Origin of the sequence: Nitrospirillum karajorum, assembly GCF_036348415.1 — a bacterium.
Classification (GTDB): domain Bacteria; phylum Pseudomonadota; class Alphaproteobacteria; order Azospirillales; family Azospirillaceae; genus Nitrospirillum; species Nitrospirillum amazonense_B.
Window position 1 is genome coordinate 1600671 of sequence record NZ_JAZBQB010000003.1, and the last position, 89330, is coordinate 1690000.

An 89330-nucleotide genomic window follows, 5' to 3' on the forward strand; every position below is an offset into this window, starting at 1 on the left:
GGCCGCAGCCATGGCATCCACGCCGAGCCGGTGACCTTCGGCCTGAAGCTGGCCGGCCACTACGCCGCCTTCAAGCGTGGCCGTGACCGCCTGGCCGCCGCGCGGGACGAGATCGCCACCTGCGCCATCTCCGGTGCCGTCGGCACCTTCGCCAACATCGATCCCCGGGTCGAAGAGCATGTGGCGGCCAAGCTGGGCCTGACGGTGGAGCCGATGTCCACCCAGGTCATCCCGCGCGACCGCCATGCCATGTACTTCGCCGTGCTGGCGGTCATCGCCGCCAGCATCGACAACCTGGCGACCGAGGTCCGCCACCTGCAGCGCAGCGAAGTGCGCGAGGCCGAGGAATATTTCAGCCCGGGCCAGAAGGGCTCGTCGGCCATGCCGCACAAGCGCAACCCGGTGCTGTCGGAAAACCTGTCGGGCCTGTCCCGCCTGATCCGCAGCCACGTGGTGCCGGCGCTGGAGAATGTCACCCTGTGGCATGAGCGCGACATCAGCCATTCCTCGGTGGAACGCGTCATCGCCCCCGATGCCACCATCGCGCTGGACTTCGCCCTGTCCCGCCTGACCGGCATGATCGACAAGCTGGTGGTCTATCCAGAAAACATGCAGCGCAACCTGGACATGCTGGGCGGCCTGCACAACAGCCAGCGCGTCCTGCTGGCCCTGACCCAGGCCGGCATGAGCCGCGAGGACGCCTACCGCGCCGTGCAGCGCAACGCCATGCCGGTGTGGCTGGAGGGCAAGGACTTCCGCACCTTGCTGAAGGCCGACGCCGACGTGGCCAAGCACCTGACGGCCGACCAGATCGACGGCGCCTTCGACCTGGACTACCACACCAAGCACGTCGACACGGTCTTCAAGCGCGTGTTCGGGGAATGAAGCACTGCCAACGGCGCGAGTTCGACCTCACGCCGTTGCGGGACGCGACCGCGTCCCCCGGGAGTTTCGCGGGTAGCGTCAGCGGACTGCGAAACGAGGAAGCCAAGCCGGCGGATGCTGGCGCCCGGCGCCTGAGGGAACAATAAAAAAGGGGCGGTCCCGCGTGGGCCGCCCCTTTTAATCCCTGTGATCCCTAGGGTGGATCAGTCGGTCATCATCTGCTGGCGGGCCACTTCCAGCGTGTGCTCCATCTCCTTCTCCACGCGGTGGGCGGAGATGTCGACGCCCTTGGCGGTGAAGTCGGCCATGATGCGGGCCAGAATGTCCTGGTGGCCAGGCTCCTTCAGGTCTTCCGACACCATTTCCTTGGCATAGGCGGCGACCTCGTCGCCCGTCAGGCCCAGTTGCTCGGCGGCCCATTCGCCGACCAGGCGGGCGCGGCGGACGTAGATGCGGAACAGCAGTTCCTCGTCATGCTTGAACTTGGCCTCGAAGGCCTGTTCGCGTTCGTCAAACGTCGTCATCGCTATTCCTCGAAGCGCAGCTCTGGGTGGTTTGGATTTCCCCCGGCAGCCTTATATATCGGGTGGTCGCTTTCGGTCTACATCCCCCAGGGCTAAGCGTCGCACCCTGGCCCATTGAGCCCGGGGTCACTCGCTCCTGGGGGAAGCCCATACCCTGTCAGGTGCCGTCATCCCATGTGCAGTGTCATCCTTCTCCGCCGTCCGGGCCACGCCTGGCCCCTGATCGTCGCCGCCAACCGCGACGAGATGAACGATCGCCCTTGGCTGCCCCCCGCCCGCCATTGGCCCGACCGGCCGGAGGTGGTGGCCGGCAAGGATGAGCTGGCCGACGGCAGCTGGTGCGGGCTGAACGATACCGGGGTGCTGGCCGCCATATTGAACCGCGAGGGCACGCTGGGCCCGGCGGCGGGCAAGCGGTCGCGCGGGGAGCTGGTGCTGGAGGCCCTGGATCATGCCGACGCCCCGATGGAGGCGCTGTCCGACCTGGACACCCGCGCCTACCGCCCCTTCAACCTGCTGTTGGCCGACAACCGTGACGCCTGGCTGCTGGAACACACGGGCGAGGCGGGACGCACCCGCGTGCGGGTGACCCCCATTCCCGAAGGGGTCTCCATGATCACGGCGCGGGGCCTGAACGCCGCCGACTGCCCTCGGACCCGGCGCTACCGCCCCCTGTTCGCCGCCGCCCCGGCGCCCGATCCCGAGACGGTCGCGTCTTCCGGTTCGTGGGGGCCGGAATGGGAAATGCTGCTGGCCAGCCGGATCAGCGGGGACGGTGATGACCCGCGGGAGGCGATGTGCATCGTCGTGCCGTCCATCGGGGGGAGGGGCAGCTTCCAGACCACCAGCAGTTCGCTCATCGCCCTGCCGGCCATGGACCGGCCCGGCGTGCCGCCCCGCTGGCGCTTCGCCGCCGGGCGGCCGGACCTGGTGCCCTTCCAGGACCTGGATTTGGGTTGATCGCCCTCTCCGTATAGGCGCCCGGCGTGGGGCGGGGGGTGGCTGGCGTTGTACAGAACCCCATTGCTTGCTATATCCTGGCCATATCAGGGCCGGCCTTTGGGCGCGGGCGTTCCGCTATGCGCACGTTCGCCCGATGCCGCCCGCATCCGTTCGTTCGAAAGAAGTGATCCCATGTCTCGACGCCGGCGGATCTACGAAGGCAAGGCCAAAGACCTGTTTGAAGGGCCCGAGCCCGGCACGCTGGTTCAGTACTTCAAGGATGATACGTCCCATGAGCACAAGAAGGGCGTCATCACCGGCAAGGGCGTGCTGAACAACCGCATCTCCGAATACCTGATGACCCGCCTGGGTGAGATGGGTGTGCCCACCCACTTCGTCCGCCGCCTGAACATGCGCGAGCAGCTGGTGCGCGAGGTGGAGATCATCCCGGTCGAGGTGGTGGTGCGCAACGTCGCCGCCGGCTCGCTCAGCAAGCGCTTCGGCATTCCCGAGGGGACGCAGCTGCCCCGCTCCATCATCGAGTTCTATTACAAGTCCGACGAGCTGGGCTGCCCCATGGTGTCGGAGGAGCACATCACCGCCTTTGGCTGGGCGGGACCCCAGGACCTGGACGACATGCTGTCGCTCAGCCTGCGCATCAACGACTACCTGTCCGGCCTGTTCCTGGGCACGGGCCTGAAGCTGGTGGACTTCAAGGTGGAGTTCGGCCGGCTGTGGGACAATGACGAGATGCGCATCGTCCTGGCCGATGAGATCAGCCCGGACAATTGCCGCCTGTGGGACATCAAGACCAACGAGAAGCTGGACAAGGACCGCTTCCGCCAGGACCTGGGCAAGGTCGAGGAGGCCTATCAGGAGGTGGCGCGCCGCCTGGGCATCCTGCCCGAGGGCGGACCGGGCGATATCAAGGCGCCCAAGCTGATGCAGTGAGTTCGGTCCGGGGGCGGTTTCGCCCCCGGGCTTTTTCATATCCCCGTTCGCGTAAAACTAGCCAGGAAGAGCATCGATCATGAAGGCCAAGGTTACCGTCACGCTGAAGCACGGCGTCCTCGATCCCCAGGGCAAGGCCATCGGCCACGCCCTGCAGACCCTGGGCTTCGACGGCGTGGGCGAAGTCCGTCAGGGCAAGCTGATCGAGCTGGAACTGGAAGAGACCGACGCCGCCAAGGCCAAGGCTGCGGTGGAGGCCATGTGCCAGCGTCTGCTGGCCAACACGGTCATCGAAAACTACGCCATCGAACTGGTGTGAGTTCCGGTCCCGGGGGGACGGTGTTCAGCCGCCCCCCGGTGCCCCTTATTCCGCCGGCTTCAGCCCGGCGATGAAATAGCCCAGCGCCCGGTCGAATGCGGCGTCGGCGCTTTCTCCCTGGATGCCGGCCAGGGCCGCCGCCATCAGCGGCGCCTCGGGACCCACCTCCGGCACGATGTCGCCGTTGCGGTCGGGCGCATCCATGGCGCGCGCCTGTTCCTCCAGCACCCATCCCACGACGAAGCGCGACAGCGCCACCACGATGGACAGCGCGTCCGCCGGTGCGAAGCCATGTCCGCACAACAGGCGCAGTTGTGCCTCCACCAACGGAATTTGCTCCCGTGCCGGGCCTGTGCCGGCATGCACGCGGGCGCCGTCGCGATAGGCCAGCAGGGCATGGCGGAAGCTGCGGGCGTTGAGGGTCAGCCAGGACCGCCAGTCTGCCTCCGCCTCGGGCGGCCATACATGCTTGTGCCGCGCCAGCATGGCCACGGCCATGGCGTCCAGCAGAGCGCGCTTGTTGCGGAAATGCCAGTACAACGTGGGGGACTGCACGCCCAGGCGCGCCGCCAGCAGGCGGGTGCTGAGCCCGTCCATGCCCACCTCGTTCAACAAATCCAAAGCCGCGCGCACCACCGTATCGCGGGTTAACCTGCCCTCTGGCCGCATGCCGTCCTCCGTTCCCGCTTGACTCTCTATCATCGATAGGGAAAATGCAACTCTATCAGTGATAGAGAGCAAGGCGTGGCCGTCATGAACAAGGCGCTGTCTGTGGTTTTCCTGGCTGTGGCGCTGGATGCGGTGGGTATCGGCATCATCCTGCCCATCCTGCCGGGGCTGTTGCGCGAACTGGCGGGGACGGACGACGTGGCGCCACTGTACGGCCTGCTGCTGGCGGCCTTCGCGCTCATGCAGTTCTTCTGCGCCCCGGTCCTGGGCGCCCTCAGCGACCGCTACGGACGGCGGCCTATCCTGCTGCTGTCGCTGGCCGGTGGGGCGCTGGACTATCTGGCCCTGGCCTGGTCGCCCAACCTCTGGGTCGTCGCCGCCGGGCGCATCCTGGCCGGCATCACTTCCGCCAACATGGCGGTCATCACCGCCTATATCACCGACACGACGGAGGGGGCGGGGCGGGCCAAGCAGTACGGGCGCATGGGGGCCGCCTTCGGCATCGGCTTCATCGTTGGCCCGGCGCTGGGCGGGCTGCTGGGCATGGTGTCATTGCGGGCGCCCTTCCTGCTGGCGGCCGGCCTGACCGCCCTGAACTTCCTGCTGGCCTTGCTGGTGCTGCCGGAGTCGCGCCCGGTTTCGGCGGAGCGCAAGCCCATCACCCTGGGGGCGCTGAACGCGCTCGCCTCCCTGCGTTGGGTCGTCACCGTGCCGGTGCTGGCGCGGCTGCTGGTGGTCTACGTCCTGGCGGAGGCGGCGGGCCAGCTCGCCGGTTCCTTGTGGGTGTTGAACGGCCAGGACCGTTTCGCCTGGGACGCGGCGGTGGTGGGATGGTCGCTGGCCGCCTACGGCCTGTTGCACGCCCTGGCGCAATCCTTCGTGACCGAGCCGGTGATCCGCCGGCTGGGGGAGAGGGGGGCCTTCATCCTGGCGGCGGTGGCCGACGCCGTCGCCTACATCGTCATGGCCTTCGCCACCCATGGCATGGCCGTTTTCCTCATCATGCCGCTGTTCTCCCTTGGCGGCATTGTCGAGCCCGCGCTGAAGGCGCTGATGTCCTTCCGGGTGGGCGCGAGCCGGCAGGGGGAGTTGCAGGGCACGCTGGCGGCGCTGGGCAGCCTGGTGGGCATCGGCGGTCCCCTGGTCTTCACCGCCGTCTATGGCGCCACCCGGACCAGCATGCCCGGTGCCGTCTGGCTGCTGGGCGTTCTGGCCTACGCCGTCGCCGTTCCGCTGCTGCCCAGCCGCAAGGCGTTGACGCCAACGGAGCCACCCGCCGAGGCGCCGTCGGGGGAATGAGGGCGGGCTTCAGCGCTCCCCCTCCGCGTGCTTCAGCAGGTTGTCACGCAGGCGGCTCACGGTCTTTTGCACCGTCTTGAATTCCTCCGGCGTCAGGCCGCTGGCCTGAACCAGCGTGCGCTGGCCCCCTTTTTCCCGAAGGTGCCTGCCGACGGGGGTCAGGCTGACCCGTACCTGGCGTTCGTCCGCCGGGTCGCGCCGGCGCTGCAGGTAGCCCAGCGACTCCAGCTTTTTCAGGATGGGTGTCAGGGTGTTCGATTCCAGGAACAGCTTCTCGCCCAGGCCGCTGACCGTCTGGTCGTCCTGCTCCCACAAGGCGACGATTGTGATCCACTGGGTATAGGTGACGCCCAGTTCGTCCAGGATCGCCTTGTAGGCGCGGCCGTATGCCAAATTCGCGGAATAGACGGCGAAGCATAGGAAGTCCGCCAGCTTGGGCAGGGAGGCGGGGGGAGCCACCTCATCCGGTGGGGGGGCGGTGGGCTTGGGGGCATCCGGGTGCGTCATCGATGTTTCTTTCCAAAGGGGGGAACGGAGGGCGCTCCCGCCTCTTCCGCCGATATAGCACGGATGCGATTAAATCGGGAATTGACGCGCCGCTGAACGGAGTCTATTAAATCGTATCCGATTAAAGCGGATACGTTAATCATGAGGATGATCCCCATGGCCTCCCTCATCCTGGCGTACCTGGCGGGTGTGCTGACCTTTGCCGCCCCCTGCATCCTGCCCCTGCTGCCCATCGTGGCCGCGCCTGCGGTCCCTGCCCCTGTGGTTTCCGGCCGTCCGGGGCGCGGCTTTCGCGCCCTGCCGCTGCTGTTGGGCCTGGCGGTGGCCTTCGCCGTTTCCGCCAGCTTGGCGGCCGCGGGTGGCTGGGCGGTGGCGGCCAACCAATATGGCCGGGCCTTGGGCTTGGCCCTGGTCGCCCTGTTCGGCTTGGCCATGATCTGGCCGGCCCTGGCCGACCGCCTGGCCGCCCCGCTGGTGACCGTGGGCGCCCGTTTGGCCGCCCGGTTCAACACCGGCGCCGACCGCACGGTCGTTTCATCCCTGGTGCTGGGGCTGGCCACGGGCCTGGTGTGGGCGCCTTGCGCCGGGCCGGTGCTGGGCCTGATCCTCAGCGCCGCCGCCCTGCGCGGGCCGGGCCTGGACACCACCCTGCTGTTGTTCGTCTACGCCCTGGGCGCCGCCACGCCGCTGGCCATCGTGATGGCCGGGGGCGGGCGGCTGATCCGCGCGCTGCCCCCGGGCGCTTCACGCTGGACGGAGAGCCTGCGCAGGCTGGTGGGCGGGACGGTGGTGGCCACGGCGGTGATGGGCGCCGCCGGCCTGGACAGCCGTCTATTCCTGGGCGTGCCGGCCCTGGCGACCGACAAGGTGGAACGGGCGCTGGTCAAGGTGCTGGGCTTCCACCCGGTCGGCGCCGCCCAGGCGGCGACCCTGGCCGCCACCCCGCCTCTGACCGGCCCCCTGGCCGACGTGCTGAAGGCCAAGGCCTGGGTCAACACCCCCGGCCTGACGGCGGACGCCCTGCGTGGCCATGTGGTGCTGGTGAACTTCTGGACCTATTCCTGCATCAACTGCCTGCGCGCCTTGCCCCATGTCCGCCAATGGGCGGCGCGGTACAAGGACCGGGGCCTGGTAGTCGTGGGTGTCCACACCCCGGAATTCGCCTTTGAGCGGGATGTGGACAACATCACCAGGGCCGCCGCCACCCTGGACGTGACCTACCCCGTGGCGGTGGACAGCGATTATCGCATCTGGCGCGCCTTCGACAACCAGGCCTGGCCGGCCCTGTACGTGGTGGGCGCCGATGGTCGCGTCCTCTACCAGGCTTTCGGGGAGGGCGACTACGACAAGACGGAACGCGTCATCCGCAAGGCGCTGGCGGATGCCCAGGCCGCACCCGCTGCCCAAGACCCCGCTGCCCAAATCTCTGCCGGCCGGGCCCCCGTCCCCGCTGTCCAGGGTGAGGGCACGCAGGCCGCCGCCGACCTCAACGACCTGGGCTCACCCGAAACCTATGTGGGGTATGGCGAAGGCCAGCGCTATTCCGGTGGCGATGACATCGTGGCCGACGCCCCCGCGCGCTATCGCCCGGCCGCCAACTTGCGCCTGAACCGCTGGACTCTCGCGGGCGACTGGACGGTGGGCCGGGAATTCGCCACCGCAGGCCAGGCCGGTGCCCGCATCGCCTATCGCTTCCACGCCCGTGATCTGCACCTGGTGCTGGCGCCGGGCGCCGATGGCCAACCCGTCCGCTTCCGGGTGCGCATCGACGGCGCCGCCCCTGGCGCCGACCACGGCACCGATGTGGACGCCGACGGTACGGGCACGGTACGCGCCGCCAAGCTCTATCAGCTGGTCCGCCAGTCCGGCCCGGTGGCCGATCACACCTTCGAGATCGAGTTCCTGGACCCCGGTGCCCGTGCCTACGCCTTCACCTTCGGCTGATCCGCCCTATTCCCCGCCAATTTCCGTTACCGGAGACCCCCATGTCCGCCCCTGTGGTCAATCTGGCCCGCCGCCGCCTGTTCGGGGCCGCCGCCATCGCCGCCGCTGCCCCGTTCGGCCTTCTCACCAGTGCCAAGGCGGCTGCCGCTGAAAAGGCCCCACCGGCCCCATCCGGACCCCTCAAGGTCTTCACGGGCCTGAGGCAGGTGGCCGCCGGCCCGCTGTCCATCGGCTATGTCGATGCCGGCCCGGCCCAGGGCCCTGTCGTCATCCTGCTGCACGGGTGGCCCTATGACATTCACGCCTTCATCGACGTGGTGCCGTTGCTGACGGCGGCGGGCCACCGCGTGATCGTGCCCCACCTGCGCGGCTTCGGCACAACCCGCTTCATTTCAGGCCAGACCTTGCGCAATGGCGAACCCGCGGCGCTGGCCGCCGACGTCATCGCCTTGATGGACGCGTTGGAAATCGACAAGGCCGTGATCGCCGGCTTCGACTGGGGCGCCCGCTCCGCCGACATCGTGGCCGCCCTGTGGCCGGAGCGGTGCCGCGCCCTGGTATCGGTCAGCGGTTATCTTATCGGCAGCCAGGAGGCGGGGCGCAAGCCGCTGCCGCCCCAGGCGGAACTGTCCTGGTGGTACCAGTTCTACTTCGCGACGGATCGGGGCCGGCAGGGCTACGAGTCCAACCGTTTGGACTTCAATCGCCTGATCTGGCGGCTGGCATCTCCCAAATGGGGCTTTGACGAGGCCACGTACCAGCGGTCGGCCGCCGCCTTCGACAACCCGGACCATGTCGCCATTGTCATTCACAATTACCGCTGGCGCCTGGGCCTGGCGGAGGGCGAGGCGCACTACGCGGCGTTTGAGCGCCAGCTGGCCGCCGCCCCCGTCGTCACCGTCCCCACCATCACGCTGGAGGGCGACGCCAACGGCGCCCCGCATCCCGAGCCCGCCGCCTATGCCGCCAAGTTCACCGGCCCCTACGCCCACCGGCTGGTCACGGGCGGCATCGGCCACAACCTGCCGCAGGAGGCGCCGCGGGCCTTCGCCCAGGCGGTGCTGGATGTGGCGAGGCTCTAAATCAGCCCCTGCGCCCGAAAGCTGAAGTGCCGGCCCCGTCCGATGACCAAGTGGTCGTGCACCGATATCTCCAGGGCCTTGGCGGCCTCCACGATGGCCTTGGTCATCTGGATGTCCGCCCGGCTGGGGCTGGGATCGCCGCTGGGGTGGTTGTGCACCAGGATGACGCCGCTGGCCCCCAGTTCCAGCGCGCGCTTCAACACCTCGCGCGGGTAGGCCGCCGTCTGGTTGACCGTGCCGCGCTGCTGCACCTCGTCGCGCAGCAGCGCGTGCCGGCCGTCCAGGAACAGCACGCGGAACTGCTCCACCGGTTCGTGCGCCAGGGCACCTTGGCAGTAGTCCAGAAGCTTCTCCCATGACGACAGCACCGGCCGGTCCAGCAACTCCCGCCGCGCCATGCGCAGGGCGGCGGCGGCGACCACCTTGATGGCGCCGATGGCGGCGTCGCTCAGCTTGAATTCGTCGCGCAGGGTGGCCACCGGCGCCGACACCAGCCCCCAGAACGATCCGAAGCGGCCCAGCAACTGCTTGGCCAGCGGCTTCACGTCACGCCGGGGTATGGCTTGGAACAGCAGCAGTTCCACCAGCTCATAGTCCTGCAGGGCCTCCGGACCCTGGGTGAGGAAGCGGTCGCGCAGGCGGTCGCGATGGCCATGGTAGTGCGGGGGCGGCTCCTTCGCGGCTGGCGCCGCCAAATCGAGGTCCAGTACGGCGTCATTGTCCCGCTCGCGGCCCATGCCCATCCCCCTGCTCTCGCGTCCTGGCAGTATAGGCGGCGGGCAGTTCACCTGCCAGTGGCTGGCAGAAAAGGAAGGGCGGGACCCACGCCCGGTAAATCCTGCCTGTCCGCCGTGTCCGGACATGCCCGGACGGACAAGGCGGACACGGCGGACATAGGGGCGCGACTCGCCGGGAGCTGGCGTGGGGCAGCTTGGCGCCCATCTGGCACGCCTATTGCTTCGGAGGTACTCCGCCCGCCGAGAGGAGTTCCGCCACGATGCACGACCCCATTCCCCTATCCGCCGCCAAGACCCTCCGCGCCGAAAAATCCGCGGCTGCGGGGGAGGAGCGTGGATGGGAGCGTCTGCCCGGGATTCCTTTGGTTGAGGAGGAACGGCTGGGTGGCTACGCCCGGTCCCTGGGGCATGGCACGGTGTCGGAGATCCTCGTGCTTTATGCCGAATGCCTGGTGGACGCTGGGGCGGCGTTGGAACAAGCGTTGCAAGAGGCGGCACCGGAAGCGGTCCGGCATTACGCCTATCTGCTGACCGGGACGGCGGCGGAGATGGGAACGCCCCGCCTGGCCCATATCAGCCGCTTCCTGGCGCGCCGCGCGACCCAAGGCGTGGCGGAGGCGGAGGCCCTGGGCTCATTGCGCCAGGTGCTGGCCCATACCCAGACCGCCGTGAGCGATTTTCTGGACCGGCATATCCGGGGCGGGCAGGGGCAGGCGGTGCGCGCCTGAAACAAAAAACCCCGCCCGGTGGTGCCGGGCGGGGCTCTCGTCACACGCTGTCGCGGAATAGCGGTGTCAGGCCTTGGCCGCATAGGGCGGCCGATGGAAGCCGGCGGGAGACAGGGTGAAGATCTCACAGCCGTCCTTGGTCACGCCCACGGTGTGCTCGAACTGCGCCGACAGGCTCTTATCCTTGGTCACGGCGGTCCAGCCGTCGGACAGGATCTTCACGTCATAGCGGCCGATGTTGATCATGGGCTCGATGGTGAAGATCATGCCTTCCTTCAACTCGGTGCCCTGCCCGGGCTTGCCGAAATGCAGGACGGACGGGGCGGTGTGGAACACCTTGCCCACGCCGTGGCCGCAGAAGTCGCGTACGACGGAGAAGCGGTTGCCCTCGGCGAAGGTCTGGATGGCGTGGCCGATGTCGCCCAGGGTGGCGCCGGGGCGCACCGCCTGGATGCCGCGCATCATGGCCTCGTACGTCACGTCCACCAGCTTGCGCGCCTTCAGGGGCACGTCGTCGCCCACGAAGAACATGCGGCTGGTGTCGCCGTACCAGCCGTCGACGATGACGGTGACGTCGATGTTGGCGATATCGCCCTTCTGCAGACGCTTGTCGCTGGGAATGCCGTGGCAGACCACATGGTTGACGGAGATGCAGCAGGATTTGGGATAGCCGCGATAGCCCAGGGTGGCCGACGTGGCGCCATGGGCCTGCGTCCACTCCTCGCACAGCCGGTCGATTTCCTCCGTCGCCACGCCGGGCACGACGAACGGGGTCAGATAGTCCAGCAGCGCGGCGGCCGTCTGGCCGGCCTTGCGCATGGCGGCGAAGCCGTCCGCGCCATGAATGACGATGCCGCGGTCTTCCAGTTCGTACTCTTCATCCGCGGCGGCGGTCGCTTCGCCTCTGTTCATGCTCTCGAATCCATGCCTTCGGGGGCCGGCCTTGCCCAGCCTGACACCCCTCGCCAAACATACCCGACTCAACACCGGGGCCCGGCCACCGAATGGCGCCGGACATACGGTTTCGAACTTAGGCGCGCCAAGGCGGGACGGCAAGGCAATCCGGGGCAGGGCAGGCTTCCGAATCGGCACCCCCCGCCGGTTGGCGGCGGGAGATTTCCCCCTATAATCGCGGTATGCCCCCATGCGAGGAAAGCCTGCCCCATGACCGACGTCGCCGCCAGCACCGTGCCCACCGCCTGCCTGATCATCATCGGCAATGAGATCCTGTCCGGCCGCACCCAGGACGTGAACCTGAACCATCTGGCCAAGGTGCTGGGCGGCCTGGGTGTGCGCCTGAAGGAGGCGCGGGTGGTGGCGGACGATGAGGCGGCGATCATCGAGGCGGTGAACCAGACCCGCGCCCGCCACACCTACGTCTTCACCACCGGCGGCATCGGGCCCACCCATGACGACATCACGGCGGCCTGCGTGGCCAAGGCATTCGGCGTGCCCCTGCTGCGCGATCCCGAGGCGGTGCGCCGGCTGGAGGCGCACTACGCCGGCACGGGCCGGGAACTGAACGAGGCGCGGTTGCGCATGGCCAACGTGCCCCAGGGCGGAATCCTGATCGACAACCCGGTGTCGGCGGCCCCCGGCTTCCAGATCGGCAACGTTTTCGTCATGGCGGGCGTCCCCTCCATCATGCAGGCCATGCTGGCCGGCCTGACCAACCGCCTGGTGGGCGGCCCGGTGGTGCTGGCCCGCACCGTGCGCTGCCTGGTGGGGGAGGGGGAGTTGGCCGGCGGCCTCAGCACCATCCAGGACCGCTATGCCGACGTGGACATCGGCAGCTATCCCACCTACCGCGAGGGCCGCTTCGCCACCAGCCTGGTGCTGCGCAGCCCGGACGCGGCCCGCCTGGCCGCCGCCACCGATGAGGTCGCGGCCCTGGTGCGCGGCATGGGGGCGGAGGCAGAGGTGGTGGAGGGGGCGGCCTGACGGGGACGTCCTCCTCCGCATGCGTAACCGGTCTTGCCCTGGCGGCCCCACCTCCGCTAGGGTCCCTCCCGGCCTCGACCCTGGAACGCCCGCTTGGCGGAATTGGTAGACGCAAGGGACTTAAAATCCCTCGCCCTCACGGGCGTGCCGGTTCGATCCCGGCAGCGGGCACCAGGGGGCCTCATTCAAGGCGCGCGCTATTCCGCCGCCAGAGCCCGGGCCGTCGCCACTGGTTCCTTCTCGATCACCCTGAGATAGGCGAGGGTAGCGGCGTCCGGTTCCCTGCGCCCTTGCTCCCATTCCTGCAAGGTGCGCAAGGGAATGTGATACCGGACCGAAAAGTCCTCTTGAGACAGCCCTAAGGCTCGGCGAATGCGCTTGGCGGTGGCCTGGGGGCGCATCTTGGCCAACTGCTGATCACTAAAGGGGGTGTCGTCGGTCATGGCCTTCTTCCTCAGCGGCTGAAATAACGGGCGTGCTCTCGCTTATCAGCCGTCCTGACGGAAATGATCCGCGTGGCGTCTTGCCGTTCCGCGTAGACAACAGCGTAAACAACGCCCGCCACCAATCCCAGCGCCAGGAACCGATCTTCACCGTAGTCCATGGTGTCGTCCAGGAACTCCAGGAGATCGGGATCCCAGCAGCACCTGTCGGCCGAACCCAAGGTCAAGTCCATGCTTGCGCCGGTTGATCGCGTCCTTGGCGGGATCGAACTCGACCTTCATACGGCGCCATACTACGTCAATGACGGATATTTCGCCACGGGCTTCTCCGGATTCTCACTGCTCCCGGTCTTCCGCCATATCCTCGGCCAGTTCGCTGGCCAGGTCGACGAACAGACCGGGGTCGACGGTCAGGCCCTGGGCCTCGTTGATGCGCACGAAGATGCGCCAGGCATGCAGGATGGCCACGTCCAGGATGGTGTCGTCGGCCTCTTCCGAATGCTTGTCGGTGATCCCCCGTTCCTCCAGGGCCGCCTTGATATCCAGGTCGGCGGCTTCCAGCACGGCTTCCATGGCGCGCTTATGGGGGGTGGACATGGTGGCAACTCCTTGAATAACAATCAGATGCTTAAGGGCATGGCGCCCGGCCGCGCGCCCTGGCGATGGCCGGTGCCGCCGCCATCATAGCGGATGGGGCGGGTGCCATGCCATGCGCGGGATTGCGCCCCGGTTCAAGCGGAATCCGGGGCCCGAATCCGGTAACCGGGTCTGGGCTGGAGAAAAGGGGGATGGTGTGGCGCGTGCCTTGCGTTTTCTGGCTGGGCCCGAGGCCATGGCCCGCCTGCGCCGCGACGGCGTGTCGGATGAGCTGTTCGGCACCGTGGCGGGCGCGTCCGGCGGGCCGAAGTGGCTGGCGCTGACCCGCCTGGACCGGGCCATCCTGGCGCGCTGGTTCCGGGGGCGCACCCGGCCGCTGGCCATGGTGGGCAGCTCCATCGGCAGTTGGCGCTTCGCCGCCATGGCGCGTCAGGACCCGGCCAGCGTGCTGCGCCGGTTCGAGGAGGCCTACCTGGCCTACGTCCCCTCCGACGCCACCATGCCCACTCTGACGCGGGAGAGCCGCGCCTTCCTGGACATCATCCTGGGCTCACCGTCCGGCACCCATGACGGTGAGCGCAAGGGCGCGCGGGAAATCCTGTCCCACCCGGCCATGCGCCTGTCCATTCTGGCGGTGCGGGGGCGGGGGCCGCTCAGCGCCCACCATCCCGCGTGGGTGGGGGCGGGCATCGGGGCGGCGGGACTGGCCAACCTGGTCAGCCGCCGCAGCCTGCCGCTGTTCTTCCAGCGGACCCTGTTCGCCGATCCACGCGGCGCCGATCCCTTCGACCTCGCCGCCGGTTTTCCCACGCGCCGCGTGCCGCTGACCCCGGCCAACCTGGCCGACGCCCTGATGGCCTCGGGCGCCATCCCCTTCCTGTTCGAACTGGTGCGTGACATCGGCGGGGCCAGGCCCGGCGCCTATATGGACGGCGGCATCATGGACTATCACCTGGATATTCCGTTCGTGGCGGAAACACCAGGCAGCGACCTGGTGCTGTTTCCCCATTTCGGGCCCAAGGTGGTGCCGGGCTGGTTCGACAAGGCCCTGGCCTGGCGCCGGCCGGCGGCGGCCTCGCTGGCCCGCACCCTGCTGCTGTGCCCGTCCGACGACTTCCTGGCGTCCTTGCCCCATGGCAAGATTCCCGACCGGCGCGATTTCAAGGCGCTGCCCCCCACCGAGCGCCAGCGCTACTGGCGCCAGGCCGTGGCCGAAACCGACCGCCTGGCCGACGAATTCCTGGACGCCGTCGACCGCGACCGCATCCCAGACTTGCTGGAGCCGTTGCGGGGCTGAGCGGCGGACGCCCCGCCGTCGCTTGAGGCACAAGAAACTCCGGGCGCTTGAGGATCTTAGTACCTCGGCATCCCCATGGTCTCCACCGGCACGATGGCTTTGCCGATGGGGGCCAGCGCCAGCCCGGCGAACTTGAAGTGCTGGATGGCGAAGGGGATGCCGATGATGGTCACGAACCAGACCAGACCGGCCAGGAGATGGTACAGCGCCAGCCACCAGCCGGCGAACAGGAACCACACGACGTTGCCCAGGAAGCCCAGCGGGCTGGTGCCGATATCCTCCCGCCCGGTCAGCACGCGGCGGTCCACCGCCATCTGGCCGAAGGGCCACAGTACGAAAAGCCCCATGTTGAAGGCCGCGCGGGCCCAGGGGATGCCGACGATGCTGATCACCATCAGGATCGCGGCCATGAACCAGGCCAGCGCCCCGGTGAACCCGAACAGCACCACCCACAGGATGTTCATCAGCAGGCTGATCATGACGCCAAGGCCTTGGTTGTTGTTTTCCTGCCGGTGATCATTCCTGAAGCGTGTCCTTTCGTCCAGGACCACAGCGGGCCCCCGTTGAGGGGGCCACATCTGGGAATGCGGCACAGTCCCAGTCGCCATAGTCCATGTTGCGACCTTGCGAAGGCGGAGGAAGTCACCGACAGTGACAACGGTATCATCCCCCGCACATCCCGAGCGACCCCATGCGCCGCAGCAGCCTTGCCGTCCTGTCCCTTGTCAGCCTCAGCCTGGGGGCGCTGGGCCCCGCCTGGTCCGCTGGCGCGGCGGGATCCAAAACCGAACAGTCCAACCCCGAACAGAAGGTCGGCCAGCGCATCCAGGTCCGCCCGGCCGACCTGCCGGCGCCCTATGCCACGGACGGCGTGGGTAATTCGTCGGAAGAGGTGGCGCGCCCCGACGGCGCCAGTCTGAACGTGCCCAAGGGCTTCACCGTATCCATCTTCGCCACCGGCCTCAGCCATGCGCGCAACCTGGCCGTTGCCCCCAATGGCGATGTCTTCCTGGCGCGCCAGGCCACGCCGGGGGAGATCACCCTGCTGCGCGACAGCAAGGGCACCGGGCAGGCCGACCAGATCATCACCTTCGCCGGCGGCTTCGACCGCCCCTACGGTATCGAGTTCCACGACGGCTACCTCTGGGTCGGCGATATCAAGGCGGTGTGGAAAATCCCCTACAAGGAGGGCGACACGAAGCCGGCGGGCGACCGCATCCAGGTGACGCCGGACGGCGCCCTGGGACAACCCAAGGGTCACCCCACCCGGTCCCTGGAATTCGCCCCGGACGGCAAGAGCTTCTTCGTCGGCATCGGGTCCATGAGCAACATCGCGGAGGACCCCAAGCCCCACGCCACCGTGACCGAATTCAACATGGACGGCACGGTGAAGCGCGTCTACGCCTCCGGCACCCGCAATCCAGTGGGGCTGCAGTTCTACCCCGGCACCGACGACCTCTACGCCGTGGTGAATGAGCGTGATGGCCTGGGCGATGGCCTGGTGCCCGACTACTTCACCCGGCTGCAGCCGGAGGGCTTTTATGGCTGGCCCTATTCCTACATCGGCAACCATCCGCAGCCGGACTACGCCGACAAGCGGCCGGACCTGGTGGCCAAGGCCATCGTGCCCGACCTGCTGTTCGACGCCCACTCCGCCCCGTTGGGGCTGCTGTTCTACACCGGCCACCAGTTCCCGGCGGATTACCAGGGCGGCGCCTTCGTCACCCTGCATGGCTCGTGGAACAAGGCGAAGCCCACCGGCTACAAGATCGTCTACGTCCCGTTCACCCATGGCCGCCCGGCAGGCCACTACGTGAACTTCGCCACCGGCTTCTGGCTGCCCGGCACCAACCCGGCCCAGGTCTGGGGCCGCCCCGTGGGCCTGGTCCTGGCCCATGACGGCAGCGTCCTGGTGGCGGATGATGTCGGCGGCACGGTGTGGCGCATCAGCTATCACGCGAAGGGCAAGTCCTAAGCCTTTCTATTTGCAAGACTCGGGTGTCTGTTGAGAGTCCAATGCCAGGGAAAGTGCGGTCGCGGTAGGCAAATTCTGCCGCCGCCGCCCTTGTCCATCTTCCGAAATGGGCATATATGTAAGCTTGGTCAAAGGAGGCCAGTCCCATGTCCATCGGCGGCATCAACTTTTACAGCTCTGGTTATGGTGCGACGTTCCTGACGTCCGGTATCGGTTCCACCTCCGATGCCTCCAACACGCAGGTCCAGTCCATCTCCCCGGTCAAGACCCAGGGAACCTCGGACCAGGGCACCGACCAGGCCAACACCGACAACAGCACGTCCAATAACAGCAACAGCTTCACGCAGAACTTCAGCCCGACGCAGGATCAGGTGAAGGCGGCGTCGGACACCGGCCGCACCCGTGGCGCGTTCGTGAACCTGACCGTCTGAGTTTTAGTTGACGGTGGGCCTCATTGAGGCCCGATCCCGAGGGTCGACAGCGTCCGCTGCCGGCCCTTTTTGTTATGCGCGGGGTGCCGGGGCCTGAGGCATCAGGCCACCCAGCGCCGCACCTCATGCAGGTCGGCGGCCACCCGGCACAACGCCTCGATCTCCTCGGTGGGGGCCAGCAGGTCCGGCACCATCACCGCCATCATGCCGGCGGCGTGCGCGGCGCGGATGCCGTTGTGGCTGTCCTCCAGCGCGATGCAGTGGCGGGGGGCGATGTCCAGCGCGGCGGCGGCCTTGAGGTAGGGCTCCGGATGCGGCTTGCCCTGGCTGACATCGTCGCCGCCGATGACGGCGCGGAAGCGATGGGCGATACCCGCCTGCGTGAGGTGGTGCAGCGCGCGTTCCCGCTGGGTGCTGGTCGCCACCGCCATGGGGATACCGGCCGCGTCCAGATGATCCAGCAGTTCCACCACGCCGGCCATCAGGGCGATGCCGGCATCGAAATGCGCCTGGATGGCCGCGCGGTACAGCTCGGTGAAGCGATCGAACACGGCCTCGCCCCCGAAATGGTCCACCAGCATCTGACGCACCGCCGGATAGGGCCGCCCGATGAGGGTGCCATAGAACAGCTCCGTCATCGGCCGTTCCACTGTGATGGCGGCCGCCATCATGGCGCCGCGCAAGGGACGCTCGCTGTCGATTAGCAGGCCGTCCATGTCGAAGATCGCGGCGTGGATGGCGTGGGGGAACGGCATGTCCGTGCCTTCATCATACGGGGAATCGGTGAGGGTGGGGATACCCCGGCCCACCGCCCGCCGCCAGTGCCGGGGCGGCATGGCAGCTTCCCCACCGATGGTTCCCCCGGGGCGACCTTGTGCTGGGCATGGCACCCCCTCGTTCGGGCCCGCTTGCCGCCCCCGGGGCGCCGACCCTATCGTTGCGGCTTCTGCTTCCGGCCGCCAGGCGCCCGTCCTGGCGCTCAACCAGTGGTATCATCGTCCATGCCCGCTTCCGACGCTTCCTTCCGCCAGTCCGCTTTTGCCAAGCCGCCCGTCGCGCGGGTTTGGCCGGTGGAAAAGACCGCGCATGGCGAGGTCCGGGTCGACCCCTACGATTGGTTGCGCGATCCCGCCTTCCCGGAGGTTAAGGACCCCGACATCCTGTCCTACCTTGAGGCCGAGAACGGCTATATCGAGCAGGTGCTGGGCGGGGAGGGCGACCTGCGCCCGGCCCTGACGGCCGAACTGCGCGCCCGCATCAAGGAGGATGACACCGGCGTGCCCTATCGCCGCGACGGCTATTATTACCAGTCGCGCTTCGCCGCCGGGCAGAACTACCCGGTGTTCGTGCGCTGGGCCGCCGGCACCTCGGAAGAGGAGGTGGTGCTGGACGTGAACGTCCTGGCGGCGCAGCACGACTTCATGCGCGTGGCGGATTTCGAGACGACGCGCGACGGCCGTTACCTGGCCTACACCGCCGACACCGACGGTTCCGAACGCTATGGCGTGCGGGTGAAGGACCTGTCCACCGGCGCCATGGTGTTGGAAGGCGTCGCGGACGCCTCCCCCGGTGTCGCCTGGGCGGCGGACGGGCAACACCTGTTCTATGTCCGGCAGGATGAGTTCCAGCGGCCCAAGACCGTGTGGCGCCACCGCCTGGGCACGGCGGTCGGCGAGGATGTCCTGGTCTATGGCGAGGCCGATCCCGCCTGGATGGTCAGCCTGGACCTGACCTTGTCCGGCCGCTTCATCCGAATCGTCGCCCACAACAACGTCTCGACCGAGGTGCGGCTGCTGGACGCCGCGCAGCCGGAGGGCGAGCCGCGCCTGGTCCTGCCCCGCCGCCAGGGGCATGAGTACAATGTCGAGGACCAGGGCGACATCGCCTGGATCATCACCAACGACATCCATCGCAACTTCCGCCTGGTGAAGGCCCCCTTGGCCGACACCGCCGAGTCCAACTGGGTGCAGGTCATCGCCCCGGCCGACCGCACCTACCTGACCGGCCACATGGCCTTCCGCGACTGGCTGGTCGTCTATGCGCGGGTGGAGGGCGCCCAGGTGGTGCGGGTGCTGGACAGGAATGGCGCTGCCCACGACATCGCCTTCCCCGACGCGGCGTTCGAGGTCGGGCCCGGTGCCAACTTCGATTATGACGGCGGCCTGCTGCGCCTGCGCTATCAGTCGCTGGTGACGCCGCCCACGGTCTATGACTACGACCTGAACGACCGCACCCTGGCCATCCGCAAGGTCCAGGAAATCCCCAGCGGTTACGACGCCGACCAGTATGTCAGCGCCCGCCTGCTGGCGCCGGCGCGCGATGGCACGCTGATCCCCGTGTCCATCGTCCATCGCCGCGACTTCCCCAAGGACGGATCGGGGGTGTTGCACCTCTACGCCTATGGCGCCTATGGCAACGGCATCGATCCCTATTTCTCCGCCAACCGCCTGGGCCTGCTGGACCGGGGCTTCGCCTTCGCCATCGCCCATATCCGCGGCGGGGATGAGCTGGGCCGTGGCTGGTACGAGGACGGCAAGCTGGAGAACAAGATCAACAGCTTCACCGACTTCATCGATGCCGCCCAATTCCTGGCGGCGCAAGGCTATGCCAAGGCCGGCAACATCTCCGCCGAGGGCGGCAGCGCCGGCGGCCTGCTGATGGGCGCGGTGGCCAACATGGCGCCCGAGGGCCTGTTCCGCGCCATCGTGGCCCAGGTGCCCTTCGTCGACGTGGTCAACACCATGCTGGACGACAGCCTGCCCCTGACGGTCATCGAGTATGATGAGTGGGGCAACCCCAACGAGCCCGAGGTCTATGAGCGGCTGAAGTCCTACAGCCCCTATGACAACGTGGCGGCCAAGGCCTATCCCCACCTGTTGATCACCGCGGGCCTCAGCGACCCGCGCGTCACCTACTGGGAGCCGGCCAAGTGGACGGCCAAGCTGCGCAGCCTGAAGACCGACGACCATGTCCTGTTGTCGCGCACCGAGATGGGGGCCGGCCATGCCGGCGCCGCCGGCCGGTTCGACAAGCTGAAGGAGGTGGCGTTGACCCAGGCATTCCTGCTGCGGGCCTTCGGCAAGAGCTTGTAATACCATTGGCGCGAGCTTTTGACTCGTGCCGCTGCAGGACGCGATTGCGTCCGCCGGAGCGAGCACCGCAGGGCGCAGCGAGGAAGCCAAGCCAGCGGATGCTGGCGCCCGGCGACTGAGGGGGCATTTGAGCGGTCACGATCAAATGCCGAACGTATAAGGACAATTCGTCCGGCGGCCGGCATTTGTAAGGGGGGCGGGGTCAGCCTATAATTCGGCCCCATCGCCCTTCTTCTTCGCCCGGGACCCTGTCGCCGTGACCGTCACGCCTTTCCCCACCGCCCATGTCCGGGCCGCCGCTCATCGTGCACCCTATCGCGCCATCGGCCTGTGGCTGCTGGTCTGCGCCGGCATGATCTTCGCCATGGCCGTCATCGGCGCCATCACCCGCCTTACGGAAAGCGGCCTGTCCATCACGGAATGGAAACCGGTGACGGGCGCCCTGCCGCCGCTGTCGGATGCCGCCTGGGCGGAGGAATTCGCCAAGTACCAGGCCACGCCGGAATACGCGCTGAAGCACAGCGGCATGGATCTGGCGCAGTTCAAGGGCATCTTCTTCTGGGAATGGTTCCACCGCCTGGTGGGGCGCCTGATCGGCGTCGTCTTTCTGCTGCCCTTCCTGTTTTTCCTCTTCACCCGCCGCGTGCCGCGCAGCCTGGTGCCGCGCCTGATCGGCCTGTTCGTGCTGGGCGGGCTGCAGGGGGCCCTGGGTTGGTACATGGTGAAGAGCGGCCTGGTGAACCGGCCGGACGTAAGCCACTACCGCCTGGCGGCCCACCTGTCGCTGGCCGTGCTGATCTACGTCGCCATGCTGGCCACCGCCCTGCCGCTGCTGTTCCCGGCCGCCAGTGGGGCCGCGCACCCGGCGCGCGGCGCCTTGCGCCGGCACGCCGGCCTCGCCATGGCCCTGGTGGCCACCACCATGGTGTGGGGCGCCTTCACCGCCGGGCTGGACGCCGGCATGGCCTACAACACCTGGCCGCTGATGAACGGCACCTTCGCGCCGGAGGAGATGTGGAACCTCAGCCCCGCCTGGCTGAACATCCTGGAGAACACGGCCGCCGTGCAGTTCACCCACCGCTGGCTGGCCATCCTGACCGGCCTGGTGGTCTGGTCCTACGCCTTCCGCGCGCTCCGCGCCGGGGTGCAGGGCCGGGTGCGGACTCTGGCCATCGCCGTGGCCGTGATGGTGCTGGTGCAGATCAGCCTGGGCATCACCACCCTGCTGCTGTTCGTGCCGGTGCACGTGGCCGCCACCCACCAGGCGGGCGCCCTGGTCCTGCTGGGCCTGTTCACCTGGACGGTGATGGAATACCGGCGGGGCTGAAGCCGGCACCTGGGTCAACCGTCAGGAGGGAAGCGTGGCCGCCATTACCCGCGCCCTGACCGCTTTCCTTGCCGAAAGGCTGGTGGAGTGCCTCTTAATCATAGCCACCCTGGCGGCGTTGATGGGGGGATTGGGGGGCCGGGGCCTGCCATTATCCCTGCATCTGGTGGCCTCTTACTATCTTCTATCCGGCTATCCCGTGGGGGCTTTGCTGGCCTGGGTGGTCCGCCGCCATAGGGCCGCCCACTGGCAGGCCCTGGTCGCCTGCCTCGCTTTCGTGGCCCATATCGGCATTTTCCTGACGGTGCGCGGGCTGCTGCACAGCCGCATCGCCTGGGGCATGTCACTGTTTCTGGGGCTGCCGGCCCTGATGGTGGTGGCCTTCTGCACCGTGCAGGGGGCTCGGATGCGAGCGCGGGGGCCCAATGCCTTCGGCGGATAGCGAGCGCAAACAAAAAGGGCGCGAAGCCGATGCCTCGCGCCCTTTTTCAATCCGATGCCGGTGCCCTGGTTAGGCGGCGGCGGCCTTCTCGGCCTGCAGCTGGCGGCGGTACTCGATGGCGTCGGCGAAGACGCGCAGCATGGTCTCGATGAACTCCGGCACCACCTCTTCCGGACCGCGGGCGGTCAGCAGCTGGCGGTCGATGTTCATGTTCTGGCCTTCCTCGGCCACCCAGGTGGCGCCGGCGGCCTCGACGGTCTCGCGGATCGCCTCGTTGCCGGTCACGGTGCGGCCCTTAAGGCGCTGCGCCACGGCCAGCAGCTGGACGCCGTGGTTGATGGCGGCGACGCCCTTGCCGGCGTCCATGAAGCTGCCGATGATGCGGCGGGTGTGCGGGTTGGCGGCCAGCTTGGCCACGCTGCGCTCACCACCCGGCAGGACCAGCAGGTCGAAATCGGCGGCCAGCACTTCGCCAATCTGCTTGTCGGTGGGGAAGTAGTGGCCCCACGAGGTGCCGTGCCAGCCGTTCACCAGGCCCTGCTCCGGCGAGATGATCTTGGGCGCGGCGCCGGCGCGCAGCAGGGCGCGCTGGGCTTCGGTCATTTCCACTTCTTCGAAGCCGTTGGCGATGAGGATGGCAACGGCTTTTCCGGCGAGCGGCTGATCGGTCAAATTACGTCTCCTATGTTGTTTCGGCGGCCCGACACCCGCCCGTCGCCGTTCCCCAGGGGACGGCGCCGTTGGCAAGGCGCGATGGATGCTGCCTCGTGAAAATGGCCACCCAGGAATGGGCGGCCATGGCAAAGCGTCAGGCGTGGGCGGCTGTCGTGATGCATGCCGGGCCGATGGGATGACGCTCTATTCGCATGGCACCGTAATTGGCCCCTCCCGCGCCCCAGGTCAATCGCATTAAGACCGATTCGGGATTGCGGTGCGGCATGGCTGAGTTGCGGGTGCGCCGCCGGCTCGTGGCACGGCCATGCCCGATAAGAAACGGGGCCCGCCCGACGTATCCGCCGCCGCCCTAGCTGATGGCCGACAGCGCTTCTTCCAACTCATTGAAATCGGGCATGTATTCCGTCGGCACCTTTTTCCGCGCCGCCTCGATGGATACCTGGGGCGCATAGCCGGCCAGGTGGGCCGTGATGGCCGCCCGGATGACGTGGTAGAACTGGTTCTCCTCCTCCGCCACGCCTTTCAGGCGCGAGGCGATGGGGGCCAGGATGCAGTAGGACAGGAAAATACCCATGAAGGTGCCCACCAGGGCGCCGCCGATCAGCTTGCCCAGCACCTCGGGCGGCTCGGTGATGGACGCCATGGTCTTGATGACGCCCAGCACGGCGGCGACGATACCCAGCGCTGGCATGGCGTCGGCCATGGTCTGGAAGGCGTGGCTGGAGTGCAGGTCCTCGTGCTTGGTCTTCTCGATCTCCTGCTCCATCAGCGCCTCCAGCTCATGCGGGTTGTCCACGCCGATGGAGAACATGCGCAGGTAATCCGCGATGAACTTGACCGTGAACGGGTCCTTCATGATCGCCGGATAGGCGTTGAAGATGTTGCTTTCCATGGGCTTTTCAATGTGCTGCTCAATGGCCAGCACGCCCTTGGTCTTCATCGTCTTCAGGATTTGATACAGCAGCGACAGCAGTTCCATGTATTCCTTCTTATGGAACCGCGCGCCCGGGAAGATGCGCTTCACGGCGCCCAGGGACTGCTTGATGACATGCGTGCTGTTGGCGACCATGAAGCCGCAGATGGCGGCGCCGCCGATGGTCATGAACTCACCGGGCAGGGCCTCGATGATGATGCCGATCTTGCCGCCGAAGATCACGAACGACCCGAACACGCAGATGAACACGCCGAGCAGGCCGATGGCGGCAAACATGAGCAAACCTTGGTAGATGGACCCCTAAGATAGGCAGAGTCCAGACAATCGGCCTACTTGTCAAATCTCTGATGGGGTAGGGCGGCTGGCGCAACCGCGCCGCCGGACGGGGGATGTCGAGAGGGCCCCCATCGCCCATGGCCGGGATCGGTCCCGCCACCAAGACCCTTGAATTCGGGCGCACGGTCCGCCATCGTTCCGGCCATCGACTGGGGTGCCGTCCGCCTGCCCGTCAGGCCCGCGGCTGAGATCAGACCCATGGAACCTGCTCCGGATCATGCCGGCGAAGGGAGATCGCGAGACCGTGACCCATTTTCCGCCTTCGGGCCATTCTTCCGCCCATCCATCTGCCGCCCCCCGGGTGATCGTCATCGGCGCCGGCTGCATAGGCCTGTCCATCGCCTGGCGCCTGGCGTCCGCCGGCTGCGCCGTTGACGTCTATGACCGGGGCCGCGCCGGCCTGGGCGCCACCCATGCCGCCGCCGGCATGCTGGCCGCCGCCGTGGAGACGGAACCGGGGGAGCAGGCGCTGCTGCCCTTGACGCTGGACAGCCAGCAGCGTTGGCCCGCCTTCGCCGCCGAACTGGAGGCCGCCAGCGGCCTGCCCGTGGATCTGCGCACCGAGGGCACCCTGCAGGTGGCGCTGACCCGCGATGACGTGGAGGTGCTGCGGGCCGGCTATGAGTTCCAGCGCTCCCTGGACCTCAACGTCACCTGGCTGAGCGGCGCGCAGGTGAAGGAGCGGGAGCCGTGGCTGAATCCCCGTGCCGCCGCCGGCGTGCTGGGCGCCGCCGACGGCCAGGTGGACAATCGCAAGCTGGCCGTGGCGCTGAAGGCCGCGGCATTGAAGGCTGGCGCCCGCCTGCATGAGGAGGTGGCCGTCGAGGCCCTGTCCATTTTGGCCGGCCGCGTCGAGGGCGTGGTGGTGGACGGCGCGCTGAAGGCCGCCGACGTGGTCGTGCTGGCCGCTGGCGCCTGGTCGCGCCTCCTGGCCGGTCTGCCGGACGGCGCCATTCCGCCGGTGCGGCCGGTGAAGGGGCAGATGCTGGCCCTGCGCATGGACCCGGCCCAGCCGCTGTTGCGCCATGTGGTGTGGCCACCCAAATGCTATCTGGTGCCCCGCCTGGACGGACGCCTGATCGTGGGCGCCACGACCGAGGACAAGGGCTGGGACGACCGCCTGACCGCCGGTGGCGTCCTGGCGCTGCTGGAGGCCGCGTGGCGGGCCCTGCCAGGGGTGGAGGAACTCCCCATCGAGGAGATGTGGGTGGGCCATCGCCCCGGCAGCCGCGACGACGCCCCCATCCTGGGGCCCGTGCCCGGTGTGGCCGGCCTGGTCATGGCCACCGGCCATCACCGCAATGGCATCCTGTTGACCCCCGGCACCGCCGACCTGGTGGCGGACCATATCCTGACCGGCCGGGTGGACCCGCTGCTGGCGCCCTTCGGCATCGGGCGGTTTCAGGAGCGGAGTGCCCACGGCATGAGACTTTGACTCAGGCCTTTGTAGGACGTGACCACGTCCGCCGGAGCTTTACGGGAAGCGTAGCGGACTGGAAAGCGAGGAAGCCATGCCCCCGGATGGGGGCGCCCGGCGATTGAGGGATAAGGAAACGCGCATGATCACCGTGAACGGCAAGACCCGCGACCATGCGGAGGGTCTGGACCTGCCGGCCCTGCTGGGCGAGGCGGGGTTGGCGCTCGAGGCTCGTGGTATCGCCGTGGCCATCAACGGCACCGTCGTGCCGCGGGCCCGCTGGGCCGAGCGCGCCGTCGCCGACGGCGACGCCATTGAAATCGTGAAGGTGCTGCAAGGTGGCTGAAGACCTGCTCCGCATCGCCGGCAAGGCGTTCACCTCCCGCCTGTTCCTGGGCACGGCGGGCTATCCCAACCAGCAGGTGTTCCTGGACAGCCTGGCGGCCTCGGGCGCGCAAGTCGTCACCGTCTCCATCCGCCGGGTGGATATGGAGGGCGGGGCCGAGGGCATCCTGGACCTGGTGCGGGACAAGGCCTGGCTGCTGCCCAACACCGCCGGCTGCGCCACGGTGAAGGATGCCGTGCTGACCGCCCAGCTGGCGCGTGAGGCGCTGGACATCAGCTGGATCAAGCTGGAACTGATCGGCGACCGGGAGACGCTGTACCCGGATGTCGAACAGCTGGTGGCGGCGGCGGCCCAGCTGGTGGATGACGGTTTCACCGTCCTGCCCTATTGCACCGACGACCCCATCGTCTGCCGCCGCCTGGCCGATGTCGGTTGCGCCGCTGTCATGCCGCTGGGCGCACCCATCGGCACGGGCCTGGGCATCCTCAATCCTTACAACATCGAAATGATCTGCGCCCGCAGCACGGTGCCGGTCATCCTGGATGCCGGCGTGGGCACGGCGTCGGACGCCGCCCTGGCCATGGAGCTGGGCTGCGACGCCGTGCTGCTGAACACCGCCGTGTCCAAGAGCACCGACCCCGTGCGCATGGCCGCCGCCATGGGCCACGCCGTGGCCGCCGGCCGCCTGGCCCGCCTCGCCGGCCGCATCCCGAAGCGCACCCGCGCCGAAGCCTCCAGCCCCGAGCTGGGGCTGATCGGGGGGTAGGGGTGGGGGTACCGTTTCCCCCGCTGCTGGTCATCACCGACCGGCACCAGGCCACCCTGCCGCTGCCCCAACTGCTGGACCGGGTATTCGCCGCCGGTTGCCGCTGGGCCAGCGTGCGGGAAAAGGACCTGGCGCCCCAGGAGCGGCTGGATCTGGTGCACCAACTGCTCCCCATCGCCCGCCATCATGGCGCCGTGCTGACGGTGCACGGCGACCTGGCGGCGGCAGTGCTGTGCGACGGCGTGCATCTGGGGGCGGCCGGTGACGTGCCGGCGGCTCGTGTCCGCTTGGGGCCCCAAGCCTTGGTTGGCCTCTCCCGCCATCATCCGGGCGAGGGCCTGGGCGGCGCCGACTACGCCACCCTCAGCCCCATTTTCGAGACCGCGTCCAAGCCCGGCTATGGCCCCGCGCTGGGCCCCCAGGCCTTGTCCCGCCTGCCCGGCGCCCTGGCCCTGGGCGGCCTCACCCCCGCCAACGCGGCGCAGGCCCGCGCCGCCGGGGCCGCCGGTCTGGCCGTCATGGGCACGGTCATGCGCGCCAGCGACCCCGCCGCCGTAGTGCGGGACTTGCTGGCGGCGTGGCGTAGCTGATCGCTGCCCATGGGCCTTCCGCAGGCCTTCTTTATCCCTAGGCCGCGACTGCGGCCGCCGGAGATTTGCGGGGAGCGGCAGCGGACTGGAAATCGAGGACAGCCAAAGGCGCGGATGCGCCTGCCGGCGCTTGAGGCGTACGAAACAGATCAGTGCGCCTCGCCCCAGCTCCGCCCCGTCCCGGCCTCGGCCACCAGGGGCACGCTCAAGGATGCCGCCCCTTCCATCACCTGGCGCACCACGGGGATGGTGGCGTCGACCTCCGCCACCGGCACCTCGAACAACAGTTCGTCGTGCACCTGCAGCAGCATGCGGCCGGTCAGCCCGGCGTTGGTCATCGCGGCCGGGATGCGGGCCATGGCGCGGCGGATGATGTCGGCGGCCGTGCCCTGGATGGGGGCGTTGATGGCTTGGCGCTCGGCGAAGGCGCGGCGGGCGGCGTTGCTTTCCTTGATGCCCTGGATCCAGCACTGGCGGCCGAACAGGGTGGTGACATAGCCCTTTTCCTTGGCCTCGGCCTTGGTCTTCTCGAAATAGCCGGCCAGCTCGGGGAAGCGCTCGAAGTACTGCTTGATGAAGGCCCCGGCCTCGCCGGCGCCGATGCCCAGTTGCCGCCCCAGGCCGAAGCCGGAGATGCCGTAGATGATGCCGAAGTTGATGGCCTTGGCCTTGCGGCGGATCTCACTGGTCATCTGGTCCAGGGGCACGCCGAACACTTGGCTCGCCGTCATGGCGTGAATGTCGATGCCGTCGGTGAAGGCCTGCTTCAGGGCCGGCACGCCGGCGATCTCCGCCACCAGGCGCAGCTCGATCTGGCTGTAGTCCACGGACAGCAGGACATGGCCCTCCGGCGCCACGAAGGCGCGGCGGATCTTGCGCCCCTCCTCCGTGCGGATGGGGATGTTCTGCAGGTTGGGGTCGGTGGAGCTGAGGCGCCCGGTGGCGGTGGCCGCCAGGGCGAAGCTGGTGTGGACCCGGCCCGTGTCGGGGTTGATCTCCTGCTGCAGGGCGTCGGTGTAGGTGGACTTCAGCTTGGCCAGCTGGCGGTGGTCCAGCACCTTCTGCGCCACCTCCACCCCCTGCTCGGCCAGGGGTTCCAGCACGCTGCTGTCGGTGGAATAGGCGCCGGTCTTGCCCTTCTTGCCGCCGGGCAGGCCCATCTCATCGAACAGCACCTCGCCCAACTGCTTGGGGCTGGCGACGTTGAAGGGGTGGCCCACCAGGGTGTGAATTTCCTGTTCCAGCGCCGCCAGGCGGCCGGCGAAGTCGCGCGACAGCTCGGCCAGCATGGTCCGGTCCACCAGGATGCCGGCCTCCTCCATGGTCGCCACCACGGGCGTCAGCGGGCGGTCCAGCGTCTCGTACACCGTCATCAGGTGGCGGCGCAGCACGTCGGCCTTCAGCACCTGGTGCAGCCGCAGGGTGATGTCGGCATCCTCCGCCGCATAGGCGCAGGCGCGGTCCAGCGGCACCCGGTCGAAGGTGATGCGGTTCTTGCCGGTGCCCGTCACCTCATCGAAGGTGATGCAGGTGTGGCCCAGGTGGCGCTGCGCCAGTTCATCCATGCCGTGGCCGTGCGCGCCGGCGCCCAGGGCGTAGGACAGCAGCATGGTGTCGTCCACGGGGGCGATGGCGGCCGGGCCGGGGGCGAAGCCATGGCGGGCCAGCACCCGGATGTCGAACTTCAGATTGTGGCCCACCTTCAGCACCGACGGGTCGGCCAGCAGCGGCGCCAGCAGGGCGCGGGCTTCCTCCAACGGGATCTGCGGCGGCGGGGGCGGGGCCTCGCCGAAATCGAAGCCGCCGGCCTGTGGGTTGGGGGCGTCCGGGTTGACATGGGCCAGGGGCACGTAACAGGCGCGGCCCGGCGTGTGGGAAAGGGAGAAGCCCACCAGCTTGGCCCGGTCGGGATACAGGCCGTCCGTCTCGGTGTCGATGGCCACCGTGCCGGCCAGCGTCGCCTCATCGATCCAGCGCTTCAGCGTGACGGCGTCCTGCACCAGCTCGTACGCGATCTCGGTGGGCGCCGGGATCTTGGGCTCCCCGATGGGGGTGGCCTCGGTGTTGTAGAAGCGGCTGTTGTAGGCGGCGCGCACGGCGTCGGTGCGCTGCTCCGCCCCGCCGCCAGTGGCCGTCAGCGTCAGGGCCGGGGCGCCGGTGCCCCCCGCAGTGCCGCCACCATTGCCCCCACTGGCCTTCAGGATGTCGTTCTCGACCTTCTGGATGGCGGAGCGGAAGCCCTGTTCCCGCAGCCAGCCGATCAGGCGCTCGGGGTCGGGCTTGCGCGCCGTCAGGTTCTCCAGCGGCTCGGGCACCGGCACATGGGCCTCCAGCTTCACCAGCTGGCGGGAGATGCGGGCCATCTCCGCATGCACGGTCAGGGCCTCGCGCCGCTTGGGCTGCTTGATCTCGTGCGCCCGCTCCAGCAGGGCGTCCAGCCCGCCATACTCGGTGATCAGCTGGGCGGCGGTCTTGATGCCGATGCCGGGCACGCCCGGCACGTTGTCCACGCTGTCGCCGGCCAGGGACTGCACGTCCACCACCAGTTCCGGCGCCACGCCGAACTTCTCCAGCACCTCGTCCCGGCCGATGCTCTTGTTCTTCATCGGGTCCAGCAGGCCGACGCCGTCGGTGATCAGTTGCATCAGGTCCTTGTCGGAGGAGACGATGACGCAGTCGCGCCCTGCCTCGCGCGCCAGGCGGGCATATGTCGCGATCAGGTCGTCGGCCTCATACCCCTCCAGATGCAGGCAGGGCAGGTTGAAGGCGTCCACCGCCTGGCGGATCAGGTCGAACTGCGGGATCAGATCCTCCGGCGGCGGCGGCCGGTGGGCCTTGTAGTCCGGATAGATGGCGTTGCGGAAATTCTCCCGCTTGCTGTCGAAGATGACGGCGACGGAATGCACCTTCACGTCGGCCAGCAGCTTCATCAGCATGTTGGTGAAGCCCAGCACCGCGTTCACCGGCGTGCCATCCGGCCGGTTCAGCGGCGGCAGGGCGTGATAGGCCCGGAAGATGAAGCCGGAGCCATCCACCAGGTACAGCGTGTCCTGCGCCTGCCCCACCGGGGCCGGAACGCCCGTCACAGGCGTGGGCGCGTCCGGCGTAACGGGGATGGAGTCGGTCGCGGCGGCGGCGGGCGCGTCAGCAGCGGGCGCGGCGGGGGTATCGGCCATGGCGGGCATCTTCATGTAACGGGCGATCAGGTGATTGTGCATTGGAGTACGCACACCCCAGAATCGCAACATGGCCGATCAAAGCGGAGCTGTCGAGAGCCAGCTTTCGAGAAAGTCCACCGGCTGGTATGAACTTGCAGTTGTTGTTCTTAGTAATCCGTCTTTTTAATTATTTTCGACTATGGTTCTTACTATATAGGGACGTGCTATGGGGCGAAATTCCAGTGAACGATCAATTCCGTTTCCCTGGGAAGGGCCACTCAGTGATGCGCCAAAGCCACTAAAAGAATGCTGGCTCTGACCAGTTTGTGCCATTCCCAACTGGTCGCGGAATTCGCGCGAGGCCGTTTCGGGGTAGCTAGCTAGCCTATGAAGTTCATTCTCGACCGACATGATTTTCCTCCTAAGCTTGACTCACAAATCTACTAAATAAATAAGCACGAATGTCAGTGCGGGCGAGGTATTCTGTGAGAGTGTCGTTGTAACGGCGTACTTTACGTTGTAGATTTGCGTTTTCTCCAAAGTCATCTATTTCCAATTTGCAAACTTCTCGTAGTGTTTGCATGCTAATCATGCGACCATGGGAATGCCAGTGAACATTATTCGATAGAAGTTCGGCAATTTCCCGGGCCCGTTCCTGTTTTTGCTGAAGTGTGACGGGAGATCCGGGCTCTGTTGTGCGATGAACAGACCAATCTTTAAATTTATACTGAACCAGCCATTTTTCCAATAGGGCAATAGACAAACTTCTAGCTTGTTCGTAAAAGCGAAGCATAGCGAAATCTTGATTCATCAACCACTGGAACTCAACGGGAGTAATGCTGTTGTTTCTTGATTTTTCAATTATTTCATTGACTTTGTCTAGATAACCCAGTGCTGGAATGAGAAATTTTCCCTCTTTATCGGGGACCTGGGGATCTATTGGTCCAAGGGATGAAGAGTAATCCATATATATTCTGTCGCCAGACATGCAGAATATTGTTCCTGCCGACATCGCGGCTACTGGCACGACAAAGTAAACTAGTTTATAATGCTTCCTCACTACCTCAACTAATTTTTCAGCCGCCTCTGCCTGTCCTCCGGGTGTAGTAAGAAATATAGCAATTTCGTCTTTCTTGTGTTCTGACGACGATATCTTCTCTATTATTTCACGAAACCACGGAAATATATTCATCCGTATTTCGCTGTTGAAATATATAATATTTGCAGATAGCAGATTTTCTAAGTCTGCTTCCGCTTCGCGAACAACTTGAAAAATTATGTCGTCGTAGACAGCCATGCTACTCCCCAGCATGAATTTACCAATTGGGATAACATGGTCGAATCACAGGTGCAAAACATACTCGGTACGTAACACATAATAATGTCAGGGAAAGCGGTGGCGGACCCGATACGATTCGAACGTACGACCTCTGCCTTCGGAGGGCAGCGCTCTATCCAGCTGAGCTACGGGTCCATGCCGGCCGGCACGCCGGGTTTCCGGCGGCGCGGCGCGCACCATACAGGCAAGTTTCGGGCAATGCAAACCCTTATGGCGCCGGGAGGCTTACGGTTCCCGGTCCAGGCGCCGGTCCAGGCGGACGTAGCGGCGCTCCATACGGGCGGGGTTGTGATAGACGGCCACGGGGGCGCCGGTGGCGGGGTCGGTGAGGCGTTCGCCGGTGTCGTGCCAGCCGGGGCCGGGCAGGCCGCGGATCGGCTTGTAGGCCGCCCGCTCAATGCAGGAGGCCAGGCACAGCACGCCGGTGCCGACCAGCAGGCCGATGGGGAAGACGCTGACCATGTCCGTCAGCCAAGCCGCCAGGATGGCCGCGAAGGCCAGCGCGCTGCCGATCAGCAGCCAGGTGCAGGCAGGTTGGCGGTGGTGCGTGGCGTTGCCGGAAGCGCCGCCGAAATGGACATGCAGGACAGACATGGTGCGCGTCTCCTTCCCCGTTGATTGGCTTCATCCGGGGGCCCTGGCGACGGGCGTCCTGCTGGGCGTCCGGGGCGCGCGGGCCCCTCAGCATGGCGTTTGGTGATGGTTTTTACTGTCGGTCCGGTCCCTTTTCTTCCGGTCCATAAGCAAAGCTTACGCCCGTCGCGGGACCCGCGCCATAAGCGCGTTGGGTCAGGGTGGCGCCGCCCCGGCCCGGAAGGGGCGGGGCGGCTTCGGGGCAGTCAGTGCGTGGCCCAAGTCAACGTGTCGTAGGCAGCGTGGCCAGCCAGGCGTCCACCTGGGGCAGGCGCTCCCGCGCCACCTTGGCGCGGGAGGCGATCGTCCCCGCCGCCTTGGCGATGCCCTGGCGACCGCTGACCGGCACATGGGCCTCGGCATAGGCGTTCAGCTCATCGATGCGGGCGGGGTCGGCGGACCGGCGCGCCACGCCGGCGAAGAACTCATAGCGCTGCATCTGGTCCAGCGACGCCTCCACCGCGTCGACATGGCTGGTGATGAAGCGCCAGGCCAGGTCCGGGTTGGCGTCGGCCACGGCCAGGATCAGCTGCGGCGCCAGGGTGGTGCCGGCCTCGGGCGTCAGGCTGAGGTCCAGCACCCTCTGCGCCAGCACCGGGTCGCGCACCGCGCCCAACGCGCCGTACAGCTGGCGGCGGGCCAGCGGGTCGGTGGTGGAGGACGCCAGGGCGTGCAGCCGGTCGAAGGTGGCGGCGTCGGCATGCTGGGCCACGGTGGTGATCACCGCCAGGCGGATGGCCGGGGGCAGGGCGGTGGGGTCCGTCCCGTCCGAGGCCAGGCGGTGCCGCGCCTCCGTCAGGGTGTTGGGGTCGTCGAAGCTGCCCAGGGCGCTGATCAGGGCCGTGCGCTCCAGCCCCACCTTGTCGCCCTGGCCCGGCTGCGGGTCCCAGCCGATGGCTGACAGCGCCGGGGCCAGCACGCCGCGGGCGAAGGCCCGGAACGCCGCCTGCGCCGGGCTGATGCCCCCCGCGCCCGTACCCCCCGTGCCCGAACCGCCGGCGTAGAAGTCATCCACGTCGCGCAGATAGTCGGCGGCCTGTTGCCACACGGCGGGATCGGCATTGACCGGCAGGGCGCGGATCAGCGCCAGGCTGTCGCTCATGGCCATTTGCCCCGCTTCGCCCAGGGCGGCGCTGTCGTACATCAGGCCCAGCTGGTCGATGGGCGCCAGCCGGTCGACATGGTCGACCAGGGCCTTGAACGCCGGTTCGGTGTAGGCGACGCGGAAATAGCCGGTCTGGCCGGCGTTGGCCAGCAGGGGTCCGCAGCCGGGCACGGCGGCCTTGCCCGTGAGGGCCGTCAGCAGGGTATGCGCCGGGGCGCCGTCCCCCACAGTGGCCAGGGGCACCGGGATGGCCCACAGCCGGTCGCTCAGGTGGTATTGGTCGGGGATGGTCACCGGCTCGGTGGCGAACCGGGACTGGCGCAGGCTCACCTGGGTGGTGCCGCCGGATGGGCCGGGGGCCGGCTCCGGCGCGCTCTTCCGCCCCTTGTGCGCCGGGTGCGCCTTGGGGGCCGGCCCGCCGGTGCCGCAGGTGGCGCTGACCGACACCAGGGGGATGCCCGGCTTGGTGATGAAGTCGGTGGCGATGCGCAGCACATCCTTGCCGCCCGCCTCCTCCACCGCCTTCCACAGGTCGCGGGTGGTGGCGTTGCCATAGGCGTTGCGCTTCATGTAGCGGCGCACGCCGTCCCGGAACACCGTTTCGCCCACCGTCGCCTCCACCATGCGGATGACGGCCTGGCCCTTGTCATAGGTGATGTCGTCGAAGGCCTCGTCCGCCTCCGCCACGGAGTTGATGGGCTGCACCACCGGGTGGGTGGAGGCGCGGGCGTCCAGGCGCTTGGCGCGTTCCATGGCCGGCATGGCCACCAGCCAGGGCGACCAGTCGGGGTGCAGCGCCTGCATGGCCTTGGCCTCCATCCAGGAGGCGAAGCCCTCGTTCAGCCACAGATCGTCCCACCAGGCCATGGTCACCAGGTCGCCGAACCATTGGTGCGCCATTTCGTGGGCCACCACCTGGAACACCCGCTGGCGCGCCGCCTCCGTGGCCAGCGCCGGGTCCAGCAGCATGTCCTTCTCGAACGACATGATGGCGCCCCAGTTCTCCATGGCGCCGAAGCCGCCGGCACCGGGTATGGCGATGAAGTCCAGCTTGGGCAGGGGGTAGGGCGTGCCGAAATAGTCATTGTAGCGGGCCAGGATGGCAGCGGCGGTTTCCAGGGCGAAGCGCGCCTTATCCACCGACCCGCGCCGCACCACCACGCCGATCTCCACATCGCCGGCCTTGGCCGTGGCCCGCTCCAGGTCGCCCACGCCCACGAACAGCAAATAGCTGGACATGCGCGGCGTCTGCTGGAAATGCACCAGGTGGCGGCCATCGGCCATGGCCTCGTCCGCCTTCACCGGCATGTTGGACACGGCCATCTGGCCCTGCGGCGCCATGATGGACAGGCTGAACGTGGCCTTGGCCGACGGCTCATCCCAGCAGGGCAGGAAGCGGCGGGCGTCGCCCGCCTCGAACTGGGTGGACAGCATATGGGCCGTCGCGGCGTTGGCTCCCGGCGCGCCGGCTGGCGCGTCCCCGCTGGCGTAATCCAGCTGGAACAGGCCGCGCGCCGTCTTCTCGATCACGCCGCGATAGGCGATGTCCACCGTGTGGTGGCCGGGCACCAGGGGCGTCGCCGCGGTCAGCGTGGCCGTCTGGCTGTCCTTGTCCTGGGTGACGCCGGTGGCGGGGACGCCGTCGATGGTCACGCGGTCCAGGGTCAGGCTTTCCGTGTTCAGCACCACGGTGGGGGTGACGGTGGCCACGTCGATGTCGATATGCACCTCGCCGGCGAAGGTCGAGGTCTCGATGGCCGGAATGACGGTCAGGTCATAATGCAGGGGTGAGATATTTCCCGGCAGGCGGCCATTCGCCGCTAAAGAAACCGTGGGGCTGAGGCATAAGGCCGCAGTCGTCGCCAGAACAGTTTTAAGAAAATGCTTGAAATAAACCGAGGTAAAACCAGTCGAGGCCAGGGGCATATAGCCGCTCCTACGCTTGTATTGCGTGCCGCCACCCGGGGCGTCGCCGCTTTGATGGTGAGTGTGCCCGCGTCCACCCTACAGTTCAATTCAGGACTTCCATGCCGGACGCTATATGCCGAGGCGAAGGGGGCGGGCACTGAAGCCAGAGCGGACGCGTCGCCCCTCGTCAGCGCGTCAATCCCGGACGGCAGGGAAAGCGCTGTCCCCGCCGATTTAGTAAAAACGCTTAATTAAAAAGGGTTGTGTCCATTTCTCGACGGGGTGCGGCAGATGAACGCAGGCCGCGTCAGGATTTCGCCATCCAATGGTGAGCCTTTACAGGCGTTGGTTGAGCTCTGCCAGCGCGATTTTAATCGTCCCTCAAGATGACAAGTCAACATCATCTTCGGCTTTTCGTGGGAATGGGGAGTTTTCATTTGGTGACCGAATCGATATTGGGCGGAATTTATCAAGTATAGATGTCAGAATTTGGAATGGCTAGCGGATGCTAAGCTGCAAAACGCATAAAAATTAACCATATGACGATGCGTTGGATAAGCCTGTTAAAGGGAATTTGGGATAAAGCATAGGGTTAAGTCGCCGCTGGTGATGGTCTAGTCTTCAAAATTCGCATGGTGTTAACTATGGACTAACCAAGGGCTGGCCTATATTTAACGGGACCTGCCAAACGACAGCTCCGCGGTACGCGGGCCGCTCGGGGCTGTTTTTGCCTGCATCACATTTTCGCTGTCGTTATCGCCCGTGTGCGCCCTTGGCGCCCCCGTGGGCGCGCCGCATTTTGGGAAGTATCGCCATGTTCCAAGCCCAGTCCTCGACGGCCCAGGCGGCCGCCGGCACCCTGTCCATTTCCGCATCCACGTCCACCCGCGCCCCGCGCCACCGGTTCGAGGTGTCGGTGGCCGCCCGCATCGCCCTCTTGATCGTCGGCGCCGTCACGCTGCTGACGGTGGTCAGCCTGGGCATCAGCCAGGTCTTGCTGGCGGGCTTCACCATGGAACTGGCCAAGGACCGGCAGAACGCCAACATGCAGGTGGCCTGGCATGTGCTGGAAGGCTACGGCAAGGGCTACAGCCTGAAGGACGGGCACCTTTACGCCGGTGACACGGCGCTGGAGGACAACAACGCCGCCGTCGACACGGTGAAGCGTCTGGTGGGCGGCACCGCCACCATCTTCGCCGCACGCAATGGCGAGATGGTGCGCGTCGCCACCAACGTCATGAAGCCCGAGGGTGGCCGCGCCGTGGGCACCGCCCTGGCCCATAACGCCGTGTTTGACACCGTCGTCGGCCGGGGCGAGGCCTATCGCGGCGAGGCCGACATCCTGGGCGTGCCCTTCTACACCGCCTATGACCCCATCAAGGACGCCAACGGCCATACCGTCGGCGTGCTCTACACCGGCATCCAGAAGCGCATCTTCGCCGAGGCTGTGGACCGCCTGAAGACCAGCATTCTGGTCGCCAGCGTCACCATCGCGGCGGTCCTGGGCCTGGTCGCCTGGTGGCTGGCCAGCCGTTGGGTCGGCCGCCCGGCCCTGCTGGTCGCCCGCGTGCTGGAACGCCTGGCCGCCAACGACACCACCGTGGACATGGGCGCCACCCAGCGCCGGGCCCAGAGCCAGGATGAGATCGGCCGCATGCTGCGTGCGGCGCATGCCCTGCGGGGCGTGGTGGCCGACGTGTTCCGCCTGAAGCAGATGGTGGACGACATGCCGCTGAACGTGCTGCTGGCCGACGCCGACCAGGGCTTCCGCATCACCTACGCCAACACCGCCAGCCTCACCACCCTGCGGACCTTGGGCGCCCCCCTGCCGCGGCCGCTGGCCGGTGACACCCCGGTGGGGGCGGGCATCGGCTTGTTCCATGAGGATCCCGCCGCGCTGCTGGACATTGTGCGCGACCCCGCCCGCCTGCCCTGGCAGGGCCGCCTGACCCTCAAGAACGCCGCTGGTGACAATGAGGAGCTGGAGCTGCGCGTGGCCGCCGTGCGCGATACCGATGGCCGCTATGTCGGCCCTATGATGACCTGGTCGGTCGTGACCCGTCAGGCCCGCCTGGCCGCCGCGTTCGAGACCGACGTCCATGGCGTCGCCACCGCTCTGACCGCCGCCGCCCACACCCTGGAAGGCGACGCCCGCGCCCTGACCGACAACACCGGCACGGCCAGTACGCAGGCCCAGGACGTGCAGGCCGCCGCCAGCCAGACGTCGTCCAACGTCCAGACGGTGGCCGCCGCCGCCCAGGAACTGGCGGCCTCGGTCGATGAGGTGGGGCGCCAGGTCGAACGGTCCAAGGCCATCGCCGCCCGCGCGGTGGCGGAGGTCACCACCACTGGCACCACCATCGGCGGCCTGGCCGAGGCGTCCGACCGCATCGGCGTGGTGGTGCAGATGATCAGCGACATCGCCGGGCAGACCAATCTGCTGGCCTTGAACGCCACCATCGAGGCGGCCCGCGCCGGTGAGGCGGGCAAGGGCTTCGCCGTCGTGGCCAGCGAGGTGAAGACCCTGGCCGGCCAAACCGCCCGCGCGACGGAGGAGATCACCCGCTATGTCCAGGACATCGGGCAGCGCACCGACCTCAGCGTCGCCGCCATGGAACGCATCGGCAGCACCATCCATGAGGTGAACGAGGTCGCCGCCGCCATCGCCGCAGCGGTGGAGGAGCAGGGCGCCGCCACGCGCGAGATCGCCCGCAACGTGGCGGAGGCCGCCGACGGCACCGACCATGTGTCACGCACTTTGTCCTCCCTGGCCAATGCCACGGGCGTCGCCGGCAGCACGGCGGGCGAGGTGCTGGACACGGCGGGCGGCCTGACCCAGGAGGCCGGACGCCTGAATCAGGCGGTGCAGCGCTTCATGAAGGCCCTGCGCGAGATGTGAGGGACGGGGCGGGTGACGGGCCCGGGCATCCGTCACCTGGCCCCCTTCACCTTGTCGCTGTCCTTGTCGGGGGGCTCAGGGTGGGGTACAGGGCCGGGGTGCTTACCAGCGAAGTGACCCCCATGAACACCACGCCTGATCTTGACGACGATGATGATGACGACGGCCTGCCGCCCCTGCCGGCGGGCGCCAAGAACTACATGACGCCGGAAGGCTTCAACCGCATGCGGGATGAACGCCACCAGTTGCTGCGGGTGGAACGGCCCAAGGTGGTGGAGGTGGTGTCCTGGGCCGCCGGCAACGGCGACCGGTCGGAGAATGGCGATTACCTCTATGGCAAGAAGCGGCTGCGCGAGATCGACCGGCGCATCCGTTTCCTGACCAAGCGCATCGAAAGCGCCGAGGTGGTGGACCCGCAGTTGCAGAAGAACCGCTCCCAGGTTTTCTTCGGCGCCACGGTCACCTATGCCGATGAGGACGACACCCGCATGACCGTCACCATCGTCGGCCGCGACGAGGTGGACATGGACCGCCACCGCATCAGCTGGGTATCGCCCGTGGCGCGCGCCCTGATGAAGGCGCGGGTGGGCGATGTCGTCACCGTGCGCACGCCCAAGGGCCCGGAAGAGGTGGAGATTCTGGAGATCCGCTACCCGGACTGAGGGGCCAGGGTGGCGCCAGGGGGACGATGGTCCTCAGCGGTGTTTCTTGGCCGCCGGGCCGTATTCCGCAGTCAGGGTGTCCTTCAGCGACCAAGGGTGGTCGGCGGCCCCGGCATCATCCTTCAGGATGAGCAGGTCATCGATCTGCCAGCGTCCGCCGGTCATCACGAAATGATAGGCCAGGACGCGCGGCGTGCCGTTGGTGAAGCGTGCCGTCACCGTGGCCGTGTCGCCCGCAACCTGCGTTTCCAGGCCAAAGCCTGAGAGGTCCCAGTCCTGACCGTCGATGATGAGGTCGAAGTCCAAGGCGCAGAGGCCCTGGGTGCGGGCCTGGCAGGCCCGATCCGCGTCCAGCAGCCGGGCCAGCGCCGGGGTGGCGTGCCGGTGGATGCTGGCCACCGAGTCGGTCGCGATGTCTTTTTCGGCGTGGGGGTCGGCCAGATAGGGCCGGTACAGGGCCTCGACGATGGCCTGGGGCGTGGGCGGCGGCGCTTTCGCGCTGGCCGATGGGGTCATCGGCAGCGACGCCGCCAGGTTCAGGGCCAGCAGGACCGCCGCCGCGCGTTTCATAATTCCGGCCGCATGGCGGCCAGCGACCGCCGGGCGATGTCTTTCAGGGCGGCGCGCAGCCGCTCGATCTCCTGCGCGGCCGCCTCGTAATCCTCGATCAGGCCGCCGACCAGGGTGCCCGGATCCTCGGCGTGGTCGGGATAACGGTCGCGGGCGCGTTCGGCACGGCGGCGCAACCGTTCAACGATGTCCTCGTTGACGGGGGGGCCGGGCGGCGGCTGTCGTCGTCCGGCGTCATGTCCTCGGCATCCGGCATGGCCGTGGGCCTCCCTTGCAAGGGCGAAAGCGATCATCAGGACCGGCCCCTTACGGGGCGCGGCCGTGGCAATGCTTGTACTTCAGGCCGCTGCCACAGGGGCAGGGGGAATTCCGGGGGGTGTTCATCCAGGTGTCCTGGTCCTGGCCGCCCGCCTGGGTCGACTGCGGCATGTTCACCGCGCCATAGGCCAGGCCGGCGCTGGCGCGCGCCATGCCGGGGGGCAGGGGCTCGTCCGCCGGGATGCCCTGGCCCGGGGCGGCCAGCGCCGGATCGATGCGGGTCTCCTGCATCTCCTGCGGTGGGAAGTCATTCGGGTCCAGCGCCGGCTGAGCCACCTGCAGCTGGACGCGCATCAGCACCTGGGTCACCTGCTCGCGCAGGCTGTCCAGCAGCTCCTCGAACAGGTTGAACGCCTCGCGCTTGTATTCGTTCAGCGGGTCGCGCTGGCCATAGGCGCGCAGGTTGATGCCCTGGCGCAAATGGTCCAGCGACAGCAGGTGATCCTTCCACGACTGGTCCAGCAACTGCAGCAGCAGGCTGCGCTCGATGGAGCGCATGATTTCCGGCCCGTAGCTGGCCTCCTTGGCGGCATAGGCTTCCTCGGCCGCCTTCATCAGGCGCTGCTCGATCTCGACCTCGCCGATGCCCTCCTCCTTGGCCCAGTCCTGCACCGGCAGGTCCAGCGCCAGGACGCGCGCCACATCCTCCTGCAGCTGGTTCATGTCCCACTGCTCGGCATAGGAATTGGCGGGGATCGCCTTGGCCACCAGGGTGTTGATGGTGTCCTGGCGCATGTCCTCGACGGTTTCCTTGATGTCGTCGACGGCCATGATTTCACGGCGCTGTTCATAAACGACCTTGCGCTGGTCGTTCATGACGTTGTCGTACTTCAGCAGGTTCTTGCGGATTTCGAAGTTGTGCGCTTCCACCCGGCTCTGGGCCTTTTCCAGGGCACGGTTGATCCAGCTGTGGATGATGGCCTCACCCTCCTGCAGGCCCAGGCGCTGCAGCATGGTGTCCATGCGCTGCGACCCGAAGATGCGCATAAGGTCGTCTTCCAGCGACAGGAAGAACTTCGAGGCGCCGGGGTCGCCCTGGCGGCCGGAACGGCCGCGCAGCTGGTTGTCGATGCGCCGGCTTTCGTGCCGTTCCGTGCCCACGACGTACAGACCGCCGGCGGCCAGCGCCACCTCCTTGGCGGCCGCCACCTCCTGCTCGATCTGCTTGATGCGCCGCTCGCGCTCGGCGGGGTCGGTCACCTCGCCCAGCTCGTACTCGATGCGCATCTCGACGTTGCCGCCCAGTTTGATGTCGGTGCCGCGACCGGCCATGTTGGTGGCGATGGTGACGCCACCCGGCCGGCCGGCCTGGGAAACGATGTAGGCTTCCTGCTCGTGATAGCGGGCGTTCAGCACGTTGTGCGGGATGCCCTGCTTCTTCAGCAGGTCGGACAGCAGTTCCGACTTCTCGATGGAGATGGTGCCGACCAGGATAGGCTGCTGCCGCTCCCGGCATTCCTTCACCAGCTTGACGATGGCGTCGTACTTCTCACGCGCGGTGCGATAGACCTCATCATCATAATCGATGCGCTGGACGGGCAGGTTGGTCGGCATGTCGACCACGTCCAGGTTATAGATCTCGGCGAACTCCGGCGCCTCGGTCATGGCGGTGCCGGTCATGCCGGCCAGCTTGGGGTACAGGCGGAAATAGTTCTGGAAGGTGATGGACGCCAGCGTCTGGTTCTCACGCTGGATGGTCACATGCTCCTTGGCTTCCAGCGCCTGGTGCAGGCCCTCGGAATAGCGGCGGCCGTCCATCATGCGGCCCGTGAACTCGTCGATGATGACGACCTTGTCGTCCTTGACGATGTAGTCCACGTCGCGGGTGAACAGCTTGTGGGCGCGCAGGGCCTGGTTCACATGGTGGACCAGGGTGATGTTGTGGATGTCGTACAGGTCGCCCTGCTTCAGCAGGTCCATCTCCGTCAGGATCTGGGCGACCTTCTCCGTGCCCTCTTCCGTCAGGTTGACGGACTTGGCCTTCTCATCCTTTTCATAATCGGTGTCGGCCAGACGCAGGATCACCGTGTCCACGGCGGCATACAGTTCAGAGCCGTCGGTGGAGGGGCCGGAGATGATCAGCGGCGTGCGCGCCTCGTCGATCAGCACGCTGTCCACCTCGTCCACCACGGCGAAGTTGAAGGGCCGCTGGACCATGTCGTCCAGGCGGAACTTCATGTTGTCGCGAAGGTAGTCGAAGCCGAACTCGTTGTTGGTGCCGTAGGTGATGTCGGCGGCGTAGGCGCGCCGACGCTCGTCATCGTCCAGGCCGTGGACGATGCAGTCGGTGGTCAGGCCCAGGAAGCCGTAGATGCGGCTCATCCAGCTGCTGTCGCGCTTGGCCAGGTAGTCGTTCACGGTCACGACATGCACGCCCTTGCCTTCCAGGGCGTTCAGGTACACCGCCAGGGTCGCCACCAGGGTCTTGCCTTCGCCGGTGCGCATCTCGGCGATGCGGCCGCGGTGCAGGACCATGCCGCCCATCAGCTGCACGTCGAAATGGCGCTGGCCGATGGCGCGCTTGGCCGCCTCGCGCACGGTGGCGAAGGCGTCGGGCAGGATGTCGTCCAGCGTCTCGCCCTTGGCCAGCCGGTCGCGCAGCCAATCGGTGCGCATGCGCAGCTCGTCATCGGACAGCGATACCAGCTTCGGCTCCAGCGCGTTGATGGCGTCGACGTCCTTCCGCAAGCTTTTGACAACGCGCTCGTTGGCGCTGCCGAACAGTTTGCGGGCGATGGAACCGAACATGAAAACCTCGAAGGAAGCGAATAGGGGACGAGAACCGTCCGGGTCATCCGGCCCGGCCCTCCGGGTACTCTGGCGACGGGCGGGGCGGCAGCCCCTCGCGCGCGCTTTCTGAGATAAGGTGGCAGGCCCCGGCGGTCAATGAAGCCCCGCCGTTTCCGGTATCGCGATACCGGACCCGCCTGCCGCGACAGATCCCCCACACGCGCGGGTGGGGACCATAGCATGATCCGCCTGCTTTCCAACCGCTTTGATGGGGCCCGCGGCGGTGCCCGCGCGCGCGGTATTGGGAAACCGTCACCGGGGGTGCCGGGTGCGGCATCAGGACACGTGTCCGGTGGGGCTGGGGCGCTGTCCCACCTTGCGATGGGGGGCGGCCCCGTGTTTTATGGCGCGACAGCCGAAGAAGGGCCCGGCAGTGCTACGGCGTGGCCGTCCCTGGTCCCTGCCGTCGCGCCGTTTTTTGATGCAGCCCCAGTCCTCGAGGAATTCAGCTCCATGTATGTGAAGATGTTGCGTGCCGCGCTGCTGACCGCGGCTTTCGGGTCCCTGGCCGGCACCGCCCTGGCCGCTGACACCCCGGCCAAGGCTGCCGCCCCCGCCGCCGCTCCGGCCGCTGGCGCCCCGGCCCAGGCCGTGGACGACCCGGTCGTGGCCCGCGTCAATGGCAAGGAAATCCATCGGTCGGAAGTGCTGAACGAATACAGCCAGCTGCCCGCCCAGACCCAGCAGCAGATTCACCTGAACGAGGCTTACCCCCGCGTTCTGGAGAACCTGGTGACCGCCCGCCTGCTGGCGGATGCCGGTTACAAGGAGAAGCTGCAGGACAGCAAGGACGTGAAGGCCGAGATGAAGCGCGCGGAAGAGCGCTTCGTGCAGCAGGCCTACATCCGCAAGCAGGTCGACGCCCGCATGAACGAGGCGCTGCTGAAGAAGAAGTACGATGAGATGGTCAAGGCCCTGCCGGCGGAGGACGAAGTCCGCGCCCGCCACATCCTGGTCAAGACCAAGGAAGAAGCCGAAGCCCTGATCAAGCAGATCCAGGGCGGCGCCGACTTCAACAAGCTGGCTTCCGAGCAGCAGATCGACAAGAACTCCGCCGCTTCGGCCGGTGACCTGGGCTACTTCACGAAGGGCGACATGGTCGCGCCGTTCGCCGAGGCCGCCTTCGCCATGAAGCCGGGCGAGGTCAGCAAGACCCCCGTGAAGACCGACTTCGGCTGGCACGTGATCAAGGTTGAGGACCGCCGCAAGCGCCAGGCCCCGCCGTTCGAGCAGGTGAAGGGCCAGGTTGCCCAGGCCGAGGCCCAGGATCTGGCCGCCCAGGTCGTGGAAGACCTGCGCAAGGGCGCCAAGGTCGAGGCTTTCGACATCACCGGCAAGCAGCCCATCTCCCTGACCCCGCCGCCGGCCGCCGCCAAGCCGGCAGCCCCCGCCAAGCAGTAAGGTGGGCGGGTCCCATGGGCGGGGTTCCCTCCGTCCATGGTATTGGGCCCGTAGTATCGGGCCCAGGGTGTTGATAGTGATAGGGGCGCAAGCATCGCCAAGGGGCGGTCTTGCGCCCCTTTGCTGTCCGCGTCCCGCTTAAGCATTACAGGTCCGTTTTCGATTTTATTCGTCACGGATTTCGGCCTATTTTCTGCGCCGTTTGCCCGGGCTTCCTCCGGGCGGCCCCTTGTCCGAACCGTTCGCCTTCAACGGAGCGATCCCCATGGCCTCCAAGGTCTCCCCCCTGGCACCCGACGCTTTCCCCACCCTGTCCCCCGTGGCCGGCGTCCGCCTGGCGGCGTACAACTGCGGCATCCGCTACAAGGGCCGGGATGACCTGATGGTGGCCGAGCTGGCCCCCGGCACCACCGTGGCCGGCGTGCTGACCCGCTCGCTAACCGCCAGCGCGCCGGTGCACTGGTGCCGCCGCGGCCTGACGGGCGGCAGCGCCCGCGCCCTGGTGGTGAACTCCGGCAACTCCAACGCCTTCACCGGCGCCGCCGGCGAGTCGCTGGTGTCCGAGACGGTGGCCACCGCCGCCCAGCTGGTGGGTTGCAAGCCGGAAGAGGTGTTCGTCGCCTCCACCGGCGTCATCGGCCAGCCCCTGCCGGCCGACATGATCGCCCAGCACCTGGGCGCCGCCTGGGCCAAGCTGGACGCCGGCAGCTGGGACGCCGCCGCCCGCGCCATCATGACCACCGACACCTTCCCCAAGGGGGCCGTGGCCACCTGCGTCATCGACGGCAAGACCGTGACCCTGAACGGCTTCGCCAAGGGCAGCGGCATGATCGCCCCCGACATGGCGACCATGCTGGGCTTCCTGTTCACCGACGCGGCCATCGCCGCGCCGGTGCTGCAGAAGCTGCTGTCGCGCTCGACCGATCGCAGCTTCAACTGCGTGACGGTGGACGGCGACACCTCCACCAGCGACACGGTGATCCTGGTCGCCACGGGCCAGGCCGGCAACACCCCCATCACCGACGTCAACGACGCCCGCCTGCGCCCCTTCGCCAAGGCGCTGGACGCCGTCTGTCTGGACCTGGCCCAGCAGATCGTGCGCGACGGCGAGGGCGCCACCAAGTTCGTGACCCTGACCGTGACCGGCGCCACCAGCAACCAGGCGGCCAAGCGCATCGCGCTGACCGTCGCCAATTCGCCGCTGGTGAAGACCGCCGTGGCCGGTGAGGACGCCAACTGGGGCCGCATCGTCGCCGCCGTGGGCCGCGCCGGGGAAAAGGCCGACCGGGACAAGCTGGTCATCAGCATCGGCGGCGTGCAGATCTGCGCCAACGGGATGGAGGTCCCGGGCTATGACGAGGCGCCGGTGGCCGCCCACATGAAGGGGCAGGAGATCGACATCCAGGTCGATCTCGGCCTGGGCCGGGGCCGCGCCACGGTGTGGACCTGCGACCTCACCCACGGCTACATCGATATCAACGGGAGTTATAGGAGTTAAGTGTTCCCTCAGGCGGCGGGCGCGGGCATCCGCCCGCTTGCCTTGTCCTCGATTTTCAGTCCACTGCGTTCCCCGAAAACCTCCGGCGGACGCGGTCGCGTCCTGCAGCGGCATGAGACGATCTCATGCCGCTGATTTACTTGGAGGAAGTGCCGTGGCGGATGAGATGACCCCGTGCTGGGACGGCCGACCGGAGCCAACGGAGCCGGTTCGCACCGTCCTGGTCGCCGCCGTGGCGCTGGTCGATGCCGACGGGCGGGTGCTGCTGGCGCAGCGGCCGCCGGGCAAATCCCTGGCCGGGCTGTGGGAGTTTCCCGGCGGCAAGGTCGATCCCGGCGAAACGCCGGAGGTGGCCCTGGTGCGGGAACTGCGGGAAGAGCTGGGCATCGACACCCGCACCAGCTGCCTGGCGCCCTTCACCTTCGCCAGCCACCGCTATGAGACCTTCCACCTGCTGATGCCGCTGTACGTCTGCCGCGTCTGGCAGGGCACGCCCACCCCCCTGGAGGGGCAGGTGCTGGCCTGGGCCCGTCCGGAGCGCATGGGGGACTACCCCATGCCGCCCGCTGACGTGCCCCTGGTGGCCATGCTGCGCGACCTGCTGTAGGCCGCCCGCTGTAGGCCCACCCGCTGTAGGCCCACCCGCTGTAGGCCCACCGGGGGGAGGCTCAGGCGGCGCGGATGCGCTGCAGGAACTGCTCCACCTCGTGGCGCAGCACCTCGCTCTGGCTGTTCAGCGCCTCGGACGATTCCAGCACCCGGCCGGCGGCGTCGCCGGTCTGGTGCGCCACGTCGCTCACCTGGCTGATGTTCTCACTCACCCGCTGGGTGCCGCTGGCGGCCGCCTGGACGTTGCGCGTGATCTCGCCCGTGGTGGCGCTTTGCTCCTCGATGGCGGCGGCGATGGCGGCGGAGATTTCGTTGATGGCACCGATGGTGTCGCTGATGTCGTTCATGGCGGTCACCGTGCTGTGGGTGGCCTCCTGGACGGCGGCGATCTGGCGGGCGATGTCCTCCGTCGCCTTGGCCGTCTGGGTGGCCAGGGCCTTGACCTCGCCAGCGACGACCGCGAAGCCCTTGCCCGCCTCGCCGGCGCGCGCCGCCTCGATGGTCGCGTTCAGCGCCAGCAGGTTGGTCTGGCTGGCGATGTCCTGGATCATGGCCACGACCTCGCCAATGCGCTGCACCGCGTCCGACAGGCCGGCGATGGTGGCGCCCGTCTGCGCCGCCTGGGACACCGCGTCCGCCGTCACTCCGGCCGACCGGTTGACCTGCCGGCTGATCTCCTGGATGGAGGCGACCATTTCCTCGGTGGCGGCGGCGACCGTCTGCACATTGGCCGAGGTGTGGCCCGCGGCGGACGCGGTGGCGGCCGCCTGGCCGTTGGTTTCCTCCACCAGGCTGACCATTTCGTGGGCCGTCACGCCCAGGCCCTGCGCCGCGGACGAGACGGTTCCGAGCGCGGCCGACGCCACCCGGTCGAAGTCGCGCAGCAGGGTTTCGATCAGGGCGGCGCGGCGCGTCTTTTCCGCCTGCTCTCGGCCCTGGGCCGCCGCCGCTTCGTCGGCGGCGATCAGGTTGCGGCGGAAGCCGTCGATGGCCCGCGCCATCTCGCCGATCTCATCGCGCTTGGCCTGGTACGGAATGTCCAGCGCCCGCTGCCCGGTCGCCATGCGGCCGGTGGCATCCACCAGGGCCAGCAGCGGCGTGCTGATCTGGCGGCCGGCGATCCACTGGCTGGCCAGCACCGTCAGCGCGATGCCGGCCAGCGCGACGCCGGCGATCAGCGCCAGGCTGAAGCGGTAGGTCGCCTGCAGCGAGTCGTTGGTGTCGGACACCTCCTTGGCCGTCGCCGCGGTCAGCTTTTCGATGGCGGCGTTCAATTGCTGGCGCGTCTTGCGGTTGGCGTCGTTATCGCCGTACTCCCGCGCCTGCTCGGGTCCCGCCTCGCGGCCCAGTCGAATGGTCTCTTTGCGCACCCCCTGGAACACGGCCAATTGGGCATCCGCGTCATCCAGTTCCGCGCGCCGCGCGGCGGGCAGGGCTTGGCGCCAGTCAGTTGCCAGTTGCGCCAGGCGGTCCAGGTTGGCCTGCATGGGCTTGGCGAACTTGTCCACGTCCTGCTGGGTGCGCGCCATGTAGATCCCGCGGGAATCCATGACGATGGCCAGGATGGTCGCGTTGATCTTTTCCGCCACCAGGGCGCGGGCCGAGGCGTTGTCCATGGCCGCCAGCCGGTCACGGAAGTGGCTCAGCGACCAGGCGCCGATCGCCCCGACCGCGAGACTGACGCCGATCAGCATCGCCACCAGGATGAGTATTTTCTGACGGATGCCCAGGCGATCCATGACGTCTCTCCCACCATTGACCAAGATATGTGGTCGCCGTCGTGGGGCCGATCGCTCAGGTGTGCGGGAACTCCACGACGCCCTGACAGGGTCGCGCTCTTTTGTTAACGCGTGGTTAGCGTCTCTAGTTCAAAAGTAGGGGGTGGGCTCGGCGGCCTCAGTTTCCGCCGCGCAGCGGGTTGATCTCTTCCGTGCCCAGCGCGTCGGCCAGGCGCAGCTTGGCGCTGCCCCGGCGCAGGGGCTTCTGCTGGCTTTCATCCGGAGCCCAGCCGGCCAGGTACAGCACCTGGAAGCTGGCCTCGATGCCACCGTCGCCATCGGGATAAAGCTCCTGATAGCGTTCCGCCGCCTGGGTGAACAGGCCGCTGGGGCTCATGGCCTTGCGGCTGGCGAGCACGGCGTTGGTCTCGCCCATGCCCCGCAGGTCTTGGATCAGGCGGAAGGCGTGGGGGTAGCTGACGGTCAGCATGTCGCTGTCCACCACCGGCAGGGCGAAGCCGGCGCGTTGCAGCAAGCCGCCGGCGTCGCGCACCTCCGCCATGGGGCTGATGCGGGGCGACAGGCCGCCCATCAGGCCCATCTCCGCCTCCATCAGGCTGCGGCGCAACTCGAACAGCGTTTCGCCGCCCAGGATGGCGCCCAGGAACAGGCCATCGGGTTTCAGCGCCCGGCGAATCTGGATCAGGGCGCCCGGCAGGTCGTTCACCCAGTGCAGGCTGAGCGCGCTGACCACCAGGTCGAAGCTGCCCTCGGCGAAGGGCAGGAACTCCTCATCCGCCGCCACCGTGGGCAGGCCCGGTATGCGCCTGGCCGCCTCGGCCGCGAAGCGGGGGGACAGGTCGGTCGCCACCACCTGGGCGATGCTGGGCACGGCCGCCAAGGCCTGCGCCACCTCGCCGCCGTGACAGCCCAGGTCCAGGGCGACGCGGAAGTCGCGCTTGATGTCGGCCAGCCTGTCCACCAGCCGGCCGACCACCTCGGTCTTCAGGAAATCGAAGCCGGACCAGCCCGCGGCGGCCCGGTCGCGGTGGGCCCGCACGCGGCGGCGGTTGAAGACGGTCATGCTGTCGGCGTCGCTCATGGGGCCGGTATAGGCCCTTCGCGCGTGGGAGCAACAGGAATTTACGGGGTCCGCGCACCTTTGCGCTATCATGGCGCGTGCTTCTGCGGGGATATGCGCGCATGGGCGATTGGGGACGGAGGATGGGGGCCAGGGTGCGCGGTGCCGGCGGGCGTCTGCTCGACCTGGTGCTGCCGCCGCGCTGTCTGGGCTGTGGTGAGGCGGTGGCCGCCGCCGGCACCTTGTGCGGCACCTGCTGGCGGGGCATCGGCTTCATCACCGCCCCCCAGTGCATGGCCTGCGGTCGTCCCTTTCCCCATGACATGGGGGCCGACGCCCTGTGCGCCGTCTGTGTCGCCGCCCCGCTGCCCTTCGGCCGCCTGCGGGCCGCGGTGCTGTACGACGACGCCAGCCGTCCCCTGATCCTGGGCTTCAAGCACGGCGACAGGACGGAGACGGCGCCCCTGCTGGCCGGATGGATGGCCCGGGCGGGCGCCGACATGCTGGCCGATGCCGATCTGATCGCGCCGGTACCGTTGCACCGCTGGCGCCTGTTCGCCCGGCGCTACAACCAGGCGGCCCTGTTGGCGCTGCGTCTGGGGCGGCTCAGCGGCGTGCGGGCGGTGCCCGACCTGCTGACGCGCCGCCGCCGCACGCCCAGCCAGGGCAGCCTGTCGCGGGAGGGGCGGGCCCGCAACGTCGCCGGCGCCTTCGCGCTTCGCCCCGGCCGCTCGGTCCAGGGCTTGCGGGTGGTGCTGGTGGATGACGTCTACACCACCGGCGCCACGGCGGCGGAATGCGCCCGGGTCCTTACGCGGGCCGGTGCCGCGCGGGTGGATGTGTTGGCCCTGGCACGGGTGCTGAAGGGGGAGGTTATTTAGAAACACTCTAAAATCAGGGCTGGGTTGCGCACCCACCCTTGGCGCTTCGTTGCCATTGCGCCAATATCCTGGGGATGACGTTCCCCGCAGGAGTTTTGGGCCCATGCCCCGCGTTGAGATCTACACCAGCCCTTATTGCCCCTACTGCCACCGCGCCAAGCGGCTGCTGGATGCCAAGGGCGTGCAGTATGAGGAGATCGACGTCATCGCCAACCCGTCGCGCAAGCCGGAAATGATTCAGCGCGCCGATGGCCGCACCACCGTGCCGCAGATTTTCGTGGACGGCGAAGGGCTGGGTGGCTGCGACGACATCCATGCCCTGGACCGCGCCGGCGCGTTGAACGCCAAGCTGGGCCTCGGCTCCGCCGCCGGCGCCGCCTGAGCATGGCGCCCGCCCCCATCACCGGCACCCTGCGCGCGGCGGTCCTGCAAATGACCGCCGGGCCGGAGATCGCGGCCAACATGGACGCGGCGGCGCGGCTGCTGCGCCAAGCCCGGGACCAGGGGGCGCAGTTGGCCACCCTGCCGGAGAATGTGGCCCGCATGGTCCAGGGGCGGGAGCGGGTGCTGGCCGGCGCCTATCAGGAAGAGGCGCACCCGGCGCTGGCCCGTTTCCGCGACCTGGCGGCCGAAACCGGGCTGTGGCTCATGACCGGCACCCTGGCCTGCCTTACGGAGGATGGCCGGGCGGCCAACCGCTGCTTCGTCATCGATCCGGCCGGTCAGGTGCTGGCCCGCTATGACAAGCTGCACATGTTCGATGTGGAGCTGGCGAATGGCGAGCGCTACCGCGAAAGCGCCACCTTCCGCCCCGGCGACAGCGCCCGCGTGGTTGACACCCCCTGGGGGGGCTGGGCCTGACCGTCTGCTACGACGTGCGCTTCCCCCAGCTGTTCCGCGCCCTGGCCAAGGCCGGCGCGCGGATCATCACCGTGCCGTCCGCCTTCACCGTGCCCACCGGCCGTGCCCACTGGCATGTGCTGTTGCGGGCCCGTGCCATCGAGACCGGCTGCTGGATCCTGGCGCCCGCCCAGGTGGGCGTCCACGACGGCGGCCGCGCCACCTATGGCCATGCCCTGATCATCAGCCCCTGGGGCGAGGTCGTGGCCGACGCCGGCGGCGAAGCGCCGGGCGTGCTGGTGGCCGACCTGGACCTGTCCAAGGTGGATGAGGCGCGGAGCATGGTACCCAGCCTGCTGCACGACCGGGCGTTCGAGGGGCCGTGAGGGGCGTCAGGGCTTACCGATGAGGGCCGACGCCTTCCGGCGAACCTCCGATAGCTCCGCGTCGTCGACCTTGCCTTTGAACTCAGCCTGTCGGGCTTGCCAGTCCAGGCTTTTCACCTGATCGGCGAGGACAGCCTGCTTCTTGTCTGGTCCGATCAGCACTTCGAAGGGATAAGCCTTGATCTGTGTCGTCATCGGACAGCACAGCATCAAGCCGGCGCGTCGATTGTAGGCTGCCGGGCTTAAGACCACGGCTGGCCGGTGTCCGGCCTGCTCATGCCCCGCCTGCGGGTTGAATTGCAGCCACACGATATCCCCCGCATCCGGGACATAGCCCATTACGGGATTTCCTTGCCGACTGATGGTCCATAGTCGACTTCGACATGGCGATTTTCGGGGGTTATGCCGGCAATCAAATCCGCCAGATCGTAGTCGTCCTTACGCACCGGTTCGATCACGATGCGGCTGCCCTCTTCCCGAATATCGACTGTGGCGTCGACCTCCAGCCCAACGGCCTCCATGATCGCCACGGGAATGCGGACCGAGGCGCTGTTTCCCCATTTCCGTACGGTCACGCGCATGCTCAGCCCCCTCCGTGATGTCGAGACAATGTAGATACGTTAGCGTGGATAGGGGCGTTGTCAACGTCACTGGACCTGGTGTAAGGGACGCGGCCCAACAAAAAGGGCGGCACCCTCGCGGATGCCGCCCTTCGTTTTGCTACCGGAACAGATCTTACTCGGCGACCTTCAGCACGCCGCGGCGGATCTGGTCGCGTTCCATGCTGACGAACAGGGCGCGGAAGTTGCCTTCGCCAAAGCCCTCGTCGCCCTTGCGCTGGATGATCTCGAAGAAGATCGGGCCGATGGCTGTCTCGGTGAAGATCTGCAGCAGATAGCGGTTGTCCTTGCCGTCCAGCAGGATGCCGCGCCTCTTCAGTTCCTCCACCGGCTGGCCGTGGCCGGGCAGGCGCTCTTCCAGCATCTCGTAATAGGTGTCGGGCGGCGGCGTCATGAACTTCACGCCGGCGGCCTTCAGCTTGTCCCAGGTGGCGATGATGTCATCGGTCAACAGCGCGATGTGCTGGATGCCCTCGCCCTTGTAGGCCTCGATGAACTCCTGGATCTGGTCCAGCTTGTCGGCACCCTGCTCGGACTTCGACTCGTTGATCGGGATGCGGATCTTGCCGCAGGGGGCGGTCAGCGCCCGGCTGGTCAGGCCCGTGTACTCACCCGTGATGTCGAAGTAGCGGATCTGGCGGAAGCCGAAGATCTTGCCGTAGAACTCCGAGATCGGGTCCATGCGGCCCTTGCGGACGTTATGGGTCAGGTGGTCGATCAGCTTCAGGCCGGCGCCCACGGGGTTCTGATCGGCGCCCTCGATGGGCAGGAAGTCGATGTCGTAGATGCTGGGGCTGTTGTAGCGGTCCACCAGGTACAGCAGGCTGCCGCCGATGCCCTCTATGGCCGGGATGTTCAGCTCCATGGGGCCGACGGTGCCCTTCACTTCCTTGGCGCCCTGGGCCACGGCGTGCTTCAGGGCCTCACCCGCGTCCTTCACGCGGAAGGCCATGGCGCAGGCGCTGGGGCCGTGCTCACGGGCGAAGCGCTGGGCCAGGCTGTCCGGCTCGGCGTTGACGATGAAGTTGATGTCGCCCTGGCGGTACAGCACCACGTTCTTGGAGCGATGGCGGGCAACCTTGGTGAAGCCCATGGCCTCGAACAGGCGGCCCAGGGCCTCGGTGTCCTCCGCCGTGTATTCCACGAACTCGAAGCCATCGGTGCCCAGCGGGTTCTCCCACAGGTCGCCGCCGGCGACGGCTTCGGCGACGGGGGACGAAGGGGTGGTCGGGGTGGACGCGGTCGGGGTGGACATGGCGGGTCGCTCTCCCTGCTAGAAGCAACATTTCCCCCTGATGATACGCCCGGCGGCCGGGCATTTCCTTGCGAAGTCTGCCGCGTTTGGCCAAGATTGGGCAATGTTGTGCTCAAGAAACCCTTAAGGCGGCATCACTATGGGTAAATCGACATTGGACGCGGCAGATCTGCGCATCCTGGACACCTTGCAGCGCAACGGGCGCCTGTCCAACGTCGATCTGGCGGAGGCGGTGGGGCTGTCGCCCTCGCCCTGCCTGCGCCGGGTGAAGGATCTGGAGGACCAGGGCTATATCCAGGGCTACGCCGCGATCCTGAACCGCCGCCTGCTGGGCCTGGGTGTCGTCGCCTTCGTCGAGGTCAAGATCGACCAGAACGCGGAGGGGGACGCCGTGTTCCGTCGCCTGGTCAGCCAAATCCCCGAGGTGGTGTCCTGCTTCGTCATGACCGGCACCATGGACTATCTGGTGCAGGTGGTGGTCAGCAACCTGGAGGCCTTCGCCGAGGTGTCGATGAAAAAGCTGCTGCAGATTCCGGGTGTGAAGGACGTGCGCTCCAGCTTCGTGCTGGACGTGGTCAAGCATTCCACTGCCGTGCCCCTGCCGTCGGCGGCGGAACTGGCGCGGGATTGAAAGTTCCTAAAGCACATCATTGCCAAATGAACTCACAGAACGGCATGAAGTTGTTTTAGACCCCTGGCCCTTGGGCATGATCGCAAGAAAATGGTGCTGATCCAGCGATAAAATGGTTCCCACAAGCGCAGCAGGGAGAGGGAACCATGAGCAGCACCCCGGTCAAGGCCACGGGCCCGGTCGACACCACCGGCAAGTCCGATACCCCCCTGCGTGGCGATTACAGCGCCATGGCGGCCGACTACACGATCCCCCAGGGCTGGGATGCCATCACGGCGGAGGAGCATGCCCGCTGGCGCACGCTGTATGACCGGCAGTCGGCCTTGCTGCCCCGCTACGCGGCGCCCGAGTTCATGGCCTGCCTGGCCCGGCTGGACGCCCGCGACGGCGTTCCCCATTTTGGCCGCGCCAGCGATGTGCTGCGCCGGGCGACCGGTTGGACCCTCGTGGCGGTGCCGGGCCTGCTGCCCAACGATATCTTTTTCAACCACCTGGCGGAAAAGCGCTTTCCGGTGACGAACTGGATCCGGCGGGCGGATGAGATGGACTATCTGGTGGAACCGGACGTGTTCCACGACTTCTTCGGCCATGTGCCCCTGCTGATGCATCCGGTCTTCGCGGATTACCTCCAGGCCTACGGCAAGAAGGGGGCTGAGGCCGAGGCCCATGGCGGGCTGGAACGTCTGGCGCGGCTGTACTGGTACATGGTGGAATTCGGCCTGATCAACACGCCGGCGGGCCTGCGCGCCTATGGCGCCGGCATGCTGTCCTCGCGGGGGGAGACGCAGTATTGCATCGAAAGCCCGCAGCCCAACCGCGTCGGCTTCGACCTGGAACGGGTGATGCGCACCCGCTACCGCATCGATGACTACCAGGAAACCTACTTTGTGCTGGATAGCTTCGAGCAGTTGTTCGAGGCCACGGCGCGGGACTTCGCGCCGCTGTACGCGAAGCTGGCCGGCCTGCCGGACCTGCCCGCCGACAAAGTGCAGCCGGGTGACAAGGTGTTCACCGTGGGGCGCGAGGCGGCGTAGGAACCTCTCCTACGGGCTGGGCCGCAGGGTTTGGCCGATCATGGCATAGGCGTCGTCGCTGGCGAGGAAGATATAGGCCGGGGTGATGCCGGCCCAGTCTTCCTCCAGGTCGCCAGCGTCCGGCGGCAGATGGCCGGGGCAGACGCAATTGGCGGTGATGTCGTGCTCGCCGAACTCATGCACCAGGCTACGGGTGAACCCCAGCAGGGCGGAGGCGGCGGCGCCATAGGCGGTCATGCCCCGGGCCCCCTCCATGGCGGTGCTGTCCACGGTGGTGACGATGCGGCCATATCCCCGGGCCCGCATCAGGGGCAGCAGGTGGCGCACCATCAGGAAGGTGCCCCCCATGTTCGCGGCCATGGTCGCCTCGAACAGTTCCAGCGTCATGCCGTCGAACGGCTGCTTCAGGCGATAGCCGGCGTTGTTGATCAGGATGTCGACATGGTCGAAGGCGGCGATGGCCGCCTCCGCCACCGTATAGGCGCCGGCTGGTTGGGTGATGTCGGAATGAACGACGACGCCAGTCCGGCCCAGGGCCTGGACCTGCCGGGCGGTTTCGGTCGCCGCCGCCTGCTCCTCCGGCAGCAGGTGATGCAGGACGATGTTGGCGCCTTCCCGGGCGATGGCCACGGCGATGGCCCGCCCCAGGCCGCTCGCGGCCCCTGTCACCACAGCCGTGCGGCCTGCCAACCGTCCCGATCCCTGCCTCGCCCCCTGCATCATCGCTCCCACTGTGGAAAACAGGCCCAAGGTCCTGGCGTTTAGAGCCGGCGTATCAGGTCCGCCGGCGTGGACAGGATCAGGTCCCGGGGGACAGCTTCTCCAGGAAGGCGGCGAAGCCGCCGCCCGTATCCACCTGGTCGCCCGACGCGTGCTGCCCGGCCTCGTGATAGGCGTCGAACAGATCCTCATACAGGCGCAAGTCCTTCAATATTGCAATCTTTTGCTGCAGTGATGCCTGGCTGACCAGGGCCAGGTGCAGCAGCACCAGGCCATCGGGTGTCCAGTTGGGCTCCCGCATCAGGGGCAGCAGCGCCAGGGTCTGGGCACCGCTGGCCCCACCCGACAGCATGCCCCGGCCCAGGCGCAGGGCGCGACGCTTGCCGCCGGTGGCCGGCGCCGGCTGGTCATGGCGTGACGCGGCGCCCTTGGCCCGGCCGCTGCGCTCAACCGCCAGCAGCAAGGGGGTGCCATCGGCGCCCTCACTCCCAGGGCCACCGGCCGGGTGATAGCGCACGCCGCCCTCCACACCGATGACCAGGGTGGACAGCGCGATCAGCAACTGGCGTTCCGGCTCCGCCAGGTCGGCGGGGCTGGCGCCCAGGTCGGCCAGGGCGGACAGCAGCAGGGGGCTGATCTCACGGCCTGGGCGGGAGATGCCCACGGTCACCGTCTTGGCTTGGTGGCGGATGGTGTCGATGGGGCGCGACGTCTCCTCGAACACCAGGCGCAGCAGATCCTGGCCCCGGGTGATGACGGCCGTGCGCTCCGGCTTGCCGCCGGGCGTGTCCAGCATGGGCAGCGCCGAGGTCAGCTTGGCCAGGCGGGCGGCATAGCTGGCGGGCAGGGCCGCGTCCAGTTGGCCGTCGGCGATGCGGTCGATGATGGCGGCCAGGCTGGTCGCCACCGGCGTCACCGGCCGGTCCGCCTCGGTCAGCGCCAGGTCCAGCGCCGCCGACACCTCGCGGAAGGGACGGGATTCGGCGTCGATGGCCAGGGCGGCATGGAAGCCCCACAGGTGGCCCGCCACCGTGGCCATGATGAAGTCCAGGCCGGCGCCGGCGGACGGCAGGTGCACCACCGCCTCGGCATAGGGGGCGAAGCAGGTCTCGCCCTTGGCGGCGAAAACGATGGGCTTGCCGTTGTGCGCCTTGAAGATGGCCACTTCCTTGGCCGTGTCCTGGGCCAGCAGGGGGGCCAGGTCGTTGGCCACCACCAGGGTCAGGGGCTCGGTCGACAGGTCGATGTGCTTCTTGTCCTCGGTATAGTCGACCGGGATGGACTTGTAGCAAAGCTCCGACAACTTGATGCGGATCTCTTCGGCCGCCACCTTGTTGGCGCCGTTGCCCACCACCGCCCAATAACGGTTGCGCGGGGCGTAGGCCCTGGCGCAGGCGGCGATGGCGCCCTCGTTGTCCAACACCTCCTGAATGCGCTGGGGCAGGGCCTCCAGCGCCACCATCTCGTCATGAATCTGCTGGGCCGGCAGGGTGCCCAGGGCATCGGCCAGGCACAGGGCGGTCAGCTTGCCGGCCGCCACCTGGCTATAGAACGCCTTGGTGGAGGCGACGGCCATCTCGATATCGCGGCCGTCGCTGGTGAACAGGTGGCTGTCCGACTTGCGCACCAGGGGGCTGTTGCGGCGGTTGACGATGGCGTGGATCCAGGCGCCGGCGGCGCGTGCCAGGTCCACCGTGCGGTTGGTGTCGGTGGTGGTGCCGCTCTGGCTGATGGCGATGACCAGGGCGTCGTCCAGGTTCTTGCCATCCAGGTTGGTCGACAGTTCCGACGCCTTGGCGCTGGTCACCGTCACCGGCGCCTTGTCCAGCGCCAGACGGATCAGGTGCTCGATGCCCATGGCGGCGATGGCGGCCGTACCCTGGCCGGTTACCAGGATGCGGCGGATGGGGGGCTTGGACGGGTCGGCCAGGCGGGCGCGCAGGCCCGCCCACGGGCCGGTGCCCCCGCCTTGGCCTGACCCCAGCTCGAAGCTGACGCGCCGATCCTGGCGGCGATAACGGCCGGCCAGGGTCTTGCGCACGCTGGCCGGGGCCTCATGCACCTCCTTCTCGAAGAAGTGGTCGTGGCGGCCGCGGAAGATGTCGCGGGAGAAGATCTCGATGGCGTCGGCCTTCAGGCTGGCCGGGGCGCCGTCGTCAACCGTCCGGGCCGACACCGCAGGTTCACCCGCCGCCACCGACAGGACGACGGCCAGGCCGCCGCGTTCCACCTGGGCCAGGGAAATGGACCGGCGGGCGCGGGGCGCCAGGCCGTAATTCTCCGACGCGACGATCAGGCCGTCGTTGACCTCGGCCACGAATAGGCTTTGCCCGCTGCCCTTCTGGCCCAGCTGCAGGTGCTCTGGATCGGTCGGGTGCTGCAGGATGATGGCCATGGACCCGTCCAGCCGCCGGATGGTGGCCAGGAAGCGGTCGGCATTGCCGCCCCCGTTGCCCGTGGCGCCTTCCAGTCGGAACAGCACGGGAATGACCTTGGTGTCGGTGGTGGTGTCGGGCGGCAGGGTATGGCCGGTGCCCTCGATGGCGCTTTCCGTCAGCGCCCGGTAATTGTCGATGTCGCCGTTCAGGGCCACCATGGCGTCGGCATCGGCGCTGAGCGCCGTGGCCGCCTTGCCGGCGCCCGTCTCGTTCAGCAGGCGGGCGTTCAGGGGGTGGCAGTTGGGCAGGCTGATGGCCCCGTGCGAGGCCCAGCGGGTGTGGGCGATGGCGCTGAAACCATCGGCGTGGCGGGCCACCGCCCACAGCACGGCGTCGGCGCGCATGCGGGCGCGCAGGAAGGCGCCGTTGTCGCCCAGGCGGCCGATCAGCGTGGCGACCTTGTAGGTGAAGCGCACGGTGGTGCGGCCGTCCGGCAGGGCATGCAGCGCCAGCCCCTCGTGCCGGTCGCCCACGGCCAGGCGCTCGGCGGCGCCGGCCCGCAGCTCCAGCGGCAGATCGTCCAGGGTGTAGCGATGGTCGATGGTGATCTGCAGGGCGATGCCGGCGCTGTCGCGGCCCCGCACTTCCAGCCGGTCCAGGTTCTCCAGCACCTGCTCCGCGGCCCAGGCCACGGCGTGCTGCGGCCGGGCGGCGGCGGCCCCCTCCGGCAGCAGGGCCAGGGTGCGGCCGATATTGCCCAGCACCTCGGTCCGCAGCTGCCAGGAATAGTCGCGCAGGCGTTCCGCCACCCGCTCCACCGCGACGTCGCGGGCGGTCTCGCCCGAGCGCAGCGCCGATTCCAGCGCGTCGACGCGGTCGGCCAAGGCGGTCAGCAGGGCGGCGGCGGCGGGATCGGCCACGGCCGCCATATGGGTGGGAAACGCCATGAGGTCGGTGAAGCGCGTCGCCAGCCCATCCAGCGCGGTGTCGATGGTGCCGGGCGCGTTCGCCTCGGCCAAGTCGTCGGCCACGGCCCTCAGCCATGATAGGTCCGCGGTGCGGATCCAGTTGCGATTACCCAGGAAGCCGGCGATGCCGCACATCATACACCTCACTCAAGCAAGACCGCAGTCATAGTCCAGGCCGGGGCCGGCGTGGAAGGCGGAAAACGTGACGTTGCACAGTGGGAGGGCCCGCGCGCCGATGGAATGGCCTTCGGACACCTACAAGGCTATGGTGCCCGGCCGTGATCGACAGACAACCCGAGACCCTTTTCCATGACCGTGACCCTCTGGCACAACCCCAAATGCTCCACCTCCCGCCGGGTGCTGGCCGACCTGCAGGCCGCCGGACACGAGGTCCAGGTGGTTGAATATCTGAAGACCCCGCCCGACCGCGCCGCCCTGGCTGACATGCTGGCCGCCCTGAAGGCCCGCCCGGCCGACATCCTGCGCCGCCGGGGTAACGACGACCTGCTGGCGGTCGAACCCGCCGGCGGATTCGACGACGCGGCGCTGCTGGACCTGATGGTGCAACACCCCATCCTGATCGAACGACCCATCGCGCGCAGCCCCAAGGGTGCCGTGCTGTGCCGCCCGGTCGAGCGGCTGGCTGAAATCCTCTGATTTCCCCGATGTGCCAGTGAATTGGGGCGGAAGCGGGGCCGCCTTAACGCGCGGCGGTCGCCAGCGGCACGGTGAAGCTGACCGTGGTGCCGACGCCGGGCCGGCTGTCGATGGCCAGGACCCCGCCATGGCGGGCCACCAAGTCGCGCACCAGGGTCAGGCCCAGGCCGGTTCCCACCTCGCCCAAGGTGCCGGGGCGGCTGTCCTGGGCCTCGCGCCGGTACAGCTGATCCAGCTGGTCCGGGTCCATGCCGATACCCCGGTCGGTCACGGCGATTTCCAGCCGGTCGCCCGCGGCGCGCGATGTCACCTGCACGCCCTGGTTGGGATGGCTGAACTTGATGGCGTTGGCCAGCAGGTTGCGCAGGATGGCCAGGACCATGGTGCGGTCCGCCAGGATATGGCGGTCGCCCGAAGCGTCCAGAATGCGGATGCCCTTCGCTTCCGCCGTGGGGCCCAGGTCGTGGGTGGCCGCGGCCACCACCTCGCCCAAGGCCATGACCGAGGGGGTGAAGGGCGTGCCCGACATCTGTACCCGCGACCAGTTCAACAGATTGTCCAGCAGGGTGTGGGCGGCCACCGCGCTCTGGTGTACCGACGCGGCGAAGTCGGCCACGTCGGCCGGCGACATGCGGGTGCCGTGGTCGGCCAGTTCCCTGGTCATCCCCAGCAGCACGTTGAACGGGCCGCGCAGGTCGTGGGAGATGAGAGAGAAGAAGCGGGTCTTTTCCCGGTTCAGGAAATCCAGCTCGTCATGGGCGGCCCGCAATTCCGCCAGCGCCCGTTCCGTGGCCGCGCGCGCCTCGCGTTCCGCCACGGCCGAGCGCTCCTGCGAGCGCACCATGCGCCGCACCACCATGTTGAACAGCAACACCACAGCCAGCAGCACGCCGGAAAATCCAGCCATGGATCCGGCGGTGCGCAAGACCAGCGACCAGGTGAGGGTGGAGCGTGGCGCCAGATGCACCAGGCGCCACGGGGCGTTGGCCAGTGGGCGGGTGGTGACGAGATAGCCCGCCCGCTCCACCGCGCCAGCCGTTCGGCCCATGGTCAGCGCCAGGCCGGCGGCGGTGGGGCGCCCCTGCCGGAACAGGTCGGTGGGGGGCGTCGCGGTGGCTGACAGCAGCCCGCCATCCGATCCCAGCAGCAACACCATGCCCCCTGCGTCGGCCGATGCAGGGGTGAGCACGCTAGGGTCCAGGTCAAACGCAATCACGCCCAGGCGGTGACTCCCGTCGCCGACAGGGACGGCAACGGTCCCCACCGGACGGACCGGCGTGTCGACGGTGGCGGGCGGCAGTGTCGTCTCGGTCCAGGTGACATGGCCGTCCGGGTTGGCCGCCGAGGTCAACAGGCGATAGGGACCTTGGTCCAGCAAGGTGGCCATGAGTATCGGGGCGTTCTCGGCGGGGTGCCAGGGGGCCACCGCCACCAAGCCGGAAGCACCGATGAAATACCCGCGCGCCGCGCCAGGCTGTGTGCGAACGTCCAGCGCCAACTGCTGAGCCAGCGCCACGGAGATGGCCAAGTCCACCCGCCAGCGGCCACCTTCAGGCCGCGACAACCCATCGTGCTGGGTCAGCGCCCGATTGGGCAGGGCCATCAGGGCGGTGGCCACGGGGCCGTCCAGTGGGTTGGCGCCGTCGGGACCGACGCGATCCAAAACCGCTACCTCATCCGCGCCGGCTCGCGCCACCTGCTCCAGGAAGGTGTTGAGATAGGGCGTGTCGTCCATGGGAGGCTGTGGCGTGCGCCGCACCCACTCCCGCAGGCGGGTCAGTCGGCCGGCGATGGCGGACAGCGTGCCATCGAGGGCGATGGCCTGGGTTTCGAGGTCCTGGCGAATCTCGGCGCGGCGCGAATTCAGCCCCCGGGTGAATTCGGCGTGGACAAACACCAGGGACAGCGCGATGCCGGCGGCCAGCGAGATGTTGATCAGGCGGCCCGGCCCGATGGATTTCATCCAATCCGCCAATCGCCTCATGATCCCCCGTCCCGATATGCCGAGCCCAAGGGCCCCCGCCTTGCTTATTCCACCAGGTTTTCCGACGGCGCCGGTCTACCCCGGCATGGTCGTGAGCGGACTGGTTCCATCGCGACGCTTATCATGGGGGCGCGGGCCTGGCAATTGATGGCCGGGCAGCTTTTTCGCAACGGTTTACGTCCCGCCTGACCGTTGAATGGCCGACCAGGCCGGGGACGCCGGATAGACGGGGCGCGCGTGCGCCGTCTTGCCAGGACACGCAGGGCGTGCCTTTCCCGTTGGGATAGGGCATGGTTGCGCCATTCACGGCTTAGCGGACGGATGATGGATTTGCGGGGCGACGGTGCGGGGCGTGACGGGGTGGGTTTGCGCCGCTGGATGGCGCTGGCCGCCCTGCTGTTCCTCATCCTCGCGATTGGGGCGCCGGCGGCCCGCGCGGACACGGTTGCGGCCAGCCCCTTGGTGACCAGCCCCTCGGCGATCAGCCCGGCGGCGGCCGGCCTCGTTGTCGTCGATGGTCCCGACCTGTCGCTGGGTGGCCATCTGGAATTGCTGGAGGATAAGGGGCGCAATCTGACCCTGGCCGATGTCATGTCTGGCCCGGCCGCCGACCGTTTCACCCCGGCCACCCGCGATACACCCGGCTTCGCCCGCACCCGTTCCGCCTATTGGGCCCGCGTCACCCTGGACAATCCAACGGACGGTACGCTCAACCGGCTGCTCGTCTTCGCCTATCCCTATTACCGCAGCCTGGACCTCTATGTGTTTTCCCCTACGGGGGCGCCGGTGGAACAGCGACATGTGGCGGAGGGGGCGCAGGCGCGGGGCACGGACATTCCTCACCGCTATCCCGTCTTCACCTTGGCGCTGCCGCCCGGCCGCACCGTGCTGTACATGCGGGTGGAACACTACTTCGCTTCCTTCGCCCTCTACCTGCGGACCAGCGATGCTCAGGGCTTGGTGGATCGGCGGGACATCCTGCTGCACGGCCTGACCTTCGGCGTCCTCATCATCGCTGCCGCCTACCAGTTCGCGCTGGTGGTGATGGCGGGGGTGGAGGTGGGCGTGACCCTGCTGTTCTACGCGCTGATCACCCTGGCCTACATCTATGGCCAGCTGGGCTATCCCTGGGAGCATCTACCGGCGGATTTCGCCAGCCATTATTACCGCGAGGTGGTGGGCACCCTGCCCGTGGCCGTGGGGCAGATCTTCGCGGTGCAGTTCCTGGACCTCAGGCGGCGACAGCCCTGGATCGCCCGGCTGCTGCTGCTGTCCACCGGCCTGCTGGTCCTGGACACGCCGCTGCATTACCTGGAGCCGGCCATCGGCTCCGGCATTGCCCAGGCGCTGGCGCTGCTGGGGTCCATCCTGACGCTGACGGCGGCGGTGCGTGACCTGCGCCGCTCCGTCAACGCCCGCTTCTTCCTGCTGGGCTTCCTGCCCATCGTCGGGGTGGCGGTGGTGTGGTCGCTGCGCGCCGGCGGTGCCCTTCCCGCCGCCATCTGGACGGAGGCCGCACTCTACGCGCCCAATGCCATCGGCGTGGTGCTGCTGACCTTCGGCGTCGCCTACCGCATCGGCAAGGAGCGGGAGGAGCGTGAGCGCGCGCTGGAGGCGAGCGAGGCCGCCCTGCGCCGGGCCAATGACGAACTGGAAGACCGCGTGCGCACCCGCACCGCTGAACTGAGCGACAGCCTGGAAAAGCTGAAGCGGTCGCAGGACGCACTGGTGCAGGCGGAGAAGCTGGCCTCGCTGGGCCAACTGGTGGCCGGTGTCGCGCACGAGATCAACACCCCCATCGGTGTCACGCTCACCACCGCCTCCCACGTGTCGGAAAGGGTGACGGCCATCGATCATCTGGTGCGGGACGGCCGGCTGCGCCGCAGCGACCTGGCCGATTTCATGGGGGACCTGGCGGAATCCTCCCGCCTGATGCTGTCCAACATCGGCCGTGCCGCCAGCCTGATCCAAAGCTTCAAGCAGGTCTCCGCCGACCAGAGTTCCGAGGAACGGCGGCGGGTGGAGCTGTGCGCCTATATGGAGGAGGTGGTTTCCAGCCTGGGTCCCACCCTGCGCCGGGGTGGCCATACGGCGGAGATCATCTGCCCTTGCCCAGTGGAACTGGAAACCTATCCGGGCCTGCTGGCCCAGGTGCTGACCAATTTCGTCTCGAACTCCATCCTGCACGCTTATGAGCCGGGGGTGCGCGGCCACATCACCATCACCGCCCGCCGGCTGGGCCCCGGAGATTTCCCCGGCGAGGGCTACGCCGGCGGGGCGCAGATCGTCTACCAGGACGACGGCCGCGGCATTCCGGCGGCCATTCTGCCCCGCATCTTCGATCCCTTCTTCACCACGCGGCGCGGGGCGGGGGGCACCGGCCTAGGGCTCAACATCGTCTACAACCTCGTGACGCACCGACTGAAGGGCACGGTCACCGCCGCCAGCGAGGCGGGGGCCGGTACGCGCTTCACCCTGATCCTGCCCGACCTGCGGGGCCGCGAGGGGCAGGGCGAGGCACCGGAAGCCGCCGGCCAGGGCCGACCCCATACACCCGATACCCTGGTAGCAGCGCGGATGCCGCGCTAAGCTGGGGTGTCGATCCGCTCACAGGGACCAGAACCCCATGCGTATGAAGAAGGAGGTCAATCACGGCGCCCTGCTGCGTGAGCTGGCGGGATCGCTGTCGTCCACCGTGACCTCTTTCGAGCAGATGTCGGCCCGGCCGGCGCAGTCCTTCCCGGACTACAAGAAGGCGCGCGCCGTCTATCACGAAATCCAGGCCATGATCTTCACCATCGGCGACAAGGCCGACAGCCGACCCAACGACGCCCCGCGCGAGCTGAAATCCTGGCTGATCCGTATGCGCTTACGCTCCATCGCCGCCTTCACCCGCGTCAGCCTGGCCTTCTTCCGTAACCCGCCGCAATTGCTGGTCCACGCCCTGGGCGCCTACGAGATCCTGCAGCATGAACGCGAGGCCTTTACCAAGGTGCTGGCCGACTACGACATGATGCTGTTCGAGGCCGGCATCGACGACAAGACGGCCGATGAGTTGGACCGCGTGCGCGTGAATATGGAAGAGGTGGTCGAGCGGCTGGAAAACCTGCTGAAGACGGCGCCGCCGCAACTGACCGTGTTTTAAAAAAAACCACTTCGGCCCCCCTGGAAGCGAACATCGCAACCGGTTGTTGTTCCTGCCGCACAGGTCGAAAAATTTCATGGATCCGGGCGTGCGAAACCACGCCTTAAGCCTTGATCTCCCCCGGCAATTGCTTTCTTGTCGCACCTAACGGCCATGCTGTGGCCGCGGGTCCCCCGGGGCATCGGGGAAGGGGGCCCGGCAACACGCCTCGTGACAAGGGGCTTAGGGAGATGTGCCCATGGAACAAGTTAAAAAGCCCTGGTATTCGATCCTTTACGTCCAAGTCCTGATCGCCATCGTCCTGGGCATCATCGTCGGCTTCATCTGGCCCGCCTTCGGCGCCTCGCTGAAGCCGCTGGGTGACGGCTTCATCAAGCTGGTGAAGATGATGATCGCGCCGGTCATCTTCTGCACCGTGGTCAGCGGCATCTCCGCCATGACCGACATGAAAAAGGTGGGCCGCGTGGGCGGCAAGGCGTTGATCTATTTCGAGGTCATCTCCACCTTCGCGCTGGTCATCGGCCTGCTGGTGGGCGAGGTGGTGCGGCCCGGCGACGGCATGAACGTCGACGCCCGCACCCTGGACGCCAAGGCGGTGGCGACCTACGTCGACAAGGCCGCCAAGGACAGCGTGGCCGATCACATCCTGGGCATCATCCCCGATACCTACCTGGGCGCGTTGGGCGGCGGCGACCTGCTGCAGGTCCTGCTGATCGCCATGTTGACCGGTTTCGCCATCGCCCACCTGGGCGACTATGGCAAGCCGGCCACGGTGGTCATCGAGCGCATGTCGAAGATCTTCTTCCGCATCATCCATATGGTGGTGCGCCTGGCCCCCATCGGCGCCTTCGGTGCCATGGCTTTCACCGTCGGCAAATACGGCATCAGCGCCCTGCTGAACCTGGGCATGCTGATCGGCAGCTTCTACCTGACCAGCCTGCTGTTCGTGCTGGTGGTGCTGGGCATCGTCGGTTGGCTGTGCGGCTTCTCCATCCTGCGCTTCATCAACTACATCAAGGCCGAACTGCTGATCGTCCTGGGCACCTCCTCTTCCGAGACGGTGCTGCCCCAGATGATGGAGAAGATGGAGCGTCTGGGCTGCGCCCGTCCCGTGGTGGGCCTGGTCATCCCGTCGGGCTACAGCTTCAACCTGGACGGCACCAACATCTACATGACCCTGGCCACCCTGTTCCTGGCCCAGGCGACCAACACCCACCTGACCTTCGGGCACCTGATCACCATCCTGCTGGTGGCCATGCTGACGTCCAAGGGGGCCAGCGGCGTCACCGGCGCCGGCTTCATCACCCTGGCCGCCACCCTGGCCGTGGTGCCGGACATCCCCATCGCCTCCCTGACCCTGCTCATCGGCATCGACCGCTTCATGAGCGAATGCCGCGCCCTGACCAACCTGGTGGGCAATGGCGTGGCCACCATCGCGGTCAGCAAGTGGGAAAAGGAACTGGACGAGGCGCGCCTGCACCGCGAACTGGCGAACGGCCCCACGGCTGCTTGAGTTACGCCTCGGCGTTTTGACAGGCACGCTCTGACAGGAACAGGCTCCGGATCGATCGATCCGGGGCCTGTTCTCTTTTGAGGGGCGCGCGGATCAGTTCCGCACGCAGCTTTCCGTGCCGGTGTTGCCGCCCTTGTAGGCTTCCTCGTAATAGAACTTATCGAAGCGTACCTTGCCGTCCTGGGCGCGGGTCACCTTGGCGATGCCGGTTCCATAGTCCTGGGTGGCCGGGTCGTCGTGCGCGAAGGTGATGGCCATGATGTCGCCGTCGGCGGTGGCGACACCGCGATAGGTGCCGTAGCTGGGCACCTCCATCCTGAAATGATAGCCGGCCCGCGTCCCGTGGGACTGCGCCCTGTCCATCTCCAGCGTCACGGTGGAGGTGTAGGCGCCCTCGTGCCCATCCACGCCGGTGCAGGCGTAGGTGCCGCTGAGGTCGCGGCCGGTGAAGGGGGCGGATGCGCTTTGCGCGACGGCCGCAGGGGCGATGGCGATGAAAAGGATGGCGGGTGCCGCCAGGCGCAGGCGCATGAAAAACCCCCTCAAGATGGCTTGAGGGGGCGTTATCTCACGCTGCTGATCAAGGGAGCCAGCCCGCCCTTAGGACGAGAGCCTGGAATAACAGGGCTTGCCCCTTACGCCCTCGCCTTTATGCCCCTCCGCCTTTACGCCCACTGGCGGACGCGGCCGGTGTCGACGTGGACGAAATGGGACTTGGGGTAATAGCCGACGCCACCCTGCCTCAACTCCACCGCCACCTGACGGATGCGGGCCAGGGGCTTGCTGGCCAGGTCCAGGTCGATGGCCTTGCCTTCCATGTGCATGCTGTGGGTGGCCACCCCTTCGGAATTGGCCGCCAGCATGGCGTTGGTCTTGGGGCAGCGATAGCCGCAGATGACCTGGATGGTCTCGTTGGTGCGCAGGCGGTGCTGCATCTGGAACATCAGGTCCAGCAGCTTGGGGTCCATGGCGATGGTCTGGTTGGTCCGCCAGTCGCGCAGGATGGAATTCACGTCGTGCAGAGCGGTCGGCAGGTACTTGCCGTCGGCCCAATAGGTGACCTTCAGCTTCTCGCCGGTGTGCAGGTGGTTGAAGGCCAGGACGCGGCGGTTGTCCGACAGCGGCCGGGTGGCGGCGCGGGCATTGGACCAGTCGCCATGCATCAGGTTGCCATGGGCGGCGCTGTGGCCGTGGGTGGCGTCCCCGTGATGCTTTTTGACAGCTTTGGCCAGGGCCGGCAGCGGCGAGGCGACACCGCCCACCAGGGCGGCACCAGTCGCCAGCTTGGCGAAGCCGGCCAGCAGGCCACGGCGGGTGGGAGCGGAAGTCGTAACCGGGGACGCGTCGGTGGAAGTGGTGGCGTCGCAGGCAATAATGGACAGACGCGCTGCGTCATGCCGGTCGTGCATTCTGTGCTGTCCCCATTTCACTGGCCGGAGCCCCGCGTCACCGGCAGGGCTGGGCTGCAGTCTGTGACAACGGGGTGTGAATAAGCAAGCCTGAAATGAGGCAAAAATTTGATGAACGTGTGACCGCCACCCTACGGCGCCCAGGGTCCCCGCCTTTGCAACCGCCACCGAAACGGTCACAATCCGGCCAGGGACCTTGCCTGTCAGCGCACCGGGTTGGTGTTGGCCGGCACGGGAGCCGATGCCGGCACCGGGGTCGCTGTGGGGGCGGAAGGCGCGGCGGTACGCGGACCTGGCACCGAAGGCTTTGGAGTCTCAGGCGCTTTGGATGTCTCAGCCGCCGGCGCCGGCACAGTGTTGGGCGCCGCGTTCGGGGCGCTGCCCGGCGTGGGGGCGGCCGCCGGCGTCGCCGCCGGGACCACTGGTTTGCGCGGACGGGGGCCGTTCAGGGCCGCCAACACACGGGCGTCGCGGCCGTAGACGTCGGTGCGGAAGTCGATGCCGCCGTTCGGGTCGGTGACCGTGGTGATGTAGGTGATATGCACCGGCAGGCGATTCTTCAGGCGAATCGTCTGGTGCTTCAGGCTGTCGCCGCCGATCTCGGCCCGCAGCTTCTCCTCCGGCCAGCCGGGGGTGTCGGTCAGGGCCAGGATGGCCAGGGCCAGGGCCGGCGGGTCCTGCACCCGGATGCAGCCGTGGCTGAAGGAGCGCACGGCCCGGTCGAACAGCCGCTTGGACGGCGTGTCGTGCAGGTAGATGTCGAACTTGTTGGGGAACATGAACTTGATGCGGCCCAGCGAATTGTCGTTGCCCGCGTCCTGACGCACCCGCCAGTGGAAGTTGTGCGGCGTCACCGTCGCCCAGTTGATGCTGCTGGGGTCCACCGGCACGGCGTTGGACGTCCAGTCCGACAGCAGGGTGTAGTGGTTCTTGACGACGTAGCTGTGGTCCTTCTTCTGCTTGGGCAGAATCTCTTCCTTGGCGATCTTGGTCGGCACGTACCAGTAGGGGTTCAGCTCCATATAGCTCATATTGCCGATGAAGACCGGCGTGCGGGTGAAGGGCGCCCCCACCACCACGCGCATGGTCATCTGCACGTCCATGCCCCGCATCAGCGACAGGGTGTAGTCGGCCAGGTTGACCACCAGATAGGGCTGGTCCGCCGGCTCCCGCTCCCACCGCCAGCGTTCCATGTTGACGATGATCTGGTTGATGCGCTGATCCACGGTGGCGTTCAGCTCCACCAGGGTGCGCTTGCCGATGGCGCCATCGGGCTCCTGCCCCTGGCGGCGCTGGAACTCCTTGACCGAGGCGGCCAGGGCGTCGTCGTACAGCTCGGGATTGGTGCCCTTGGGCAGCGGGGTGGGCAGCGGCTTGGCCTCGCCGGTGGCGACCAGGCGGGCGCGGAGCGCCGGCACGCGCGGGTCCACCATCCCGGGCTTCAACGCGTCGCTGGCCTTCTCGGGCTTCGCCGCCGGCGCTGCCGGATTGGCCGGGTTCGCCGCCACGGCGGGGGGCGGTGCGGGCGGCGCCTTGGGCGCGGGCGGAATGGTGGGCCAGCCGCCCGCGGCCTTCATCTGCCGGTAATGGGCCAAGGCCGCCTTCAGCGCGGCGTATTCCGGCCGGTGCGGCGGCAGGCCGGCCAGCAGGGCCGCCAGATCCGGCGCCGCGGCGACGGATGCCAGGAACTGCGCGCGGTCGAAGGGCGGCCGGTCGATCACCAGCTCCGGATCGGCCAGGGTCGGTATGATGCGTCCCACCGACACGTCGCTGGCGTAGTGGACCAGCGCCAGGCTGAGGCCGGATTCAAAGCTGGCCTGGGCTTCCGGGCTATCCAGGTGGCCTTGCTGGCCGGTCAGGGCGGCGGCGGAATAGTCGTTGGGGTTCAGCCCTTCCTCATCGGCGTGGGCCAGGACGGTCAGGGCCGCGCGCGCAGTGGCCGTGGCCTCGCCATGGTCCACCCACAGGGGCTTCAGCCCGCGGGCGCGGTAGAAGCGCGCCAGCACGGTCTGGTCGCTGTCATCGGGCGTGGCTTCCCCTTGCGTCACGGGGAAGCGGTCCTTCATCAGGTCCGCCAGATCGCGGGCTTGCGCCGTCCCCAGGGGGGCGAAGATCAATACGGTGGCCAGCAGCGTGGCGGTGGTGGCGGCACGGCCCCACATCGCGGCCCGCGGCCCGTTCCGGTCACTTGGGGCGAACGCCCCGGTCGACAACCCCATGCAAACCCCGCCCGGCTCACGCCCTTGCTGCCCCGGGGCCAGTCCCCGGGGAACCCTCGTCAACGACGGCAAGGGTGCCCCCCTGTGCAGCCGCGTGTCGACCCGACAACGATGCCTATCCGGTTCGCCCAGGGGCCCATCGTCTGATCGGTTGCGGACTATGCCAGCAGTTAGCGGCAAGAAAAGGGCGAAACCGTTCCGCGTGGCGTATTGGGTTCCGTGCGGCCACCGCCCGTTGCAAAAACGCCATGCCCCGCGACGGCGAACCGCGCGGGGCATGAACACGCTGTAAACAGGCGGGCTTGTGGCCTTGATCAGGCCAGACCCTTCTCCACGAACGTCGCCAGGCGGCGGCCGAAAGCCACCGGGTCGGGCAGCGCCTCCCCCTCCAGGATTCGTGCCTGGTCCAGCAGCAGCCAGGCCGCATCCGCCAGGGCCTCACCCTGGGCGCCGCCGGCGCCGTTGGCCTTGGCCAACTCCGCCAGGCGGCGGATCAGCGGATGGCCGGGGTTGACCTCCAGGATGCGCTTGGATGTCTCGTCCAGGCGGCGGTGGGCCTTCAGCATGCGCTCCAGGTGGATGTCCATGTCGCCCTCGTCGGCCACCAGGCAGACGGCGCTCTCGCGCAGGCGTTCGGAGGTGCGCACGTCCTTGACCGCGTCGCCCAGGGTCAGCTTGGCCAGCGCCACCAGGTCGGCAACGCTGTCCTCCGGCGCCTTGGGCGTCTCCTCGGCCTTGTCCTCGGCCGTAACGTTGGCCAAGTCGGCGCCGCCGCGGGTCACGGACTTGAAGGCGTGGTCCTTGTACTGGGTGACGGACTGCAGCCAGAACTCGTCCACCGCGTCGGTCAGGAACAGCACCTCGACACCCTTGGCGCGGAAGCCTTCCAGGTGGGGGCTGCGGGCCAGCGCCGCCTTGTCCTCGCCGGTGATGTAGTAGATGGCGTCCTGGCCCGGCTTCATGCGGCCGACATAGTCTTCCAGGCTCACCAGCTCATCGCCGTGGGTGCTGTATGCGCGCAGCAGCTTCAGCAGGGTGTCGCGCTGCTCCCGCTCCTCATACAGGCCTTCCTTCAGCACGGCGCCGAAGTTCTCCCAGAAGCGGGCGTAGTCCGCCTTGGCCTCGGCGTCGTCGGCCTTGCGGGCCAGGTCGCCCAGCACGCGCTTGGCGATGCCGGTGCGCATCTTGGCCAGCATGGGGTTGTGCTGCAGCATCTCGCGGCTGACGTTCAGCGGCAGGTCCTCGCTGTCCACGACACCGCGCAGGAAGCGCAGATAGGCCGGGATCAGGCCTTCGGGCCCCTCGGTGATGAAGACGCGGCGGACGTACAGCTTCACCCGGTGCTTGCGCTCCGGCTCGAACAGGTCGAAGGGCTTGGATTCGGGGATGAACAGCAGGTTGGTGTATTCCAACACGCCTTCCGCCCGCCAGTGCAGGGTCAGCCACGGTTCGTCGAAGGCGTGGCTGACGTGGTGGTAGAATTCCTTGTACTGCTCGGCCGTGATGTCGCTCTTGGACCGCGTCCACAGGGCGGAGGCGGCGTTGGCCGGCTTCTCGTCGTCGCCCACCAGCACGGGGATGCTGATGTGGTCGCTGTACTTCTTGACGATGCTCTGCAGGCGGTAGGTCTGCAGGTAGTCATCCTCGCCGTCGCGCAGGTGCAGCACGATGCGGCTGCCGCGCGCGGGCGCGTCGTCGCTCTCGCCGACGGTGAACGAGCCCTTGCCGTCCGAGGCCCAGCGCCAGCCCTGGCTGTCGCCCGCCTTGCGGGAAAAGACCTCGACCTCGCCCGCCACCATGAAGGCGGAATAGAAGCCCACGCCGAACTGGCCGATCAGCGACACGTCCTTCTCGCCGGCCTTTTCCGCCTCGGCCTTCTGCGACAGGGCGGCCATGAAGTTGGCGGTGCCGGACCGGGCGATGGTGCCCAGGTTCTCCACCAGCTCTTCCCGGTTCATGCCGATGCCGTTGTCGGCGATGGTCAGCGTGCGGGCGGTGGTGTCGGGCGTCAGGGTGATGCGGAAATTGGCGTCCCCGGCCGTCAGGTCCGGCTGGGTCAGGGAGGCGTAGCGCAGCTTGTCGCAGGCGTCCGAGGCGTTGGAGATCAGTTCCCGCAGGAAAACCTCCTTTTCCGAGTACAGCGAATGCGCGACGATATCCAGCAGCCGGGAGACTTCGGCCTGGAAGCTGAGTTTCTCCTCACTCATGGGCGTGTTCCGTCCTCTTTTCTGGGCGGCCCTGTCGTGGCGCCGCCGGCGTGGTGAACCTGGTTCCGACGGCCCCCCAGGCATGGGCCGGCCGTCGCGCCCCGATATGAGGGGACGGCGGCTTGGACGCAAGCCCCTCCATCGGGGGCAGGACCTGATCCCGTGTATTTTTTGCCCGCACCGCCACCGGGGGTGTCAGATGTCGTGGTTCAAACGCACCGCTTCCCCCCTCACCCCGACCGTTGACCTGGAAGCCCGCCGCGCGGAGCGGGAGGCGCTGGTGTCCGCCATCGCCCGGCGCATGGCGCTGGACCGTTCCTTGGACCTTCCGGCGCTGAGCGACCGGGTGGCCGATGCCCTTCGCGCCATACCGCGTGAACTGTTCACCCCACCGGGGGTGGCGGCACGCGCTTACCGCGATGAGGTCCTGCCCCTCGCGGCCGGCCAAACCCTGTCACAGCCGTCCCTGGTGACCTTGATGACGGAACTGCTGCGGCTCCAGCCCGGCGACCGGGTGCTGGAGATTGGTGTCGGCTCCGGCTACCAGACGGCGCTGCTGGCCCATTTGGGCGTGACGGTCTTCGGGCTGGAGGTCATTGCCGACCTGGCGCAGGCGGCGGAGCGGCGGCTGGCGGCCTTGGGGCTGAAGGGTGTCACCGTGCGCGTCGGTGATGGCCACGCCGGCTGGCCGGAGGCGGCGCCCTTCGACGCCATCCTGGCCGCCTGCGCCGCCCCGACGGTGCCGCCGGCGCTGGTGGCGCAACTGCGGCCCGGCGGCTGCCTGCTGCTGCCGGTGGGGCCGGCCCAGGGGCCGCAGCAACTATGCCTGGTGGAGAAGGGGCTAGACAGTGCCGTCCGCGAACGCCCCCTGCTGGCCGTCGCCTTCGTGCCCATGGTTGATAGGTAGGGTCATTTGAATTATATAGCACTAAGTGCTATAGATTTGACGTTTTGTCCTCGGGCTGAAAAGCGAAGCCATGCGGGTATTCAAAAACAAGCCTTTCGCGAGGTTTGCCCGAAAAGCCCGGATCACGGATGCGATTCTATGTGCCGCGATTGATGCCGCGTCTCGGGGTCTCGTGGATGCAGATCTCGGCGGCGGGGTCATCAAGCAACGGGTTGCCCGGCAAGGTGAGGGAAAGTCGGGCGGGTTTCGCACGATCATCCTGTTCCGATTGCGAGAACGGGCGTTTTTCGTTCACGGTTTTGCCAAGAACGAACAGGACAACATCCGCGATGACGAGTTGGAAGCGTTCAAGATGCTCGCGGCGGAGATGATGGCTTACGACGACAAGCCCTGGCGAGGGCGGTGGCGAATGGCACCTTGGTGGAGGTAAAGGACAATGGCTAAGCAATACCGCAGCCCGGTGATGGCCTCTATCCACGAAACGGCGGAAGGACTCCATGCGGCGGGCGTCATGGATAAGCAAACCATGCGAAAGTTCGATGAGGCGTGCCTGACGCCCGTGCGCCCGCTGGCGCCTGAGGAAATTCGCAGCTTGCGTGAGCGCGAAGGCGCGAGCCAGGCGGTATTCGCCCGCTACCTCAATGTCACCACGAGCCTTGTGAGCCAGTGGGAGCGCGGCGAAAAGCACCCACAAGGCGCGTCGCTCAAGCTTCTGTGTCTCGTTGCTAAGCATGGGCTTGGCATGGTCGCCTGAAGGAGCGTCTTCAAAATCACTTCTGCGCGGCCGGCCGAGCCGCCCGACTTCTTGTGGGCATAGCTCACCCGTCAGGGCAGCTTGGCTAGGCCGGTCATCAGCAGGGTGACGTCGCTGCCGTTCAGCTTCACATGGCCGTCGGGCCGGAAGTCCAGGCTGAAGCGCCGGCCTTCCCCTTCCGGCGCGCCCAAGGATTGCAGGGCGAAGAAGCCCAGCATGGGGCCGTTGCCCACGCTGTTGGCCGGCAGGTGGTCCAACCCGCGCATCAGCAGCGACAGGGTGCCGGTCAGGCCGCGCGGGTTGGCGGCGTCGAACACCAGGGCGGCGTTGCCCACCAGGGCGGCGTCGGGCGCCTGGAAGTCCAGCTTGTCGATGGTCAGGTGGCTGCCCGCCTGGCCCAGGGCTGCCAGGGTGCGTTCCTTGATGGCGCGGTTGCGGTGCTTGGTGTCGGCGGGCAGGGTGGTCCAGTCCGCCTCCGCCAGGGTGCGGGCCGGCAGGTCGCTGATCTTCAGATGCAGGTCACCCTTCTCGGGGATGGGGTCGGCCTGGCCGGCGGCGGCTGGCTTCACCAAGCCCCGGTGGCTGTAGTCCAGCGACAGCACGCCGTGGTCACCCTCCATATTGTCGGCGGTGACGCTGGCGGTCAGGGTCTTCAGCGAATAGGGGCGGCCTTCATCGTCATGGCTGGCGTAACCGTCCAGGTTGACGCTGCCCTTCATGCGCGACAACACGGCACCGGCGGGGCCGGGTTCCGTGCCGCCGCCCACGCGCAGCAGGGCGCCCTGGGTCATGTTGAAATCGGTCAGGTCGATGGCCAGCAGGCCGCGCAGCAGCCGCGTCTCATCGGCGCCGTCCGGCGTCTTGGTCTGCAGCTTGTTGACCTCCACCCGCACCGGGCCGCTCCACCGTCCGCGCGCCTCCTCCTCAGGCATGAAGCGCACCGTCAGGGCGTCCATGGCCACGGCGCCGTGGCCGGGGCGGGGCACGAAGCGGATGTCGTTGGCCTTGGCGTCCAGCAGGTCCACCGTCTGGAAGTCGGGCGTCCAGCGGGCGCGCAGGCTTTGGCTGCCCAGCCGCACTTCGCCGATGCGCATGCCCTGGCCGTCGAACACACCCATGGGGCTGGGCAGGGTGCCGGTGGCGTCCCAATGGCCATCGGCCGTGGGGGTCACGGCCAGGACCAGCGTGCCCAGGTCCAGCACGCTGTCGTCGCCCAGGTGCAATTGCGCTCCTGGCAGGCTCAGGCGGTAATGATCCCCCTCCCGCACCGCGCTGGCGTGACCGTTCAGGGTCAGGCGCAGGCTGTCGCTCTTGTGCGGGTTGGCGGGCTTGGTCAACTGCTGCTCCGCCAGACGCGCCAGCTTGTCCGCCCCCTCCTGCGTCACCGGGGCGGCCAAGGCGGTGGTGCCCAGAAGCAGGGAGAACAGCGACAGGGTGGCGATGCGGGCGCGAACGGACATGGACGGGTTCCCAAGGGGCCTGGAGGGTGCAAGGTGATACGCTGGGCCGGCCGGAATCAAGCGGGGTGCCTGTTCTGCCGTCACCCTGTATAAAGCGTCACCCTATATAAGGATGGCCCCGCATTATGTCCGCATTGCGGGGGGACTTTTTCCAGGGCCACTTTTCCGTGGGCCACTTGGCCGCATGGGGGCAAGGCCAATCCGGAACCCCCACCCTCCATCAGCGTTCAAGAAGCGCCGGATCCGTGGGACCGACTTGTATTCAGGGGCCGCCGCCCCAACACTGAGTGCCATGAACGATCCGTCCCGCCCATCCACCCTTTCCCCCCTGCCGGCCCAGAAGCGGGCCGCCGACAGCGTGGGGGCGTTGCCGGGCGGCCGGGTGGTCGCGGTGCTGGGGCCCACCAACACCGGCAAGACCTACCTGGCCATGGAACGCATGCTGGCGCACGCCAGCGGCATGATGGGCTTTCCCCTGCGCCTGCTGGCGCGGGAAAACTATGACAAGGTGGTCAAGGCCAAGGGGGCGGGCCAGGTGGCCCTGGTGACGGGGGAGGAGAAGATCATTCCCCCCGGCGCCCGCTATTGGATCTGCACCGTCGAATCCATGCCGCTGGACCATGTGACCCAGTTCCTGGCGGTGGACGAGATCCAGCTGGCCGCCGATCCGGAGCGCGGGCACATCTTCACCGACCGCCTGCTGCACGCCCGTGGAACGGAGGAGACGATGTTCCTCGGCTCCGACACCATCCGGCCCCTGCTGCAAAAGCTGATCCCCAAGGCGGAGTTCGTCTCCCGGCCCCGTTTCTCCAGCCTGACCTACAGCGGGCACAAGAAGCTGACCAAGCTGCCGCCCCGCGCCGCCGTGGTCGCCTTCTCCGCCGCCGATGTCTATGGCCTGGCGGAGCTGCTGCGCCGTACGCGTGGCGGCACGGCGGTGGTACTGGGCGCCCTCAGCCCGCGCACCCGCAACGCCCAGGTGCAGCTGTATCAGGAAGGGGCGGTGGATTACCTGGTGGCGACCGACGCCATCGGCATGGGCCTGAACATGGATGTGGACCATGTCGCCTTCGCCCGCCTGTCCAAGTTCGACGGGCAGCAGCCGCGCCGCCTGCGGGCGCCGGAGGTGGCGCAGATCGCCGGCCGCGCGGGGCGCCACCTGACCGACGGCACCTTCGGCACCACGGATGAGGCGCCGCCGCTGGATCCCGAACTGATCGACGCGGTGGAGAACCACACGTTCGAAACGTTGAAGACCCTGATGTGGCGCAACGTCAACCTGGACTTCCGCAGCCCCCAGGCCCTGCTGCGCACGCTGGAGGAGCGGCCGCCGTCCCCCGTGCTGATCCGCGCGCGGGAGGCGGACGACCATCTGGCCTTGCAGGCCCTGGCGCAGGATGCCGACCTCATGCGCCTGGCCAACAACCCGCTGGCCGTGCGCCTGTTGTGGGAGGTGTGCCAGATCCCGGACTTCCGCAAGGTGCTGTCCGACGCCCATACGCGCCTCTTGTCCCAGATCTTCAAATACCTGCGCGACGGCCCGGCCGGCACCCTGCCGCTGGACTGGGTGGCGGCCCAGGTGGCCCGCCTGGACCGGGGGGAGGGCGACATCGACACCCTGGTGTCGCGCATCGCCCATATCCGCACCTGGACCTACATTTCCCATCGCCCTGGCTGGCTGGATGACCCCGTCCATTGGCAGGAGCGCACCCGCGCCATTGAGGACCGGCTATCCGACGCCTTGCATGAGCGCCTGACCCAGCGCTTCGTCGATAAGCGCTCCGCCGGCCTGGTGAAGCGCCTGGCCGATGGACGCGACCTGTTGGGGGCGGTGGACCACGATGGCCGCGTGCTGGTGGAGGGGCACCCGGTTGGCCGCCTGCACGGCGTGGCCTTCCAGTTGGACGCCGATGTGCCGGCGGCCGACGCCAAGGCCATCACCACCGCCGCCCGCCGCGCCCTGGGCGATGTCATCACTCAGCGGGTGCGGGCGCTGGAGACGGCACCCGATGCCGCCATCACCCTGGACGGTGGCGGGGAACTCAGCTGGGACGGTGCCGTCATTGGTGTGCTGGCGCCGGGCCCCACGCCGCTGGCCCCCCTGGTGCGCCTGGTGGGGGATGATTTCCTGCAGACGGGCCAGCGTGAGCCGGTGCGGGCGCGCCTGGCCCGCTGGATGGAGGCGCATGTCGCCCGCGTCCTGGCGCCGCTGACGGCGCTGGCCGCCGCCGCTCTCGGCAAGGAGGGGCAGGGGACAGAATTGTCCGGCGCCGGCCGGGGCATCGCTTTCCAGGTGGCGGAGGCGCTGGGCGGCCTGCCGCGCGCCGCGCTGGAACCGTTGATCGCCACCTTGACCAAGGAAGATCGGCGGCGCCTGGCCGCCCTGGGCCTCCGCCTGGGCTTCAGCCAGGTGTTCCTGGCGGCGTTGACGCGGCCGGCGGCGGTGGCTTTGCGCGGCCTGCTGTGGTCGGTGGCGCGAGGTGTCCCGGTGGCCGTGCCGGCGCCCGGCCGTGTGACGCTGCCGGTGGGCGACCTGCCACCGGATTTCCTGGCCGCCATCGGCTACATCCCCTTGGGTGCCCGCGCCCTGCGGGTCGATATGCTGGATCGGCTGGAGAAATCATTGGCCGACCGGGCCAAGGCGGGGCCGCTGACGGTGGTGGACGATCTGGTGCTGAGCCTGGGCGTGCCCCGGGCGGAGGTGCCGTCGCTCATGTCCGCGCTGGGGTATCGTCTGGGCCAGCCCAAGGCGGAGGGGGAGCCGGCCCCCTGGCTGCGGCGTCGGCCCAAGACCGCCCGCGTGCCAACTCCGGCCAAGGCGGCGCGTGGCAAGGCGGGCGCCGCGCCGGCCCAACCGGCGCCGGCCAGCGACAACCCTTTCAGCATCCTGCGAACGTTGGTGGAGGCGCCCTGATGGCGGTGGGTGATGTCTAAGGTGAACGGCAAGGGTGACGGCGGCAGGGAGGATGAGGACGCCGCCGATCTGGCCCAAGGACGGCTGCGGCTGGACAAATGGCTATGGTATGCCCGCTTCCTGAAGTCCCGCAGCCTGGCGGCCAAGCTCTGCGGGTCCGGCGCCATCCGCTGCGGTGGCGCCACCATCACCAAGGCGCATCACACCGTGCGGCCGGGCGACGTGCTGACCTTCCCTTTGGGCAACCATATCCGCGTCATCAAGGTGCTGGCCCTGGGCAGCCGCCGGGGGCCGGCACCGGAGGCCCAGGCCCTGTATGAAGATTTGTCCCCGCCCACGCCGGAGTCCCGCCTGCCCAGGGCGCCATAGGTTTCCGACCGCTTCAGGCACCGCGGGTTTTGGGTGAAGCGGTTCTATCCAGCCCTGTTCCACCCGGCCTACACTGCCGGCCAATGAGCGCCGCCCAGGGGGGCTTGGGCGCGAAATTTGGGGTTGGCTTATGACAGGTTGGGTAAACAACAGGGGTGTGGTGACGGCGGCCTTGGCCGTGGGCTTTGCCGGCGCGGTACTGGGCACTTGCCTGACACCGGAGGTCGCGCACGCCGCCGCGGCGTTCGATCCGGTGGCGGCGACGCAGGCCTACATGGATACCGTTCCGGCGGATGTTCGGGCCAAGTCGGACGCGTATTTCGAGGGCGGCTATTGGCTGCAGCTCTGGCGCTTCCTGGTGTCGCTGGCGGTGGCGGCGGTGTTCCTGGCCGGCGGCCTGGCGCGGCGGCTGCGCGACCGGCTGGCCGGTCTCGGGCGCTTCGCCACACCGGTGTTCTTCATCGCCTACACCGTCATCGACTATGCCCTCAGCCTGCCCTACGTCGCCTATTCCGACTGGTACCGGGAGCGGCAGTACGGCCTGATGAACCAGACCTTCGGCGGCTGGTTCGGCGACCAGATGATCCAGCTCGCCATTTCCAGCCTGAGCGGCGCCCTGGTCATCTGGGTGCTGTATGCCATCGTTCGCCGCCTGGGGCGCAGCTGGTGGGTGTGGGCCAGCGCCTTTGGCGTGGTGGTGGTTGCCCTCATGGTGGTGGTGACGCCGGTTTTCGTGGCGCCGCTGTTCAACAAATACGAACCGATGAAGCCCGGCCCGGTGCGCGAGGCTCTGCTGTCCATGGCCCGGTCCAACGAGGTGCCGGCCACCGACGTCTATGAGTTCAACGCCTCCCGCCAGTCCAACAAGATCAGCGCCAACGTCAGCGGCCTGTTCGGTACCACCCGCATCTCCTTGACCGACACCCTGTTGGAGCGCTGCACCCCGGCGGAGATCAAGGCGGTGATGGCGCATGAGATGGGGCATTACGTTCTGAACCATGTCTTCGTCATCCTGCTCTATCTCTCCCTCCTGGTGTGCTTCGGCTATCTGTTCGTGGACCGGGTCTTCGGCCGGCTGACACGCGGTGGGCGTTGGGGCATCACCGGCCTGGGCGACGTGGCCGGCCTGCCTTTGGTCGTCATCCTGTTCACCGCCTATTTCTTCGTGCTGACGCCCGTGCTGAACACCATCATCCGCACGCAGGAGGCGGAGGCCGACGCCTTCGGCCTGAACCTGGCGCGCGAGCCCGACGGCTTCGCCACCGTGGCGCTGAAGCTGGCGGAATACCGCAAGCTGGCCCCCGGCAAGTGGGAGGAGATCCTGTTCTACGACCACCCGTCGGGCTACAACCGCATTCTGCGCGCCATGCGCTGGAAGGCAGAGAACCTGCCAACTGAGGGGGCGCCGGCTGAGGCCGCGCCCGCCGAACACGCACCCGCTCAGGCCCCGGCGGAGCCAAAGCCGTGACCGACGCGCTGTCGCCGCCGGCTTCCCCCTTGGCCGAGCTGCTGGCCCACGCCCTCTCCTATCCCGAGGCGTGGGAGGATCATCCCTGGGGGAGACGGTGGTGAAGGTGCGCCGGAAGATTTTCGTCTTCCTGGGGCGGGATGGGGACACGGGCTGCCATGTCACGGTGAAGCTGCCCCGCTCCGCCCCCTTCGCGCTGGATATGGCCAACTGCGCGCCCACCGGCTACGGCCTGGGGCGCGCGGGTTGGATCACCGCCACATTCGGCGCGGGCGAGGACGTGCCGCTGGATCTGCTGCGGGCCTGGGTCAAGGAAAGCTACCAAGCCGTGGCGCCTAAGACGCTGCTGGCCCGGCTTTAGTCGATCCCAGCTTTAGTCGATCACCGTGACGGTGTCGCCCGGCCGCACCGTCCCGCCCTCGATCACGCGGGCGTAAACGCCGCAATTGACGTGGCCATAGCCGTTCATCAGGGATTTCAGCACGGGCATGTCGCGCTCGCCCGTCACCGGGTTCACCTCGGTGGCGGCGCAGCGGCGGATGTTCTTGAAGACTTCCAAAACGGTTTCGCCCACGCGCAGGCGCTTGCCCACCCACTGCGCCTCCGCCCAGGGGGCGAGATCGGCCAGCAGTAGGTTGCCCCGGAACCGGCGCGGGTCCACCGGCGCCTGGGTCACCCGTTCCAGATCCTTGCAGCTGGCCAGGTTGATCAGCGACACGGCCTTTTCCTCGATGTCGCTGAACATATGGCCCGCCGCCTCGATGATCTTGTAGGGCGGCGGCACCGCCGCGTCCCTCATGTAGGCGGCCAGGAACTGTTCGATCAGCAGGCGGCCGGTGGGCGTGTCGATACGCCCCCGGGCCACCGGCTTGCCATTGCGCGCCAGCACCAGCATGCAGCTGTCGGCGTCATAGCGCGCGTCCAGGGTGGCCAGCCGCTCGTCCCGCATCAGGGCCAGGAAGTTGCTCTTGGGCCGCCAGGCGGGGGCAAGCACGTCGAAGGTGGTGGCGCCGTGGGTGATGGCGAACCGGCGGTCCTGCGGCAGCCCCTGGCCAGGGGTCAGAGTCACCGCCGGCAAGGTCTGGGCGGATAACCCCTTGACAGGGAAATAGTGCAGAATGGAAACGGTCGTCATCATGGGCTCACTTTAAGGGGGCCCCCCGCCCCTTGTCAACGCAAGGGGCAAGACGGAATGACGACAATTAGATGTAGGAACGGGGCCTGAACAACCTTGCGGCCGCCAACCGCAAGCCCCATATCGCTGGTGCATCCTTCGGATCGCACAATTGTCGTGGATCATGGCTGGAACGGGCTGCCTGGCGGACGCTCTGGCCGACATCGGGAGCTATCGAGATGGACTTCGAAAAGTTCACAGAGCGCAGCCGTGGCTTCGTGCAGGCGGCGCAGACGCTGGCGTTACGCGGCGGACACCAAACCCTGAACCCTGAACACCTGCTGAAGGTGCTGCTGGACGACAGCGAAGGCCTGGCGGCCAACCTGTTGCGCTCCTCCGGCGCCGATCCCGCCCGCGCCCTGGCGGGGGTGGAGGCGGCGCTGGCCAAGGTGCCGGTGGTGTCCGGCCCCGGCGCCGGGCAGATCAGCCTCAGCCGCGAACTGGCCAAGGTGTTCGACAACGCCCTGCAACTGGCGCAGAAGGCGGGCGACAGCTTCGTGACGGCGGAGCGCCTGCTGCTTGCCCTGGCCATGGCCGAGGGTACGGCGGCCGCCAAGGTGCTGGCCGAGGCCGGCGCCAAGCCGCAGGCCCTGAACCAGGCCATCAACGCCCTGCGCAAGGGCCGCACCGCCGACAGCGCGTCGGCGGAGCAGAGCTATGACGCGCTCAAGAAATACGCCCGCGACCTGACCCAGGCCGCCCGCGATGGCAAGTTGGACCCCGTCATCGGCCGTGACGAGGAAATCCGCCGCACCATCCAGGTGCTGGCCCGCCGGACCAAGAACAACCCCGTCCTGATCGGCGAGCCCGGCGTGGGCAAGACCGCCATCGTGGAAGGCCTGGCCCTGCGCATCGTCAACGGTGACGTGCCTGAGGGGCTGAAGAACAAGCGGCTGATGGCGCTGGATTTGGCCGGCCTGGTGGCGGGCGCCAAGTTCCGCGGCGAGTTCGAGGAACGGCTGAAGGCCGTGCTGCAGGAAATCCAGTCCGCGGCGGGTGAGGTCATCGTCTTCGTCGACGAGCTGCACACCCTGGTGGGGGCGGGCAAGGCCGACGGCGCCATGGACGCCTCCAACATGCTGAAGCCGGCGCTGGCGCGCGGCGAGCTGCATTGCGTCGGCGCGACGACCCTGGACGAATACCGCAAGTACATCGAGAAGGACGCGGCCCTGGCCCGTCGCTTCCAGCCCGTCTTCGTGGCCGAGCCGACGGTGGAGGACACCATCTCCATCCTGCGCGGCCTGAAGGAGAAGTATGAGCTGCACCACGGCGTGCGCATCACCGACGGCGCCATCGTGGCCGCCGCCACCCTGTCCAACCGCTACATTACCGACCGCTTTCTGCCCGACAAGGCCATCGACCTGGTGGACGAGGCCGCCAGCCGGCTGCGCATGGTGGTGGACAGCAAGCCCGAGCAGATCGATGAGCTGGACCGCCAGATCATCCGCCTGAAGATCGAGCGCGAGGCGCTGAAGCGCGAAACCGACCAGGGCTCCAAGGACCGGCTGGTCAAGCTGGAGACGGAACTGGCCGAGCTGGAGGAGCAGTCGGGCAATCTCACCGCCCAGTGGCAGGCGGAAAAGGACACCCTGTCCAGCGCCCAGAAGCTGAAGGAACAGCTGGAGCAGGCTCGCGCTGAGTTGGAAAACGCCCAGCGCACCGGCAACTGGGCGCGGGCGGGCGAGCTGACCTACGGCGTCATCCCGGAGACGGAGCGCCGCCTGCGCGAGGCGGAGGAGGCCGGTGGCAACCGCATGCTGAACGAGGAGGTGCGCGACGGCGACATCGCCGCCGTGGTCAGCCGCTGGACCGGCATCCCCGTGGACAAGATGCTGACGGGCGAGCGGGAAAAGCTGCTGCGCATGGAGGAGAAGCTGCACAGCCGTGTGGTGGGCCAGGACGAGGCGGTGGTGGCCGTGTCCAACGCCGTGCGCCGCGCCCGCGCCGGCCTGCAGGACCCCAACCGTCCCATCGGCAGCTTCCTGTTCCTGGGCCCCACCGGCGTAGGCAAGACGGAGCTGACCAAGGCCCTGGCCGAATTCCTGTTCGATGACGAGACGGCCATGGTCCGCCTCGACATGTCGGAATACATGGAGAAGCATTCCGTCGCCCGCATGATCGGCGCTCCTCCCGGCTATGTCGGGTATGAGGAGGGCGGCGCCCTGACCGAGGCGGTGCGCCGCCGGCCCTACCAGGTCGTGCTGTTCGACGAGGTGGAGAAGGCCCACCCCGACGTGTTCAACGTGCTGCTGCAGGTGCTGGACGACGGCCGCCTGACCGATGGCCAGGGCCGCACCGTGGACTTCCGCAACACGCTGATCATCATGACGTCCAACCTGGGGTCGGAGGCGCTGGCCTCGCTGGCCGACGGGGCGGATGCGGCGGCGGTGGCCACGGCGCATGCCCATGTGCTGGAGGTCGTGCGCGGCTCCTTCCGGCCGGAGTTCCTGAACCGGCTGGATGAAATCCTCATCTTCAACCGCCTGTCGCGGCCGCACATGGCCGGCATCGTCAACATCCAGCTGGGCCGCCTGCGGCGCATGCTGGCCGACCGCAACATGACCCTGGAGATGGATGACGCGGCCCTGCGCTGGCTGGCCGATGCCGGCTACGACCCGGCCTACGGCGCCCGGCCCCTGAAGCGGGTCATCCAGCGGGAACTGCAGAACCCGCTGGCCACCCGCATCCTGGAAGGGCGCATCCATGACGGCGAAACCATCAGCGTCTCCGCCGGGCCGGAAGGCCTGATCCTGAACGGCGAGGCCATCCAGGTGCCGCCGGCCGGTGAAAGCCTGTGGGGGCAGCCGCCGACGGTGCATTGATACGCGGTGGGCATTCCCGAGGGGGCATTTGATCGTGATCGCTCGATGCCCCCCCCCGGACACCCAAGCCATGAAAAAAGCCGGTCTCGCGAGAGGCCGGCTTTTTCGTATCAGCGCTGCTGCACGTTCTATCAGTGCCGCTTCACCGCGGCCTGGACGACGTGGCCGGTGCCGGGCTTGACCGCCACCATGGCGGTGCCGTCCTGCATGCCACGGAAGGTTTCCTGGTCTTCGGCGACGATGGCCTGGAACTGCTTCAGATCCTTGCCGTCCAGCTTGCGGCCGGCCTCGATCTTGGCCTCCTTGCTGTCGGGGTTGATCTGCTGGCCGCCGCGCAGCACCTCGAAGTGCAGGTGCGGGCCGGTGGCGCGGCCGGTGGCGCCGACATAGCCGATGACGTCGCCCTGGGCTACCCGCAGGCCAGCCCGCATGCCCTTGGCGATGCGGCTCATATGGCCGTAGGCGGTTTCCATCTGGTTGCCATGGCGCAGCTTGACGTAGTTGCCATAGCTGCTGAACGGCCCGGCCTGCTCCACCACGCCGTCACCGGCGGCATAGATGGGGGTGCCCACCGGGGCGCCGAAGTCCTTGCCCTTGTGCATCTTGCTGTAGCCCAGCACGGGATGCATGCGCATGCCGAAGCCGGAGGTGACGCGGGCGCCGTCGATGGGTGTGCGCAGGATGGCGCGGCGGATGCTTTCGCCCAGGGCGTTGTAATAATCAGCGCTACCACCGGCGGGCTGGTACCGGTAGATGGCCTTCTCCTTGCCTGACAAGGTCAGCGAGGCGAACTGGATCTCGCCATCGCGGGCGGCTTGGCCATCCTCGGTGTAATAGCGCTCGAACAGGATTTCGAAGGTGTCGCCCGGCTGCAGGTCGCGCTGGAAGTCGACATCGTAGGCATAGCGCTTGATGAAGGCGTCCAGCACGGGGTAGGGGACGCCGGCGGCGCTGGCCGCTTCCGACAGGCTGCTGGTGATGCGGCCGCGAGCGGCGACCAGCTTCTTCTCCAGCGGCTTGTCGATCTGCCGCGCCTGATAGCGCCCGCCATTGAAGGCGACGGACACGGCGCGCTCGGCCGCCGGCTGGAACTCCAGCCCGATGAACTTGTCACCCTCGCTGTGGTCGAACAGCACGGTGATGCCCTGGCCCGCCTTCATGCGGCGGACGTCATACACGCCGCTCAGGGCGCTGATGGCGTTGTGGGCGCTGTCGGCGGGGACGCCGCCGTCCATCAGCACCTGCATCAGGGTACTGCCACGGCCGACATTGACATGGCGGCGTTCCACCGGATCAACGGAAACCGGGGCACCCGGCTGCTGCTGCTGCGCGGCGGCGGCCACGGTGGTCTGCTGGGGAACCTGCTGGTCCTTGGGCGCGGCCGCGGCGGCCGCGGCCAGGTCGGGGTCCACATCGGATGGCGGCGCCGGCGGCAGGGCCTGCGGGGCCACGGCCACGGTACCCGTGTCGTCCAGCGACGCCAGGGAAACGATGCCACCCAAGGTCAGGGCGACGGCCGATGTCACGGCGATCCGTTTCAGCAAGGCCCCCACTCCCCCAATCCAAACCGCATCGTCAAAATCCTCTGACCTCAAAGCTACACAGGGGCCCCATCGGGCGCAGTTTTCCGAGATGCCGTTGCCGGTCCCCGGGCACAGTGTCGACGGGCCGCCCTGCCGAACGGCCTTGCCATGGCGCCAAGAGCGCCACGGAAATCCCCACACCGAACGCCGTCCCCGAAAGGGGAGCCCGGCCTGGGGGAGAGGAACTGACGACTGGAAACGCCGACCCCGGTGCGTGCGCCCCGGAGGCTCGGCAGGTCGTAACGCCCCAGCTTCTTCTCATCCGTTGAGTCCAGGACAACCGCCCAAAAAGGCAGGAAATGCCTGGCCATCGGTTGGGCCAATCCTCGCGTGACGTGATTGTCACTGTCAACGGGAACATCCTACGTACGGCACGTTAATAAGACTTGAAAGACAGCGAGGTTTGAGTCCGTGCGGCCGGCCCGCGACATAGACCCGGGTCGTGGCGAAATTGAGGCGAAGCGCGGCGCCTCCTTCGCTGGTCGTGCCGGCAGGCGAAAGTGCCGGCCTATGGACCTGTGCTGTGCCCGTGTACGCGCGCGCGATCATATATAGGAATTGTTTATGGATTGGCCTTCGTGTCTGGCCCTTTTGACGCTGGGTTCGGGGGCTTGGACAAAAATCGTCATGGAGCTGCAAGATTTCTGTAGACAGGCCCCCGGTGGGGTCACTATAACCCCGTTCACCGACGCGGCGGGCGACAACGAACGGCGCGACGGCGAAGCGATCCCTGAGTTCTGGCGGATGACGCTGGTGATTGAGGGGTTGCGGTTCTGGCGGTAACGCCGCTGGACGAAACGGAATTTGCCCTTCCTGTCCGGGTGTGGGCTGATCCTTCTGGGGATCGGTCAAGGATGGGGTTGTGGTTTGAGCGCGTATTTGCGTTTGTGCCACGGGTTCTTGAACAAGTGAACGTCTTGAGAAGGGATGCGCAGACGGCGGTTCCGATGATGGGCCCGGTACGGGCAGCAACATGGAAACGACCAGAACGCATCTAGAATACATGCTCTGAAATTGACCCTCGAGCGATCGGGGGTTCAGGAACGGACTTGGGTTTAGGTGCCGACGAAGGTTGGTTTCCGCCGAGGTTCTTGATTGCCGGCGACGGCGATTGGGATACCGCACAGAACCTGAGAGTTTGATCCTGGCTCAGAACGAACGCTGGCGGCATGCCTAACACATGCAAGTCGAACGAAGGCTTCGGCCTTAGTGGCGCACGGGTGAGTAACGCGTGGGAACCTGCCCTTTGGTTCGGAATAACTCCGGGAAACTGGAGCTAATACCGGATGAGCCTGATGGTTGTGGAGACTGTCAGGGAAAGATTTATCGCCGAAGGAGGGGCCCGCGTCCGATTAGGTAGTTGGTGAGGTAACGGCTCACCAAGCCGACGATCGGTAGCTGGTCTGAGAGGATGATCAGCCACACTGGGACTGAGACACGGCCCAGACTCCTACGGGAGGCAGCAGTGGGGAATATTGGACAATGGGGGCAACCCTGATCCAGCAATGCCGCGTGAGTGATGAAGGCCTTAGGGTTGTAAAGCTCTTTCGCACGTGACGATGATGACGGTAACGTGAGAAGAAGCCCCGGCTAACTTCGTGCCAGCAGCCGCGGTAATACGAAGGGGGCTAGCGTTGTTCGGAATTACTGGGCGTAAAGGGCGCGTAGGCGGCTGCTCAAGTCAGGCGTGAAATCCCCGGGCTTAACCTGGGAATTGCGCTTGAGACTGGGCGGCTTGAGTTCGGGAGAGGTGAGTGGAATTCCCAGTGTAGAGGTGAAATTCGTAGATATTGGGAAGAACACCGGTGGCGAAGGCGGCTCACTGGACCGATACTGACGCTGAGGCGCGAAAGCGTGGGGAGCAAACAGGATTAGATACCCTGGTAGTCCACGCCGTAAACGATGAGTGCTAGACGTTGGGGTTCTTAGAACTTCGGTGTCGCAGCTAACGCATTAAGCACTCCGCCTGGGGAGTACGGCCGCAAGGTTGAAACTCAAAGGAATTGACGGGGGCCCGCACAAGCGGTGGAGCATGTGGTTTAATTCGAAGCAACGCGCAGAACCTTACCAGCTCTTGACATCTACTGACCGGCACGGAGACGTGTTTTCCTCTTCGGAGGCGGTAAGACAGGTGCTGCATGGCTGTCGTCAGCTCGTGTCGTGAGATGTTGGGTTAAGTCCCGCAACGAGCGCAACCCCCATCTTCAGTTGCCATCATTTGGTTGGGCACTCTGGAGAAACTGCCGGTGACAAGCCGGAGGAAGGCGGGGATGACGTCAAGTCCTCATGGCCCTTATGGGCTGGGCTACACACGTGCTACAATGGTGGTGACAGTGGGCAGCGACCTCGTGAGGGGTAGCTAATCTCCAAAAGCCATCTCAGTTCGGATTGTACTCTGCAACTCGAGTGCATGAAGTTGGAATCGCTAGTAATCGCGGATCAGCACGCCGCGGTGAATACGTTCCCGGGCCTTGTACACACCGCCCGTCACACCATGGGAGTTGGCTTTACCCGAAGCCGGTGCGCTAACCGCAAGGAGGCAGCCGACCACGGTACGGTCAGCGACTGGGGTGAAGTCGTAACAAGGTAGCCGTAGGGGAACCTGCGGCTGGATCACCTCCTTTCTAAGGATTGCCTGCGCTGGGTTCACGGCTTGCCTGTTTTGGGTGAGCGTGGTTTTAACCGGCCCGTAGGTTCCGCCGTCGGCGCATCCCTTCTCCAGACCCTTTAGAACGGCGCGAGGCTTATGGCTTCGTGATCCCGTGGGCTAGTAGCTCAGCTGGTTAGAGCGCGCGCTTGATAAGCGTGAGGTCGCAAGTTCAAATCTTGCCTGGCCCACCACTCTATCCCCAGCGACCCGGAGACGGGGGCGTAGCTCAGTTGGGAGAGCGCGTGCTTTGCAAGCATGAGGTCGTCGGTTCGATCCCGATCGCCTCCACCATTCGGCGTTATGCTGGCCGGTGTTGAGGCGGGGATAAAGAGGGTCTGTCAAAAAGACGTTATGTAGAGATTACAGGCGAGACGCTATCGCGATCGCCTGTTGATCGTCTCCGAGGAGAGGATCAGGGGTCTTGGACATTGTGAAGAGGGTCTAGTGTAACCGAGGACCATTCCCGGTTCCGTGGACGCCGTACGACGTACGGGAGTTGCGGGATTGGCGAATGACCTTCTGAAGTTTTGTCGGTCGTGACCTGGCGATGGGCTTGTCCCTGCGCGAGGGAGCGCTGACGGTGTATCAAGTGAATTAAGGGCATCTGGTGGATGCCTTGGCACTGAGAGGCGATGAAGGACGTAGCACGCTGCGATAAGCCATGGGGAGCCGCGAGCAGGCATTGATCCGTGGATTTCCGAATGGGGAAACCCACCCAGCGATGGGTATCTTCAACTGAATTCATAGGTTGGAGAGGCGAACCCGGGGAACTGAAACATCTAAGTACCCGGAGGAAAGGACATCAACCGAGACTCCGCTAGTAGTGGCGAGCGAACGCGGACCAGGCCAGTGATTGATGCTACATAACCGGAAATGCCTGGAAAGGCATGCCAGAGTGGGTGAAAGCCCCGTACGGGTAAACCGGCATTGATCCTCGAGTAGGGCGGGACACGTGAAATCCTGTCTGAACGTGGGGGGACCACCCTCCAAGCCTAAGTACTCCTCAGTGACCGATAGCGAACCAGTACCGTGAGGGAAAGGTGAAAAGCACCCCGACGAGGGGAGTGAAACAGTACCTGAAACCGGATGCCTACAAGCAGTCGGAGCGGCATAGGCCGTGACGGCGTACCTTTTGTATAATGGGTCAGCGACTTACAGTATGCAGCGAGCTTAAGGCGATAGCTGGAGGCGTAGCGAAAGCGAGTCTGAATAGGGCGCTTGAGTTGCCTGCTGTAGACCCGAAACCTGATGATCTATCCATGGCCAGGCTGAAGGTGGGGTAACACCCACTGGAGGGCCGAACCCACGCCCGTTGAAAAGGTCGGGGATGAGCTGTGGATAGGGGTGAAAGGCCAATCAAATCAGGAAATAGCTGGTTCTCCGCGAAATCTATTTAGGTAGAGCGTCGGATGATCACCCGCGGGGGTAGAGCACTGGATGGGCTAGGGGGGCGCGAGCCTTACCAAACCTAACCAAACTCCGAATACCGTGGAGTGC

The 89330-nt window shown here is 67.3% G+C and carries 75 protein-coding genes, 4 tRNA genes, 2 rRNA genes, 1 pseudogene and 1 riboswitch (2 of these 83 cut by a window edge); of the genes and pseudogenes, 47 read left to right on the forward strand and 35 right to left on the reverse strand.

What is annotated here, in order from left to right:
* Positions 1–885, forward strand: partial view of an adenylosuccinate lyase gene (gene purB / locus UCD39_RS21140; protein WP_145734884.1) — the 3' portion only. Its footprint begins 411 nt before the window's first position; the window shows 885 of its 1296 coding nt (coding positions 412–1296); the start codon falls outside the window, past its left edge; it ends in the stop codon at positions 883–885.
* Positions 886–1088: 203 nt separating this feature from the next.
* Here the strand turns inward: purB and UCD39_RS21145 are convergent, their stop codons facing one another.
* Positions 1089–1409 carry a DUF1476 domain-containing protein gene (locus tag UCD39_RS21145; protein ID WP_330497750.1) on the reverse strand — a complete coding sequence of 107 codons (321 nt, stop codon included), beginning with the start codon at positions 1407–1409 and terminating at the stop codon, positions 1089–1091.
* Between the two features lie 174 nt (positions 1410–1583).
* Between UCD39_RS21145 and UCD39_RS21150 the strand changes: the two genes are divergently transcribed.
* The 3 genes from UCD39_RS21150 to purS all read left to right on the forward strand — a co-directional run bounded on the left by UCD39_RS21150 (position 1584) and on the right by purS (position 3621).
* The gene (locus UCD39_RS21150; RefSeq protein ID WP_330497751.1) at positions 1584–2369 is read left to right on the forward strand and encodes an NRDE family protein; all 786 of its coding nucleotides are present in this window, start codon (positions 1584–1586) and stop codon (positions 2367–2369) included.
* Between the two features lie 174 nt (positions 2370–2543).
* The gene (gene purC / locus UCD39_RS21155) at positions 2544–3302 is read left to right on the forward strand and encodes a phosphoribosylaminoimidazolesuccinocarboxamide synthase (RefSeq protein WP_330497752.1); all 759 of its coding nucleotides are present in this window, start codon (positions 2544–2546) and stop codon (positions 3300–3302) included.
* Between the two features lie 79 nt (positions 3303–3381).
* Positions 3382–3621, forward strand: a complete 240-nt coding sequence (purS, locus tag UCD39_RS21160; protein ID WP_145734887.1) for a phosphoribosylformylglycinamidine synthase subunit PurS — start codon at positions 3382–3384, stop codon at positions 3619–3621.
* Between the two features lie 45 nt (positions 3622–3666).
* Here the strand turns inward: purS and UCD39_RS21165 are convergent, their stop codons facing one another.
* Positions 3667–4290 (reverse strand): TetR/AcrR family transcriptional regulator C-terminal domain-containing protein, encoded by a 624-nt coding sequence (locus UCD39_RS21165; RefSeq protein WP_330497753.1) that lies wholly within the window; start codon positions 4288–4290, stop codon positions 3667–3669.
* A gap of 84 nt (positions 4291–4374) precedes the next feature.
* Between UCD39_RS21165 and UCD39_RS21170 the strand changes: the two genes are divergently transcribed.
* Positions 4375–5589: a TCR/Tet family MFS transporter gene (locus UCD39_RS21170; protein ID WP_330497754.1), complete on the forward strand. Its 1215-nt coding sequence runs from the start codon at positions 4375–4377 to the stop codon at positions 5587–5589.
* Between the two features lie 9 nt (positions 5590–5598).
* On the opposite strand, the gene UCD39_RS21175 is transcribed toward UCD39_RS21170, so the two are convergent.
* Positions 5599–6096, reverse strand: a complete 498-nt coding sequence (locus UCD39_RS21175) for a MarR family winged helix-turn-helix transcriptional regulator (RefSeq protein ID WP_330497755.1) — start codon at positions 6094–6096, stop codon at positions 5599–5601.
* Positions 6097–6252: 156 nt separating this feature from the next.
* Between UCD39_RS21175 and UCD39_RS21180 the strand changes: the two genes are divergently transcribed.
* Together UCD39_RS21180 and UCD39_RS21185 are read left to right on the forward strand one after the other, a co-directional pair.
* Positions 6253–8040, forward strand: a complete 1788-nt coding sequence (locus UCD39_RS21180) for a redoxin family protein (protein ID WP_330497756.1) — start codon at positions 6253–6255, stop codon at positions 8038–8040.
* 41 nt (positions 8041–8081) lie between these two features.
* Entirely contained in the window at positions 8082–9122 is a 1041-nt protein-coding gene (locus tag UCD39_RS21185) for an alpha/beta fold hydrolase (protein ID WP_330497757.1), read from the forward strand.
* On the opposite strand, the gene radC is transcribed toward UCD39_RS21185, so the two are convergent.
* Entirely contained in the window at positions 9119–9865 is a 747-nt protein-coding gene (radC, locus tag UCD39_RS21190) for a RadC family protein (protein WP_330497758.1), read from the reverse strand. The two genes, UCD39_RS21185 and radC, sit on opposite strands and share 4 nt — an antisense overlap.
* A 254-nt stretch (positions 9866–10119) precedes the next feature.
* Here radC and UCD39_RS21195 point away from each other — a divergent pair, with 254 nt between their 5' ends.
* Positions 10120–10587 (forward strand): hypothetical protein, encoded by a 468-nt coding sequence (locus UCD39_RS21195; protein ID WP_330497759.1) that lies wholly within the window; start codon positions 10120–10122, stop codon positions 10585–10587.
* Positions 10588–10653: 66 nt separating this feature from the next.
* Here the strand turns inward: UCD39_RS21195 and map are convergent, their stop codons facing one another.
* Entirely contained in the window at positions 10654–11499 is an 846-nt protein-coding gene (map, locus tag UCD39_RS21200; protein ID WP_330497760.1) for a type I methionyl aminopeptidase, read from the reverse strand.
* 252 nt (positions 11500–11751) lie between these two features.
* Here map and UCD39_RS21205 point away from each other — a divergent pair, with 252 nt between their 5' ends.
* Both UCD39_RS21205 and UCD39_RS21210 read left to right on the forward strand, forming a co-directional pair.
* Positions 11752–12528 (forward strand): competence/damage-inducible protein A, encoded by a 777-nt coding sequence (locus UCD39_RS21205; RefSeq protein ID WP_330497761.1) that lies wholly within the window; start codon positions 11752–11754, stop codon positions 12526–12528.
* A gap of 87 nt (positions 12529–12615) precedes the next feature.
* Positions 12616–12702: transfer RNA gene (locus UCD39_RS21210), tRNA-Leu, on the forward strand.
* 23 nt (positions 12703–12725) lie between these two features.
* Here UCD39_RS21210 and UCD39_RS21215 read toward each other — a convergent pair.
* The 3 genes from UCD39_RS21215 to UCD39_RS21225 all read right to left on the reverse strand — a co-directional run bounded on the left by UCD39_RS21215 (position 12726) and on the right by UCD39_RS21225 (position 13568).
* Entirely contained in the window at positions 12726–12971 is a 246-nt protein-coding gene (locus UCD39_RS21215; protein WP_330497762.1) for a helix-turn-helix domain-containing protein, read from the reverse strand.
* Positions 12972–12982: 11 nt separating this feature from the next.
* Positions 12983–13204, reverse strand: coding sequence for a BrnT family toxin (locus tag UCD39_RS21220; RefSeq protein ID WP_330497763.1), 222 nt, complete (start codon positions 13202–13204; stop codon positions 12983–12985).
* A gap of 103 nt (positions 13205–13307) precedes the next feature.
* Complete coding sequence (locus tag UCD39_RS21225; RefSeq protein ID WP_040849837.1) at positions 13308–13568, reverse strand: hypothetical protein; 261 nt, start codon at positions 13566–13568, stop codon at positions 13308–13310.
* A gap of 196 nt (positions 13569–13764) precedes the next feature.
* On the opposite strand from UCD39_RS21225, the gene UCD39_RS21230 reads away from it, so the two are divergent.
* Positions 13765–14865 (forward strand): patatin-like phospholipase family protein, encoded by a 1101-nt coding sequence (locus tag UCD39_RS21230; RefSeq protein WP_330497764.1) that lies wholly within the window; start codon positions 13765–13767, stop codon positions 14863–14865.
* Positions 14866–14921: 56 nt separating this feature from the next.
* On the opposite strand, the gene UCD39_RS21235 is transcribed toward UCD39_RS21230, so the two are convergent.
* Positions 14922–15344 carry a YccF domain-containing protein gene (locus UCD39_RS21235; RefSeq protein WP_330497765.1) on the reverse strand — a complete coding sequence of 141 codons (423 nt, stop codon included), beginning with the start codon at positions 15342–15344 and terminating at the stop codon, positions 14922–14924.
* A 212-nt stretch (positions 15345–15556) separates the two neighbouring features.
* Here UCD39_RS21235 and UCD39_RS21240 point away from each other — a divergent pair, with 212 nt between their 5' ends.
* Both UCD39_RS21240 and UCD39_RS21245 read left to right on the forward strand, forming a co-directional pair.
* A complete protein-coding gene (locus tag UCD39_RS21240) occupies positions 15557–16840 on the forward strand; it encodes a PQQ-dependent sugar dehydrogenase (RefSeq protein ID WP_330497766.1) in 1284 nt (427 codons plus the stop codon).
* Between the two features lie 146 nt (positions 16841–16986).
* On the forward strand, positions 16987–17271 hold the full coding sequence (locus UCD39_RS21245; RefSeq protein ID WP_330497767.1) for a hypothetical protein: 285 nt from the start codon (positions 16987–16989) through the stop codon (positions 17269–17271).
* Positions 17272–17372: 101 nt separating this feature from the next.
* On the opposite strand, the gene UCD39_RS21250 is transcribed toward UCD39_RS21245, so the two are convergent.
* Entirely contained in the window at positions 17373–18107 is a 735-nt protein-coding gene (locus UCD39_RS21250; RefSeq protein ID WP_330497768.1) for an HAD family hydrolase, read from the reverse strand.
* Between the two features lie 165 nt (positions 18108–18272).
* Between UCD39_RS21250 and UCD39_RS21255 the strand changes: the two genes are divergently transcribed.
* The 3 genes from UCD39_RS21255 (at position 18273) to UCD39_RS21265 (ending at position 22132) form a co-directional block, all read left to right on the forward strand.
* Complete coding sequence (locus tag UCD39_RS21255) at positions 18273–20363, forward strand: S9 family peptidase (RefSeq protein ID WP_330497769.1); 2091 nt, start codon at positions 18273–18275, stop codon at positions 20361–20363.
* Between the two features lie 256 nt (positions 20364–20619).
* On the forward strand, positions 20620–21690 hold the full coding sequence (locus UCD39_RS21260) for a COX15/CtaA family protein (RefSeq protein ID WP_330497770.1): 1071 nt from the start codon (positions 20620–20622) through the stop codon (positions 21688–21690).
* 34 nt (positions 21691–21724) lie between these two features.
* Complete coding sequence (locus UCD39_RS21265) at positions 21725–22132, forward strand: hypothetical protein (protein WP_330497771.1); 408 nt, start codon at positions 21725–21727, stop codon at positions 22130–22132.
* 69 nt (positions 22133–22201) lie between these two features.
* On the opposite strand, the gene UCD39_RS21270 is transcribed toward UCD39_RS21265, so the two are convergent.
* Positions 22202–22804 carry a DJ-1/PfpI family protein gene (locus UCD39_RS21270; RefSeq protein ID WP_145734904.1) on the reverse strand — a complete coding sequence of 201 codons (603 nt, stop codon included), beginning with the start codon at positions 22802–22804 and terminating at the stop codon, positions 22202–22204.
* Positions 22805–23156: 352 nt separating this feature from the next.
* A complete protein-coding gene (gene motA / locus UCD39_RS21275) occupies positions 23157–24017 on the reverse strand; it encodes a flagellar motor stator protein MotA (protein ID WP_145734905.1) in 861 nt (286 codons plus the stop codon).
* Between the two features lie 200 nt (positions 24018–24217).
* A riboswitch (TPP riboswitch) is annotated at positions 24218–24327 on the forward strand.
* Between motA and thiO the strand changes: the two genes are divergently transcribed.
* The 4 genes from thiO to UCD39_RS21295 all read left to right on the forward strand — a co-directional run bounded on the left by thiO (position 24322) and on the right by UCD39_RS21295 (position 27196).
* Entirely contained in the window at positions 24322–25512 is a 1191-nt protein-coding gene (gene thiO, locus UCD39_RS21280; protein ID WP_330497772.1) for a glycine oxidase ThiO, read from the forward strand. It overlaps the preceding riboswitch by 6 nt.
* Positions 25513–25636: 124 nt before the next feature.
* On the forward strand, positions 25637–25840 hold the full coding sequence (gene thiS / locus UCD39_RS21285; RefSeq protein WP_145734906.1) for a sulfur carrier protein ThiS: 204 nt from the start codon (positions 25637–25639) through the stop codon (positions 25838–25840).
* Positions 25833–26606 carry a thiazole synthase gene (locus tag UCD39_RS21290; RefSeq protein ID WP_330497773.1) on the forward strand — a complete coding sequence of 258 codons (774 nt, stop codon included), beginning with the start codon at positions 25833–25835 and terminating at the stop codon, positions 26604–26606. The genes thiS and UCD39_RS21290 overlap by 8 nt, the downstream gene beginning before the upstream one ends.
* A 2-nt stretch (positions 26607–26608) precedes the next feature.
* Entirely contained in the window at positions 26609–27196 is a 588-nt protein-coding gene (locus tag UCD39_RS21295) for a thiamine phosphate synthase (RefSeq protein WP_330497774.1), read from the forward strand.
* Between the two features lie 149 nt (positions 27197–27345).
* Here the strand turns inward: UCD39_RS21295 and polA are convergent, their stop codons facing one another.
* The 5 genes from polA to UCD39_RS21320 all read right to left on the reverse strand — a co-directional run bounded on the left by polA (position 27346) and on the right by UCD39_RS21320 (position 35357).
* Entirely contained in the window at positions 27346–30372 is a 3027-nt protein-coding gene (polA, locus tag UCD39_RS21300) for a DNA polymerase I (protein ID WP_330497775.1), read from the reverse strand.
* 403 nt (positions 30373–30775) lie between these two features.
* Positions 30776–31651, reverse strand: coding sequence for an SDH family Clp fold serine proteinase (locus tag UCD39_RS21305; protein ID WP_330497776.1), 876 nt, complete (start codon positions 31649–31651; stop codon positions 30776–30778).
* Between the two features lie 100 nt (positions 31652–31751).
* Positions 31752–31828 (reverse strand) — tRNA-Arg (locus UCD39_RS21310).
* Positions 31829–31918: 90 nt separating this feature from the next.
* Positions 31919–32287 (reverse strand): hypothetical protein, encoded by a 369-nt coding sequence (locus UCD39_RS21315; RefSeq protein WP_330497777.1) that lies wholly within the window; start codon positions 32285–32287, stop codon positions 31919–31921.
* A gap of 262 nt (positions 32288–32549) precedes the next feature.
* A complete protein-coding gene (locus UCD39_RS21320; protein ID WP_330497778.1) occupies positions 32550–35357 on the reverse strand; it encodes a M1 family metallopeptidase in 2808 nt (935 codons plus the stop codon).
* Positions 35358–36153: 796 nt separating this feature from the next.
* On the opposite strand from UCD39_RS21320, the gene UCD39_RS21325 reads away from it, so the two are divergent.
* Complete coding sequence (locus tag UCD39_RS21325; RefSeq protein ID WP_330497779.1) at positions 36154–38238, forward strand: methyl-accepting chemotaxis protein; 2085 nt, start codon at positions 36154–36156, stop codon at positions 38236–38238.
* A gap of 122 nt (positions 38239–38360) precedes the next feature.
* Positions 38361–38900, forward strand: a complete 540-nt coding sequence (gene greB / locus UCD39_RS21330; protein ID WP_145734912.1) for a transcription elongation factor GreB — start codon at positions 38361–38363, stop codon at positions 38898–38900.
* 33 nt (positions 38901–38933) lie between these two features.
* Here the strand turns inward: greB and UCD39_RS21335 are convergent, their stop codons facing one another.
* The 3 genes from UCD39_RS21335 to secA all read right to left on the reverse strand — a co-directional run bounded on the left by UCD39_RS21335 (position 38934) and on the right by secA (position 42536).
* Positions 38934–39470, reverse strand: a complete 537-nt coding sequence (locus UCD39_RS21335) for a hypothetical protein (RefSeq protein WP_330497780.1) — start codon at positions 39468–39470, stop codon at positions 38934–38936.
* Complete coding sequence (locus tag UCD39_RS21340; protein ID WP_330497781.1) at positions 39467–39646, reverse strand: hypothetical protein; 180 nt, start codon at positions 39644–39646, stop codon at positions 39467–39469. Before UCD39_RS21340 ends, UCD39_RS21335 begins: the two co-directional genes overlap by 4 nt.
* Positions 39647–39776: 130 nt before the next feature.
* The gene (secA, locus tag UCD39_RS21345; RefSeq protein WP_330497782.1) at positions 39777–42536 is read right to left on the reverse strand and encodes a preprotein translocase subunit SecA; all 2760 of its coding nucleotides are present in this window, start codon (positions 42534–42536) and stop codon (positions 39777–39779) included.
* A 495-nt stretch (positions 42537–43031) separates the two neighbouring features.
* Between secA and UCD39_RS21350 the strand changes: the two genes are divergently transcribed.
* From UCD39_RS21350 to UCD39_RS21360, 3 genes are all read left to right on the forward strand, one after another.
* Positions 43032–43979, forward strand: a complete 948-nt coding sequence (locus UCD39_RS21350) for a peptidylprolyl isomerase (protein ID WP_246130603.1) — start codon at positions 43032–43034, stop codon at positions 43977–43979.
* Between the two features lie 265 nt (positions 43980–44244).
* Positions 44245–45477, forward strand: coding sequence for a bifunctional glutamate N-acetyltransferase/amino-acid acetyltransferase ArgJ (gene argJ, locus UCD39_RS21355; protein WP_330497783.1), 1233 nt, complete (start codon positions 44245–44247; stop codon positions 45475–45477).
* 166 nt (positions 45478–45643) lie between these two features.
* Positions 45644–46084, forward strand: coding sequence for a (deoxy)nucleoside triphosphate pyrophosphohydrolase (locus UCD39_RS21360; protein ID WP_330498498.1), 441 nt, complete (start codon positions 45644–45646; stop codon positions 46082–46084).
* 61 nt (positions 46085–46145) lie between these two features.
* Here the strand turns inward: UCD39_RS21360 and UCD39_RS21365 are convergent, their stop codons facing one another.
* Both UCD39_RS21365 and UCD39_RS21370 read right to left on the reverse strand, forming a co-directional pair.
* On the reverse strand, positions 46146–47825 hold the full coding sequence (locus UCD39_RS21365; protein ID WP_330497784.1) for a methyl-accepting chemotaxis protein: 1680 nt from the start codon (positions 47823–47825) through the stop codon (positions 46146–46148).
* A 157-nt stretch (positions 47826–47982) separates the two neighbouring features.
* The gene (locus tag UCD39_RS21370; protein WP_330497785.1) at positions 47983–48906 is read right to left on the reverse strand and encodes a methyltransferase domain-containing protein; all 924 of its coding nucleotides are present in this window, start codon (positions 48904–48906) and stop codon (positions 47983–47985) included.
* Between the two features lie 122 nt (positions 48907–49028).
* Here UCD39_RS21370 and UCD39_RS21375 point away from each other — a divergent pair, with 122 nt between their 5' ends.
* From UCD39_RS21375 to UCD39_RS21385, 3 genes and pseudogenes are all read left to right on the forward strand, one after another.
* Complete coding sequence (locus tag UCD39_RS21375) at positions 49029–49766, forward strand: double zinc ribbon domain-containing protein (RefSeq protein WP_330497786.1); 738 nt, start codon at positions 49029–49031, stop codon at positions 49764–49766.
* A gap of 103 nt (positions 49767–49869) precedes the next feature.
* The gene (grxC, locus tag UCD39_RS21380) at positions 49870–50148 is read left to right on the forward strand and encodes a glutaredoxin 3 (protein WP_145734920.1); all 279 of its coding nucleotides are present in this window, start codon (positions 49870–49872) and stop codon (positions 50146–50148) included.
* Between the two features lie 2 nt (positions 50149–50150).
* Positions 50151–50992 (forward strand): annotated as a pseudogene (locus UCD39_RS21385) (carbon-nitrogen hydrolase family protein).
* A gap of 6 nt (positions 50993–50998) precedes the next feature.
* Here UCD39_RS21385 and mazF read toward each other — a convergent pair.
* From mazF to hppD, 3 genes are all read right to left on the reverse strand, one after another.
* Positions 50999–51331 carry an endoribonuclease MazF gene (gene mazF / locus UCD39_RS21390; RefSeq protein WP_330497787.1) on the reverse strand — a complete coding sequence of 111 codons (333 nt, stop codon included), beginning with the start codon at positions 51329–51331 and terminating at the stop codon, positions 50999–51001.
* Positions 51331–51573, reverse strand: coding sequence for an AbrB/MazE/SpoVT family DNA-binding domain-containing protein (locus tag UCD39_RS21395; RefSeq protein WP_330497788.1), 243 nt, complete (start codon positions 51571–51573; stop codon positions 51331–51333). Before UCD39_RS21395 ends, mazF begins: the two co-directional genes overlap by 1 nt.
* Positions 51574–51727: 154 nt before the next feature.
* Positions 51728–52867, reverse strand: coding sequence for a 4-hydroxyphenylpyruvate dioxygenase (hppD, locus tag UCD39_RS21400; RefSeq protein ID WP_330497789.1), 1140 nt, complete (start codon positions 52865–52867; stop codon positions 51728–51730).
* Between the two features lie 139 nt (positions 52868–53006).
* Here hppD and UCD39_RS21405 point away from each other — a divergent pair, with 139 nt between their 5' ends.
* Both UCD39_RS21405 and phhA read left to right on the forward strand, forming a co-directional pair.
* Positions 53007–53498: an Lrp/AsnC family transcriptional regulator gene (locus UCD39_RS21405; protein ID WP_145734923.1), complete on the forward strand. Its 492-nt coding sequence runs from the start codon at positions 53007–53009 to the stop codon at positions 53496–53498.
* A gap of 146 nt (positions 53499–53644) precedes the next feature.
* Positions 53645–54532: a phenylalanine 4-monooxygenase gene (gene phhA, locus UCD39_RS21410; RefSeq protein ID WP_330497790.1), complete on the forward strand. Its 888-nt coding sequence runs from the start codon at positions 53645–53647 to the stop codon at positions 54530–54532.
* A gap of 9 nt (positions 54533–54541) precedes the next feature.
* Here the strand turns inward: phhA and UCD39_RS21415 are convergent, their stop codons facing one another.
* Positions 54542–55222 (reverse strand): SDR family NAD(P)-dependent oxidoreductase, encoded by a 681-nt coding sequence (locus tag UCD39_RS21415; RefSeq protein ID WP_330497791.1) that lies wholly within the window; start codon positions 55220–55222, stop codon positions 54542–54544.
* A gap of 109 nt (positions 55223–55331) precedes the next feature.
* A complete protein-coding gene (locus UCD39_RS21420) occupies positions 55332–58661 on the reverse strand; it encodes an SIS domain-containing protein (RefSeq protein ID WP_330497792.1) in 3330 nt (1109 codons plus the stop codon).
* A gap of 246 nt (positions 58662–58907) precedes the next feature.
* Here UCD39_RS21420 and UCD39_RS21425 point away from each other — a divergent pair, with 246 nt between their 5' ends.
* Positions 58908–59255 carry an ArsC/Spx/MgsR family protein gene (locus UCD39_RS21425; protein WP_330497793.1) on the forward strand — a complete coding sequence of 116 codons (348 nt, stop codon included), beginning with the start codon at positions 58908–58910 and terminating at the stop codon, positions 59253–59255.
* Positions 59256–59298: 43 nt separating this feature from the next.
* On the opposite strand, the gene UCD39_RS21430 is transcribed toward UCD39_RS21425, so the two are convergent.
* Positions 59299–61239: a sensor histidine kinase gene (locus UCD39_RS21430; protein ID WP_330497794.1), complete on the reverse strand. Its 1941-nt coding sequence runs from the start codon at positions 61237–61239 to the stop codon at positions 59299–59301.
* A 321-nt stretch (positions 61240–61560) separates the two neighbouring features.
* Here UCD39_RS21430 and UCD39_RS21435 point away from each other — a divergent pair, with 321 nt between their 5' ends.
* From UCD39_RS21435 to UCD39_RS21445, 3 genes are all read left to right on the forward strand, one after another.
* Entirely contained in the window at positions 61561–63828 is a 2268-nt protein-coding gene (locus tag UCD39_RS21435) for a sensor histidine kinase (RefSeq protein ID WP_330497795.1), read from the forward strand.
* A 37-nt stretch (positions 63829–63865) separates the two neighbouring features.
* Positions 63866–64384 (forward strand): hypothetical protein, encoded by a 519-nt coding sequence (locus UCD39_RS21440; RefSeq protein ID WP_145734929.1) that lies wholly within the window; start codon positions 63866–63868, stop codon positions 64382–64384.
* 238 nt (positions 64385–64622) lie between these two features.
* Complete coding sequence (locus tag UCD39_RS21445) at positions 64623–65897, forward strand: dicarboxylate/amino acid:cation symporter (RefSeq protein WP_330497796.1); 1275 nt, start codon at positions 64623–64625, stop codon at positions 65895–65897.
* 93 nt (positions 65898–65990) lie between these two features.
* Here UCD39_RS21445 and UCD39_RS21450 read toward each other — a convergent pair whose 3' ends face one another.
* The 4 genes from UCD39_RS21450 to htpG all read right to left on the reverse strand — a co-directional run bounded on the left by UCD39_RS21450 (position 65991) and on the right by htpG (position 71732).
* On the reverse strand, positions 65991–66428 hold the full coding sequence (locus UCD39_RS21450) for a hypothetical protein (RefSeq protein ID WP_330497797.1): 438 nt from the start codon (positions 66426–66428) through the stop codon (positions 65991–65993).
* 134 nt (positions 66429–66562) lie between these two features.
* Positions 66563–67306, reverse strand: a complete 744-nt coding sequence (mepK, locus tag UCD39_RS21455; protein ID WP_330497798.1) for a peptidoglycan L,D-endopeptidase MepK — start codon at positions 67304–67306, stop codon at positions 66563–66565.
* Between the two features lie 203 nt (positions 67307–67509).
* The gene (locus UCD39_RS21460; RefSeq protein WP_330497799.1) at positions 67510–69468 is read right to left on the reverse strand and encodes a L,D-transpeptidase family protein; all 1959 of its coding nucleotides are present in this window, start codon (positions 69466–69468) and stop codon (positions 67510–67512) included.
* 371 nt (positions 69469–69839) lie between these two features.
* Entirely contained in the window at positions 69840–71732 is a 1893-nt protein-coding gene (gene htpG / locus UCD39_RS21465) for a molecular chaperone HtpG (RefSeq protein WP_330497800.1), read from the reverse strand.
* Positions 71733–71931: 199 nt separating this feature from the next.
* Between htpG and UCD39_RS21470 the strand changes: the two genes are divergently transcribed.
* The 3 genes from UCD39_RS21470 (at position 71932) to UCD39_RS21480 (ending at position 73393) form a co-directional block, all read left to right on the forward strand.
* The gene (locus UCD39_RS21470) at positions 71932–72639 is read left to right on the forward strand and encodes a protein-L-isoaspartate(D-aspartate) O-methyltransferase (RefSeq protein WP_330497801.1); all 708 of its coding nucleotides are present in this window, start codon (positions 71932–71934) and stop codon (positions 72637–72639) included.
* A 70-nt stretch (positions 72640–72709) separates the two neighbouring features.
* A complete protein-coding gene (locus tag UCD39_RS21475; protein WP_330497802.1) occupies positions 72710–73069 on the forward strand; it encodes a type II toxin-antitoxin system RelE/ParE family toxin in 360 nt (119 codons plus the stop codon).
* Between the two features lie 6 nt (positions 73070–73075).
* Positions 73076–73393, forward strand: a complete 318-nt coding sequence (locus tag UCD39_RS21480) for a helix-turn-helix domain-containing protein (protein WP_330497803.1) — start codon at positions 73076–73078, stop codon at positions 73391–73393.
* A 71-nt stretch (positions 73394–73464) separates the two neighbouring features.
* Here the strand turns inward: UCD39_RS21480 and UCD39_RS21485 are convergent, their stop codons facing one another.
* On the reverse strand, positions 73465–74853 hold the full coding sequence (locus tag UCD39_RS21485) for a hypothetical protein (RefSeq protein WP_330497804.1): 1389 nt from the start codon (positions 74851–74853) through the stop codon (positions 73465–73467).
* A gap of 292 nt (positions 74854–75145) precedes the next feature.
* Here UCD39_RS21485 and UCD39_RS21490 point away from each other — a divergent pair, with 292 nt between their 5' ends.
* The 4 genes from UCD39_RS21490 (at position 75146) to UCD39_RS21505 (ending at position 79965) form a co-directional block, all read left to right on the forward strand.
* On the forward strand, positions 75146–77767 hold the full coding sequence (locus UCD39_RS21490; RefSeq protein WP_330497805.1) for a helicase-related protein: 2622 nt from the start codon (positions 75146–75148) through the stop codon (positions 77765–77767).
* A gap of 12 nt (positions 77768–77779) precedes the next feature.
* A complete protein-coding gene (locus tag UCD39_RS21495) occupies positions 77780–78136 on the forward strand; it encodes an RNA-binding S4 domain-containing protein (RefSeq protein ID WP_330497806.1) in 357 nt (118 codons plus the stop codon).
* A 130-nt stretch (positions 78137–78266) separates the two neighbouring features.
* Positions 78267–79604: a M48 family metallopeptidase gene (locus tag UCD39_RS21500; protein ID WP_330497807.1), complete on the forward strand. Its 1338-nt coding sequence runs from the start codon at positions 78267–78269 to the stop codon at positions 79602–79604.
* 100 nt (positions 79605–79704) lie between these two features.
* On the forward strand, positions 79705–79965 hold the full coding sequence (locus UCD39_RS21505; protein ID WP_330497808.1) for an MmcQ/YjbR family DNA-binding protein: 261 nt from the start codon (positions 79705–79707) through the stop codon (positions 79963–79965).
* Between the two features lie 12 nt (positions 79966–79977).
* Here UCD39_RS21505 and UCD39_RS21510 read toward each other — a convergent pair whose 3' ends face one another.
* Positions 79978–80742 carry an MOSC domain-containing protein gene (locus UCD39_RS21510; protein WP_330497809.1) on the reverse strand — a complete coding sequence of 255 codons (765 nt, stop codon included), beginning with the start codon at positions 80740–80742 and terminating at the stop codon, positions 79978–79980.
* Between the two features lie 215 nt (positions 80743–80957).
* Between UCD39_RS21510 and clpB the strand changes: the two genes are divergently transcribed.
* Positions 80958–83600 carry an ATP-dependent chaperone ClpB gene (gene clpB, locus UCD39_RS21515; protein ID WP_330497810.1) on the forward strand — a complete coding sequence of 881 codons (2643 nt, stop codon included), beginning with the start codon at positions 80958–80960 and terminating at the stop codon, positions 83598–83600.
* A 131-nt stretch (positions 83601–83731) separates the two neighbouring features.
* Here clpB and UCD39_RS21520 read toward each other — a convergent pair whose 3' ends face one another.
* The gene (locus UCD39_RS21520) at positions 83732–85153 is read right to left on the reverse strand and encodes a peptidoglycan DD-metalloendopeptidase family protein (protein ID WP_330497811.1); all 1422 of its coding nucleotides are present in this window, start codon (positions 85151–85153) and stop codon (positions 83732–83734) included.
* A gap of 594 nt (positions 85154–85747) precedes the next feature.
* Between UCD39_RS21520 and UCD39_RS21525 the strand changes: the two genes are divergently transcribed.
* From UCD39_RS21525 to UCD39_RS21545, 5 genes are all read left to right on the forward strand, one after another.
* Positions 85748–85966, forward strand: a complete 219-nt coding sequence (locus tag UCD39_RS21525) for a hypothetical protein (RefSeq protein ID WP_330497812.1) — start codon at positions 85748–85750, stop codon at positions 85964–85966.
* Positions 85967–86309: 343 nt separating this feature from the next.
* Positions 86310–87807: ribosomal RNA gene (locus UCD39_RS21530) — 16S ribosomal RNA — on the forward strand.
* Positions 87808–87947: 140 nt separating this feature from the next.
* Positions 87948–88024 (forward strand) — tRNA-Ile (locus tag UCD39_RS21535).
* Between the two features lie 24 nt (positions 88025–88048).
* Positions 88049–88124 (forward strand) — tRNA-Ala (locus UCD39_RS21540).
* 292 nt (positions 88125–88416) lie between these two features.
* Positions 88417–89330: ribosomal RNA gene (locus UCD39_RS21545) — 23S ribosomal RNA — on the forward strand (it continues 1840 nt past the right edge of the window).
* Together the 16S and 23S rRNA genes with 2 tRNA genes alongside form the textbook arrangement of a ribosomal RNA operon.

Bases quoted from the DNA above. Each gene is read 5' to 3' on its own strand.
- UCD39_RS21485 (WP_330497804.1), bottom strand. From the start codon at position 74,853: ATGTCCGTTCGCGCCCGCATCGCCACCCTGTCGCTGTTCTCCCTGCTT.
- hppD (WP_330497789.1), bottom strand. From the start codon at position 52,867: ATGTCCACCCCGACCGCGTCCACCCCGACCACCCCTTCGTCCCCCGTC.
- UCD39_RS21175 (WP_330497755.1), bottom strand. From the start codon at position 6,096: ATGACGCACCCGGATGCCCCCAAGCCCACCGCCCCCCCACCGGATGAG.
- purS (WP_145734887.1), top strand. From the start codon at position 3,382: ATGAAGGCCAAGGTTACCGTCACGCTGAAGCACGGCGTCCTCGATCCC.
- UCD39_RS21430 (WP_330497794.1), bottom strand. From the start codon at position 61,239: ATGAGGCGATTGGCGGATTGGATGAAATCCATCGGGCCGGGCCGCCTG.
- radC (WP_330497758.1), bottom strand. From the start codon at position 9,865: ATGGGCATGGGCCGCGAGCGGGACAATGACGCCGTACTGGACCTCGAT.
- UCD39_RS21205 (WP_330497761.1), top strand. From the start codon at position 11,752: ATGACCGACGTCGCCGCCAGCACCGTGCCCACCGCCTGCCTGATCATC.
- greB (WP_145734912.1), top strand. From the start codon at position 38,361: ATGAACACCACGCCTGATCTTGACGACGATGATGATGACGACGGCCTG.
- UCD39_RS21500 (WP_330497807.1), top strand. From the start codon at position 78,267: ATGACAGGTTGGGTAAACAACAGGGGTGTGGTGACGGCGGCCTTGGCC.
- secA (WP_330497782.1), bottom strand. From the start codon at position 42,536: ATGTTCGGTTCCATCGCCCGCAAACTGTTCGGCAGCGCCAACGAGCGC.
- UCD39_RS21395 (WP_330497788.1), bottom strand. From the start codon at position 51,573: ATGCGCGTGACCGTACGGAAATGGGGAAACAGCGCCTCGGTCCGCATT.
- UCD39_RS21470 (WP_330497801.1), top strand. From the start codon at position 71,932: ATGTCGTGGTTCAAACGCACCGCTTCCCCCCTCACCCCGACCGTTGAC.
- UCD39_RS21245 (WP_330497767.1), top strand. From the start codon at position 16,987: ATGTCCATCGGCGGCATCAACTTTTACAGCTCTGGTTATGGTGCGACG.
- grxC (WP_145734920.1), top strand. From the start codon at position 49,870: ATGCCCCGCGTTGAGATCTACACCAGCCCTTATTGCCCCTACTGCCAC.
- htpG (WP_330497800.1), bottom strand. From the start codon at position 71,732: ATGAGTGAGGAGAAACTCAGCTTCCAGGCCGAAGTCTCCCGGCTGCTG.
- UCD39_RS21150 (WP_330497751.1), top strand. From the start codon at position 1,584: ATGTGCAGTGTCATCCTTCTCCGCCGTCCGGGCCACGCCTGGCCCCTG.
- UCD39_RS21370 (WP_330497785.1), bottom strand. From the start codon at position 48,906: ATGAGCGACGCCGACAGCATGACCGTCTTCAACCGCCGCCGCGTGCGG.
- UCD39_RS21525 (WP_330497812.1), top strand. From the start codon at position 85,748: ATGGATTGGCCTTCGTGTCTGGCCCTTTTGACGCTGGGTTCGGGGGCT.
- UCD39_RS21405 (WP_145734923.1), top strand. From the start codon at position 53,007: ATGGGTAAATCGACATTGGACGCGGCAGATCTGCGCATCCTGGACACC.
- mepK (WP_330497798.1), bottom strand. From the start codon at position 67,306: ATGCACGACCGGCATGACGCAGCGCGTCTGTCCATTATTGCCTGCGAC.
- UCD39_RS21240 (WP_330497766.1), top strand. From the start codon at position 15,557: ATGCGCCGCAGCAGCCTTGCCGTCCTGTCCCTTGTCAGCCTCAGCCTG.
- UCD39_RS21440 (WP_145734929.1), top strand. From the start codon at position 63,866: ATGCGTATGAAGAAGGAGGTCAATCACGGCGCCCTGCTGCGTGAGCTG.
- UCD39_RS21195 (WP_330497759.1), top strand. From the start codon at position 10,120: ATGCACGACCCCATTCCCCTATCCGCCGCCAAGACCCTCCGCGCCGAA.
- UCD39_RS21325 (WP_330497779.1), top strand. From the start codon at position 36,154: ATGTTCCAAGCCCAGTCCTCGACGGCCCAGGCGGCCGCCGGCACCCTG.
- UCD39_RS21435 (WP_330497795.1), top strand. From the start codon at position 61,561: ATGATGGATTTGCGGGGCGACGGTGCGGGGCGTGACGGGGTGGGTTTG.
- purC (WP_330497752.1), top strand. From the start codon at position 2,544: ATGTCTCGACGCCGGCGGATCTACGAAGGCAAGGCCAAAGACCTGTTT.
- UCD39_RS21460 (WP_330497799.1), bottom strand. From the start codon at position 69,468: ATGTGGGGCCGTGCCGCCACCACCGCCACGCTGCTGGCCACCGTATTG.
- UCD39_RS21255 (WP_330497769.1), top strand. From the start codon at position 18,273: ATGCCCGCTTCCGACGCTTCCTTCCGCCAGTCCGCTTTTGCCAAGCCG.
- UCD39_RS21220 (WP_330497763.1), bottom strand. From the start codon at position 13,204: ATGGACTTGACCTTGGGTTCGGCCGACAGGTGCTGCTGGGATCCCGAT.
- UCD39_RS21180 (WP_330497756.1), top strand. From the start codon at position 6,253: ATGGCCTCCCTCATCCTGGCGTACCTGGCGGGTGTGCTGACCTTTGCC.
- UCD39_RS21495 (WP_330497806.1), top strand. From the start codon at position 77,780: ATGTCTAAGGTGAACGGCAAGGGTGACGGCGGCAGGGAGGATGAGGAC.
- mazF (WP_330497787.1), bottom strand. From the start codon at position 51,331: ATGGGCTATGTCCCGGATGCGGGGGATATCGTGTGGCTGCAATTCAAC.
- UCD39_RS21185 (WP_330497757.1), top strand. From the start codon at position 8,082: ATGTCCGCCCCTGTGGTCAATCTGGCCCGCCGCCGCCTGTTCGGGGCC.
- UCD39_RS21450 (WP_330497797.1), bottom strand. From the start codon at position 66,428: ATGCGCCTGCGCCTGGCGGCACCCGCCATCCTTTTCATCGCCATCGCC.
- UCD39_RS21480 (WP_330497803.1), top strand. From the start codon at position 73,076: ATGGCTAAGCAATACCGCAGCCCGGTGATGGCCTCTATCCACGAAACG.
- UCD39_RS21425 (WP_330497793.1), top strand. From the start codon at position 58,908: ATGACCGTGACCCTCTGGCACAACCCCAAATGCTCCACCTCCCGCCGG.
- UCD39_RS21305 (WP_330497776.1), bottom strand. From the start codon at position 31,651: ATGGCTGTCTACGACGACATAATTTTTCAAGTTGTTCGCGAAGCGGAA.
- motA (WP_145734905.1), bottom strand. From the start codon at position 24,017: ATGTTTGCCGCCATCGGCCTGCTCGGCGTGTTCATCTGCGTGTTCGGG.
- polA (WP_330497775.1), bottom strand. From the start codon at position 30,372: ATGGCCGATACCCCCGCCGCGCCCGCTGCTGACGCGCCCGCCGCCGCC.
- map (WP_330497760.1), bottom strand. From the start codon at position 11,499: ATGAACAGAGGCGAAGCGACCGCCGCCGCGGATGAAGAGTACGAACTG.
- UCD39_RS21320 (WP_330497778.1), bottom strand. From the start codon at position 35,357: ATGCCCCTGGCCTCGACTGGTTTTACCTCGGTTTATTTCAAGCATTTT.
- UCD39_RS21350 (WP_246130603.1), top strand. From the start codon at position 43,032: ATGTATGTGAAGATGTTGCGTGCCGCGCTGCTGACCGCGGCTTTCGGG.
- UCD39_RS21475 (WP_330497802.1), top strand. From the start codon at position 72,710: ATGCGGGTATTCAAAAACAAGCCTTTCGCGAGGTTTGCCCGAAAAGCC.
- UCD39_RS21375 (WP_330497786.1), top strand. From the start codon at position 49,029: ATGGGGGCCAGGGTGCGCGGTGCCGGCGGGCGTCTGCTCGACCTGGTG.
- UCD39_RS21335 (WP_330497780.1), bottom strand. From the start codon at position 39,470: ATGAAACGCGCGGCGGCGGTCCTGCTGGCCCTGAACCTGGCGGCGTCG.
- UCD39_RS21315 (WP_330497777.1), bottom strand. From the start codon at position 32,287: ATGTCTGTCCTGCATGTCCATTTCGGCGGCGCTTCCGGCAACGCCACG.
- UCD39_RS21170 (WP_330497754.1), top strand. From the start codon at position 4,375: ATGAACAAGGCGCTGTCTGTGGTTTTCCTGGCTGTGGCGCTGGATGCG.
- UCD39_RS21215 (WP_330497762.1), bottom strand. From the start codon at position 12,971: ATGACCGACGACACCCCCTTTAGTGATCAGCAGTTGGCCAAGATGCGC.
- UCD39_RS21510 (WP_330497809.1), bottom strand. From the start codon at position 80,742: ATGATGACGACCGTTTCCATTCTGCACTATTTCCCTGTCAAGGGGTTA.
- UCD39_RS21235 (WP_330497765.1), bottom strand. From the start codon at position 15,344: ATGATCAGCCTGCTGATGAACATCCTGTGGGTGGTGCTGTTCGGGTTC.
- clpB (WP_330497810.1), top strand. From the start codon at position 80,958: ATGGACTTCGAAAAGTTCACAGAGCGCAGCCGTGGCTTCGTGCAGGCG.
- UCD39_RS21250 (WP_330497768.1), bottom strand. From the start codon at position 18,107: ATGCCGCCCCGGCACTGGCGGCGGGCGGTGGGCCGGGGTATCCCCACC.
- UCD39_RS21360 (WP_330498498.1), top strand. From the start codon at position 45,644: ATGACCCCGTGCTGGGACGGCCGACCGGAGCCAACGGAGCCGGTTCGC.
- UCD39_RS21225 (WP_040849837.1), bottom strand. From the start codon at position 13,568: ATGTCCACCCCCCATAAGCGCGCCATGGAAGCCGTGCTGGAAGCCGCC.
- UCD39_RS21445 (WP_330497796.1), top strand. From the start codon at position 64,623: ATGGAACAAGTTAAAAAGCCCTGGTATTCGATCCTTTACGTCCAAGTC.
- UCD39_RS21165 (WP_330497753.1), bottom strand. From the start codon at position 4,290: ATGCGGCCAGAGGGCAGGTTAACCCGCGATACGGTGGTGCGCGCGGCT.
- thiS (WP_145734906.1), top strand. From the start codon at position 25,637: ATGATCACCGTGAACGGCAAGACCCGCGACCATGCGGAGGGTCTGGAC.
- UCD39_RS21145 (WP_330497750.1), bottom strand. From the start codon at position 1,409: ATGACGACGTTTGACGAACGCGAACAGGCCTTCGAGGCCAAGTTCAAG.
- UCD39_RS21365 (WP_330497784.1), bottom strand. From the start codon at position 47,825: ATGGATCGCCTGGGCATCCGTCAGAAAATACTCATCCTGGTGGCGATG.
- UCD39_RS21490 (WP_330497805.1), top strand. From the start codon at position 75,146: ATGAACGATCCGTCCCGCCCATCCACCCTTTCCCCCCTGCCGGCCCAG.
- argJ (WP_330497783.1), top strand. From the start codon at position 44,245: ATGGCCTCCAAGGTCTCCCCCCTGGCACCCGACGCTTTCCCCACCCTG.
- phhA (WP_330497790.1), top strand. From the start codon at position 53,645: ATGAGCAGCACCCCGGTCAAGGCCACGGGCCCGGTCGACACCACCGGC.